This window comes from Streptomyces sp. NPDC012510 (assembly GCF_042955065.1).
Classification (GTDB): domain Bacteria; phylum Actinomycetota; class Actinomycetes; order Streptomycetales; family Streptomycetaceae; genus Streptomyces.
In genome coordinates this window covers 45,169-160,511 of the sequence record NZ_JBIBEN010000002.1, presented here as the reverse complement: position 1 = coordinate 160,511, position 115,343 = coordinate 45,169, and the positions used below count along the sequence as shown (strand labels likewise).

Here is a 115,343-nt window from a genome sequence, read left to right as displayed (position 1 = left end):
CACGGCGAGCGCGTACGCCACCGGGACGGACGACACGACGGTGAGGACGGTGCCGAGCGTGTGTGTGGACCAGAGTGTTCCCCAGGTCAGGGCGCCCTGGGTGTCCAGGACCTGCCGGTAGTTGCCTTCACCTCGTCGGGCACGCTCCACGCGTGCCAGAAGGTGATCGCCGTCCTGGCGTCCGGCCACGAGAAAGCCCCCGGGCGGCGGAGTCGTCGCCTGGGGGCCGGTGCCCGCGTCGGGGCGGTGGTGCTACTTCACGTCGGCGTAGTCCCCTGCGGACGTCTTCGCCGCCGTGGTGGACGTTCCCGCGAACTTGTAGCGGTAGGAGCCGTCCTTCGACGCCTTCACGGTGGTGGACAGGGCCCCGCCCGTGCCGGACGTCACCGTCTTCACGTCGGTGTAGGCGGCGGCACCCTTCGCCTTGAACTGGAGGGTGACCTTCTGGCCCTTGTAGCCCGCGTACCTGCCGGTGTTCCAGTCGGCACGGGTGAGTGCGCCCTTGACGGTCAGGGTCCTGCCCTTGACGACCGGCTCCGGGGTGGCGTTCACCGTGACCTTGGAGATCCGCTGGAGCTTCGCGGTGCCGAGGTTGCCCCACAGGTCGAGGCCGGTGTGCGCGCTGATGTGGTCGTCGGACTCGTCGAGGTCGAACGCCGTCTCGCTGTAGAGCGCGGCGGCCTTCCAGGTGGTGGCGTCCGCGGCCGTGTAGAGGTTGTCCCGCGGGTCGATGGTGAGCTTCGCCGCGCAGGACTCGGTCACCGTGGTGTCGGTCGTCGCGGTCGTGGTGCAGACGGGCTTCGAGTCCGCTTCGACGGCGTTGTCGTTCTCCGCCAGCGACCCCCGGTACAGGGCGACGATCAGGAAGTTGTTCTTGTAGTCGATGACGAGATCGTCCGGCCGGGTGAAGCTGTACGTGACCGGCACGGTCACCGCGGCCTTGGTGCCGACCGCGATCGGCTTGCCGTTGTTGACCGTGACGGCACCGAAGGTCAGGTTCGGTGAGTCGGCCAGCGCGGTGGGCGCGGCGAGGCAGGTGAGAGCCAGGGCGCCGGACACGGCGGCGCCTAGGGCGAGCTTGCGCATGAGTCCCCACATTCGCAGCGGGCCCCTGGGCGTTGCGCTCCAGAACAAGGGCCCGCTGATGGGGTGAGAGTAGGCGATCATGCGTGTGGAGGGAACGCGGGGTGGCTGTGAAGACGGTGAGGAACGCACTGGTCATCCGCGTGCCGTCATCCGCGTGCCGTCATCCGCATGCCGTCATCCGGATGCCGTCGTCCGGATGCCGGTCATGCGGATGCCCGTCATGCGGACGACGGCGTCCGGACGCTGGCCCCCGCCCCGAGGCGGGGCACCCGGCCGTGCAAAAACCCGGACCGTCAGGCGGAGATGCCGTCGATCCGGGCCAACGCGTCGTCCGCGCCGAACGGCTGCAAGTAGGGCAGCCAGCGCGGGTCCCTATGGCCCGTGCCGATGATGCGCCAGGCCAGCCCCGCGGGCGGAGCGGGTTTGTGTCGGAGCCGCCAGCCGATCTCGACGAGATGGCGGTCGGCCTTGACGTGGTTGCAGCGGCGGCACGACGCGACGACGTTGTCCCAGACGTGCTTGCCCCCACGGCTGCGCGGGATGACGTGGTCGACGCTGGTTGCGACGCCACCGCAGTACATGCACCGGCCCCCGTCGCGGGCGAACAGCGCCCGACGGGTGAGAGGAACGGGCCCCCGATAGGGGACCCGGACGAATCGCTTGAGCCGGACCACGCTGGGTGCGGGGACTGTGACGGTCGCGCTGTGCAGATAGGCGCCGGATTCTTCCAGGGAGACGGCCTTGTTCTCCAGGACGAGGACGAGCGCGCGGCGGAGCGGTACGACGCCGAGTGGCTCGTACGACGCGTTGAGGACCAGGACGTGCGGCACGGATGCCTCCTTGTACGCCGGCGGCGCGTGGCTCGCGCCGTGGACGATCCGTAGTCAGTCTCTCCTCAGGCCTGGTGGAAGCGCCACCATGTCCCGGTAACGGGCTGGGAGTGTTTTCGACCACACCTCATTCATCCCCCGCCGCGTGCGCCCTTCACTCCCTGGTGAGCGCCCTGTCTCCCTCGAACATGGTCACGACCTCCACGCGATGCCCCGTTAGTGTGGTGGGTCTGCCCGTCCGGTGACCTTTCCGTGACCCGCTGGATCTTGACCGCCGTACCGGAGGGCAGTACCGCACCTGGAGGTACCCGCCGTGTCGTCCGTTTCTTCCCTGCCCCTCCTACCGGCCGCCGCCACGCCGTCGCCGTCGCCGTCGGAGACGTCGACGACACCGGCCGTGCCGTCGCTGGAGGACGCCCAGGAGAGCGCCACCAACGCCGCCGGCTGGGTGGAGGAGAACTGGTCCACATGGCTGGCCATCGGTCTGCGCGTCCTGCTGATCGTGGTGATCGCGGTGGTGCTGAGAGTGGTGGTCCGGCGGGCGATCACCAAGCTCATAGAACGGATGAACCGCTCCGTCCCGGGTGTCGAGGGCGGCACCCTGGGCGGTCTGCTGGTCAACGTCGAGCGCCGCCGTCAGCGTTCCCAGGCCATCGGCTCGGTGCTGCGGTCGGTGGCGTCCTTCCTGATCCTGGGCACCGCCGCCCTGATGGTGCTCGCCACCTTCGAGATCAACCTCGCCCCGCTGCTGGCCTCCGCCGGTGTCGCGGGCGTCGCCATCGGTTTCGGCGCCCGGAACCTGGTCACGGACTTCCTCTCCGGCGTCTTCATGATCCTGGAGGACCAGTACGGCGTCGGCGACACTGTCGACGCGGGCGTCGCCTCCGGCGAGGTCATCGAGGTCGGCCTGCGTGTCACCAAGCTGCGCGGCGACAACGGCGAGATCTGGTACGTCCGCAACGGCGAGGTCAAACGCATCGGCAACCTCTCCCAGGGCTGGGCCACGGCCGGCGTCAATGTCACCGTCCGGCACGACGAGGACCTCGACAAGGTCCGCCGCACCCTGCTGGAGGTCGGCGAGGCGATGAGCAAGGAGGAGCCCTGGAACGAGCTGCTCTGGGGCCCCATCGAGGTCCTCGGCCTCGACGACGTGCTCCTGGACTCGATGGTCGTCCGCGTCTCCGCCAAGACCATGCCCGGCAAGGCCCTCACCGTGGAGCGCGAGCTGCGCTGGCGCATCAAGAAGGCATTCGACGCCGCCGACATCCGCATCGTCGGGGGCGTCCCGGCCCTCGCGGCCGAGGAGGACGCCGACCCGACGGCCGCCGTGGCGGCCCCGTCCGTCTACGCCAGCGCGACCTCGCCCCAGTCGGAGCGGGCCACGCCGATCGCGCCGTCGGGTGTGCCGAAGTAGCCCATGCCTTCGGGTGCGCCGGAGAAGCGCACAAGGGCGTACGCGGTGGTGTGCGCCCTCAGGGGGCGCCCGGATCTCTCCGGGCGCCCCTTTTTCTTTCCTGACCCCTTGTCCCCGCCCCAGGAGCACCCCCGTCCTCCTGGGACGCCGGACCGGGGTCCTACCCGTACCGCAGCTCGGCGGGCCGGACGGTCCGACGCAGCAGCGGCAGCGATGTGGCCGCCGCCAGCAGACAGACGGCGTACACCGCGACGGGCACCAGCAGCGCCCCGTACGGCACCACCGTGAAGTCGCTCACGCCGAGCGCGTAGACGAAGGCGATCGCCGTGCCCCCGACCCCACCCACCAGCACCGCGGGTCCCAGCGGCAGGGCGGTCTCCAGCAGCAGCGCACGGCCCAGCACCTCGTACGGCACCCCGGCGGCGGCCTGCGCGGCCAGCCCCCGGCGGCGGGTGGCGAGTGACTCGGCGGTGCCGACGGCGAGCCCGAAGAGGGTGACGGCGAAGCCGAGGAGGATGGCCGCGGCGGCGAAGTCCAGGCCGGTGATGTAGAAGGCGTCGCTCTCTGACAGTTTCTTGGGCCCGGCGACGTCCGCGAGCAGCGCCTGCCGTACGCCGATGTACCCGCTGCCGACGACGGCCACCACGAGGACGGCCGCGTGGGTGCGGGCCGCCGCCCACGGATCGTCCCGCAGCCGCTCGGCGGCGATCAGCACCGCCGGGTCTGCGGTGCGCCCGGCGAGCAGCCGGCCGGTGAGCCCGGAGACCGCGCCGGAGAGCAGCACCGCGCCCGCGCCCACCGCGAGCAGCGCCCCGCAGAGGGTCAGCGGAGCCCGGCCCGACTTGTATCCGGGCACGCCTCCGTCGGTGTCGGCGACGGCCATGAGTGTCGCGAGCACCAGCAGCCCCACCGCTCCCAGGAACACCCACCCGGGCCGTCGACCCGTGGCCGGTGTGACGCGGCGCACCCATCCCAGCGGAGAGGCCACCACCCGGCGCAGCGCCAGCACGCTCACGCCCGCGCCCAGCACCGGCACGCCCAGCGCCACCAGCGTGATCACGATCCAGGCCGCCACGGTGGGGCTCCGCCACGCGCTCAGCAGGAACACCACGAAGACGAGGGTGGTGACCAGGGAGCCGGCCAGAGCGGCCAGCCCCGTCTCCAGGGCCGCGATCCGGCGCACCTGTCCCGCGGAGGCGCCGGCCAGCCGCAGCCCGGCCAGCCGCCGGTCCCGGTGGACGGCGCCCACCCGGGTGCACTGGCCGAGGAACCCGAGCACCGGGCCCAGCAGGAGCAGCAGGGCCAGGATCACCCCGGAACGATGACTGGTGTCGTCGAGCAGACCACCGGCCATGTCCACCCGGTACCGGCCCTCCAGTGAGGTCAGAACGCCCGCCGACAGGCCGAGCGCCGTCGCCATGGCCGCCCCCAGCCCGGTCAGCGACGCCCGCCACCACTCGCGCCGGTCGGAGCCCCGGGTCAGGAGCAGGGCGAGGCGGAATTCGTTCGCCGGGGCGCTCACCGGGACACCTCCAGGGAAAGGTCGGCCTCGGAGACCACGACGCCGTCCTTCAGCGAGACCTCGCGGTCCGCGTACGCCGCGGTCTGCGCGTCGTGCGTGATCAGCAGCACCGCCGTACCGGACTCCCGGGCCGTGTGCGTCAGCGCCGCCATCACCTGCTCGCTCGCCAGCGAGTCCAGCGCCCCGGTCGGCTCGTCCGCGAACACCACCTTCGGCCCCGTCACCAGCGCCCGCGCCAGCGACACCCGCTGCGCCTGGCCGCCGCTCATCTCGCCGGGCCGCTGCTCCTGCTGCCCACGTACGCCGAACCGCTCCAGCCACGTACCGGCTCGCTCCCGTGCCTCCTTGCGGGACACGCCCGCCAGCAGCAGCGGCAGCGCGACGTTGTCGACGGCCGTCAGTTCGGGGATCAGCTGCCCGAACTGGAAGACGACCCCGAAGTCCGTCCGGCGCAGTGCGCTGAGCCGCTTCTCGGGGAGCCGGTCGAGCCGCTGCCCGGCATACGCCACCGAACCCTCGTCCGGCCGGACGATCCCCGCCAGACAGTGCAGCAACGTGGACTTGCCGCTGCCGCTTGCCCCGGTGACGGCGAGGATCTCGCCCTCGCGCAGCTCCACCGAGGCGCCGCGCAGCGCCCGCGTCCTGCCGTGCTCCTTGACGAGGCCACGGGCCGTCAGCAGCGGCACGGGGCCGGGATCGTTGTGGGTGTTCTTCTCGTTCACGCTGTGTGGACCTCCGCGGTCAGGTTGGTCAGCCGGGCCGTGGTGGTGTTCATCCAGCGGAGGTCGGCGTCGAGATGGTCGAGGGCGTAGTCCGCCGCGAGCACGGTCGACAGATCGGCCCCCGGCGCGGTCTTCACGGCCGTCAGCTCCCGCATCCGCGCCATGTGCGCGGTGCGCTGCGCCCGTAGGTAGCCGGCCGGATCGCCGCCTGCGAGGATCGAGACGACGAGCTTGGCGAAGATCTCGTTCGCCACGAACGGCGCGGGCGGGGTGATCTCTCCGGCCCACTTGGCCAGTTCGCGTGCCCCCTCGTCCGTCGAGCGGTACATCGTCCGCTCCGGACCGCCCTCCGCCTCCGTGCCGTCGATCGCGGCGAGCCCGTCGCGGACCAGTCGCTGCAGGGTCGTGTAGACCTGCCCGTAGGCCAGCGGACGGGCCTGCGGAAAGCGTTCGTCGTGCCGTCGCTTGAGGTCGTAGCCATGGCTCGACCCGCCGGCGAGCAGCCCCAACAGGATGTGACGAGTGCTCATGCCCTCAGTATGCACTGAGTACATGTACTTAGTGAATAGTGATCGGGGAAGCGGTGGGAAATGGTCTGGAGAGGACTCGATGCGCAGGACCCGGGTCCTGCGGTGACCGACGTGAGCCGGAACCGGCACGAAAGTGACCAGAACCACGATGTCGGTCCACCTACGTCTGCGGCGGCGCCGACTGGGTAGGGCTGGAGTACCCCGGACCAGCACCCCGACGCCGTACGACGACCAGGAGGCCCCCGTGGCTGCACCGGCCCATGTCCCGACCCAGGCCCGCTCCAAACGCGAGGCGCACCCCTTCGAGCTGAACGAACCGCATGTCTGCGTCTTCAGCGCCGAAGGCCCCTGCGCCGACGTCCCCCTCACCAGCGAGCCCCCACTCCCTGACGCCGCACCCCTCACCAGCGAGCCGCCCCTGACCGACGCGGCCCCTCTCACCAGCGAGCCCACGTCCCACGGCGCCGCCTCGGGGGTCTAGATGACAGCAGATCCAGGGGGTACGAGCCCGATGCCCGACACCCCGCTGGCCCGGCTCGCCGCGCTCCACGGTGTCGCCACCTCCTACAGCCCCTCCCCGGACCGCACGGTCGCGGCCTCGGACGGCGCGGTCGTGGCCGCCCTCGCCGCGCTGGACGTCGACGCGAGCACCCCCGAGGCCGTCACCGCCGCTCTCGCGGCACGCCAACGGCAGTTGGCCGAACGGCTGTTGCCGCCGACGGTGGTGTGCTGGGCCGACGGCGAGCCCCCCGCCGCCCTGGCCGCACTCCCGGACGGCACCCGGCTGCGTATCGAGACCGAACAGGGCGAAGTCCACTCCGGCATCGCGAAGTTGCCCCCCGGCGTGCACGCCCTGCGCGCCACCACCCCCGACGGCCGTACCTCCGACGCCCACCTCGTCGCGGCCCCGGCCCGGCTGCCCGCTCCGCCCGACCGCGCCCACGGCCTGCTGGTCCAGCTCTACTCTCTCCTCTCACACCGTAGTTGGGGCATGGGCGACCTCGGCGACCTCGCCGAACTCGCCGCCTGGGCCGGCCGCTCCCTCGGCGCCGGATTCGTCCAGGTCAACCCGCTGCACGCGGCCGTCCCCGGCGCCCCCACCGACCCCTCCCCGTACCGGCCGTCCTCCCGCCGTTACCCCGACCCCGTCCATCTGCGCGTCGAGGACGTCCAGGAGTACGCGTACGCCCTCACCTCGGGCCTCTCCGCCGACTACCGCGACCGCCTGGGCGCGCTCCCGGAGCGGGCCGCGCGGCTGCGGGAATCCGTCCTGGCCAAGGGCGAGCTGATCGACCGGGACGCGGTGTGGGACCTCAAGCGCGAGGCCCTGGAGCTGGTGCGTGCCGTACCGCTCGGCCCCGGGCGGCGGGCCGCGTACTGGGACTTTCTCGCCGAGGAGGGCGAGGCACTGGAGGACCACGCCACCTGGTGCGCGCTCGCCGAGGTGTACGGCTCCGACTGGCAGCGCTGGCCGGAGGGCCTGCGCGACCCGCGCTCCGCCGAGACCGCCCGCGCACGCGGTGAGCTGATGGACCGCGTCGACTTCCACACCCGCCTGGCCTGGCTCACCGACGCCCAGCTCGGCACCGCGCAGCGCTCCGCGCGCGACGCCGGCATGCCGATCGGCCTGGTCCACGACCTGGCGGTCGGCGTCCACCCCGGCGGCGCCGACGCCTGGGCCCAGCAGGAGTACTTCGCGGCCGGCATGTCCGTCGGCGCGCCCCCCGACGCCTTCAACTCACGGGGCCAGGACTGGGGCCTGCCGCCCTGGCGGCCGGACCGCCTGGCCGAGTCCGGCTACGCCCCCTACCGCCGCCTCCTGCGCGCCCTCCTGCGCCACGCGGGTGCCCTGCGCATCGACCACGTCATGGGCCTGTTCCGCCTGTGGTGGGTCCCCCAGGGCCAGGCGCCGACCGAGGGCACATACGTCCGCTACGACGCCGACGCCATGCTCGCCATCCTGGTCCTGGAGGCCTCGCGGGCCGGTGCCCTGGTGATCGGTGAGGACCTCGGCACGGTCGAGCCGGGCGTCCGTGAGGCCCTCGACGTACGCGGCGTCCTGGGCACCTCCGTCCTCTGGTTCGAACGCGACTGGGAGGGCACCGGCCGCCCGCTCCCGCCCGAACGCTGGCGCGCGAACTGCCTCGCCACCGCCACCACCCACGACCTCCCGCCCACCGCGTCCCGGCTCACCTGCGACCACGTCGAGCTCCGCCACGGCCTCGGCCTGCTCACCCGTTCCCTGGACGAGGAACGCGCCGAGGCCGCCGCCGACACCGCCGAATGGCTGGCCCTCCTGGCCCGACTGGGCCTGCTCGACGGCGCGGGCGGAGGCCTCTCCACCGCCTCCGAGGAGGACCGGATCCAGGCCGTCCACCGCTTCCTGCTGCGCACCCCCGCCCGCATGATCGGCCTCTGGCTCCCCGACACGGTCGGCGACCGCCGGCCGCAGAACCTCCCCGGCACGTGGGACCAGTACCCGAACTGGCGCCTCCCGATCGCCGACGCGGCCGGTCGCCCGGTGACGCTGGAGGACCTGGCGGCGTCCCCTCGGCTGCATGCGCTGGTGGAGGTTCTGCGGGGCGCCTCATAGCTCGGGGTGTCTCATAGCCCGGGGGTGCGGGTTCGTCGGCGGGTGCGGGTGGTTCGTGGTTGCTCGCGCAGTTCCCCGCGCCCCTTTCGGGCCTGCGGCCCGACAAGGCGGGGCGCAGCCCCTGCTTTCGAGGGGCGCGAGGAACTGCGCGATCGGCCCCCACCCCGACGGCAGCCGCCGAACAACCCGCGGCCCCACCCCTTAGGGGTCCTTTCACTATGCCCGTCCGGGTCGCGTGGTCTGGCACCGCACCTCGCCGCGTTGCCGAAAAGCCCTAGTAGCTCCGCTACGAGGGCTCTCCGGCGCCTTGCGATGCACGGCACCAGACCACGCGACCTGATCGGACGCTCATAGTGAAAGGACCCCTTAGGCACCCCCGGCCAAGCCAAGCGCACGCGGGTTCGTTACCTTTAGCGCGTGGACAAGAAGAACGCCCTGCGCGCCGGCGCCCTGGCCGCCGGTACGACGCTGATGATGCTGCTCATGTCGTCCCCCGCGCTCGCGCTGATCCCCGACGACGGCGACGACCCGGGTCCGGGCCTCAGCGTGATCGACACGCTCGGCCTCTTCGTCGTGGCGCCGCTCGTGCTGTTCGCGGTGATCACCGGACTGGTGATGGTCCTGGACCGGTCGACCGACCGCGAGCCCAAGGCCAAGGCGAGGGTCTGACCCCTCCCGCCCCGCGCGGATCTCAGCACGTCCTTCGAGGGCACCCTCCGCACGCATGTGCGGAGGGTGCCCTCGACGTGTCAGGAGCCCGTCCCCACCACCAGCAGTCTCAACAGGTCGGCCAGTTGGCCGGCCTGTTCCTCGTTCAGGGGGGACAGGGCCTCGGTCTGGACGGCGAGGCCCGCGACGAGGGCCTGGTCGATCAGGTTCAGGCCCTCGGCGGTGAGGGTGACCTGGAGGGCGCGGCGGTCGTGCGGGTCGGGGGAGCGGCGGATCAGGCCCGCGCGTTCGAGCTTGTCGAGGCGGCCGGTCATGCCGCCGGTGGTGAGCATGAGGGTCGCGGAGAGCTGACGGGGTGAGAGGGTGTACGGCTCGCCGGACCGCCGCAGGGTCGCGAGCACGTCGAACTCCCCGCGCGAGATCCCGTACCGCGCGTACGCCTTCTCCATCCGGTCGCCGAGGGACCGCGAGATCCGGTAGACGCGTCCGAACACCTCCATCGCGGTGGTGTCCAGGTCGGGTCGCGCGAGCGCCCACTGGTCGATGATCGCGTCGACGGGGTCGCGGAGGGGCTTGTCGGGCTCGGGGCGCGCGTTCATGAGGTGAGTATCCGGGGGCAGATGGGTCGACCGCAAGAAAGTGGCTTGACGGAAAGTTGCTTAGCGCTAAGCTAATTGCGAGCAAGCTAATCGGGTACTTCAACGTACGCCCGCAGGCCGCCTACCCGCCTCTAAGGACGCGTCCCATGACAGCGCACAGCGCGCACACCGCGAACCGTCTCCCTCTCATCGCCCTGACCGCCCTGGCTCCCATCTCCTGGGGCACCACCTACGCCGTCACCACGGAGTTCCTGCCGGCCGACCGTCCTCTCTTCACGGGACTGGTCCGGGCGCTCCCCGCGGGGCTGGTGCTCCTGGCGATCTCGCGCAGGCTGCCGCGCGGGGTGTGGTGGGGGAAGGCCGCGGTGCTGGGCGCGCTGAACATCGGGGCCTTCTTCCCGCTGCTCTTCCTCTCCGCGTACCGGCTGCCTGGCGGCATGGCGGCGGTGGTCGGCTCGGTGGGGCCGCTGCTGGTCGCGGGCCTGGCGACCGTACTGCTTGGGGAGCGGCCGACCCCCCGCACGTTGCTCACCGGGATCGCCGCCGCCCTCGGCGTCAGCCTGGTCGTGCTGAAGGCGGCCGGTGCGCTGGACGCGGTCGGCCTCGTCGCGGCGCTCGCCTCCACCGCCTCCATGTCCACCGGCACGGTGCTCACCAAGCGGTGGGGCCGCCCGGAGGGCGTGGGCCCCCTCGCCCTCACCGGCTGGCAACTGACCGCCGGTGGCTTGCTGATCGCCCCGCTCGCCCTGATCGTCGAGGGCGCGCCCCCTGCCCTGGACGGCCCTGCGATCGGCGGCTACCTGTACCTCATGCTGGGCAACACCGCCGTCTCCTACTGGCTCTGGTTCCGAGGCATCGGCCGCCTGTCCGCCACGCAGGTCACCTTCCTCGGCCCCCTCTCCCCCCTGACCGCGGCCGTGGTCGGCTGGGCAGCCCTCGACCAGTCCCTCACCGCTCTCCAGCTCCTCGGCATGACCATTGCCTTCACCGCCACGGTCCTCGGCCAGCTCCAGCCGCGCAGGCCGTCGCCGACGGCCCCCATGAAGCGGCCCGAGCACCCCCGCGCCGAGCGCCCCCGCGCCGAGCCGACCCGCGCCGACCCGCGCTGAGCCGGTCCGCGCCGAGCGGGTCCGTGCGGAGCCGGTCCACGCGGAGGCGACCCGTGCGGAGCAGGCCCGTGTGGAGCCGGTCCGTGTGGAGCGGGTCCGTGTGGAGTCGGTCCACGCGGAGACGACCCGTGCTGAGCGGGTCCGTGCGGAGCCGGCCCGTGCAGAGCCGGTCCGTGCTGAGCCGGTCCGTGCGGAGACGACCCCTGCCGACCCGGTCCCTGCGGAGCGGGTCCGTGCCGAGCCCGTCCACGCGAAGCCGGTCCGCACGGAGGCGACCCGTGCCGACCCGGTCCGTGCTGAGCGGGTCCGTGCCGACCCGGTCCGCGCGGAGGCGACCCGTGCCGAGGCGACCCGTGCCGAGCGGTCCGTGTCGGGTAGGCCCTGAGCGGAGAATCCCGGCCCGCCGGTTCTCGGACCGGTCAGACGGAGGGGGCGCCCGGTGATTCACCGGGCGCCCCCTCCGCCGTACGGCTGCCGCAGGCTACTCCGTGGCGGCCGCCGCGTCCGCGGCCTGCGCCTTGAGGGCCCGTTCGACGCCCGAGCGGGACTCCGAGACCAGGCGGCGCAGGGCCGCGTTGGGCTCGGCGGAGGCCAGCCAGGCGTCGGTCTTGCGCAGGGTCTCGGCCGAGACCTGGATCGTCGGGTAGAGGCCGACCGCGACCTGCTGGGCGATCTCGTGGGAGCGGGAGTCCCAGATGCTCTTGACGACCTCGAAGTACTTGTCGGTGTACGGGGCGAGGAGGTCACGCTGGTCCGTCTGGACGAAGCCGCCGATGACGGCCTCCTGGACGGCGTTGGGCAGCTTGTCGGACTCGATGACCTGTGACCAGACCTCGGCCTTGGCCTCGGCGGTGGGGCGGGCGGCACGGGCGGTCGCGGCGTGGCGTTCGCCGGCGGCCGTCCTGTCGCGCTCGTACTCCCCGGCGATCTCCGCCTCGTCGTAGCGGCCCACCGCCGCGAGCCGCTGGACGAAGGACCAGCGCAGCTCGGTGTCGACGGCCAGGCCTTCGATCGTCTGCGTGCCCTCCAGCAGGGCCTCCAGGAGGTCCAGCTGCTCCGGCTCGCGGGCGGTCGCCGCGAAGGCGCGCGCCCAGGCGAGCTGGTGGTCGGAGGACGGGGCAGCGGTCCGCAGGTAGGCCAGAGTGGCATCCGTCCAGCGGGTCAGCAGCGCCTCGCGGGCCGACGGGTCCGCGTACAGCTCGATCGCCAGCTTCACCTGGCGGTGCAGGGACTGCACCACACCGATGTCCGACTCCTTGCCGATGCCGGAGAGGACCAGGGAGAGGTAGTCGCGGGTCGCCAGTTCCGCGTCGCGCGTCATGTCCCAGGCCGAGGCCCAGCACAGCGCGCGGGGCAGGGAGGACTCGAAGTCCCCGAGGTGCTCCGTGACGAAGGCCAGCGACTGCTCGTCCAGGCGGACCTTGGCGTACGACAGGTCGTCGTCGTTGAGGAGGACGACCGCCGGACGGCGCCTGCCCACCAGTTGCGCCACGGCGGTCAGTTCGCCGTCCACGTCCAGCTCGACGCGCTCGTCGCGCACCAGCTTGCCGCTGTCGTCGTCGAGTTCGTACAGGCCGACCGCGATGCGGTGCGGACGCAGGGTCGGCTCGCCCTTCGCACCCGTCGGCAGCGCCGGGGCCTCCTGGCGGATCGCGAAGGAGGTGATGACGCCGTGCTCGTCCGTCTCGATCTCGGGGCGCAGGACGTTGATGCCCGCCGTCTCCAGCCACGCCTTCGACCAGGACCTCAGATCACGGCCGGAGGTCTCCTCCAGGGCGCCCAGCAGATCGGACAGGCGCGTGTTGCCGTACGCGTGCGCCTTGAAGTACGCCTGCACGCCCCGGAAGAACTCGTCCTCGCCGACGTACGCGACGAGCTGCTTCAGGACGGAAGCGCCCTTCGCGTAGGTGATGCCGTCGAAGTTGACGAGCACGTCGTCCAGGTCGTTGATCTCGGCCATGATCGGGTGCGTCGACGGCAGCTGGTCCTGCCGGTACGCCCAGGTCTTCATGGAGTTGGCGAACGTGGTCCACGAGTGCGGCCAGCGCGACTCCGGGTGGGCCGCCTGGCAGGCGATCGACGTGTACGTGGCGAACGACTCGTTCAGCCACAGGTCGTTCCACCACTCCATCGTCACGAGGTCGCCGAACCACATGTGGGCCAGCTCGTGCAGGATGGTCTCGGCGCGCACCTCGTACGCGGCGTCCGTCACCTTCGAACGGAACACGTACTGGTCGCGGATGGTCACCGCGCCCGCGTTCTCCATCGCGCCCGCGTTGAACTCCGGCACGAACAACTGGTCGTACTTGCTGAACGGGTACGCGTAGTCGAACTTCTCCTGGAACCAGTCGAAGCCCTGCCGGGTGACCTCGAAGATCGCGTCGGAGTCCAGGTACTCGGCGAGCGACGGCCGGCAGTAGATGCCCAGCGGCACGCTCTGCCGGTCCTTCTCGTACACGCTGTGCACCGAGTGGTAGGGGCCGACGATGAGCGCCGTGATGTAGGTCGAGATCCGGGGCGTCGGCTCGAAGACCCAGACGTCGTCCTTGGGTTCGGGCGTCGGCGAGTTGGAGATGACGGTCCAGCCGGACGGGGCCTTCACGGTGAACTGGAAGGTGGCCTTCAGGTCCGGCTGTTCGAACGACGCGAAGACCCGGCGGGCGTCCGGGACCTCGAACTGGGTGTACAGGTACGCCTGTTCGTCGACCGGGTCGACGAACCGGTGCAGGCCCTCACCGGTGTTGGTGTACGCGCAGTCCGCCACGACCCGCAGGATGTTGCGGCCCTCCAGCAGGGCGGGCAGCGCGATCCGGGAGTCCGCGAAGACCTCCGCCGCGTCCAGCGCGTCGCCGTTGAGGGTCACCTCGTGGACGGTCGGGGCCACCAGGTCGATGAAGGACGCCGCGCCGTTCTCCGCGACGTCGAAGCGCACCGTGGTGACGGACCGGTAGGTGCCGCCCTCCTGCGCGCCGGAGAGGTCGAGATCGATCTCGTACGAGTCGACGCTCAGCAGTTCCGCCCGCTGCTGAGCCTCTTCGCGGGTCAGGTTTGTGCCAGGCACGCGGTCATCTCCTCGGTATGTGTGGGTTCCGTCATCCTTCCACGGGACCCAGGTGCGACGCGATGTGCCTTTCCCGTCGACGAACAGGGACGTCTTCCGCTCATGGCGAAGGGGTGCCCACCGGTCGATCGGTCGACCGGTGGGCACCCCTTCGGTGCACGCGACCCGCGTCAGCCCTTGAGCTCTGCCGCCACCAGCTCCGCGATCTGCACGGCGTTGAGCGCGGCGCCCTTGCGGAGGTTGTCGTTGGAGATGAACAGGGCCAGGCCGTTGTCCGCGGTCTCGTCGGTGCGGATGCGGCCGACGTAGGACGGGTCCTGGCCGGCGGCCTGGAGGGGGGTCGGGATGTCGGAGAGGGCGACGCCCGGCGCGCCGGCCAGCAGCTCCGTCGCGCGCTCCACGCTGATGGGGCGGGCGAAACGGGCGTTCACCTGGAGGGAGTGGCCGGAGAAGACCGGGACGCGGACACAGGTGCCGGAGACCTTGAGGCCGGGGATCTCCAGGATCTTGCGGGACTCGTGGCGGAGCTTCTGCTCCTCGTCCGTCTCGTGCAGACCGTCGTCGACGATCGAACCGGCCAGCGGGACGACGTTGAAGGCGATGGGTCGCTGGTAGACGCCCGGCTCGGGGAAGTCGACCGCCGCGCCGTCGTGCGTCAGCTTGTCCGCGTCGGCCACGACCTTCTGGACCTGGCCGTGCAGCTCCGCGACGCCCGCGAGACCGGAGCCGGAGACCGCCTGGTAGGTGGCGACGACCAGCGCTTCGAGGCCCGCCTCCTCGTGCAGCGGACGCAGGACCGGCATCGCGGCCATCGTCGTGCAGTTCGGGTTGGCGATGATGCCCTTGGGGCGGTCGGCGATCGCGTGCGGGTTCACCTCGGAGACGACCAGCGGTACCTCGGGGTCGCGGCGCCACGCGGAGGAGTTGTCGATCACGACCGCGCCCTGGGACGCGACCTTCTCGGCGAGCGCCCGGGAGGTCGCGCCGCCCGCGGAGAAGAGGACGATGTCGAGGCCGGAGTAGTCGGCCGTCGCCGCGTCCTCGACCGTCACACCGTCGACGACCGAACCGGCCGAACGGGCGGACGCGAACAGGCGCAGCTCCGTGGTCGGGAAGTCGCGCTCCTTGAGGATCTTCCGCATGACCGTGCCGACCTGACCGGTGGCTCCGACGATTCCGACCCTCACGGCGACTCCTTTTACGTGGCTTGTCTGTGTCTGCGGCATGGCCGAGGCCTTTCCATCATGCGGTCAGCCCCGGCCCACCTGTCCAATCCTTTGACCGGGACGCTCGCACACCGGGACGCGACCGACCGCGGCGACGGGGCGGCTTCTTTGGCGGTCACCCCCGCTGAGCTGGAGAAATTCGCCCTACGGCGGCCCCGTACCGCAAGCTGTGCTGCCACGACCCTGCCCAAGGCGCCGGGGCGCACGCGAAGGTGTGACGTACGCCTCTGCGATCCGTCGGAAAGTCGGGCGAGGCGGCCGAACGTTTAGGGCCGCACCGGCGTCGTAGGGGAAACGCGGGAGGGGAGGGGTGGCCGTGCTGCGCAGAAAGACGCGCGTCGTCGAGAGCGTCGGGAGCGTCGGGAGTGTCGAGGGCGTCGAGGACGTTCCGGAGGCGGACGACCCGCTGGACGCGGCCCAGGAGCGGCGGGTGCGGGCCGTGCTCGCGCTCGGCGGTGTGCCGCAGTCGGACCTGCTGGACGGGGTACAGCAGGTACGGCTGCGGCTGCTGGAGCGGGCCGCGAGCGGGCGTGAGGCACCGAGGGACGTGTCCGCGTGGGCGGCGGTGGTCGCCTCCAACCTGGCGATGGACTGGCACCGCGCCAAGCGCCGCCAGGAGCGCCTGGGCGAGCGGCTGGCCTCACTGCGCCAGCCGGCGGCCCACCCCTCCGGCGAGGAGTCCAGCGTGCTCTCGCTCGCGGTCGCCCGCGGTCTGGACGAGCTGCCCGACGCCCTGCGTCAGGTCCTCGTCCTGCGCTTCTACGCCGACCTGCCGGTGCGCGGGATCGCCGACGAGCTCGGCATCCCCGAGGGCACGGTCAAGAGCAGGCTCCACTCGGCGGTCCGCGCCCTGCGCACCCGCCTGCATGAGGACGAGGTGGTGTGACATGACCGCCCGGGACAACAGCGGACGTGACACCGAGCACGAGGGCGTCGCACGGGGGGACGCCGAGCACGACGGCCTGGCACAGAGCGGTGCGGAGCGCGGAAGCGCCGAGCACGGAAGCGCCGAGCACGGAAGCGCCGAGCACGGAAGCGCCGAGCACGGAAGCGCCGAGCACGGAAGCGCCGAGCACGGAAGCGCCGAGCGCGGTGGCCGTGCGAGCGGGGGCGCCGAGCCCGGTGATCTCGCGAGCGAGGACTCGGAGGGCGACGGCCTCCCGCGTGACGGCCTCCCGCGTGACCCGCGCGAGGGGCGCCGGCGTGGAGGCGCCGCCTTCGACGGTGGTGAACGCGGTGATCCCGCCCTCGGTGGTGCCGTCGGCCGCGCGGGGCTCGCCGGCGACGGTGGCCGGTACGTCGGCCGCGCGGGGCTCAATGGCCACGGTGGGCGGTACGACGACCGGGCCGGAGTCGGTGATGACGGTGGGCTGTACGACGGGCCCGTGTACGGCGGCATGGACGCGCTGACGGCCGCGCTGCTGGACGATCCGTTGCCCGAAGAGGCCCTGGAGGACGCCGAGTTCATGGCGTCCCGGGACGCGGCGGCCGCCGATGTCGCTCTGCTGCGGGAGCAGCTCGGGCTCATCGGTGACGCGCTGGCGGCGACGGGTGAGGACGCCGTGGCCGGAGTCCCGCCGGGGCGACTCGTGGCCGCGCGGACGGGGGACGCGGCCGGTGCCGAGACGGACCCCGGGCGGCTGTCCGGGCCCGCGCAGGCCCCCGTCGCGCCGGTGAGGCCCCTGCCGACGCGGTCGGCCCGCAGGCGCCGCGCCCTGAACGTCGCCTTGGGCACCCTCGCCGCCGCCGTGGCCGCCGCCGCGGTCTTCGGCGTGGGCCGGGCCGTCGTGCAGGCCGGTGGCGTGACGAACATGACGTCGTCCGACGCGCGCGACGGCGCCAAGAGCGACGAGAGCCAGGGGGACGTCGACCCGCAGCAGGAGAACGGCGGCGCCTCGCTCAGCCGGGAGGGGTACGTGGCCTGCGCCCGTCTCATCGTGGAGGGCACCGTCACCGCCGTCGAACCCGTGCCCAGCACCGGGCAGGACCGGATCACGGTCGCCGTGGGCCGCTGGCTCAAGCCCGACAAGGGCGCGGACCAGATCGTCTTCCCCATGGAGCAGGATGTCGACCCCCGGCTGAGGAAGGGCGACCACGTCTTCGTCAGCATCCCGAAGGAAAGCGCCCAGCCCGACATCTGGAGCACGGACGAGGCGGACATCGCCCGCGACCGGGCCTGGATCGAGGGGGCGCTGCCGGGGGCGAGGAGCCTGTCGTGCGAGTGACCCGTTGAACGCCGAAGGGGCGGGTGTCCCGCCGGACACCCGCCCCTCAGGTCGTTCACGCGCTGTCGGCGCGTTCGCGCACTACCGGCGCACTACGGCGTGACCTTCTCGATCCGCACGCTGCCGGTGCCCGCGGCGGTGCCGCGCGCGTTCACAAGCTGGACCTGGCCGAAGAACTCCCGGCCGGCCGGAGCCTCGGCGGCCGCGACGACATCACCGGAGACGGTCGTCGAGGCACCCGTGCCGAGCTTGACGGCGGTGCCCGCGACCTTCACCTCGCCGAGGGCGGAGGAGAAGTACACGTCGCGGTAGTCGTACGCGGTCGACCCGGCCGGAACCGCGTAGCCGACGACCTGGATCGTGTACGTACCGGCGGCCGGCTTCGGGAGGGAGACGGACTCCTCGGAGTCGCCGTCCGCGGAGCTGGCGACCTGGGTGCCCGCGGCGTCGTAGACGAACAGGTCCAGGTCGGCCCCCGTGTCCGACGTGCTGCCGATGGCGACGTCCAGGGACTCGGCGCCCGCGGGCACCTCGACCGTGGAGGTCTGGGTCTCACCGGTGGCGATGGTCGGCCGACCGGTCTTGGCCGAGCCCAGCGGGCCGCCGGCCAGCTTCCCGTCGACGGGGGCGAGGCTGTTGGTCACCTTCCAGGAGGCGGGGGTCGGGGTGCCGACCTTGGCCTCGGGGACGGTGACGACCTCCGGGTCGAAGTTCGCGCCGTACACCGCGAAGTTCAGCTTGAAGGGGTTGTCGAGCAGCGGCGACGTCCGGCGCGACTCGACCTCGATCTCCCAGACACCGGGCTGCGGGTTGGCGTACGAGCGCACGTCCGGCTTGCAGCCCCCGCCGTCCTGGAAGTTGCTGTAGCAGGTCAGGGAGCTGGTGCTCTCCACCGCCAGGCCGTACGGGTGGTTGGCGATGAACCGGGTCTGGCTCTTGTCCTTCAGCCCGCTGATCGCGACCTCAAGGGTCTTGGCACCCTCGGGGACGGTGACGAAGTACGACTTGAAGGAGTTGCGCTGGACCTTGCCGGACGCCGAGTGGGTGTACTTCAGCGGCGCGGAGACGACCACCGTGTTGAGGACCAGCTTGTCGATGCCCTCGGTCCTCGGGTCGTCGACCTCCAGGATCGCGCTGCTGATGCCGGAGTTCTCCGGCTTGGCGGCGATCTTCACGGTGACCGGCTTGTTCAGCGGCAGGGAGACCTCGTCGTCGCCGACGATCCGGAACGTGTTGTCCCGGTTGTTCTCCAGGTGCAGCTCGTGGCGGATCGCCTTGTCGGCGCCGGACGTACGGGTGATGGTCACGTCGTACGTCTTCTTCTGGCCGGCCTTCAGGCCGCCCTCACGGTCGTAGACGCCGGTGCCGAAGCCCGGGGTCTTCAGCGCGAAGTCGAGCGCCGTGTCGACCGGGGCCTTGACCGTGTAGTCGTGGGCGGTCGCGCCCTCCTTGATCGACTTCCACGCGTCGACGATGTTCATCAGGCCCGCGCCCTCGGCGTACGCCTGGACACCGCTGATGTGGTCGGCGGTCGAGGTCAGCGCGGTGCGCAGCTTCGCGGGCGTCAGGTCGATGCCCTTCTGCTTCGCGGCGCTGAGCAGCAGCGCGGAGGCGCCGGCCGCCTGCGGGGAGGCCATCGAGGTGCCGTTGAGCATCTGGTAGCCGGCCGGGAGCGTGTAGCCCGCCTCGGGGGCGATGACGCCCGGCAGCCAGGTCTGCGCGGTGTTGACCGCGGCGCCGGGCGCCACCAGGGTCGGCGTGAAGCCGCCGTCCTCACGCGGGCCGCGCGAGGAGAAGTTGAACAGCTGGTAGTCCTTGGTGACCTGCGAGCCGTAGTTGGACGCCCAGGTCTCCTTGGAGATGGAGGCGCCGACCGAGATCACCTTGTCGGCCAGGCCGGGGTCGCCGATCGTGTTGGCGCCGGGGCCGGAGTTGCCGGCCGAGATGACCAGCTGGACGCCGTAGGTGTCGATGAGGCGCGTGTAGAGCTCGGCACGCGCGTTGTTGCCGTCGTTCAGCGCCGGGAGGCCGCCGATGGACATGTTGACGATGTCGACGCCGCGGTTGGCGACGAGGTCGATCATGCCTTCGGTGAGCGCCACGTTGGTGCAGCCGGGGCCGAACTCGCAGGCACGGGACGAGACGATCTTCGCGCCGGGGGCGGCGCCGTTCATCTTGCCGCCGAACAGCCCCTTCGCGGCGGTGATGCCCGCGACGTGGGTGCCGTGCTCGCTGGAGATGAGACCGATGTTGACGAAGTCGGCCTTCTTGCCGACCCAGTCGCCCCCGAAGGGGTCCATCGGGACGTCCTTGCGGTACTCCACGACGAACGGCTGGCGCTCGGCGACCTCGGTCGACGGGTCGTCGGTGCCGAAGTAGCCGATCTGGTAGCCGTCCTTGTACGGCTTCATCGGCTTGTCGTCGGTGAAGTCGAAGTTCTGGTTGACGTCGACGGTGACCGTGCCGGCCGCCGCGTCGTAGAGCACACCCCAGGCGTCGGTGGTGTCGCCGTCGCGGTTCACGTCGCCGGCCGCGTCGCCGGCGGCCGTGATCGACTCGCGGAAGGTGTTGACGGAGTACGAGCCCGTGGGCGCGCTCCAGGTCCGGCCGCCGAAGTTGAAGGTCGGGCCGGAGACCGAGGTGGTCATCGGACGCCAGCTGCCGTCGCCGTCGACGATCGGGTCGGTGGAGGTCACCCAGTCGACGATCTTGCGCTCGCCGGTGGTGGTCTTCTGCAGCGCCGGGTGCCCGAGGTCGACACCGGAGTCCAGGACGCCGATGGTGATGCCCCGGCCGTCCGCCTTGGGGTTCTTCTTCACGAAGTCGACGGCGCCCGTCTCGAAGGACGGGTTGTACGGGTTCTCGGCGGGGGTCTTCTTGCTCGGCCCCGGATACGTCTTTGCCGCCGTGGCCTGCGACTGCGTGCCCTTGGCGCCGTCCGCGACCGGCGACGGGTCGTCGAGGACGATCTCCTGGCGCAGGTCGATGCCGTGCACGGAGGAGAGCTTCGTGGCGGCCGAGATGGCGGCGTCGGCGCTCTTGGTGGGAACCGTGGCGCGGACGTAGCCGAGCTTGTCGTAGGTACGGCCCACGGAGCCGCCCTTGACCGCGTCCAGCTGCTCGGCGACCTGTTCGGTCTTGCCGGGCGCGGTGGCGATCATCATCGTGACGTTCTTGTCGCCGTCGGCCTTGGCCTCGGCGAGCAGATCGGCGTCGGTCGAACCGAGCTTGTCGTGCGCGGACTTGACGCCGCCGTCCGTCGGGACGGCGCTGGACGGGTCGTCCGCCGAGAAGGCCATGGGTATCGGCCCGGCAGCGGAGAGCGCGGCGACCAGTCCCGCGGCCACGGCTATGCGCGCCACGCGTCTCGCACCCGGCCGGGGGCCGGGCTGGGGGGTGAGGGTCATCGACATCCCTTGAAGGAAGCAGGTGAAAACGAGCGTTGATGATCCGAGCGGCGGGTTCGGATCGGTCCGGTCCGTTATGCGGTCCCGGATGGTCGCTCAGCCTTACCCAAGTGACCCATGCCTGGGGAGAGTTGACCGAGGCGGGATTGTGTCATGGCGTAAACCCGCCACCCGCCATGGGCGCGATGGCCGCGCAGGAATGGACAATTTGGCTAACGTCTGTGCATGCGCGAGGAGTTGAGGGTGGCGGCCTACGCCGTATGCGTACGGGACGACCACATGCTGCTGGCCCGCTGGGTCTCCCGGGACGGCGAGAAGAAGTGGACCCTGCCCGGCGGCGGCATGGACCACGGCGAGGACCCGTACGACACGGTCGTCCGCGAGGCCGCGGAGGAGACCGGCTACACCGTGGAGCCCACGGCCCTCCTCGGCATCGACACCGGCCGCCGCACCTACCCCCGCCGCCTCGGCACCCGCGCCGACCACCAGGCGCTCCGCATCGTCTACGAGGCCCGCGTCACCGGCGGCGACCTCCGCCACGAGACGAACGGCTCCACGGACATGGCCGCCTGGCACCCCCTGGACGAGATCCCGGCCCTGGAACGGGTGGAGCTGGTGGACATCGGCCTGCGCCTCTGGCGCGAACGCCCGCGGGACGGCCACTTGACGCCGTCGCTGAACCATTAGGGGCGCGGGGCAGTGCTGAACATGTGGCTACCGCCGCGGGGCGCGCGAAGCCACGACGCACCCGCACGCACCGCATCACCGAAGCCCCCACGGCGAACAGGTGCCGTACCCCACCAGACGAACAAGCCGTACCCCACCAGATGAACAAGGAGTGACCCCTTCCCTTCCCTCCCCCTCACATTCGGGAACCCCCGGTGAACGCGCACCGCCCCCGAAGATCCACGTACGGTGATCGGCGCCACCCGTTGCGACGTCGTTAACGTCCAGGTCACCCCGACTGCCAAGCATCAAGGAAGAGCGGGAACCCCACTCCGGCCCCCACCGCGGAGCGGCCCCGCGACCACTTCCGACGCGTTCGCAATCGGGGAGACCGCGCCATGCCGCGCATACGCTCAGTCGCTGCCGCCGCCACCCACCCTGACCGCAGGGCCTTCCTCGCCGCCACCGGCGCCGTCGGCCTCGCTGCGGGAGCCGGCTTCGCCCTGCGGCCGGAGACCGACGCCCACGCCGCCACCACCGCCGACAAGGCGGCCGAGGTCCCTTTGGCGAACCTCTCGAACAGAGCGGCCCCGGCCGCCCCGCTCGCCCCGTACACCCGAGGCACGACCCTCGCCTCGGTCGCCGCCCCCCGGGGTGCCTCCGGCTACCGCCGCCTCGGCGACGGCCCCGCCTGGAAGCGGGTCGTCCGCGGCGACCTGGCCGCCCCCAAGTCCGGCCGCGAGAAGCGCCGTACGGCCCTCGCGTCGTTCGTGCAGTTCACCGACCTGCACGTGGTCGACGTCCAGCACCCCCTGCGCTACGAGTACCTGCGCGCCCGGACCGCGAGCGCGTGGCGCCCGCAGGAGGCCCTGTCCGTGGCCGGCGCGGTCTCGCTCGTCGAGCGGGTCAACGCGCTGCGCGGGGCCCCCGTGACCGGCTCGCCCCTCCACTTCGTCATGACGACCGGCGACAACACCGACAACAACTCCAAGACGGAACTGGACTGGTTCCTGAAGGTGATGAGCGGCGGCCGGGTGACCCCCAACTCCGGTGACCCACGCCGCTACGAGGGCGTCCAGGACAGTGGCCTCAAGCTCTACTGGCAGCCCGACGCGGCCCTGCGCGACGCCGACAAGCAGCTCGGCTTCCCCCGCCTCGACGGTTTCCTGGCCGCCGCGATCCGCGAGGTCAACAGCCCCGGCCTGAACGTCCCGTGGTACTCCACGGTCGGAAACCACGACTCCCTCCCCGGCGGCTGCTACGCCCCCGGCGACTCCTTCTTCGCCGACTTCGCGGTCGGCGGAAAGAAGCTGATGACGCTGGACGAGCAGATCGGCAAGGCCCTCTGGGACAACGTCAAGAGCGGCGGCGACCCCCGGGGTGCCGACTGGAAGGCCGTGCTCAAGGCCCAGGCGAAGAGGATGCGCTCGGTCACCCCGGACGAGAACCGCGCCCCCTTCACCCCGCTGGAGTACCTGAAGGCACACCTGGACCCGGCCCACACCGGCCCCGGCCCGGTCGGCCACGGCTACTCACGGGCCAACCTCGACGCCCGCACCCAGTACTACGCCTTCCGCATCGCCGACGACGTCATCGGCATCAGCCTCGACTCCACCGACCCCGGCGGCCACTACGAGGGCTCGCTCGGCACGGTGCAGCTCAAGTGGCTGGACCGCACGCTGAAGGAGGCGGCCAAGGACGGTTCGTACGCCGTCGTCTTCAGCCACCACACCAGCACGTCGATGCGGAACCTCCGCGAGGACCCCTCCCGCCCCGGCGAGGCCCGTCACGGCGGCGACGAGGTGCTGTCCCTGCTCGGCCGCCACCGCAATGTCCTGGCCTGGGTGAACGGCCACAGTCACCGCAACCGGATCACCCCGCACTCGTCCACGAACGGCGGCTCCTTCTGGGAGATCTCGACCGCCTCGCACATCGACTTCCCCCAACTCGCGCGTGTCATCGAGCTGGTGGACAACAAGGACGGAACGATCTCCGTCTTCACCACCCTGATCGAATCGGCCGCCCCGCACGCCACCGACTTCACCGACCTCTCGCAGACCGGCCTCGCCGCCCTCTACCGCGAGCTCTCCTACAACGCTCCCGGCCGCCGCGACACACTGACCGGCACGGCCGGGGACCGCAACACGGAGCTCGTCCTCCGAAAGGGCTGAGAACGGCTCAACCGGCGCGCACCCGTTCAACCACCCCGCCGACCGGGGTGTCCCCCTTGGCGACCGAACGTTCTCGGAGCCGCCGAGAACGACGGTGCGAAGGGGGATGTCACATGTCAGCACGCACAGTGCGTACGGCTCTGGTGGCGGCGACCGCGGTGGCCGCGACGGTGGCGCTGGCCGCGCCCGCGGTGGCCGCACCCGCGTCCGTCAGAACCGACCACGGTCCGACCCGGGCGGCCGCGGCAGCGGCGGTCAAGGACGGCGTGGTCGGCGTGGCCCTGCAGGCCAAGGACAGGCGCGGGGTCTGGAAGGCCACCTCGGGCGTGGGCGACCTCAGGACGGGCAAGCCCCGCTCCGCCCACGACCGCTACCGCGTCGGCAGCATCACCAAGACCTTCGTGGCGACGGTCCTGCTCCAGCTCGAGGCGGAGGGCAGGCTGTCCCTGGACGACAAGGTCGACAGGTGGCTGCCGGGCCTGGTGCGCGGCCACGGCCACGACGGCAGCAAGGTGACGCTCCGCCAACTCCTCAACCACACCAGCGGAATCTTCAACGTCACGGCCGACGAGGAGTTCGGCCGCACGTACTTCCTGAAGGACGGCTTCTTCAAGCACCGCTACGACACGATGCCGCCGGAACAACTCGTGGCGATCGCCATGAGGCACAAGCCGGACTTCGCCCCCGGTACCGACTGGAACTACTCGAACACCAACTACGTCCTGGCCGGCATGGTGATCGAGAAGGTCACCGGCAACCCGTACGGCGACGAGGTCCGCGCCCGCGTCATCGAACCTCTCGGCCTGCGCTCCACCCTCGTGCCCGGCACCTACCCGAAGGTCCCGAAGCCGAGCAGCCGCGCCTACGGCAAGCTGGCCGAGACGACGACGGGACCGACGTACGACGTCACGGAGCTGAACCCCTCCCTGGCCTACGCGGCGGGTGAGATGATCTCCGACTCCGGTGACCTCAACCGCTTCTACACAGCCCTGCTCAAGGGCAGGCTCCTGCCGCCGAAGCAGCTCGCCGAGATGAAGACCACGATCAAGATCGACGAGTTCCCCGACGCCGGCTACGGGCTGGGCCTGATCGAACGGAAGCTCAGCTGCGGCGTCACCGTCTGGGGCCACGGCGGCGGCATCCACGGTTCGATCTCGGAGGCCGTCACCACCACCGACGGCAGCCACTCCCTCGCCTTCAACTTCAACAGCGACTGGACCGGCGACAGCGAGGCGATCGTGGAGGCGGAATTCTGTGAGAAGTAGGAACGGCACTACGCACCTGACGCACCTGACCAACCGACGCACCTGACGCACCTGACGCGCCCGTGGGCGGAGCCTTCGGAAGGACTCCGCCCACGGGGCTCATGTCGGCAGCAACGAGGAGGGGGCGCCGAGTCGGCGCCCCCTCCTCTCCCCTCCTGGTGCCCGAGTTACCCGTTTACCGGGGAAGCACCACCACATACGCCGCCGGATCGCGATCGCAGGACGCCATCAACGCCGTGCGTACGACGGCCGCCTGCTGTTCCAGGGAGTCACGCAGCTTCTTCGGGGTGAGGTGCACGACCGTGATGCCGAGCCGTTCCAACATCTCGCGCTTGCGGGCGTACTCCGACCACAGCGCGTCGTCCTCCTGGCGCGGCGCCCGGGTGTCGAGTTCGACCGCGACGGCCTGTTCCGGCCAGTACGCGTCGAGACCGCCGAGGTGAGGACCACCGGGAAGGCGCAGATCGACGTTCCAGACCGGGTCGGGCAGGGCGTACTCGCGGACCATCCGGTACAGGTGGTCCTCCGCGATCGCCCGGCCCTCGGCGAGCAACGAGTCCACCGCGTCGACGACGTGCGGGCGGTTCAGCAGCCGCGCCTGGGTCAACTCCCGCACCACGGCGGCGGGCTCGGTGTGACCGCCGCGCACCGCCTCCGTCAGCAGCCGGCGTACGGCGCCCGCGTCGGCGAGTTCGCCCACCGCGTCGGCCAGCGCGCGCGGCACGGGGGCGACGGGCAGACCGGTCACGTACGACGGCGTCGGCATGGCGGCGCTGCGGACGATCCGCGCGCAGCCCACGGTCCGCAGCCGGCGCATGCGCGGGACCAGGACGTCGATCGTGTCCAGGGAGGGGAGCGGCGGAGCGGACGAGAACCCGTGCAGCGTCAGGGCGGCCAGGCCCGTGATCACCGCGTCCGTGTACCGGGGGGCGGGGCGGGGCTCGTCCGCGTGCGGCTGCGCGGGCACGCCGGCAACCCCCGCAGCGCCGGTCGCCCCTGCGGGCGTCTCACGGAAGGAGGAGCGGGCCGCGTACGACAGCACCGCGTGCAGCCGCTCCTCGGAGGTGGGCGGACCCGGGTGCAGCAGGAACACACCCGGCAGGATCTGCTGCCAGGAGCCACCGGGCCGGCACTGCTCGTTCGTCTCGGCGGCGGTGACACCCTGCGCGCGCAGCTGCGCGGCCGTCAGCACCCGGCGCGTGCTGTCCGAGAGGCGACGGAGGGGGCGGGGGGAGAGCGGGGTGTTGTGGGTCATGCCCCGGAGGTTCCCGCTCCGGGGCCGCCCATGAACCGCTGTTACACGCTCGTCGACAAATCCGGACAATACCGCACTAAAGTACGTGCGTTCGAGTGCCGATAGTCGCTGGTCCGGATGGGGATCGGAAAAGGTTACGGCTCCGATTACCCGAATTCAGTAACGCGAACCCGCCCCCGTCGTCGTACTGGCTGCGGGCAGTCGTGCCGCTGGGGCGGCACGGGTGGGCGCAGCGGCACCTCGTGGCGCCGAGTCGCGCACCTGCCCCCCAGCGGCAGCCGCCGGGTGCGCAACACCCAGGAGCCCAGCGGCACTCACCGCCCTGCGGCGCCGTCGCACGCCTGCCCCCGCAAGCTCCGGGCCAGATCGTCCCGCGCCTCCAGCACCAGCCTCCGCAGGGCCGGCGCCGCCCCCGCGTGCGCGGCCAGCCACGCGTCCGTCGCGTCCAACGTGTCCTGGGAGTCCTGGAGCGAGGGGAACAGCCCCCGCACCACATCCATCCCGATCTGGATCGACCGCTCGGCCCACACCCGCTCGATCACCTCGAAGTACTTGGCGGCGTAGGGCGCCACCAACTCCCGCTGGGACGGCCGGGCGAACCCCGCGATGGTCGCCTCGACCAACGCGTTGGACAGGGCGTCCGACTCCACGACCGAAGCCCAGGCCTGCGCCTTGACCGCGGCGGACGGCCGCGCCGCCAGGCACCGCACCTGATGCCGCTTCCCGGAAGCCGTGTCGTCCCGCGCCAACTCGGCCGCCAGCACCCCCTCGTCGGCGTCCCCGTAGGTGGCCAGCGGCTCCAGGAACGCCCAGCGCAGCTCCTGGTCGACCTCCAGCCCGTCGATCTTCTCGGTCCCGGCCAACAGCCCCCGCAGTACCGCCAGATCGGTCTCACCGGACGCGACCGAGGCGAAGAAACGGGCCCACGTCAACTGGTGCTGGCTGCCCGCCTCGGCGGCCCGCAGCTCACGCAGCGCGCCCTCCGCCAGCAGCCGGCCCCCGGTCTCCCGCCACTCGGGCGCCGCGTAGTGGGTGAGCGCGGAGTTGGCCCACGCGTGCAGCATCTGGAGCACCCCGATGTCGGACTCCCGCCCGGCGAACCGCAGGACGAGGTCCACGAAGTCCCGCGCCGGCAGCAGCGCGTCCCGGGTCAGGTTCCACAGCGCCGACCAGCACAGCGCCCGCGCCAGCGGGTCGGAGACGTCCCCGAGCCCGCCGCGCAGCGTGTCCAGGGACCCCGCGTCGAAACGGATCTTGCAGTACGTCAGGTCGTCGTCGTTGACCAGTACCAGCTCGGGCGCCTCGGCCCCGACCAGTTCGTTCACGACCGTACGCGGCCCGTCGACGTCCACCTCGGCCCGCGCGTACCGCTCCAACGCCCCAGCGCCTCCGGTACGCCGGTAGAGGCCGACCGCCACCCGGTGCGGCCGCAGCTCGGGGTGCGATTCCGCCGCCTCCTGCACCACGGCCAGCTCGTCGATCCGGCCCTCCGCGTCGAGAAGCACCTGCGGAGTGAGGGAGTTCACGCCCGCTGTCTGCAGCCACGCCCGCGACCAGGAGGCCATGTCGCGTCCGCTGGTCTCCTCAAGGACCGACAGCAGGTCACCCAGCTTCGTGTTGCCGTACGCGTTCCGCTTGAAGTACCGCCGGGCGCCCTCCAGGAAGGCCTCGCGCCCCACGTACGCCACCAGTTGCTTCAGTACGGAGGCGCCCTTGGCGTAGGTGATGCCGTCGAAGTTGAGCTTGGCGTCCTCCAGGTCACGGATGTCGGCCGTGATGGGGTGCGTGGAGGGCAGCTGGTCGGCTCGGTACGCCCAGGACTTGCGGTTGTTGGCGAACGTGACCCAGCCGTTGGTGAAGCGGGTCGCCTCGACCATCGAGAAGGAGCCCATGAAGTCGGCGAAGGACTCCTTCAGCCACAGGTCGTCCCACCACACCATGGTCACCAGGTCACCGAACCACATGTGCGCCATCTCGTGCAGGATGACGTTGGCCCGCCGCTCGTACGACGCCCGGGTGACCTTGCCCCGGAAGATGAACTCCTCGCGGAAGGTGACCAGCCCCGGGTTCTCCATCGCGCCGAGGTTGTACTCGGGCACGAACGCCTGGTCGTACTTCCCGAACGGGTACGGGTAGTCGAAGTGGTCGTGGAAGAAGTCCAGGCCCTGCTTGGTGATCAGGAAGACGTCGTCGGAGTCGAAGTAGGGGGCCAGGCCCTTGCGGCACATCGCGCCGAGGGGGATCTCCAGCCGCGTACCGTCCTCGAAGGTCCGCTCGTAAGTGTCCGTCACATAGTGGTACGGGCCCGCGACGACCGCCGTGATGTACGTCGAGATCGGCTTGGTCTCCGCGAACCGCCACACGCCGTCCGTCCGCTCACCGACCCCGTTGCTCCACACGACCCACCCCTCCGGCGCGCGCACCTCGAAGCGGAAGGGGGCCTTGAGGTCCGGCTGCTCGAAGTTCGCGAAGACCCGGCGGGAGTCGGCCGGCTCGTACTGGGTGTAGAGGTAGACCTCGCCGTCCTCGGGGTCGACGAAGCGGTGCATGCCCTCGCCGGTGCGGGAGTAGGCACACTGGGCGTCGACGACCAGTTCGTTCTCCGCGGCCAGGTCGTCGATGACGATCCGGGAGCCGTCGAAGACCTCGTTCGGGTCGAGGTCCTTGCCGTTGAGGGAGACGGCCGTCACACTCGGCGCGATCAGATCGACGAAGCTGCCGGCGCCCGGGTCGGCGCAGCGGAAGCGGATCGTCGTCACCGAGCGGAAGGTGCGCGGATCGTGACCGGGGTCACCGGAACCGCCGACGGCGGACCGCAGGTCGAGGGAGATGTCGTAACCGTCGACGGACAGCAGCGCGGCCCGCTCCTGGGCCTCGTCGCGGGACAGATTCTCACCGGGCACGGGCGGCACTCCCTCAGGGTGGTGTTCAGTATGCGGACAGCCCGATCCTGCCATGTGCCGCGGGAATGGCAGGGGCGGTACCGGGCGTTGCCGCGTTGTTGCGCTGTAAACCGACCGTGTATCACCGCCTTCCGAGGAGAAGCATGTCCGAGCAGTCCTCGCAGCCCTCGCAGTCCTCCGGCAAGACCCCTGTCGACTTCTGGTTCGATCCCCTGTGCCCCTGGGCCTGGATGACCTCGCGTTGGGTCCTGGAGGTGGAGAAGGTCCGGGACATCGAGGTCCGCTGGCACCTGATGAGCCTCGCCGTGCTGAACGAGCCCAAGATCGACGAGCTGCCCGAGGAGTACCGCGAGCTGCTGCAGACCAAGGCCTGGGGGCCGGTCCGGATCGTCATAGCCGCCCAGCAGGAACACGGCGCCGAGGTGCTCGGTGACCTCTACACCGCGCTCGGCACGCGGATCCACAACCAGGGCGAGGGCCCTGAGAAGGAGACGGTCGCCGCCGCACTGAAGGACGTCGGGCTGCCCGATTCCCTCATGGACCACTGGGACTCCACCCCCTACGAGGCCGAACTGCGCGCCTCCCACAAGGAAGGCATCGACAAGGTCGGCCAGGACGTGGGCACCCCCGTCATCGCCGTCCCCGGCGCCGACGGCGAGCAGATCGCCTTCTTCGGCCCCGTCGTCACCCCCGCCCCCCAGGGTGAGGAGGCCGCCAGGCTCTGGGACGGCACCCTCCTCGTCGCCTCGGTCCCCGGCTTCTACGAGATCAAGCGCTCCCGCACCAAGGGCCCGGACTTCAGCAACCTGGTCTGACGGGCCCCGGTCACCTGAAGGACTCGGGCAGGGTCAGACCGGCGCCCTGGTTGAAGTACGGCTGCACCCAGAGGCAACGGCCCTTCTCGCCGCGGTTGCCGCAGCGCCACCAGCCGGCCGGGTTGTGCCCCTGGGACTCGATGTACTTCTGCTCGTCCTTGACGGCCTTGTGGAACGGGTGCTGCTCGAGCCCACCGCAGTTGGGGCAGTGCTTGGTGTCCGACATACGACCTCCCGGTCCGGGGCGGCCGGATCGGGAATCCAGCCGGAAAACGGGAGCATAGGGCGAAAGCTCGGTAAATCGTCCGACCGGAACGCGTCCCGCCGTGGTGTTTTCCGGCCGCCGGGGAACGGGAGAACCCCCGCGAGTCACATCCTCGCGGGGGTTCTCCTTATTCCGCCTGCCCGGTGAAGGTTGAGAAGACGATCACGAGCAGGATGTCTGCGGGGTGTTACGGCCTCACGGCGCGAGCAGGAGGCTGTCGCCCCGCTCCTTGGCGGCGGCGTAACGCCTGGCCACGTCCTGCCAGTTGACGACGGCCCACATGGCGTCGATGAAGTCGACCTTCTGGTTCCTGTACTGGAGGTAGAAGGCGTGCTCCCAGGCGTCGAAGACCAGGATCGGCGTGGAGCCCTGGCCGACGTTGCCCTGATGGTCGTAGACCTGCTCGACGATCAGCCGCCCGCTCAGCGGCTCGTACGCCAGTACACCCCAACCCGAGCCCTGCGTGGTCGCCGACGCCTTGGTGAGCTGGGCCTTGAAGCCCGCGAAGGAGCCGAAGGACTCGGCGATGGCGTCCGCCAGTTCACCCACACCGTCCTTCTCCAGCGGCTCGCCGCCGCCGTCACCGGTCATGTTCTGCCAGTAGATGGAGTGCAGGATGTGCCCGGAGAGATGGAAGGCCAGGTTCTTCTCCAGGCCGTTGATCGCGCCCCAGGTCTCCTTGTCCCGCGCCTCCGCGAGCTGCTCCAGCGTGTCGTTGGCGCCTTTGACGTACGCCGCGTGGTGCTTGTCGTGATGCAGCTCGATGATCTCGGGGCTGATCACGGGTGCGAGCGCTGAGTAGTCGTACGGCAGTTCGGGCAGCGTGTAGACGGGCATGGGGGTCCCCTCCGACCTCTTATTGCAAATTACTTGCAAGTGCACGCTAGCAGCAAGAGGCGTAGTAAGAGACTGGAGTGGCATGCCCAGGCATGCGAAAGGCCCTCGCGCGAACCGACCGTCCGTCCTGCGCGCGAGGGCCCTGAGGGATGAGCGTGTCGGCGGTGTCAGGACGTGTGGCTACGCCGCTACCGAAGGGGGCATGGGTGATCATCCTCGGGAACCGGTCCGACACCGCGCCGTCCAGAAGGTGAGGAGCCGAAGCCGCCTCGCCCCGGGCGGCGGCAGGTGGCCGTGCCCGCGCGTCGCAGGTCGACCGGCGACGCGACGAGAGGTTCCGGGCTTGGGCGGCTGCCATGCGCTCGATGCCGGGAAGCTGGCCCACCGCTGCCCCGGACGGCGACCGACGGGCGAGACGGTGACCGTCCATCCCGTCCGCCCGATTGGTGAAACCCTACAGATCCGCCCTGGCGACCCCTGCATGGCCGGTGCCATGTCACCTCAGTGACCGGTGTCACGTCTCACCAGGTGTAACCAGCATCCTTTGTTCAAAGTCTCCCAAGCCGCCATCGCACGCTTTGTCGAGCGCTGACGGTGTCCGGCGTCAGGTGCCTGGGATAGCGTCACTCCTGTCCCCGCCGTCTCCACCCGCCGGAGTGAGCCCCGCCATGAGTACCGCCGCCGCCACGTCAGCCCGCTCCGGCGAGGTCCTGGCCGACCTCCTCCCGGCCTCCCGCGTCCGCGACATCGCGCTCGTGGTCGGCGGTGCCGCGCTCACCGGACTCGCCGCCCAGATCGCCGTCCCCGTGCCGGGTTCCCCGGTCCCGGTCACTGGACAGACCTTCGCCGCGCTGCTCGTCGGCACCACTCTCGGTGCGGGCCGAGGCGCCGCCTCCCTCGCCCTGTACGCGCTGGTCGGCCTCATGGGCGTGCCGTGGTTCGCGAACGGCACCTCCGGCGTCGGCGTCTCCTTCGGCTACATCCTCGGCATGATCCTCGCCACCGCCGCCGTGGGCGCCCTGGCCCGGCGCGGCGGCGATCGCTCCACCCTGCGCATGGCCGGCACGATGCTGGTCGGCGAGGCGATCATCTACGCCGTCGGTGTCCCGTACCTCGCCGCGACCGCTCACATCTCCTTCTCCGCCGCCGTCGCCGTCGGTCTCACCCCCTTCCTGATCGGCGACGCCATCAAGGCCGCCCTGGCCATGGGTCTGCTGCCGACGGCCTGGAAGCTCCTGGACAAGTGACGCCGTAGCCGTCCGCCCAAGAGGCTCGCCGGGTCGTACTCCGACCGCACCACGGCGGGCCTCTTCCACGTCTCCCACACCTGTCCGGCCCTTCGGCCCGATCGCGGGAGCATCCTGGTCGCGGGAGCCTCCCGGCCGCCGTCATCGAGCCGCTGAGGCACCCTTCTCGAACCTGGCCCGCCGGTTGTTCCACCACAGGCCCGCCGCGCCGGCCGAGATGAGCGCGGCTCCGGCCGTGCCCAGCGGCAGGACATGGTCGGCCGGACCGGTCCGGGGCAGCTCGTCCGGCTTGCCGTCCTTCCCGCCACCGCTGTCGCCGCTGCTGTCGCCGCCGCGGTCACCGGGGTCGGTGCCCGGGGTGACCGGGCTGTTGTCGGTGCCGAGCAGCAGCGGGGTGGCGGGCTCGTTGGGCGAGGGGTTGGTCGTACCGAACGGCACCGGACCCTGCTGCCAATAGGTTTTCGAACCGTCGGAGTTCTGCACCGGCAGACAGATCTTTCCCTGCTTGCCCAGGTCGTACGTGGCGTCGATCGCGAAGTTCTTCGATTTTCCGGCCGCCAGATCGTCGATCGCGCAGGCGAAACCACTGTTCGCGCCGTCGGGAAGATCCCCTTCGGTGATTTCCGAACAACCTTCGACGTTCTTGACCGTCATGCCGTCAAAACCGACCACGAGCAAGCGGATTTCCCCGCTGGCCCTGCTTCCCTCGTTCTTCACTACACCGGTGATCTCGGTTTCCTGTGACTTGTTGTCGACTTCGATCTCCTTGGACAGCAACGTCGAGAGCTTCACTCCCGCCGACGCCGCGTCCACGGCCTTTCCGCCGTGATCGCTCAATCCCCCCTCGTCATCGGCCGATGCCGTGAAGCCGAGGACCATCACCGACGACAACGACGCGGTGAGCAGCGAACCCACGACGACGTTCCTGGACATCCTGCGACGAGAACTCATGTTCCATCCCCCTTGCGTCCCCCTGGCCGTGCCTGAATTCACGGCCTATGAAGAGGTACCACAAGATTTCTCGGCACTATGCTGGTGCGGCACGAAGTGTGACCAATGCGCGACTTTTTGGTTCTTCTGTGGCGTGAGCGATCAGTTGTTGAAGGGGGGCACGGGGGTGTCGGAAATAACGCGGGGCGGTGTTCCAGGTCTCATGGTGGCCGACCGTTATTGTCTGGTCGAAATCATTGGCCAAGGCGGAATGGGGCGGGTCTGGCGAGCAGCCGACGAAATACTCGACCGGCAGGTCGCCGTCAAGGAAATGCGCATCGGCGGCCTCGACCCGGAGGACACCCGCACCCGACGCGAGCGGACCCTGCGCGAGGCCAGGGCCACCGCCCGCATCGACCACCCCCATGTGGTGCGCATCTACGACGTCGTCGACGAGGGCGAGCGCCTCTGGATCGTGATGGAACTGGTCGACGGCCGTTCCCTGGAACGCCTGCTGGCACAGGACGGCGCCCTCGACGCACGCGGCACCGCCCGGATCGGTCTGGAACTCGTCGACGCGCTGGGCCAGGTACACGCCCAGGGCGTCCTGCACCGCGACATCAAACCGGCCAACGTCCTGATCAAGCGCACGGGCACGCACGGGGCCGTCCTCACCGACTTCGGCATCGCCGCCATCCAGGACGCCGAGGCCCTCACCATGGCCGGCATGCTCGTCGGCTCCCCCGACTACATGGCCCCCGAACGCGTCTCGGGCCGCCCCCAGGGCCCGCCCTCGGACCTCTGGTCCCTCGGCGCCACGCTCTGCGCCGCCCTCGGCGGCCGCTCCCCCTTCTCCCGCTCCACCACCCTCGCCACCCTGCACGCCGTCCTCTACGAGGAGCCGGAACTCCCCGCCGCCGCGGGTCCCCTCCACGACGTCCTCGCCGCCCTGCTGAGGAAACAGCCGGAAGCACGCCCAGGCCTGGACGAACTCGCCGAGACCCTCCGCACCATCGCCACCGGCCCCCCGGCGGACACGGGGACGGCGACGCCGGAGGCGGAGGCGGAGCCCGAAGGGCAGGCGGGGGGACCCGGAGAAGCGGCGGCGGAGGAGGTTACCGGCCCCGCACCGGAGCCGCCCTCGTACCCCGACACGGTCCTGCCCGAGCCCGGACCGACCCCCGCCCCCGTACAACCGACCCCGACGCTACGGACCCGCCCCGCCCTCGCCCCCCAGCCGCACACCCGACCCGACTCGTCTCCCGGCCCCGCCAGAAGCGAACTGCCGACGCAGCCCAGTCCCGGCCGGGTGCCACCGGCGGAATCGCCGCTCCTGGCCGGCGTGGGTCATGGAGAGCCCCGGCGGAACAGGCGCCGCACGGACCTCGTGGCGGCCACCGCCGCAGCCGTCGTGGCGCTTGCCGTGGCTGCGATCGTCGTACCGGCGACGGGCGGTTGGCCCGGCGACAGGGCCGGCAGGGACGACAAGGCGGCCTCCTCCGTCTCGCCCTCCCCGTCTCCCTCCGCCTCCGACTCCTCCCCGACCGTCGCCGGCACCTCCCGCCCGCCCACGCTCCCGCCCGGCGCCCGCACGGAGGCCGGTGTCTTCGCCTGGGTCCCGCCGGAGGGGTTCTCGCGCGAGGTGCACGCCGGCGCGGAGGTGCACTACACCTCGCCGGACGCGCGGCAGGAGATCGTCGGCAAGGCCTCCCTCGCGCGCGGCGACCTGATGGAGCAGTGGCGGGAAAAGGAGAAGAGCACCAGCGAGGGGCCGGGGTACGAACGGATCCGTCTGGAGGAGACGGAGTTCCGGGGTGAGCCCGCCGTCGTGTGGGAGTACGCCGTCACGGCCCAGGAACTGCCCTGGCGCGTCCGCTCCCTGGGCTTCAACACCGGGGGCAAGTCCTATCAACTCACCACCTGGTACCACCCCGACATCGAGGACCGGGCCCTGCCGATCTACGAGAAGGTCGAAAAGAGCTTCACACCCCTGTGACTCCATAACCCCGGTGACCCCGGTGACCCCGGTGACCGCTGTGAGCCTCCGGAACGACGAACGGGGCCCGGCGGCGCACAAGCGCCACCGGACCCCGGGCCTCGAAGGCGAGCCGGCCCGCCCCGAGTTCAGCGCACCTTGTCGGACACCTCGGCCGCGGTGCCCGTACGCCCGCCACCGACCTTCTCCTTCACCAGCGCGATACCGACGACGACCGCCGCGACCAACAGGGAGAGAAGCAGGATCTCGCGGTTGCCGTGCTCGGTGTCGGTCAGCATGTAGCCGAGGACGAAGAGGATCAGGCCGATGGTGGCCCACGTCAGATACGGGTACAGCCACATCTTCACGACGAGCTTCTCCGGCGTCTCCCGCTCGATGATGCGGCGCATCCGGAGTTGCGAGAAGCAGATGACCAGCCAGACGAACAGGGCGACGGCACCGGAGGAGTTGACCAGGAAGAGGAAGACGCCCTCGGGGAAGAAGTAGTTGAAGATGACGGCGACGAAGCCGAAGACGACCGAGGAGAGGATCGCGGCCATCGGCACGCCACGCCCGTTCGTACGGCCGAACGCGCGCGGCGCGTCCCCGCGCTCACCGAGGGAGAAGGCCATGCGCGAGGCCGTGTACAGACCGGAGTTGAGACAGGACAGCACCGAGGTGAGCACGATGAAGTTCATGATCTGCCCGGCGTGCGCGATGCCGAGGGAGTCCAGGGCGGCGACGTAGGAGCCCTTCTCCTTGATCGACGGGTCGTTCCACGGCAGCAGTGTCACCACGACGAAGATCGAGCCGAGGTAGAAGACGCCGATCCGCCAGATGATGCTGTTGGTGGACTTTGTGACCGCCTTCTGCGGGTTCTCCGTCTCGCCGGCGGCCAGGGTGGCGATCTCGCTGCCCATGAAGGAGAAGACGACCAGCAGGACGCCGATGAGGATGGCGCCCGCGCCGTTGGGCAGGAACCCGCCGTGGTCGGTCAGGTTGGCCAGCCCTGCCTTCTCGGAGTCGACCCCCGGCAGCACCCCGAAGACCGCGAGCCCACCCACCACGATGAACGCGGCGATCGCGACGACCTTGATCCCGGCGAACCAGAACTCGAACTCACCGTAGGACCCGACCGACACCAGGTTGGTGGCGGTCAGCACCACCATCACGATCAGCGCCCAGCCCCACTGCGGAACGGCCGGGATCCAGCCCTCCAGGATCACCGCACCCGCGGTCGCCTCGACCGCGAGCACGACGACCCAGAAGAACCAGTACAGCCAGCCGATGGAGAACCCCGCCCAGCGCCCGAGCGCCCGGTCGGCGTGTGCGGAGAACGAGCCCGACGTCGGGTTGGCGGCGGACATCTCACCGAGCATCCGCATCACCAGCACCACCATCGTGCCGACGAGCGCGTACGACAGGAGGATGCCGGGTCCGGCGGTGGCGATACCGGAACTCGACCCGACGAACAGGCCGGCGCCGATCACACCACCGATCGCGATCATCGACAGATGGCGGTTCTTGAGGCCGGCGTGCAGACCGGGGGAGGGGGGAGAGGAGGAGCCTGGGGTGTCTGCCTGGGACGGCAGTGTCGGCTGCGAGGTCATGGGGGGAGGTTTCCTTTGCGCCGTTGTGGGGACTTCCGTGCGTCTGCCCAGCGGTGCCCCGATGACTCTCGTGAGAGCGGGACACGCAAGTCGACAGAGGGGGCCTTGAGGGCCGCTGTAAAGATCGGTCCAGTGAATCTGAGGCAAAAGGATTCCAGAACCTTTGAATCCAGACCGCCACTTGAGGTTTTTTTGAGGTTCCGTGGTGTGGCTCACGGTTTACTGGGTCCGCACCCCGTCGTGCCGCGCCGAAACGCGCGTGTCACACTCGGACCATGCGCGTCTACCTCGGCTCGGATCACGCCGGCTACGAACTCAAGAACCACCTCGTCGAGTGGCTGAAAGCCGCCGGTCACGAGCCCGTCGACTGTGGGCCCCACATCTACGACGCCCAGGACGACTACCCGCCGTTCTGCCTCCGCGCGGCGGAGCGTACGGCCGCCGACCCCGGGTCCCTCGGCATCGTCATCGGCGGCTCCGGCAACGGAGAGCAGATCGCCGCGAACAAGGTGGCAGGCGTCCGCGCGGCTCTCGCGTGGAGCGCCGAGACCGCCGCGCTCGGGCGTGAGCACAACAACGCGAACGTGGTCGCGGTCGGCGCCCGTATGCACTCCCAGGAAGACGCGACCAAGTTCGTCGAGACCTTCCTCAACACCCCGTTCTCCGGTGACGAGCGTCACATCCGCCGCATCGACATGCTGGCGTCCTACGAGACGACGGGCGACCTGCCGCCGATCCCCGCCCACCACCCGCAGCCGTAGGCTCCGCCCTGCCCCGTCCCGCCTACGAGCTCGGGCTGCCGGGCTCGTAGGCGGCTGCGGCCAGGTAAGGCTGCACGCTTTTCAAGCCCGCACGACCGTGGTCTTTCAGGCCCGCAGGGCCTGGTCTTTCAGGGGCGCGGGGAACTGCGCGAGCAACCCCCACGCACCCGCACCCGAAAACGCACCCCCATCCCCCCAACCACCTGCCGAACCCCCGGAGGACACCGTGCCGGAGGGGCACACCATCCACCGCCTCGCAGAAGACTGCCGCACCCACTTCGGCGGCGGCGGCGGTGATGGCGCCGGTGATGGCGACGGCAGCCGAAGCGTCCACGTCACCAGCCCCCAGGGCAAGTTCGCCGACGCGGCGGCCCTCCTCACCGGCACCCCCCTCCACACCGCCGAGGCCCACGGCAAGCACCTCTTCCTGCACTTCGGCGACGCGGCCGCCGAGGAACGGGTCCACATCCACCTCGGCCTCTTCGGCAAGGTCACCTTCGGCCCCGCCCCCGCGCCCCCGCCCACGGACACCGTCCGCCTCCGGCTGCGCAACGACACGTCCTACATGGACCTCCGGGGCCCGACGACCTGCGCCCTCATCACGGACGCCGAGAAGCAGGCCGTACACGCCCGCCTCGGCCCGGACCCACTCCGCCCCGACGCCGACCCGGCCCGCGCGTACGCCCGGATCTCCCGCAGCCGTACGACGATCGCCGCGCTCCTCCTGGACCAGAAGGTGATCGCGGGCGTCGGCAACGTCTACCGCGCGGAGGTCCTCTTCCGGCACGGCATCGACCCCTACCGCACGGGCAAGGACATCACCCCGGCGGAGTGGGACGCGATCTGGGCCGACCTCGTCGCCCTGATGCGCGAGGGCGTACGCCACAACCGCATCGACACGGTCCGCCCCGAACACCTCCCGGAGGCGATGGGCCGTCCGCCCCGCGTCGACGACCACGGCGGCGAGGTGTACGTGTACCGCAGGGCCGACCTCCCCTGCCACATGTGTGGCGGCGCGATCCGCACCGCCGATCTCGCCGCCCGCAACCTCTTCTGGTGCCCGTCCTGCCAACAGCGCTGAACCCGCGCGTTCCCGCCCCGGCGTCCTGGGGTCTGCCTGTCCCCGCATTCCCGCCTGCCTCGCGGCCGACGACGGCCAGGTGACGACAGACCCCTACCGAACGGCGTTGCCCCTAGAACCCGTGCGGCAGCCAGGGCGCGAGCCCCGACGACAGCAAGCCCGTGGACGCCTCCGCCAGCGCCCCCTCCCGCAGTTGCCGCACCCGTCCGGCCGCCGCCAGGGACGCCAGGCTCACCCCACCCAGATAGGCCGCCCCCAACTCTCGTACGGACAAGGAGAGATCGGCGGCGTCGGCGGTCCGCTCGCAGGTCGCGCCCTTCGGGTCGCCGGTGAGTCGCCAACGCCCCTCGTTCCAGGGGCAGAAGGCGTCCTCGACCTCGAACACCACGTCCAGCGGTGCCTGATAGGTCCGCGCCCGCAGAGCCGCGCCGACGTCCACGAGCCGCACGTGCAGATCGTCCTGCACCCGCAGCCCACAGCGGCGGATATCCGAGACCAGATGCAGCACCGGCTCGTCCACGGCCAGCCGGTGGGCGACGACACGCGAAGTCAGGTCGATGTCGAAGAGGAACCTCCACAGCGCGGCGTGTGCCGGGGGATCCACGGCTTCCAGCGTGCTCAACAGGACGACACCCTCCGCCCCGGCAGGCCCCCAGTCGGGCTTGATCCGGAACCGCGCGTACCCGACCACCTCGAAACCGTCACCGTCGCTCCGCTCGGCCACCACACACTGCAGCGGTGACGCCCCGTCGCGGTGGCGCTCCGTGTCGAGCAGGCCCACCCGCTCCCAGCCGGGCCGCCGCTCCAGCATCCCGGGCCGCTCCGTCACCCGACGGGCGTACACCCCCTCGCACACGTCGAGGACTTCGGCGGGGTCCGCGTACCGCAGACGTACGTCATCGGTGCCGGGCGGTACGGACAGCCGCACCCGCGTGGTGTCGATGTCGGCTCTGATCCGGTGCGTGGCGATGCCGTACCCGAACCGGCCGTAGATCACCGGCTCGGACGCGGTCAGGACGGCCAGCGACTCGCCCCAGGAACGGATGTCGTCCAACTGCCGCCGCATCATGGACGTCAGGACCCCGCGTCGTCGGTGCGTGGCCGCGACGCCGACCATGGTGACGCCGGCCGCCGGGACGACGGCACCGCCCGGAACCGTGAGGCGGAAGTCGAACGCCCCCGCCGTACCCACGCATTGCTCGCCGTCCCACACACCGAGGGAGCGGTCGTACGGTGTGAGCGCCTGCCACAACTCCCGTTCCTCCGCCGGTTCGGGGGCTCCGCCGAAGGCGCGGATGAGGTTGTCGTACCAGACGTTCCAGTCTTCCTCGCGCAGCGGCCGCAGCTCAGTCGTCATACACCATGCGTAGCAGGGCCGTCCGGTACGAGCGAGTGAATTACCCCCGCACCTCGCGCGGTGGCGTGGGATCCTTCCCAGGTGCCGCACGGAGGGCGCACAGGGGCGGCAGGGCGCGTTCCGGTGTGAGATCTGTGTGAGATTCGTCGTGAACCGGCCCTCGGAAGGGGGACAAGTAGGACCTCCTGTGCACAGGGGCTGGTCCGATGGATAAGGTCCCGAACAATGGCAGCAGGACGAGAGCGGCGCGCGGCGGCCGATACGTTCACGGCCCGGATGAAGAAGCTGGTTCACCGGGCCCGCACCGGCGTGCGCAAATCCGCCGTCGACTACTTCCGCGGGGACGGCTCCGACTGGATCGCCCTGGCCGGGCTGCTGCTGATGATCCCGCTGATCGCCGGTTTCACGATCGTCAACGAGGTGTGGTTCTCACCCGCCGTCCTCGTCCTGCCCATCGTCGCCGGCGGTCTGCTGCTCCGCCCCGCCAGCCTTCTCGGTCTGTACGCCGCCGCCGCGACCGCGCTGATCGTGGAGTCGGTGCAGCTCGGCCCCTACACCGAGGGCCCGGCGCGGGTGACACCCGGCATAGTGCTCGTGGTCGCCGCCTGCGGTTTCTTCGGTCTGCTCATCGCCCAGTTCCGCAGCCGCGTCGGCGTCCCCTGGCGGCGAGGCGGCACGATGCTCTTCGACCTGCGGGAACGCATCCGGGTGCAGAGCAAGTTGCCGCAGCTTCCCGAGGGCTGGCATCGCGAGATGGCTCTGCGCCCGGCGGGCGGCCAGTCCTTCTCGGGCGACTTCGTCGTGGCCGCCCGTACGAACGGCGGCCGCACCCTCGAAGTCGTCCTCACCGACGTCTCCGGCAAGGGCATGGACGCGGGCTCCCGCGCCCTGCTCCTCTCCGGTGCCTTCGGCGGTCTGCTGGGATCGCTCCCACCGCACGCCTTCCTCCCGGCGGCGAACGGCTACCTCCTCCGCCAGGACTGGGACGAGGGCTTCGCGACCTCCATCCACCTCGTCCTCGACCTGGACTCCGGCGACTACGAACTCTTCTCCGCCGGCCACCCGCCGGGCCTCCAGCTCAGCGCCGGCACCGGCCGCTGGGAGGAGAAGGCCGCCGAAGGCCCCCTCCTGGGCGTCTACGACGGTGCCCAGTTCGACCCGGTCAAGGGATCCCTGCGCCCCGGCGACGTCCTGATGCTCTTCACCGACGGCCTCGTCGAAACCTCCGACCGGGACATCGTCGAGGGCATCGACCGCCTCACCGGCGAGGCGGACCGCTACGTCGCCGGCGGCTTCCGCGGCGCGGCCTGGCACCTCATCGAGGCGGTCGCCAAGGACGTCAACGACGACAGGGCCCTCCTCCTGATCAGCCGAGAGGGCCCTACGCCCACCAGATAGCAGGGGTCCGGCAGCGACCCGAAGGAGCGCGGGGAACCGCGCGAGCAGCCACTCACCACCCGCACACACCAACACACCGACCACCCCGAGCTCTTATGCGCAGCGAGAGACCAGGGGCGGCAGCCCCTGGGGACGGGACGGGCAGGGGCGGCGGGGGCGACAATCCAGGCCGTGACCCACCCCACACGACAGGAGCCCACCCCGATGCCAACCCCCCTCTCCCTCCCCGAAGTAGAGGCCCTCGCGAGAACCGCCCACGCCACCCAGACCGACAAGGCCGGCCACCCCTACACCGAGCACCTCCAGGCAGTGGCCCACGGCGTGGCCGCCCGCGGCGGCGGCCCGGACCAGATCGCCGCGGCCTGGCTGCATGACGCGGTGGAGGACGACGCCCTCACCGAGGACTGGTTGGCCGAGGCCCCCCTGACCCCTCGCACGAAGGCCATCGTGCTGGCCCTCACCAAACGCCCCGGCGAGCCTCCGGAGGCGTACGCCGCCCGGATCCTCGCCACCCCGGGCGCGCTCCTCGTCAAGCAGTCGGACCTCGCGCACAACGCCGACCCGGCCCGCCTCGCGGTCCTGGACGAACCCACCCGCACCCGGCTGACCCGCAAGTACGCCCACATGCGAAACCTCCTCGGCCTGCCGGACGAACCGGCGGCCGAGGAGGCGATGTGACGCGACCAGAGCGGTGAACGGGGCCACGCCCCGCGAGGCCGGGCCGTGGCCTAGGCCTTGGTACCGACCTTCCCGCGCTCACGGGCCAGCTCGGCGGCGTCCCGCTTGAACGCCCACTCCATCTTGGGCTCCATGGCGAACCGGAACATCCGCTGCACCGGCGGGGTGCACAGCAGGGTGATGACGGCCGCAGCGAAGAAGGTGACGAAGAGCTCTCCGAGCGGCTGGTAGACCCAGGAGTTCGCGTCGTACCAGTCCCAGAAGCGGGAGCCCTTCGCGAGGAACCCATGGAGCAGATAGCCGTACAGCGTGCCCGCGCCCAGGACGGTGAACCACATCTTCCGCCGGGGAACCCACGCGAAGAAGCACGTGGTGAGCGCCATGGAGCAGCCGAAGAGCGCGAAGGTCATGACGATCCCGGCCCACCACGGCGCGCCCAACTCCTGCGCGCTGTCACGGTGGTAGAACCAGGCGGAGTTCATGTGCGGGCCCACCCAGTAGGCCAGCGCCAACGCGCTCGCGGCCACCGGCACGGACAGGATCCGCACCTCACGCCGCCGCATGAACTGGAAATGCGCGGGCTTCATGAACAGACCGACCACGAAGAACGGCAGGAACTGCAGCGCGCGCTGCAGATCCAGGTCGTCGCCGATGTCGGGCGAGACCGAGGCGAGCGCCGCGATGCCGAGCGCCACCGGGATCGGCCAGCGCACCACCTTCCACAGCGGTGTCGTCAGCCGCCACACGAACAGCGCGATCAGGAACCAGGTGAGGTACCAGGGGTCCAGCAGACTGATCGGGTGCGAGGGGTCGTTGTCGGCGTACCGCTTGAAGAGGGAGTACGCGACCTCGAAGAGGACGTACGGCACCGCTATGCCGGTGATCAGCCGCCGGAGCCGGTCGGGCCGCATGTCGAAACTGCGCGAGAAGTAGCCCGAGATGATGATGAACGCCGGCATGTGGAACGTGTACACGACCATGTACAGGGCCTCGGCGGCACGGCTGTGGTCGGTCAGCGGCTCCCACGCGTGCCCCATCGCTACGAGCACGATGGCGAGGTACTTGGCGTTGTCGAAGAACGCGTCACGTTGTTTGGCCGGTCTGGCCTCCGGGGAGGCGACACTCGGGTTCGGGTGGGGGGACGAGGACTTCAGCGAGCGCGGACTCGGCACTCCGTCCGTCGGCGACTGTGGTGCGTGTGCCGGGGGGAGCGGCGCCCTGGGCCCGCCGTGCGGTCGCAGCGAGTTCGTCACAGACCCTCCCGCCGGAGACTCCGGAGGACGGTCCGAGCACTCGCTGCGCAAGTGGGGGACGAGGCAGCGGTGAACATCTGAGGCACCCTAGCGTTGGCTGTGCGATTTCGTAAAACCACCGACGTGAATCCTGTATTGAGGGGTACGTGTCACCTGCGAGTACCCAGGATTCCGTGAAGTCGTCATCGGGCAAAGCATCACCGTGCGTACACCGGAGGGCATATGACGGGGGATAACGAGCGACGGTCCGCGACCCTTCTGTCCGCATTCATCCCGACTAAATGGTGCATAACGTGCGCGGGCGACTCCGGTGGAATGTCCGGTTGACTGCCTGTCCGGGCGAGACGGCCGGTGTGTCTGTGGCAACAATTCGAATTACCTGCGGACGCGGTGTGTGTGCATGGAAACGATCACGGTGAATTCGCGCGCGACGCCCTCCCGTTGGCCGACGGTGAACGCGGGACGCGTGCGTCGCAGTGGCCGACGTTGTCCCACCAGCCGCATACGAAGGCCTGGTTGGTGGCACGATGGTTCTGGCGGGGTGCGCGTGGGGTCGGCGCCCCGGGCCGGGAGTGCGGACCGACCGAGGGTGTGATCTGTTGTGGCCATTTCGCTGTCAGTGGTGCTCTTGCTGGGGATCGTCCTGGTGGTACTGATGCGAGGAGGGACGATCAAGGCCGGCCCGGCCGTCGTCGCCATCCTCTTCGGCTTCTTCCTGGCCTCGACCGGCATGGCCGACGACATCCAGCGCTTCCTGAACTCGATAGCGGAGACGATCAACTCCATCCAGTTCTAGCGACCGGTCCTGTGACCTGCCGACCGCGCTCCGTGAGCCGGGTCGGCGGCAGCCGGGCGCCGGGCCGCAGGGCGCCGCCGGGGAGCCGGGCGCACGAAAAACCTCCGGCCCGGTCCGAGGGGTCCCTCGAAGCCGGGCCGGAGGCCGTTGGAGCGGGCGACGGGAATCGAACCCGCGTAGCTAGTTTGGAAGACTAGGGCTCTACCATTGAGCTACGCCCGCACAGCTCGCGCCGCAGGTCGCTGGACCGCGGCACAGAAGGCATCGTAGCGGGTCGGGCGCCTCCGCCGCACACCCCTTCCCGGCCGCGCCCGTCGCTGCGACGTCGCGCGCGTCCGCGCAAGCGGTGGCAGTCGTAGCAGTCGGTAAATGCGGCAACCGTACGGCCTGCGGGCATGTACCCTACGTGTCGCACCAGACGGGGTGTGGCGCAGCTTGGTAGCGCGTCCGCTTTGGGAGCGGAAGGCCGTGGGTTCAAATCCCGCCACCCCGACCACCGTGCCGGACGGCGCGCCGCCACCGGCAAGATCGCCTTTTGGGGCGTGTACCGCCTGCGGTTACTATGCAAGCTGCGCGCCCGTGTGTCTGCACTTCCACGTCTCTCAAGGGCCGCTAATCCGCTGAGGCCCCTGCCGCATCGGGCAGGGACCCGCAGAACCCCAAGAAGTCAGCCCCCAAGGAGACCGAACCGTGAAGAGCGCCGTGGAGACCCTGAACCCGACCCGGGTTCGGCTCAGCATCGAGGTGCCCTTCGAGGAGCTCAAGGACAGCCTCGACGCGGCGTACAAGAAGATCAACCAGCAGGTCACGGTGAAGGGCTTCCGCAAGGGCAAGATCCCGGCCCGCGTCATCGACCAGCGGTTCGGCCGCGGTGCGGTCCTGGAGGAGGCGGTCAACGACGCGCTTCCGAAGTTCTACACCGACGCGGTCAACGAGGCCGAGCTCAACGTCCTGGGCCAGCCCGAGGTCGACATCACGGAGCTGAAGGACGGCGAGACGCTGAACTTCACCGCCGAGGTCGACGTCCGCCCGACCATCGAGATCCCGGACTACTCCGGCATCGAGGTCGAGGTCGACGCCGTCGAGGTCACCGAGGAGGACATCGACAAGGCGGTCGAGCAGCTCCGTGAGCGCTTCGCCTCCACCTCCCCGGTCGAGCGCGCCGCCGAGGACGGCGACGTCGTGACGATCGACCTGGAGGCCAAGGTCGACGGCGAGGTCCTGGAGGACGGCGTCGCCGAGGGCGTCTCCTACACCATCGGCTCCGGCGAGCTGCTCGACGGCATCGACGACGCCGTGAAGGGCCTGGAGGCCGGTGGCGAGGCCACCTTCGGCTCCGAGCTCAAGGGCGGCTCCGCGGCCGGCAAGGAGGCCGAGGTCACCGTCAAGGTCTCCCAGGTCGCCGCCCGCGAACTGCCCGAGCTGGACGACGACTTCGCGCAGCTCGCCTCCGAGTTCGACACCCTCGAGGAGCTCAGGGCGGACAGCCGCAAGCGCCTGGAGAACATGAAGCAGTACGACCAGGCCACGCAGGCCCAGGAGCGCGTCCTGGAGAAGCTGCTGGAGCTCGTCGAGGTGCCCGTCCCCGAGAAGCTGCTCGAGGACGAGATCAACACCCGCAAGCACAACCTGGAGCACCACCAGCTCGGCCAGATGGGTCTCGACCTCGAGAAGTACCTCGAGATCCAGGGCAAGACGGTCGAGGAGTTCGACGCCGAGACCAAGGAAGCGGCCGTCAAGGGCATCAAGACCCAGTTCGTCCTCGACGAGCTGGTCTCCAAGGAGAAGCTGAACGTCAACCAGGAGGAGCTCACCGAGCACCTCATGCGCCGCGCGGCCTCCTCCGGCATGTCCCCGGACCAGTTCGCCCAGGCCGTCGTCCAGAACAACCAGGTCCAGCTCCTCGTCGGCGAGGTCGCCCGCGGCAAGGCCCTGGCCCTGGTCGTCGAGTCCTCCACGGTGAAGGACACCAACGGCGTCCTCGTCGACCTGGACGACGAGGAGGACGAGTCCGACTCCGCCGAGCAGACCGAGGAGACCCCGGCCGCCGCCGAGGCCGCCGAGGAGGCCCCCGAGGCCGCCGCCGAGGACAAGAACGAGGCCTGATCACCCCCGGTAGTCGGTGGATGGCTTTCGACGGGCCCCTGGATCACTTGTGACCCAGGGGCCCGTCGGCCTACCCGAAGGGGCGCGGGGAACTGCGCGACCAGCCACGTACGAGCCGCAGACGCGTCTGCCACGCCAGGTGCGTCGGCGAGTGCGGCGCGTTCGTGGTCCGAGCGCATGTCGCCCCCCCCACCCGGCGAGGGCTGCCGGTCGCGCAGTTCCCCGCACCCCCTTGGGAGGGCGGCCGGTGGCGACCAGGCACCCCTGCTCAACCCGGCGGAGCACATGCGCTGACAGCGAACAGTTCCCTCTGCGGGATTCACCGGCGGAGCCACCGCGTTAGGGTCCATGAATACGAGGGCGGAGCCGTCGGCGAAACGGCTCGGCCCCCGGAAGGGAAACGTGAAGACGGCCCGGCGCCGTCGTAAGACGAGCAGGTGGATACGTGACGAATCTGATGCCCTCCGCCGCCGGCGAGCCTTCCATCGGCGGTGGCCTCGGCGACCATGTCTACAACCGGCTGCTCAACGAGCGGATCATCTTCCTCGGCCAGCCGGTCGACGACGACATCGCGAACAGGATCACCGCACAGCTGCTGCTCCTTGCCGCCGACCCGGACAAGGACATCAACCTCTACATCAACAGCCCGGGCGGTTCGATCACGGCCGGTATGGCGATCTACGACACCATGCAGTTCATCAAGAACGACGTGGTGACCATCGCCATGGGTCTCGCGGCCTCGATGGGACAGTTCCTGCTCAGCGCGGGCACCCCGGGCAAGCGGTTCGCGCTCCCGAACGCCGAGATCCTGATCCACCAGCCCTCCGCGGGCCTGGCCGGCTCCGCCTCGGACATCAAGATCCACGCCGAGCGGCTGCTGCACACCAAGAAGCGCATGGCCGAGCTCACCTCCCAGCACACGGGACAGTCGGTCGAGCAGATCACCCGCGACTCGGACCGCGACCGCTGGTTCGACGCCTACGAGGCCAAGGAGTACGGCCTCATCGACGACGTGATCGCCACCGCGGCGGGCATGCCGGGCGGCGGCGGCACCGGGGCCGGGCAGGCGTGACGGCACCCGCCGGTACGCATACCCCCGTAACGCCCTCAGCCGACCGCCTCAGCCCCTCTCAGGCTCCCAGGAGACACTAGTGAACGACATCCCCGGCAGCGGCCTCTACGAAAGCGCACGCGCCCAGTACTCGGGCCCGACGGCCGAGTCCCGTTACGTCATCCCGCGCTTCGTCGAGCGCACCTCCCAGGGCATCCGCGAGTACGACCCGTACGCGAAGCTCTTCGAGGAGCGCGTGATCTTCCTCGGCGTCCAGATCGACGACGCCTCCGCCAACGACGTCATGGCACAGTTGCTGTGCCTGGAGTCGATGGACCCCGACCGGGACATCTCGGTCTACATCAACAGCCCCGGCGGCTCCTTCACGGCACTCACGGCCATCTACGACACGATGCAGTTCGTGAAGCCCGACATCCAGACGGTCTGCATGGGCCAGGCGGCCTCCGCCGCCGCGATCCTGCTGGCCGCCGGCACGCCGGGCAAGCGCATGGCGCTGCCGAACGCCCGTGTCCTGATCCACCAGCCGTACAGCGAGACGGGCCGCGGTCAGGTCTCCGACCTGGAGATCGCCGCCAACGAAATCCTCCGGATGCGCGCGCAGCTGGAGGAGATGCTGGCCAAGCACTCGACCACGCCGATCGAGAAGATCCGCGAGGACATCGAGCGCGACAAGATCCTCACGGCCGAGGACGCCCTGTCGTACGGCCTGATCGACCAGATCATCTCCACCCGGAAGATGAACAACGCCGACGTCCGCTGACGCGGTAAAGGCTGTATTGTCTGCCGCCCCTTGGCATGGTTCACATCGTTCGACCCAGTGCACGACAAGGTGCACGTCAAAGCGAACCGTGCCAAGGGGGGCCCGAACGGGGGGCCCGGCAAGGTACCGTCGACATAAGGCAGCACCAGGAGTCGTTGGACAGCAACTGTCCAGGCGTCTCCCAGGCGAAGGGGAAGCACACCGTGGCACGCATCGGTGACGGCGGCGATCTGCTCAAGTGCTCGTTCTGCGGCAAGAGCCAGAAGCAGGTCAAGAAGCTCATCGCAGGGCCCGGTGTGTACATCTGCGACGAGTGCATCGACCTCTGCAACGAGATCATCGAGGAGGAGCTCGCCGAGACCAGCGAGGTGCGCTGGGAGGAGCTCCCGAAGCCCCGCGAGATCTACGAGTTCCTCGAGGGCTATGTGGTCGGCCAGGAGGCGGCCAAGAAGGCTCTCTCCGTCGCGGTGTACAACCACTACAAGCGGGTCCAGGCCGGCGAGAACGGCGGCGGTCAAAGCCGCGAGGACGCCATCGAGTTGGCGAAGTCCAACATCCTGCTGCTGGGTCCCACGGGCTCCGGCAAGACCCTCCTCGCCCAGACCCTCGCCCGCATGCTGAACGTCCCGTTCGCCATCGCCGACGCGACGGCGCTGACGGAGGCGGGATACGTCGGCGAGGACGTCGAGAACATCCTGCTGAAGCTCATCCAGGCGGCCGACTACGACGTCAAGAAGGCCGAGACCGGGATCATCTACATCGACGAGATCGACAAGGTGGCCCGAAAGAGCGAAAACCCCTCAATCACGCGCGACGTGTCGGGTGAGGGCGTACAGCAGGCCCTCCTCAAGATCCTCGAAGGCACGACGGCCTCGGTCCCGCCGCAGGGCGGCCGCAAGCACCCCCACCAGGAATTCATCCAGATCGACACGACGAACGTCCTGTTCATCGTGGGCGGCGCCTTCTCGGGCCTGGAGAAGATCATCGAGTCCCGGGCCGGCGCGAAGGGTATCGGCTTCGGCGCGACGATCCGCTCGAAGCGCGAGCTGCAGTCCAAGGACCAGTTCGAGGACGTCATGCCGGAAGACCTGGTGAAGTTCGGCATGATCCCGGAGTTCATCGGCCGCCTGCCCGTCATCACCTCGGTCCACAACCTGGACCGCGAGGCCCTCCTCCAGATCCTCATCGAGCCCCGCAACGCCCTGGTGAAGCAGTACCAGCGCCTCTTCGAACTCGACGGCGTCGAGCTGGACTTCGAGCGCGAGGCCCTGGAGGCCATCGCCGACCAGGCGATTCTGAGGCAGACGGGCGCCCGAGGCCTCCGGGCCATCATGGAAGAAGTCCTCATGTCCGTGATGTACGAGGTCCCGTCCCGCAAGGACGTGGCCCGAGTCGTCATCACGGCGGACGTCGTCCACTCCAACGTGAACCCGACGCTTATTCCCCGCGACGCGCGCGGGCGGGGCCCGGGGGAGCAGAAGACGGCGTAACTCCTCGGTACCAGCCACACGTTGAAGGGCCCCGGTCAGCCGACCGGGGCCCTTCGGTGTCGACGAAAACGTCAGGCCTTGACGCGCACGTCCTTACGGAAGTTGGCCGCCTTGTCGGCGGCGCCGCTCAGGTCGGCACTCTTGCCCGCCATCGCGGAGGCCAGGTCGGCGTAGATGAAGACGCCGAGGGTGCTGTGGTCGCCCCAGATGCACACCGGCATGCTCATCTCGCTGGGACCACCGGACGAGGAGTCGCCCTTGATCTTGGTCGCCTGGCACTTGAGGACCGCGCCGTCCAGGGCACTGGGCGTGAACGCCTCGGGGCTGCCCACGAGCTCACCCGTCTTGGAGGAGTCCTTGCTCGCTTCCTTCTTCATGTCGGCGAACATGGCGTCGACGACCGACTCGGGGTCGTCGATCTCGCCGTAGACACCCATGAAGTTGATCATCTGTGCGGCCAACGGGTTGCTCTCATCCCCGGCCTGGTATTGGGCACCCACGTCCTTGGCGTTCTTCACGCCGTGGTCTTCGGCTTCCTTGATGTCGTCCTCGTTGAAGCCACTGCTGTCGGAGCTGTCGGACTTCTTGAACTCGTCGTTGAGCACCGCCGCCGGCGTGGTCAGCTTGTGCGGGCCGTCGTCCGCGATGTCCGCGCCGGCGCCGCCGCCGAAGACGAAGTACGCGCCCACGGCGACCGCGGCCACGACCGCCACCGCGCCGAGGATGATGCCGACCTTCTTGCCGCCACCGCCGGAGGCGGCCGGAGGCTGAGGCACTGTCGGGTAGCCCGGCTGCTGCTGGCCGTACGGGGACTGCTGGCCGTACGCCTGCTGCTGGCCGTAGGGCGGGGTCTGGGGCGGAACGCCCTGGGGGGACTGCTGGGGGTACCCGTAGCCCGGCTGCTGCGGAGGCGCCTGCTGCGGGTAGCCGTAGCCGGGCTGGGGGGCGGCCTGCGGCGGCTGCTGGCCGTAGGGGCCGGGCTGGCCGCCAGGCTGACCGTACGGCCCGGGCTGCTGGGGCTGCCCGCCGTACGGGCCCGGCTGGTTGTGACTCATTTCTGGGTTCCCCTCCAGATGCTTATGTGGTTCCGACATCCTGACGCAGCCATGACGTGCGGGAAGCACCGGGGGTCACACCGTTACCGAAGAATCGAGTTTCGGGACCGCCCCGTAACACCCCTAAACTGAGCGCGTGACCGAGAACGCTCAGCAGCAGCCACCAGCGCCCGCCACCGATCTGCCGACCCAGTACGCGCCGGCCGATGTAGAGGGGACGCTGTACGAGCGCTGGGTAGACAAGGGTTACTTCGCGGCTGACGCCAAGAGCGACAAGCCCGCATACACCATCGTCATCCCCCCGCCGAACGTCACCGGCAGCCTGCACCTCGGGCACGCCTTCCAGCACACCCTCATGGACGCCCTCACGCGCCGCAAGCGCATGCAGGGTTACGAGTCCCTGTGGCTCCCCGGCATGGACCACGCCGGTATCGCCACGCAGAACAAGGTCGAGCAGCAGCTCGCCGAAGAGGGCAAGTCCCGCCACGACTTGGGACGCGAGGAGTTCGTCGAGCGCGTCTGGCAGTGGAAGGAGGAGTACGGCGGCAGGATCCTCGGCCAGATGCGTCGGCTGGGTGATGGTGTCGACTGGGACCGTGAGCGGTTCACGATGGACGAGGGGCTGTCCAAGGCCGTCCTCACCATCTTCAAGCGGCTCTACGAGGACGAGCTGATCTACCGCGCCGAGCGCATCATCAACTGGTGCCCGCGCTGTCTGACGGCCATCTCGGACATCGAGGTCGAGTACCAGGAGGACGCCGGCGAGCTGGTCTCCATCCGGTACGGAGAAGGGGACGACTCCCTCGTCGTCGCCACCACGCGAGCCGAGACGATGCTCGGTGACACCGCCGTCGCCGTCCACCCGGACGACGAGCGGTACCGGCACCTCATCGGCAAGCAGATCAAGCTGCCGCTGACCGACCGCACCATCCCGGTCGTCGCCGACACCCATGTCGACCCGGAGTTCGGCACCGGCGCGGTCAAGGTGACCCCGGCGCACGACCCGAACGACTTCGCGATCGGCCAGCGCCACGACCTGCCGTCGCTGACCGTCATGGACGAGCACGGCATCATCACCGTCCACGGCCCCTTCCTCGGCCTGGACCGCTTCGAGGCCCGCTCCACCATCGTCGGTGCCCTGCGCGAGCAGGGCCGGATCGTCGCCGAGAAGCGTCCGTACGTCCACTCCGTCGGCCACTGCTCGCGCTGCAAGACCACGGTCGAGCCGCGGCTGTCCATGCAGTGGTGGGTCAAGGTCGGTCCGCTCGCGCAGGCCGCGGGCGACGCCGTCCGCGACGGCCGGGTGAAGATCCACCCTGCTGAGATGTCGAAGCGGTACTTCGACTGGGTCGACAACATGCACGACTGGTGCATCTCGCGTCAGTTGTGGTGGGGCCACCGCATCCCCATCTGGTACGGCCCCGACGGCGAGGTCGTCTGCGTCGGCCCGGACGAGGAGCCGCCCGGCACCGAGGCCGAGGGCTGGAAGCAGGACCCGGACGTCCTCGACACCTGGTTCTCGTCCGGCCTGTGGCCCTTCTCCACGCTGGGTTGGCCGGAGCAGACCCCGGACCTGGAGAAGTTCTACTCGACCGACGTCCTGCTCACCGGCCACGACATCATCTTCTTCTGGGTCGCCCGGATGATGATGTTCGGCCTGTACGCCATGGAGGGGGTCGCCCCCTTCCACACCATCGCCCTGACCGGTCTCGTCCGCGACGAGTTCGGCAAGAAGATGTCCAAGTCCAACCCGAACGCGGTGGACCCACTGGACTGGATGAACGCGTACGGCTCCGACGCCGTCCGCTTCACCCTCGCCAAGGGCGCCAACCCGGGGGCGGACGTCCCGATCGGCGAGGACTGGGTCCAGGCCTCCCGCAACTTCGCCAACAAGATCTGGAACGCCACCCGCTTCGCGCTGATGAACGGCGCGACGGTGGAGGGGCCGCTGCCGGAGGCGTCGAAGCTCTCGGCGACCGACCGCTGGATCCTCGCCCGCCTCAACGAGACGGTCGAGCAGGTCGACGCGTACTACGAGGACTTCCAGTTCGCGAAGCTCAGCGAGGCGCTGTACCACTTCGCCTGGGACGAGGTCTTCGACTGGTATGTCGAGCTGTCCAAGACGACGTTCCAGGCGGGCGGCGAGCCGGCCGAGGTCAGCAAGCGCGTCCTGGGCGAGGTCCTGGACGTCACCCTGCGCCTCCTCCACCCGGTCATCCCGTTCGTCACGGACACCCTGTGGACGACGCTGACCGGCGGCGAGTCCCTCGTCATCGCCGACTGGCCCGGTGACAGCGGCTTCCGCGACGACGCCGCCGAGCGCGAGATCGAGCTGGTCCAGCAGGTCGTCACCGAGGTCCGTCGGTTCCGCGCCGACCAGGGTCTCCAGCCCGGCCAGCGCGTCCCGGCCCGCCTCACGCTCGACGGCACGGCGCTGGCCCCGCACGAGGCCGCGATCCGTCAGCTCCTGCGCCTCCAGCCGGAGGGCGAGGGCTTCGCGGCCACAGCGACCCTGCCGGTGGCGGGCGCGGAGGTCGCCCTCGACCTCTCCGGCGTCATCGACGTCGCCGCCGAGCGCAAGCGCCTCGCCAAGGATCTCGCCGCGGCGGAGAAGGAGAAGGCCCAGGCCACGGCCAAGCTCGGCAACGAGGCGTTCCTCGCGAAGGCCCCGGACCAGGTCGTGGACAAGATCCGCGGACGGCTCGCCAAGGCGGACGAGGACATCGCGCGGATCGCCGCGCAGCTGGACCGGCTGCCGAAGGCGTAACCCTCCGGGCACGCCCGCTGAAGGCCCCCGGCGTTTTCTGGGTTTCTGGGCACCGGGGGCCTGCCGCTGAGAGCACTGGGCTTCGCTCACCGGCACGACTGCCCGTAGTCGAGTACGGCGGGTCGGGGCCCGCAAGGGCAAGGGGCGCGGGGAACTGCGCGCCCAGCCACAGCCCACCCGCAGTCGCCCAACAACGCGCACCCCCGACCCACGAGGCGCCCGAGGTTCGGCGGAGCCCGACTCGTAGACTGACCCCGTGAGCGAACGCAGTGACCAGCAGCCCGAGCCGATCGACCCGTTCGAGGAGATCATCGCCGCGGAGACCGACCGGGATCCGGACCTCGCGGTGATCGAGGCCGGCAGCCGTACCCTGCGTGCCCAGGGCGGCGCTCCGCAGGGCGACGTACCGACGCGCCCCACCGACCCGGCGGTCGACAAGGCCCTGCGCGAGGTCGAGGCGGACCTCGCGACCCGCTGGGGCGAGACCAAGCTGGAGCCCTCGGTCCAGCGGATCGCCGCGCTGATGGACGTCCTGGGTGAGCCGCAGCGCACGTACCCCTCCATCCACATCACCGGCACCAACGGCAAGACCTCCACCGCCCGCATGATCGAGGCCCTCCTCGGCGCCTTCGAACTGCGCACCGGCCGGTACACCTCCCCGCACGTCCAGTCGATCACCGAGCGGATCAGCCTCGACGGCGCGCCCATCTCGGCGGAGCGGTTCATCGAGACGTACGAGGACATCAAGCCGTACGTCGAGATGGTCGACGCCGGCCAGGAGTACCGGCTCTCCTTCTTCGAGGTGCTGACCGGCATGGCGTACGCCGCCTTCGCGGACGCGCCCGTGGACGTGGCCGTCGTCGAGGTCGGTATGGGCGGCAGCTGGGACGCCACGAACGTCATCGACGGGGACGTCGCCGTCGTCACCCCCATCGACCTCGACCACACCGACCGCCTGGGTTCGACGCCCGCCGAGATCGCCGTCGAGAAGGCCGGGATCGTCAAGCAGGACGCGACGGTGATCCTGGCGCAGCAGCCGGTCGACGCGGCGCAGGTGATGCTGAAGAAGGCCGTGGAGGTCGACGCGACGGTGGCCCGGGAGGGCCTGGAGTTCGGCGTCGTCTCGCGCCAGGTCGCCGTCGGCGGACAGATGCTCACCCTGCGCGGCCTGGGCGGCGAGTACCCCGAGGTCTACCTCCCGCTGCACGGCCCGTACCAGGCGCACAACGCGGCCGTCGCCCTCGCCGCGGTCGAGGCGTTCTTCGGCGTCGGTTCGCAGCGGCCCGAGCCGCTCGACATCGACACGGTCCGCAAGGCCTTCGTGGCCGTCTCCTCGCCGGGCCGGCTGGAGGTCGTACGGCGGTCCCCGACCGTCGTGCTCGACGCCGCCCACAACCCGGCGGGCGCGCGGGCCACGGCCGAGGCGGTCGGTGAGGCGTTCGACTTCAGTCGGCTGATCGGCGTCGTCGGGGCCAGCGGCGACAAGAACGTACGGGGTCTCCTGGAGGCCTTCGAACCGATCTTCGCCGAAGTCGTGATCACACAGAACTCCAGCCATCGCGCGATGGACGCCGACGAACTGGCCGGGATCGCGGTCGAGGTGTTCGGCGAGGAGCGGGTGCAGGTCGAGCCGAGGCTGCCCGACGCCCTGGAGGCGGCGATCACACTCGCCGAGGAGGAGGGCGAGTTCGCGGGCGGCGGCGTCCTCGTCACCGGTTCCGTCATCACCGTCGGCGAAGCCCGGCTGCTACTGGGGAAGGGCTGAGTCTCCCACCATGCGTACTCTCTGTGCGTCCACCCTGATCGGCGAGTTCTTCGTGATCGGCTTCGCCGGCCTGGTCGCCATGAAGGACCCGGACCTGTCCATGACGACGGTCTGGACGGTCAGCGGCATCGCCATGTTCCTGTGCGTCGTGCTGTGCGGTCTGGTCACCCGACCCGGTGGTGTCCAGCTCGGCTGGGCGCTGCAGATCGGGCTGATCGCCTCCGGGTTCTTCGTCCCCACCATGTTCTTCATGGGCGCGGTCTTCGCCGCCCTGTGGTGGGCCTCCGTCCACTTCGGGCGCAAGGTCGACGAGGCCAAGGCCCGGTTCGCGGCGCAGGCCTCCACCGAGGCCGGCGCCGAAGCCTCCTGAGACCGGGGCCTGGCCGCAGCCTCTCCCGGCCGCGGCCTTCTCCGGCCCCAGCCTCCCCGCCCGGCCTTATCCGGCCCCAGCCCTCCGCCCCAGCCTTCTCCGGCCGCAGCCTCCCCCCAGTCGCGTCCCCGTCCGGAGCGGGCCGGCGCCGCCCCTCGTAGCCCATGCTTTCCTGACGCTGCGTAATTCGGCGTCGGACTCGCCCTGTAGCCTCTGAGCTCCGCACCCTTGTGAATTGAAGGAGTCACCACCGTGAGCCAGCGCACCCTCGTCCTGCTCAAGCCCGACGCCGTCCGGCGCGGTCTGACCGGCGAGATCATCAGCCGCATCGAGCGGAAGGCCGGCTGGCAGATCACCGCGCTGGAGCTGCGGACCCTTGACCAGGAGACGCTGGAGCAGCACTACGGCGAGCACAAGGGCAAGCCGTTCTACGAGCCGCTGGTCGCGTTCATGGCCTCCGGGCCGGTCGTCGCGCTGGTCGTCGAGGGCGAGCGCGTCATCGAGGGTGTGCGGGCGCTGGCCGGTCCGACCGACCCGATCGCCGCCGCACCGGGGTCCATTCGCGGTGACTACGGTGTGATCGTGCGCGAGAACCTGATCCACGCCTCGGACTCCGAGGAGTCGGCCGAGCGCGAGCTGAAAATCTTCTTCCCCGGGCGCGCGTAACGGCGTTCACGACGGCGTTCACGACGGCGGGGGCCGGTGGGTTCGCCCGCCCCCGCTGCCCTTACCCTTCTCGCAACACGGCCACCACCCACACGGCCTACCCCGCCTGACCAGCCAAACCCGCGAAAATCCGGCCGTACAACGGCATATGCGCGGCGATCGGGGGAACGCGCACCACCGATGGATCGTCTCCAGAGGCGAGGCGGCGCATCGCATGCCCACAATGGCGAAGACCCTCGCGCAGTGTTCGTGCGGGCGAGACTACGATGTAAGCCTTCACGTCACAGCACCCACTTCGCCGACCCTGAAAAGCCCTGAAACGCCCTCAAAAGCCGTCAGGGCTCCAGTGGGAAGGCCAGACGAATCCTGATGGGGAACTCAATGTCGTTCATCGGCCGTGACATGGCTGTCGACCTCGGGACCGCCAACACGCTGGTGTACGTCAGGGGTCGCGGGATCGTACTGAACGAGCCGTCCGTCGTCGCGATCAACACCAACACCGGTGGCATCCTCGCGGTCGGCGCGGAGGCGAAGAAGATGATCGGGCGGACCCCGGGCAACATCGTTGCCGTACGTCCGCTGAAGGACGGCGTCATCGCCGACTTCGAGATCACCGAGCGGATGCTCCGCTACTTCATCCTGAAGATCCACAAGCGGCGGTATCTCGCCCGTCCTCGGGTCGTCGTCTGCGTGCCGTCCGGCATCACCGGTGTCGAGCGTCGCGCCGTCATCGAGGCGTCCTCCCAGGCCGGCGCCCGTCAGGTGCACATCATCGAGGAGCCCATGGCCGCGGCCATCGGCTCCGGCCTGCCGGTCCACGAGGCCACGGGCAACATGGTGGTGGACATCGGCGGCGGCACCACGGAGGTCGCGGTCATCTCCCTCGGCGGCATCGTCACCGCCCAGTCCATCCGCGTCGCGGGCGACGAGTTGGACAACGCGATCATCCAGCACATCAAGAAGGAGTACTCGCTCCTCCTCGGTGAGCGGACGGCCGAACAGATCAAGATCACGATCGGTTCGGCGTACGACCTCGACGCTGACGAACACACCGAAATCCGCGGCCGGGACCTGGTGTCCGGGCTGCCCAAGACCGTCGTCATCTCCGCCGCCGAAGTGCGGAAGGCGATCGAGGAACCCGTCAACGCCATCGTCGACGCCGTCAAGACGACCCTCGACAAGTGCCCGCCGGAGCTGTCCGGGGACATCATGGACCGCGGCATCGTCCTCACCGGCGGTGGCGCCCTGCTGCGCGGTCTCGACGAACGGCTGCGGCGCGAGACCGGAATGCCGATCCATATCGCCGAGGACCCGCTGGACAGCGTGGCACTCGGTTCCGGTAAGTGTGTCGAGGAGTTCGAGGCGTTGCAGCAGGTGCTCGACGCCCAGCCGCGCAGATGACGTCATCCTTCGATTCCGCCGTACGGGACGTTCTCATCTCGTGCGGCGGATCGTTGATATAGAGGCACAAGCTCCCACAAAGCGCCCCTGTGGTTCCCCTTCACGGGATTCCAGGGGCTATCCGAATTCCCCAATTCCTGTCGAATTCCTATGAGGAAGGCACGGCCGCCGCACGTGAGGGACACACGAGAGAGCCGGCTGCTCCTGGTGCTGCTGGTCGCCGTCGCGTTCGCGCTGATCACGGTGGACATCCGGGGCGGGGAGGACTCACCGGTCGACGGTGCCCGACGTGGAGCGGCGACCGTCTTCGGCCCGATCGAGGACGGCGTGTCCACCGCCGTCGACCCGATCGGCAACGCCATAAGCGCCGTCCGCGACTCCGGCTCCCGCCACGACCGTCTCGCCGCGCTGGAGAAGGAGAACGCCGAACTGAAGGCGTCCCTCGGCAGCGACGACCGCAACCGCAGCAGGGTCGAACAGCTCGACAAGATGCTGAAGACCGCCGCGCACGGCCAGTACGGCATCAAGGGCGCCGAGGTCATCGCCATAGGAGCGGCCCAGGGCTTCTCCTGGACCGTCACCATCGACATCGGAACCAACGACGGCATCACCCGCGACATGACCGTCCTCAACGGCAACGGGCTGGTCGGACGCGTCACCACCGTCGGACCGAACACCGCGACCGTCCTCCTCGCCAACGACCCCGACTTCACCGTCGGAACCCGCATGGAGGCAACCGACGAACTCGGCTTCGCCTCCGGCCAGGGCGACCGCCCGCTGCGCGTCGAACTCCTCAACGGCAAGGCGAAGGTGAAGGCGGGCGACCGCCTCGTCACCTTCGGCTCGCAGGCCGACAAACCGTTCGTCCCCGGGGTCCCGGTCGGTGTCGTCTCCCGCGTCGACCCCTCAGGCGGCGACCTCACCCGCACGGTCTACGTCAAGCCGTTCGTGGCCTTCACACAGCTCGACATCGTCGGTGTCGTCGTCCAGCCACCCCGCAAGGACCCGCGTGACACCGTCCTGCCGGACAAGCCGAGGGCCACGCCCACGCCGACCGTCACGGTGACGGTCACACCGGGCGCGGACGAACCCGGCGCCGGCGCCGACGGACAGTCACCAGAGCAGTAGACGTAGGACAGTAGGAGCTGACCCCTTCATGCGCTTCAACCGGATGCTGCTCTCCACCACCCTGGTGATCGTCGCCCTGGTGATCCAGGTGAGTGTCCTCGCCAGACTCCATCTCCCGGGCGCCGTACCCGACCTGGTGCTCCTCACCGTGCTCGGCCTCGCCCTGGTCTACGGCCATGTCGGCGGCGCCCTGATCGGCTTCGGCGCCGGGCTGCTGTCCGACCTCGCGCCACCCGCCGACCACGCGGCCGGACGGTACGCCCTGGTCCTCTGCGTCATCGGCTATCTCACGGGCCTGGCCAAGCCCGAGACGGGCCGGCTCAAGTCGGCGACCGGCCCGATGGCCGTGGTCGTCGTCGCCGCGCTCGGCTCCACACTCCTGTACGCCGGTGTCGGGGCCCTCGTCGGGGACGACGCGGCCCGTCATGTCGGCCTGCCCAGCCTGCTGTTCACCGCCGCGCTCTACGACCTGCTGCTCGCGCCCTTCGTCGTCCCCGGCGTCATGGCCCTCGCCCGCCGTGCCGACAACGACCCGCTCGCAGAGACCAACAAAGCCAAGGCGGCCGACGTCTCCTCCGGCTGGCTCTCCTCCGGCACCGGCCTGCGCATCGGCGGCCAGCGCGGCGGACTCCGCATCAGGGCCGCGCGCTCACGGGCGGCCAGGGCGGGACGCATCAAGGGGGTCAAGCGGCTGTGACGGCACGGCACACGACACCGGAATCCACGCGAAGCGCGCCTGCCTGGCCGCCGCCCGGGGCCGAGGTGGGAACCGATCACCGCCGAGCGGTGTACCCCATGTACCAGCACACTGCGCACAGCATGTACCAGCACATCGCGCACCACCCGCACACGCACCACCCGCACGTGCACCGCCCGCACACGTACTGAGAGGGGGAGACAGGCAGTGACCAACATCCCGGAGACCGGGCGGACCCCACGGGTCCAGATCCGGCTCGTCATCATCCAGATCCTCGTCTTCTCCCTCCTCGGCACCCTCGGCGGCCGCCTCTGGTACCTCCAGATCCGCGAGGGCGACGCCTACGCCAAAGAGGCCTCCGGCAACCACGTCCAGCAGGTCGTGCAGCCCGCCGTGCGCGGCTCGATCCTGGACGCGCGCGGAGTGCCGATTGCCGACAACGAGACCCGCCTCGTGGTCTCCGCCTCCCGCACCGACCTGCTGAAGATGGACGACGACGGCAAGGCCGTCCTCACCAAGCTCGCCGGCGTCCTGGACATGAAGCCCAAGGACGTCATGGACAAGGTCCGGCTCTGCGACTCCGAGACGCCGCAGCCGTGCTGGAACGGCTCGCCCTACCAGCCGATCCCCATCACCGACGAGGCCACGCCCAAACAGGCCCTGCAGATCCGTGAGCGCTCCGAGGACTTCCCCGGCATCACCGCCGAGCCCCAGGCCGTCCGCCGCTACGCCGGCCCGGGCGGCTCCCAGACCGCGCAGGTCCTCGGCTATCTCTCGCCGGTCACCGACGAGGAGATCACCAAGGCCCAGGACACCGACTCTCCCTATCTGCGCTCCGACCAGGTCGGCCGCTCCGGCCTGGAGCGCCAGTACGACAAGGAGCTGCGCGGCAAGGCCGGCGTAACCCGCTACGAGGTCGACAATCTCGGCCGGGTCATCGGTGAGGCCGAGGCCGACCCGGCGAAGCCCGGCGCCAACCTGGTCACCAGCATCGACGCCCGTGTGCAGCGCATCGCCGAGTACGAACTCAACGAAGCGATGAAGGAAGCCCGCAAGCAGATGGACCGCAACACCGGGACGCACTACAAGGCCGACTCCGGTGCCGTCGTCGTCATGGAGGCCAAGACCGGCCGCGTCGTCGCCATGGCCTCCAACCCGGACTACGACCCGAACGCCTGGGTCGGCGGCATCTCCGCCAAGGACTACGCCAAGCTCACCGGCAAGAAGTCCAACTACCCGCTGCTGAACCGCGCCATCCAGGGCCAGTCGGCCCCCGGCTCCGTCTTCAAGGTGATCCCGACGGCCGCCGCGGTCAACGCGGGCTACTCCTTCAACGGCCCCTACGAATGCTCCAGCTCGTACTCGATCGGCGGCCAGGTCTTCAAGAACTTCGAGTCCCAGAGCCACGGCGCGATCAGCCTCGGCAAGGCGCTGGAGGTCTCCTGCGACACCGTCTTCTACCGCCTCTCCCACGAGGAGTGGAAGCGCGACGGAGGCATCAAGCCCAAGAAGGGCGCCCACGACTGGTTCTACAAGACCGCCCATCAGTTCGGCCTGGGCGCCGAGACCGGCATCGACCTGCCGAACGAGGTCACCGGCCGCATCCCCGACCGCCAGTGGAAGCAGGAGTACTGGGAGGCCAACAAGGACGCCTGGTGCAAGTACGGCAAGAAGGGCGGCTCGTACGCCGAGCAGATCGCCTACGAGAACTGCCTCGAAGGCAACCGCCTGCGCGCCGGTGACTCCGTCAACTACTCCATCGGGCAGGGCGACACCCTCGTCACCCCCATCCAGATGGCCACCATCTACGCGGCCATCTCCAACGGCGGCACCCTCTACGACCCCACCGTCGGCAAGGCGATCATCAGCGCCGACGGGAAGAACGTCCAGGAGCTCGCACCCAAGTCGCACGGCAAGCTGCCGATGTCGCAGAAGACGCGAGCCGAGATAGACGAAGCCCTCGCGGGAGTCGCGACCCGTGGTACGGCAGCCTGGCGTTTCCAGGGCTGGCCGCAGGACGAGATCCCGATGCACGCCAAGACGGGTACGGCCGAGGTCTACGGCAAGCAGACGACCTCCTGGTTCACCACCTACACCAAGGACTACGCGATCGTCATGACGATCTCCCAGGGTGGTACGGGCTCCGGCGCCTCGGCGCCCGCCGTGCGCAAGCTCTACAACGCGCTCTACGGCGTCTCCGAGGACGGCAAGATCGACAAGAAGAAGGCGCTGCTGCCGACTCCGCAGAAGGGTTTGCCGAAGATCGAGTCCGACGGTTCGATCGATGCCCCGAAGCTGGAGTCGTACCCGCCGAAGAAGACCGCGGAGGAGAAGGCCGCCGAGGAGGCCCAGACGATCGCCGCGGGACCGGAGGCCCAGCCGGTGTCCTTCGAGCAGCCGGCAATCGTCCCTGCACGCGGCGGCAGCGGCAATCGAGCGGCGAGGAGGCGCACCGACTGCCGGGGCCGACGGCGTAGGGGCAGCGGCAGTCGCGGTCGTATGACCGGCGAGAGGCGGAGGAGGGCCGTATGACCGGCAACAGTTTCTCCGTCTCCGGGTACGGGCCCGAACGCTCCGGCTGGACCCGGCTGTTCGCCCGTGACTCGCTCGCCCGCAGGCTCGACTGGCCGATACTGTTTTCGGCCATCGCGCTCTCCCTGATCGGCGCTGCCCTCGTCTACTCGGCGACCCGCAACCGCACCGAGCTCAACCAGGGCGACCCGTACTACTTCCTGCTCCGGCATCTGCTCAACACCGGCATCGGCTTCGCCCTGATGATCGGCACGGTCTGGCTCGGTCACCGCACCCTGCGCACGGCGGTGCCGATCCTGTACGGCATCTCGGTGCTGCTGATCCTGCTGGTGCTCACCCCCATGGGCGCGACCATCAACGGCGCCCACGCATGGATCGTCGTCGGCGGTGGGTTCTCACTGCAGCCCTCCGAGTTCGTGAAGGTCACGATCATCCTGGGTATGGCGATGCTGCTGGCGGCCCGGGTCGACGCGGGCGACAAACTCCACCCCGACCACCGCACGGTCGTCCAGGCCCTCGGGCTCGCCGCCGTCCCGATACTGATCGTGCTGCTCATGCCAGACCTCGGGTCGGTCATGGTCATGGTGGTCATCGTGCTGGGCGTCCTGCTCACCTCCGGCGCGTCCAACCGGTGGATCTTCGGCCTCATCGGCACGGGAGCGATCGGGGCGATCGCCGTCTGGCAGCTCGGGGTGCTCGACGAGTACCAGATCAACCGCTTCGCGGCCTTCGCCAACCCCGAGTTGGACCCGGCCGGCGTCGGTTACAACACCAACCAGGCCCGTATCGCCATCGGATCGGGTGGGCTGCTCGGCACCGGGTTGTTCAAGGGCTCGCAGACCACGGGGCAGTTCGTGCCCGAGCAGCAGACGGACTTCGTCTTCACGGTGGCGGGGGAGGAGCTGGGGTTCGTGGGAGCCGGGCTGATCATCCTGCTGCTCGGCGTGGTCCTGTGGCGGGCCTGCCGGATCGCCCGCGAGACCACCGAGCTGTACGGCACGATCGTCGCCGGCGGCATCATCGCCTGGTTCGCCTTCCAGGCCTTCGAGAACATCGGCATGACCCTTGGCATCATGCCGGTGGCGGGCCTGCCCCTGCCCTTCGTGTCATACGGCGGTTCGTCGATGTTCGCGGTGTGGGTGGCGGTGGGGCTGCTGCAGTCCATCCGGGTCCAGCGCCCCATGTCGGCGTAGGGCACCGCGGCCCTCCGGGGCAGGCCGCCGCGCTCCCCCCCGGAGGCGGTGGTCTGCCCCTTTGTCGCAAGGAGGACTAGATTCGATTCATGGCGGAGACCAAGCGTGAGATCGAGCGGAAGTACGAATCCGACGAGAGCGGCCTGCCGGACCTCACCGGGGTGGCCGGGGTGGCGACCGTCCTCGACAAGGGTGTGGCGGAGCTGGACGCCGTCTACTACGACACCCGTGACGAACGTCTCGCCGCCGCCTCCATCACCCTGCGTCGCCGTACCGGAGGCAAGGACGCGGGCTGGCATCTGAAAATCCCCGTCTCCTCGGGCGTACGGGACGAGATCCGCGCCCCGCTCTCCGACACGCTGCCCGACGATCTCGCGGGGCTCGTGCGTTCCCGGGTCCGCAAGGCCGAGCTGGTCCCGCTGGTCCGTCTCCTCTCCACGCGCGACGTCAGCGATCTGCTCGACGCGGACGGCACCCTCCTCGCGGAGGTCAGCGTGGACGCCGTGGTCGCCGAACGCCTCACCGACGAGGGCCGGACGGCCCAGTGGTCGGAGATCGAGGTGGAACTCGCCGACGACGGCGACCCCGCCTTCCTGGAGAAGATCGACAAGAAGCTGCGCAAGGCGGGCGTACGGCCGTCCGAGTCACCGTCGAAGCTGGCCAGGGCCTTGAAGGAGACCGCGCCCAAGAAGGGGAAGAAGGACGGGAGGAAGGGCAAGAAGCAGGGGAAGGCCGAGAAGGCGGGCGAACGCGAGCCCGTCACCCCCGGCGACCATGTCCTCGCGTACGTCCGTGTCCAGCGTGACGCGATCGTCGAGCTCGATCCTGCCGTGCGCCGGGACGTCTTCGACTCCGTGCACAGCATGCGGGTGGCCACACGCCGGCTGCGAAGCACCTTCAAGTCGTTCGGGAAGGTGCTCGACCGGGCCGTCACGGATCCGATCGGTGAGGAGCTGAAGTGGCTGGCGGGGGAACTGGGAGTCGACCGTGACCAGGAGGTGCTGACGGAACGGCTCACCGAAGCTCTGGACGATCTTCCTGAGAACCTGATCGCGGGCCCGGTCCGCACGCGGCTGCGCACCTGGGCGGAGCGGGACGGCGGTGCGGGCCCCCGGCGCGAGCTGATCGACGCCCTGGACGGGCGGCGTTACCTGGATCTCCTGGAAGCCCTCGACGCCGTCATCGCGGATCCGCCACTGCTCGAGGCCGCCGGGGGCGACCCCGAGCAGGTGATCACCAAGGCGGTCAGGAAGGACTACGCCAAGGTGGCGGCCCTGGTGGAGGAGGCTCTGGCCCAGCCGGCCGGCACCGACCGGGACGTCGCCATGCACGAGGCCCGCAAGAAGACCAAGCGCACCCGGTACGCGGCCGAGGCGGCGGAGCCTGTCCTCGGCAAGACGGCCAAGGGGATCGTCAAGGACATGAAGTCCCTGCAGAGCCTCCTCGGCGACCACCAGGACAGCGTGATGGCCCGCGAAACCCTGCGCGACCTCGCCTTCCAGGCCCATGAGGCGGGTGAGAGCGCCTTCACGTACGGGCTGCTCCACGGAAGGGAGGAGCGGCGGGCCGAGCTGGCGGAGGGCGCGCTGCCGAAGACCTGGGCGAAGATCAGCGCCGACATGCCGCTCTGACGGCCGGGCGGGGCCGGAAGCCGGGCGTACGAGGGGTGCCTCCAGGGGCGTTAGGCTAGATGGTCACCCCTGTCAGCTCACGAAGGTAATCCCCGCGATGTCTGTCGAGTCGGTCTTCCCACAGCTCGAGGCCCTGCTCCCGCATGTGCAGAAGCCGATCCAGTACGTGGGCGGTGAGCTCAACTCCACCGTCAAGCCCTGGGAGTCCTCGGACGTCCGCTGGGCGCTCATGTACCCGGACGCGTACGAGGTCGGTCTGCCCAACCAGGGCGTCATGATCCTCTACGAGGTGCTGAACGAGCGCGAGGGTGTGCTTGCCGAGCGCACGTACAGCGTCTGGCCGGACCTGGAGGCACTGATGCGGGAGCACGGCGTCCCGCAGTTCACCGTAGACAGCCACCGCCCGGTGAAGGCCTTCGACGTGTTCGGCCTGTCCTTCTCCACGGAGCTGGGCTACACGAACATGCTGACGGCCCTGGACCTCGCCGGGATCCCCCTGGAGTCCAAGGACCGCACGCTCGACGACCCGATCGTGCTGGCCGGCGGCCACGCGGCCTTCAACCCCGAGCCGATCGCCGACTTCATCGACGCGGCGATCATCGGCGACGGCGAGCAGGCCGTGCTCGACATGACCGAGATCATCCGCGCGTGGAAGGCGGAGGGCCGGCCGGGTGGGCGTGAGGAGGTCCTGTTCCGCCTCGCGAAGACCGGCTCCGTCTACATCCCGGCGTTCTACGACGTCGAGTACCTCGCGGACGGCCGTATCGGCCGTGTCGTACCGAACCGGTCGGGTGTCCCGTGGCGGGTGTCCAAGCACACCGTCATGGACCTGGACGAGTGGCCCTACCCCAAGCAGCCCCTCGTCCCGCTGGCCGAGACGGTCCATGAGCGCATGTCGGTGGAGATCTTCCGCGGCTGCACCCGCGGCTGCCGCTTCTGCCAGGCGGGCATGATCACCCGTCCGGTCCGCGAGCGTTCCATCACCGGCATCGGCGACATGGTCGAGAAGGGCCTCAAGGCGACGGGCTTCGAGGAGGTCGGCCTCCTCTCCCTCTCCTCCGCCGACCACAGCGAGATCGGCGACATCGCCAAGGGCCTGGCGGACCGGTACGAGGAGGACAAGATCGGTCTGTCCCTCCCCTCGACCCGCGTGGACGCCTTCAACGTCGATCTCGCCAACGAGTTGACCCGCAACGGCCGGCGTTCGGGTCTGACCTTCGCGCCCGAGGGCGGCTCCGAGCGCATGCGCAAGGTCATCAACAAGATGGTCTCGGAGGAGGACCTGATCCGGACGGTCTCCACGGCGTACGGCAACGGCTGGCGCCAGGTGAAGCTGTACTTCATGTGCGGCCTGCCGACCGAGACCGACGACGACGTCCTCCAGATCGCCGACATGGCGACCCGAGTGATCCAGAAAGGCCGTGAGGTCTCCGGCTCCAACGACATCCGCTGCACGGTGTCGATCGGTGGGTTCGTGCCCAAGCCGCACACCCCGTTCCAGTGGGCCCCGCAGCTCTCCGCGGAGGAGACGGACGCGCGTCTGGAGAAGCTTCGCGACAAGATCCGCGGCGACAAGAAGTACGGCCGCTCCATCGGCTTCCGCTACCACGACGGCAAGCCGGGCATCGTCGAGGGCCTGCTCTCGCGCGGCGACCGCCGCATCGGCGCCGTCATCCGCGCGGTCTACGAGGACGGCGGCCGCTTCGACGGCTGGCGCGAGCACTTCTCCTACGACCGCTGGATGAGCTGCGCGGACAAGGCCCTCGCCGGCTTCGGCCTCGACGTCGACTGGTACACCACCCGCGAGCGCACCTACGAGGAGGTCCTGCCCTGGGACCACCTCGACTCCGGCCTCGACAAGGACTGGCTCTGGGAGGACTGGCAGGACGCCCTCGACGAGACCGAGGTCGAGGACTGCCGCTGGACCCCTTGCTTCGATTGCGGCGTGTGCCCTCAGATGGACACGTCCATCCAGATCGGCCCGACGGGCAAGAAGCTGCTGCCGCTGTCGGTCAAGTAACCGGCTCCGGGCGACGCCGTTGCCGCCTCCTGTGGGCTCCGCGCGGGTTCTGCCCGAGGTGGCGGAGTGGGGAGGGGACGGTGCCGGTGACCGAGCGTTCCGGAGGTGCCCGTGACGGGCGGTGCTGACTTCGAGGGTGATGGTGCTGCTGCGGGGCGCCGCCCCGCGCGGGATGCACCTGCGGACCGCCGGTCGGTGCGCCGTGCGATGAGGGTCGATGTTCGAGGTGCTCACATCGGCTTGGTGGCGACCGCCATTGCGGTGGTTGTCGTCGCCACCCTTGGAAGTCCCGGACGGGCATGGATGGTCGTGGACTGTTTCGGTGCCTGGTACTCCATGGCGTTGCTGGTTGCGTATCTGCGCGATTGGCGTGGTTGGAACGCCGTGCGGCGCGCGTACGTGGCTACGTTCGGCTGGGGGGACTACCTCACGCCTTGAGAACAGCTTCCGCGCCGCCGGCCCGGTGTACTCGCGCGTTGCCGCCTCCTCAGGGGCGGCTTCTGCGCGTGTACGGATCGGCCAACCGCTCGGGCCGCCAAGTCCGGCAAGTCCGGCAAGTCGGTCAAGGCGGTGAAGTCGGCCAAGTCGGCCGAGTGACGGCGGAGGGTGCGAGGCGGGCCGGGCGAGAAGTCACGGGCATGTGACGGGATCCGTACGGGGCGCTGAGGCGTCTACGCCTCATGGACCTGGAGAAGCGGCCCGCGCGGGAACCCGAGCGGCGGCAGACGGCACAGGCGGGGCGGACGGCCCCGGTGGCGCAGGCGCCCGAGGGGTGTCTCACCGTCGCGATCCGGATTCCCGTGCGGATCGTGGTGCTCGTGCTGGTCGTGCCGGTGCGGATGGTGTGGGACGCGCTGGTGGTGGTCGGCCGGTTCCTTGGGCATGCCGTGCTGCGGCCGATGGGGCGTGTGTTGCTGTGGCTCGCCGAGGCCGTCCTCGTGTGGCCGTGGGTGGCGCTGTGGCGGTACGCGGTCGTGCCCATCGCCAAGGGGCTCGGGTGGCTCGGGTATCGGCTGCTGGTGGTGCCGGCCGTGTGGGTCCACCGGTACGTGCTGACGCCCGTGGGGCGGGCGATCGTCTGGGCGGCCACCGGGATCTGGGGCGGGGTCGTGTGGGCGGCGGCCGGCCTGTGGGTCGGGGTCGTGTGGGTGGCCACCGGACTCTGGGCCGGGCTCGTCCTGCTGTACCGGTGGACGTTGGTGCCGCTCGGGCGGGGTGTCGCCTGGCTGGCCAGCGGCATCGGGGCCGGGACCGCGGCCCTGGCGCTCGCGCTGTTCACGGGCGTCGCCTGGCTGGTGCGGTACCTCCTCGTCGTACCGGCCGTGTGGCTGTACCAGTACCTGCTGACGCCCGTGGGGCACGCCATCGCGTGGGTGGCCCGGGGTGTCGGGTGGCTCGTACGGATGATCCTCATCGGGCTCTGGCTAGGGATCTACTGGACGGTGCGCGTCCTGCTCGTGCTGCCCGCGTTCGCCGTGTGGCGCTGGGTGCTCACCCCGGTCGGCCGGGCCCTCGCCGTCCTCGGCCGGGAAATCCTGGACGCCCTCGGACACGCCTGGCGCGTGGCCGGGCGGATTTCGCTGGTCGTCGGACGCTTCCTGGCCAACCTCTTCCGCTGGATCTTCGTCGAGCCGACCCGCTGGGTGTACCGGACCGTCCTCACGCCCGCCGGCCACTTCGTCCGGGACGTGGTGTGGAAGCCGGCCGTGGAGGTCGCCCGTGCCGTGGGCCGCACCACGCGTCAGACCCTCGCCGCCGCCCGCGAATCCGTCCGCCAGGCCCGTGCCGGTGTGCGGTGGGCCCTCTTCGGCCGCCCGGCGGAACCACAGCCGGTCGCCCGGCGGGAACCGGCGGGCGCCGAGACACGTACTCTTGGTAGAAGTACGACGGCTCTCACGAAGGACTGAACGACACTGGGCAAGCGACAGCCCGAAGGCCCGCCGCCCGCACCCGCGGTGCAGCGCATCCGACTGCGCTACACCAAGCGCGGCCGCCTCCGGTTCACCAGCCACCGTGACTTCCAGCGCGCTTTCGAGCGTGCGCTGCGCCGTGCCGAGGTGCCGATGGCGTACTCGGCGGGGTTCACGCCGCATCCGAAGGTGTCGTACGCCAATGCCGCACCCACCGGCACGGGCAGTGAGGCGGAGTACCTGGAGATCGCGCTCACCGACGCGCGCGACCCGGAGAAGCTCAGGATCCTCCTCGACGAGTCCCTGCCCACCGGGCTCGACATCGTCGACGCGGTCGAGGCCCGGACCTCCGGGCTCGCCGACCGGCTCACGGCCTCCGTCTGGGAGCTGCGCCTGGACGGCGTGGACCCGGCGGACGCCGCGCGCGCGGTCGAGGCCTTCAAGGCGGCGGACCTCGTCGAGGTCCAGCGCAGGACAAAGAACGGCGTACGGACCTTCGACGCCCGTGCCGCGGTCGTCGACCTCGACGTTCTCGACGGTTCCGAGACGCACGGTCCACAGGCTGATAGGCCGACGGACCAGCCCTGTGCGATACTGCGGCTGGTTGTTCGGCACGTGACGCCTGCCGTACGACCCGACGACGTCCTGTCCGGTCTCCGCGCCGTGGCCGACCTGGCGCCGCCGGTCCCCGCAGCGGTGACCAGGCTGGCGCAGGGGCTTTTCGATGAAGAGACCGGCACGGTGACCGACCCGCTCGCGCCCGACCGCGAGGCAGCGCCGGCCCTCTCAACGGCCGAACCCGCTGCCGCCGCGAAGGCGTCGGCGCCGGTAGGCCCCGCGTAGGGACGGATGTCGTAGCGCCGCCCTCGGATCCGGGAGCCACCTGGGTCGGGCAGCGCACCGACCACAAGACTTTCGCCAGGCCGTACGCAACATGGCGTACGGAACCGGCGAGACAGGACACAGAGAGCTCCCGTGCGGCGCCCGCGCCCCGGACGGCGGCAGTCGCGCACGACGCGAGCCGCGGACGTCACCGGCCACGCCGGACCGGGTGCGGCGCCCGGGAGCCTGACGGGAGAAACGCCCGCATGCCCGAAACGATCGAACCCGCAGAGCCCGCACAGGGCTCCGAACACAACACGCCGAGCGACACGCTGCCGCCGCGCCGTCGCCGCCGTGCCGCGTCCCGCCCCGCAGGACCCCCGTCCGCCGCGTCCGAAGAGGCCGCGGAGACCACCGCTCCGGCCGTGGCGGCCGCCGAGTCCGAAGACCTCGCGGCCACCGAGCCCACCATCGCGGACGAGACCACCGAGGACGCCGTGAGTACTGAGGCCGAGGACCAGGCCACCGCGGAGGGGGAGGACGCCGAAGAGGCCGGGACCGCCGCTGCCGCCGAAGTGCCCGCCGCCGAGGACGCGGCGCCCGCCGGGCGTACGCGCCGACGTGCGACCCGCCGCGCCTCCGCGCCCGCCGGTACGCCCAAGGGGGCCGAGGCCGCCGAGACGGTGGTGCCCGCCGCCACCGGTGAGAGCGCCGGCGCCGAAGTGACCGAGACCGCCGTTGCCGTCGAGACGCCCACCGCCGAGGAGGCCCCGTCGGCCGGTCGTCCGCGTCGTCGTGCGACCCGCCGGGCGTCCGCCCCGGTCGGAGCGCCCCAGGCGGCCGAGGCCGCCGAGAGCGCGGTTGCCGCGTCGGCCGAACCGGAGGCCTCCGGCGAGGACAAGGCTGCCGCCGAGACCCCCGTCGCCGCTGAGGTTCCTGCCGTCGAGGAGACCGCGCCCGCCGGGCGTACGCGTCGTCGGGCCACACGCCGCGCGGCCGCACCGGCCGGTGAGCCCAAGGCCGCCGAGACCGCGGAGGCTCCGGCCGAGGCCGTGCAGACCGCCCCCGCCGTCGAGCAGGACGCGAAGCCGGCCGCCGCCCAGGAAGCCGCGCCCGTCGAGGCAGCGGCCGAGGAGACCGCACCGCGCCGCACGCGTCGCCGTGCCACGCGGCGGGTGTCCACGCCCGCCGGTGCCGCGGTCGACGAGGCCGCGGAGAGCGCGGCCGCCGAGCCCGCGTCGGCCCAGGCCGCTCAGGCGTCCGCCGCCGTGAACGATCCGGGCGCGTCCGCCCAGGCCCCTGCCGCTGCCGCCGAGACCCGCGCTGCCCCGGCCGCGCAGGCCCCCGCAGCCGAGAGTGAGTCCGTCAAGGCGCCGCGAGTCGCTGTCGCCGAGGCCGAGGCCGAGGAGGCCGGGCCGCGTCGTACGCGCCGTCGTGCCACGCGCAAGGCCGCCGGTGGATTCTCCGAGCCCGCCGCGCCGGTCGGCGAGGAGGCGCCCGCCCGGCCCGCGCGGCCCGCCGTGGCCGTGTTCCAGGCGCCGGTGTTCACCGAGCCCATGTTCCAGACGCCGGAGCGGGCAGCCGCGCAGGCCGCCGCCGAGGCGGAGGCCGAGACCGTGGAGGTCGAGGAGACCGTCGCGGCCCCCGACTTCGGCGGGTTCGCCGAGGAGGAGAGCACCGGCGGGTCGCGGCGTCGCCGTCGCCGCCGGGGCGAGGCCACCGAGGCGGAGCAGCCCGTGGCCGCCGCAGTCGTGGCGGACGAGCAGGAGCCCGAGGAGCCCGAGGAGCCCGAGGAGACGGGCGAGGACGCCGTGGAGGGGGACGAGTTCGGCGAGGAGGAGTCCACCGGGTCGCGGCGCCGTCGCCGCCGGGGTGGCCGCCGCCGTCGCCGGGGCGAGTCGGCCGAGGCCGACGACGCCGCCGAGGGCGACGAGATCGCCGCCGAGCAGGCCGCGCAGGACGCCGAGGACACCGCCGAGCAGGCGGACGAGGACGCCGAGGACGAGGCCGACGACCGCGAGGAATCCGGGTCCGGCTCCAGCAGCAGCCGTCGGCGCCGTCGCCGTCGTCGCCGCGCCGGTGACTCCGGCACCGAGGTCGAGCCGACGTCCGACGACCCCGAGCGCACGGTCGTCAAGGTCCGTGAGCCGCGTGAGCGGCGTGCCAAGGACACCGAGCTGTCCGACGAGGTGCAGTCCATCAAGGGCTCGACCCGTCTGGAGGCCAAGAAGCAGCGCCGCCGCGAAGGCCGCGAGCAGGGACGCCGACGCGTCCCGATCATCACCGAGGCCGAGTTCCTTGCCCGCCGTGAGGCCGTCGAGCGGGTCATGGTCGTCCGCCAGAGCGGTGAGCGCACCCAGATCGGCGTCCTGGAAGACAACGTGCTCGTCGAGCACTACGTCAACAAGGAGCAGGCGACCTCGTACGTCGGCAACGTCTACCTCGGCAAGGTGCAGAACGTGCTGCCGTCGATGGAGGCCGCCTTCATCGACATCGGCAAGGGCCGCAACGCCGTCCTGTACGCCGGTGAGGTCAACTTCGAGGCGCTCGGCATGGCCAACGGGCCGCGCCGGATCGAGTCCGCCCTGAAGTCCGGGCAGTCCGTGCTCGTCCAGGTCACCAAGGACCCGATCGGGCACAAGGGCGCGCGTCTGACGAGCCAGGTCTCGCTGCCCGGCCGCTACCTGGTCTACGTCCCCGAGGGGTCGATGACCGGCATCAGCCGCAAGCTGCCCGACACCGAGCGGGCCCGGCTGAAGACCATCCTCAAGAAGATCGTCCCCGAGGACGCGGGCGTCATCGTGCGCACCGCCGCCGAGGGCGCGAGCGAGGACGAGCTGCGCCGCGATGTCGAGCGACTGCAGGCGCAGTGGGAGGACATCCAGAAGAAGGCGAAGAACGGCAACGCGCCGACGCTGCTGTACGGCGAGCCCGACATGACCGTCCGCGTCGTCCGCGACATCTTCAACGAGGACTTCTCCAAGGTCATCGTCAGCGGCGACGAGGCATGGCAGACCATCCACGGCTATGTCTCGCACGTGGCGCCCGACCTGGCGGAGCGTCTGCAGAAGTGGACCTCCGAGGTCGACGTCTTCGCGACGTACCGCATCGACGAGCAGCTGATGAAGGCGCTGGACCGCAAGGTGTGGCTGCCCAGTGGTGGTTCGCTGGTGATCGACAAGACGGAGGCCATGATCGTGGTCGACGTCAACACCGGCAAGTTCACCGGCCAGGGCGGCAACCTGGAGGAGACGGTCACCAGGAACAACCTGGAGGCGGCCGAGGAGATCGTGCGTCAGCTACGGCTGCGTGACCTCGGTGGCATCGTCGTCATCGACTTCATCGACATGGTGCTGGAGTCCAACCGGGACCTGGTGCTGCGCCGTCTGCTGGAGTGCCTGGGACGCGACCGTACGAAGCACCAGGTCGCCGAGGTCACCTCGCTGGGCCTGGTGCAGATGACCCGCAAGCGGGTCGGTCAGGGCCTGCTGGAGTCCTTCTCCGAGACCTGTGTCCACTGCAACGGGCGCGGCGTGATCGTGCACATGGACCAGCCGACGGCCGTCGGCGGTGGCGGCAAGCGCCGCAAGCGCGGACGCGGCGGTGCCGAGCACGACCACGAGCAGGTGTCCGCTCCCGAGGCTGTCGAGCCGGTGGAGTCGGCGGAGCTGGTCGAGGCGGAGGTGGCCGCCGAGGTCGCCGAGCCCGTCGCGCTGCCGGCCCCCGAGTTCGAGCCGGACGAGGAGCTGTACAGCAGCGTCGCGGAAGCCGAGGCGGCGGTCACCCGCGGCCGTTCGCGCCGTCGTGCGACCCGGCGGGCGTCCGCGCCCTCGGGCGCCCCGAAGCCCCGCGAGGTCGTGACCACGACCGTCTCCGAGGACCGTGCCCCGATGTCCCGGGAGGCCGCCGAGGCGGAGCCCGTCGCGGTGGAGGATCCGGTCGTCGAGATGCCGGCCGCCGCGCCGAGCACCGAGGAGGCCGCGCCCAAGGGCCGTACGCGTCGTCGGGCGACCCGGAAGGTGTCCGCCCCCGCTGGTGCCCCTGCCGGGGTCGCCGCGGAGGAGGCCGTGGTGACGGTCTCCGAGCCGGTCGTGCAGCCCGCGGCCGAGCCGGTGGCCGAGCCCGTGGCCGAGAAGGCCGCCGAGCCGGTGGCCGAGCCGGTGGCCGAGAAGTCCGAGGAGGCCGTTGCGGAGAGCGCGGCTCCGGCGCGTCCGCGCCGGCGTGCCGTGCGCAAGGCGACGGCGCCCACCGCTTCGACCGAGGACGCTGTGGTCGTGGTTCCGTCGGGTCCTGCCGAGGAGCCCGCCGCGGCCGCTGAGGAGGCCGAGCCCGAGGCCGAGTCCGAGGCGCCCGCCAAGAAGACGGCGCGGAAGACGGCCAAGAAGGCGACGGCGAAGAAGGCCGCCACGAAGAAGACGGCGGCGGCCAAGAAGACGGTCGCGAAGAAGACCACGGCCAAGAAGGCGGCGGCCAAGAAGACGGCCACGAAGAAGACCACGGTGGCCGCCGAGCAGACGTCGGCCACGGTGACGGCTTCGACCGACGAGAGCTGAGCCCCCGGGGCGGCCACATGGTCCGCTCCAACTGGTGCCCCTGCCGGGTGGTTTCACCGCCGGGCAGGGGCACCGGTGTGTGCGGGGGCAGCGGCTTCGCCTCGGGCGGAGAGCAAGGTCATGTCGGGCGCCCCTTGTTCACCTTTCGGCGCCCCCTCCCCATGAGCACGGTCAGATACCTGTAAAACTCGGGTAGTCGTACGTAGCAGTGGCATGGGTGGGGAACGGGGAGGGGATCGCATGGCGGGAGTGCGCCTGGGGCGCGGGGCCGTGGCGCTGGTCACCGTGCTGTCGGCGGTCGGAGTGCAGACGGCGATGTCCGCGGGGACCGCGCAGGCGGCCCCGACCTGGACCGAAGGCCCCCTCTTCAACTACCCGTTGGGCGAGGAGAGCGAACAACTCGCGATACGCACACGGCTCATCGAGTTGACGGCCGCCGCGCTGCCCGGCTCGACCATCAAGGTCGCGGTCTACCACGTGTGGGAGGCGCCCGTCGTCGACGCGCTCGTGGCGGCCAAGAACCGGGGGGTGAACGTCCGGATCCTGCTGGACGAGTCGAGCATCAGCGACCGCCCGGCCAACACCGCGTACGGCACGCTCGCCGCAGCGCTCGGCACCGACCGTACGAAGGGCTCGTACATAGCGACCTGCCCCGTCGACAAATCCTGCCTCGGCGACCCCAAGTACGGGCAGTCGATCATGCACAACAAGTTCTGGTTGTTCTCGGCGGTCGAGGGCGCCACGAACGTGGTCGTGCAGACGACGTCGAACGCGACGCCGTCGGCGCACACCAAGTTCTTCAACGACGCGCTGCTGCTGCCGAACAACCCGACGATGCACGACGCGTACGCGGACTACTTCGACACGATGGTGGCCCGCGACTGGGGGTCCTGGGAGTACCGGACCGTCAGCAACGGCCTGTACAAGGCGTACTTCTTCCCCCGTGCCGGGAACACGCGGGCCACCGACACGGTGTACTCGGTGCTCAACAACGTGCGGTGCTCCTACAAGGACGGCGCGGGCGTCACACGGAAGACCTGGGTGCGGGTCGCGATCTTCAAGATCACGCGGCTGGCGATCGCCGAGAAGCTGGTCGCCCTGAAGAAGGCCGGCTGTGAGGTGAGCATCGTGTACGCCGAGTCCGACAGCGCCAAGAGCAGCGGGGGGACCAAGGGGACGTGGGAGAAGATGCACACGTCCGGCGGGCCCACGGTCCGCTGCTACAACGACGAGCGGGACCCGCTCAACCCCGGGAAGAAGCTGACCACGCCGTACATCATCCACTCCAAGTACATCCTCGTGGAAGGCATGTACGACGGGGTGCGCAACAAGATCAGCTTCACCGGGTCGGGCAACTACACCGGGCCCGCGCTGCGCGAGAACGACGAGTCGATCGTCAAGGTCGACGACGACGCCGTGCACGACATGTACAAGGCCCACTTCAACAGGGTGATCGCCGTCGCCTACCCGGGCAGGGCCGACACCACCGACCTGTGCAAGGGCGTGAAGCCGCTGCCCGCAGACGGCGAGAAGCCGACCGGACAGCGGGGGAGGGGGCTCGGTTTGACCCCTTCGGGCGTAGCCCCGTAACCTTGACCGTCGGCGTGTCCACAGGTATCCGTTCGGATGCCGCCTCGGACGCGCCACATCCCCGTAAACCTCATCCTTCCGGGCGCCGGGCGTCGTGGAAGAGGCCGTTCGCGTGTCGGGCGGCTGGACTGCGGGGGTGCCGTTCCCGAGCGAGAGAGTGAGATCCGCGTGTACGCCATCGTGCGCAGCGGTGGTCGCCAGCACAAGGTTGCTGTCGGCGACATCGTTGAGGTTGACAAGATTTCCACTGCCAAGGTTGGCGACACGGTCGAGCTCTCGACCCTGCTCGTTGTCGACGGCGACGCTGTGACCAGCGACCCGTGGGTACTGGCCGGCATCAAGGTCCAGGCCGAGGTCGTGGACCACCACAAGGGCCAGAAGATCGACATTCTGCGCTACAAGAACAAGACCGGCTACCGCCGTCGTCAGGGCCACCGCCAGCAGTACACGGCGATCAAGGTCACTGAGATCCCCGCGGCTGCGAAGTAAGGGACTGAGGAGAGATGGCACACAAGAAGGGCGCATCGTCCACCCGTAACGGTCGTGACTCCAACGCTCAGCGCCTCGGCGTGAAGCGCTTCGGCGGTCAGGTCGTCAACGCGGGTGAGATCCTGGTCCGCCAGCGCGGCACGCACTTCCACCCGGGCTCGGGTGTCGGCCGCGGCAAGGACGACACGCTGTTCGCGCTGAACGCCGGTGCGGTCGAGTTCGGCACCGCCCGTGGGCGCAAGGTCGTGAACATCGTTCCGGTCGGCTGATCGGAAAGTCTTCGGACAGTCTTTCGCGAGGCGGACCTCACTTCCCGTTCGGGAAGGCGGGTCCGCCTTTCGCGTGTTACCCAATAACTGAACCCGTACGTTTCTGGAGGCCCTCACCATGACCACCTTCGTGGACCGCGTCGAGCTGCATGTCGCCGCGGGTAACGGAGGCCACGGCTGCGCCTCCGTCCACCGGGAGAAGTTCAAGCCGCTCGGCGGCCCCGACGGCGGCAACGGCGGCCGGGGCGGCGACGTCATCCTGACCGTCGACCAGTCCGTGACGACCCTCCTCGACTACCACCACTCCCCGCACCGCAAGGCCACCAACGGCAAGCCGGGCGAGGGCGGCAACCGCTCCGGCAAGGACGGCCAGGACCTCGTCCTGCCGGTTCCGGACGGCACGGTGGTGCTCGACAGGCAGGGCAACGTCCTCGCCGACCTCGTCGGCCACGGCACCTCCTTCGTCGCCGCACAGGGCGGCCGGGGCGGCCTCGGTAACGCGGCTCTCGCCTCCGCCCGTCGTAAGGCGCCCGGCTTCGCGCTGCTCGGCGTGCCGGGGGACATGGGCGACATCGTCCTGGAGCTCAAGACGGTCGCCGACGTGGCGCTCGTCGGTTATCCCAGCGCGGGCAAGTCCTCGCTGATCTCAGTCCTCTCCGCCGCCAAGCCGAAGATCGCGGACTACCCGTTCACGACGCTCGTCCCGAACCTGGGCGTGGTCACGGCCGGCGACACGGTCTACACGATCGCCGACGTGCCGGGCCTGATCCCGGGCGCCAGCAAGGGCAAGGGCCTCGGCCTCGAATTCCTCCGCCACGTCGAGCGCTGCAGCGTCCTCGTCCACGTCCTCGACACGGCGACGCTGGAGTCGGACCGCGACCCCGTCTCCGACCTCGACATCATCGAGGAGGAGCTGCGGCAGTACGGCGGGCTCGGCGACCGGCCCCGGATCGTCGTCCTCAACAAGATCGACGTGCCCGACGGCAAGGACCTCGCCGAGATGGTGCGGCCGGACCTGGAGGCCCGTGGCTACCGGGTCTTCGAGGTGTCCGCCGTCGCCCACATCGGGCTGAGGGAGCTGTCCTTCGCCCTCGCCGACCTCGTGGGCGGGGCGCGCGCCGCCAGGCCGAAGGAGGAGGCCACCCGGATCGTCATCCGGCCGAAGGCCGTCGACGACGCCGGCTTCACGGTGGTGCGGGAGGAGGACGGGCTCTTCCGTGTGCGTGGCGAGAAGCCCGAACGCTGGGTCCGTCAGACCGACTTCAACAACGACGAGGCCGTGGGCTACCTCGCCGACCGCCTCAACCGCCTCGGTGTCGAGGAGGAGTTGATGAAGGCGGGCGCCCGCTCCGGCGACGGCGTCGCCATCGGCCCCGAGGACAACGCGGTCGTCTTCGACTGGGAGCCGACCGTCATGGCCGGTGCGGAGATGCTCGGCCGTCGCGGCGAGGACCACCGCTTCGAGGCGCCCCGGCCCGCGGCCCAGCGCCGCCGGGACCGCCAGGCCGAGCGCGACGAGGCCGAGAAGGCGTACGACGACTTCGAGCCGTTCTAAGGCCTGCCGGGTTCCTGTGCGCCGCCTCGCGGCACGACTGTCCGCAGTCAGGAGGCGGCGGGGCGGCGCCCCGTAAGGGGCGCGGGGAACTGCGCGACCAGCCACGCACCACCCGCAGTCGCCGTACCATCGCGCCCCCGAGCCCTTGGGCGCATCCATCCGCCCCGACCGACGAAGAAGGGCCCCGGAGGCAGACACCTCCGGGGCCCTTCCCCCGTTCCTAGCGGAGCGAATCGCTCGGCTCGCCCTCCGGCACCTCGTCCCCCGCCTCCCGAGGCGAGGGGATCTCGTTGGCGAGGCGGGACTCCATCCGCACACGCCGCTCGTCGGCCTTGGCGCACAACGCCTTGACGGCCGAGTCGAAGCGGACCAGGGAGGGCGGGTCCGAGGGCCCGAGGAGCTGCTCCTTCAGTTCCGCGCGGGCTTTGGTGAACTGGTCCTTCTCGGGGTTGCGGACCGCGTCGAGAAGGGCCGGGACACCGCCCGCCTTCGGCGTGAGGACGACACCGGCGGACACCGTGGGGAACGCCGCCCGGAAGGCCGTCTCCGGCAGCCCGGACGTGTTCGCCACCGAGTACGGCTTCTCACTGGACAGCCAGTCCGACACCACCGACGAGACGTCGCTGATCAGCAGGTCCGACGCGTTGAAACAGGCGAAGATCGAGGGCCGCGCCTCGGTGATGATCCGGTGCTCCCACTCCGGGAACGACGCCCAGTACGCCTTCTCCCAGGCCAGCGTGGCCTCGGCGATGGCCGCCTCACGGTCTCCGCCGGGCGTGCCCTGCAGCAGCATCCGCTCCATTTCGTCCGCGCTGGCCCGGAACGACGTGGAGGTCAGCCTGTCCAGCTCGGCGGTGCGCCGCGTCAGTTCGGCGGCGGCCTCGGGGCCCGGCCGCGCGCCCGAGCGCTTGGCGCCGGCCTCGCGGATCATCGCCTTGATGCGCTCGTTGGCGGCACCCGCGCGCGGGTCGACCGAACCGGTCATCGGGTGCGGCTTGTACAGCAGCCGTACCTTGTCGTCGGCGAGCAGCTTGCGGACGATGTTCTCGCCGGCCAGGACCACCGAGGTGTTACCGGGATTGCCGTCCCAGCCCTCCCACGTGGGGGCGTAGAGGACGGTCGTGTACGTGCCGGTCGGGGGGCCCGCGTAGGGGCGGATCGGCGCCAGTTGCGGGCGGCCGACCTCGACGATGTCCTTGTCCTCTACGCCGACCTCGGCGAGCGCGTACCGCTCGCGCGCGGCGGGACCGGCGACCCACACCTCGTCGTACGCCTTCGCGTACGGGTTGCAGGAGGAGAGCTTGTCGCTCTCGCCGTGGTTGATGAAGGCGTGCTTGATGGTGGGGATGCGCAGCACCTGCGAGGTCTTCGCCGCGTTGGCCGGGTGCAGCATCGTCTTCAGCGTCGAGTTCTCCAGGGAGAACATCGTCGACACCTTCGGGAAGCAGATGACGGGGACGTCCGTCGCGTCGATCTTCTGCACCATGAAGCGCTCACGCAGCACGATCAGCGGCTTCTCCAACTCGGACAGCGTGGAGAGCCACATGTTCGCCTGGTACGCCGACGTCGTACCGCCGGAGAAGTACATCGCGGTGGTCGGCTGGTACTTCGCCAGCCACCGGTCCAGCCACTCCATGACCTGCTGCTCGCTCTTGGCCCGCTTCTTCGGCAGCAGCCAGGTCGCCAGGTACGCGGTGCCCAGGGCGAGGGCGACGAGGCCGGTGCCGAGGCCCACGGCGCCCCAGAGGACGTCCTGTGTGGCCGCGGTCAGCACCAGACCGGCGGTGACCGGCAGGGAGAACGTCAGCAGCCGGTGGGCCTGGCGGCGGGCCAGGACGCGCGGCGGGGCGGCGCTCAGACGCAGCTCGGAGGCGTCGATGTTGCGGGTCACGATCGGCAGCGTCCGGGTGCGGCGTACCAGCACCGAGACGGCCTGGCAGGTGAAGTGCACCACGTAGAAGACACAGAGGCCGACCAGGAGGGGGGCCTGCTCGCGCAGCGGGTCGATGCCGTCGATGCGCAGCAGCCCCACCAGGATCAGCATGTCGCGCAGCAACTGGCGCACCAGTGCGTCGAAGCGGACCTTGCCCAGCGTCGCGAGCAGTCCGGGGTCCCGGTACTGCAAGAACGTGTCCAGGACGAGGCCCGCCGCGCTGGCGACGACGAACACGGGAATGTTCGGCAGCAGCGCGGAGACGATCTGGGCCGTGAAAAGTGCGAACATCGCGAACAGCGCGGAGAACTGCGCGATGCGGCGGGGTGCGAGGCCTGCGGAGGGCACGGGCTGGGCTCCTGCGGAGGGTGCGAGGGGATGACGGGGCCGATCCCTGACCGTATGACCTCGGGTGCCCGGGGAGCAATCTGCCGCGAGGGCGATCAGGAGTAATCGGACGTATCGTCCGCTCTCGCGCGACGCTTCTCACCGCCTCATCACAAAGTGCCCCACCCATCGTCGGCTCCGTCCGCCCACCGAAATGCCCGAGCGTGGGGTCCGCGTCCTCACGTAGATTGCGCAATGCACACACCGGGTTGGTCCGGAACATCGGAACATTGGGGATAGGCGTGTCAGCGGCAAGGCAGGGCGTGGCGGAAGCGCACCGGATCGTGGTGAAGGTGGGCTCCTCGTCGCTGACGACGGCCTCCGGGGGGCTGGACGCGGACCGGGTGGACGCGCTGGTGGACGTCCTCGCCAAGGCCCGCAGCGGCGGCGAGCGGGAGATCGTGCTGGTCTCCTCCGGTGCCATCGCCGCCGGACTCGCGCCGCTGGGCCTGCGCCGCCGCCCCAAGGACCTCGCCCGGCAGCAGGCGGCCGCCAGCGTCGGCCAGGGCCTGCTGGTGGCCCGCTACACGGCCTCCTGCGCCCGGTACGGCATACGGGTCGGCCAGGTGCTCCTCACCTCCGACGACATGAGCCGCCGCGCCCACCACCGCAACGCCTCCCGCACCCTCGACGAACTGCTCGCGATGGGCGCGCTGCCGGTCGTCAACGAGAACGACACGGTCGCCACGGACGAGATCCGCTTCGGCGACAACGACCGCCTCGCCGCGCTCGTCGCCCACCTCGTACGGGCGGACCTGCTGGTGCTGCTCTCCGACGTGGACGGTGTGTACGACGGCGACCCCGGCAAACCCGGCACATCGCGGATCGCCGAGGTGCGGGGGCCCGAGGACCTCGCCCATGTGGAGATCGGCAGCGCAGGCAAGGCGGGCGTGGGCACCGGCGGCATGGTCACCAAGGTCGAGGCGGCCGGGATCGCCACCGGGGCGGGCATCCCCGTGGTGCTGACCAGCGCCGTCCACGCTGCCGACGCCCTCACCGGCCGCGACACGGGCACCTATTTCCATGTCACCGGCAAGCGCTCCGCTGACCGGCTGCTGTGGCTCCAGCACGCCTCCACCCCGCAGGGCGCGCTCATCCTCGACGACGGAGCCGTGCGGGCGGTCGTCGAGCGCCGCAAGTCGCTGCTGCCGGCCGGCATCGCGGCCGTCGAGGGCGACTTCACCGCCGGCGACCCCGTGGAACTGCGCGACGGCACCGGTCGGGCCGTCGCGCGCGGGCTGGTGAACTTCGACGCCAAGGAGATCCCCCAGCTGATCGGCCGCTCGACCCGGGAACTGGCGCGCGAGCTGGGTCCCGCGTACGAACGAGAGGTCGTACACAGGGACGACCTCGTCCTCCTGCACCCCTGACCAGCGGCCCCGTGGAGGGGCGAAAGCACGTGCCCCGGCAGTGCGCGTTCCGTAAAACCGCCACGCGAAGCCCCTGAGCCTGCTCAACTTTGTCTCGGGGAGATTCCGCACGCCCCATTGCGAAGCACCCATCGTTGCGAAGGAGGCCGTCGTGAGACGAGTGCGCCCCGGGGCCACGGCGTCCCGTGGTGGTGGTACCTCCCGTGCGGCCGGCGAGGAGCGGACGCTCACCAGCGTCGCCGCCTCGGACACGTACGAGGGCGACAGCGTCGAGGAGCCGCAGGACCTGCCCCGGCTGTGGCACGTCACGCTGAGCGTCTCCGGGCCCGAGGCCCCCCTCAAGGAGGTGCGGCGCGGCCTCGAACAGCTCGCCCACGACCACCCCTTCCTGCTGACCAGCCGCTACGCCAACGACCACGCCGAGATCCGCTACTGGGAGGAGGCCCGCGACCTGCACGACGCGGCCGCCGTCGCCCTGCGCCTGTGGGGCGAGCACCGCCGGACGGCCGGGCTGCCGCCCTGGGAGATCGTCGGCCTGGAGGTCATCGACCGCCAGACGTACCACCTGCGTATCGCCGAGGGATTCGGGCCGCCCCCGGCCACGCCGGTGGGGGTCCACCCGTTCTGAGCGAGCCCGTCTCGGCCTGTGGGACAGCGGCTGGGGCGGCCTGCCTAGGAGCACTACCCTTCCCTTTATGACCTCGCTCTCGCCGTACGACTCCATGACCCCGGTCGCCCGGGCCGCCTACCGTGCCAAGGCCGCAGCCGCCGACCTCGCGCCGCTCCCGCGCGCCGTCAAGGACGACGCGCTGCTCGCCATCGCCGACGCGCTGGAAGTCCGTACGAGTGACGTCGTCGAGGCCAACGCCAAGGACATCGACAAGGCCCGCGAGGCAGGCACCAGCGAGGCCATCGTCGACCGGCTGACGCTGACCCCGGAGCGGATCCGCGCGATCGCCGCCGACGTCCGTGACGTGGCCGCCCTGCCCGACCCGGTGGGCGAGGTCGTCCGTGGCTCCACCCTCCCGAACGGCATCGACCTGCGCCAGGTCCGCGTCCCGCTCGGCGTCGTCGGCATCATCTACGAGGCCCGCCCGAACGTGACCGTGGACGCCGCCGCCCTCTGCCTGAAGTCCGGCAACGCGGCCCTGCTGCGCGGCTCGTCCTCCGCCTACGAGTCCAACACCGCCCTCGTACGGGTCCTGCGGGACGCCGTCGGCGGCGCCGGGCTGCCCGCCGACGCCGTGCAGCTGGTCCCCGGCGAGAGCCGCGAGTCCGTACGCGAGCTGATGCGCGCCCGCGGCCTGGTCGACGTACTCATCCCGCGTGGCGGCGCCTCCCTGATCCGTACGGTCGTCGAGGAGTCCACCGTCCCGGTGATCGAGACCGGTACCGGCAACTGCCACGTCTACGTCGACGCGAACGCCGACCTGGACACGGCGATCGAAATCCTGATCAACTCCAAGGCCCACCGGGTCAGCGTCTGCAACGCCGCCGAGACCCTCCTCGTCCACCAGGACATCGCCCCGGAGTTCCTGCCCCGCGCCCTCGACGCCCTCGCCGACGCCGGCGTGACGGTCCACGCCGACGAGCGGGTCCTGGCGTACGCCAAGGAGAGCCGGGCCACGGTCGTCGAGGCCACCACGGACGACTGGGAGACCGAGTACCTGTCGTACGACATCGCCGCCGCCGTCGTCGACACCCTCGACCGGGCCGTGGAGCACATCCGGCTGTGGAGCTCCGGCCACACCGAGGCGATCGTGACGACGTCCCAGCAGGCCGCCCGCCGCTTCACCCAACTGGTCGACTCCACGACGGTCGCCGTCAACGCCTCGACCCGCTTCACCGACGGCGGTCAGTTCGGCTTCGGCGCCGAGATCGGCATCTCCACCCAGAAGCTGCACGCCCGCGGCCCGATGGGCCTGCCCGAGCTGACCAGCACGAAGTACATCGTCACGGGCGACGGACACGTACGGCGCTGAGCCGGACGGGGTCTCGTGGGCGTCGGTCCGTTCCCGTGAACAGACCGCCGCCCAGTCGGCAGAACGGATGAATTTCCTTACCGTCTGCCCAAATTGACCACCCCGGTCTACTCTGGATCCGTGCCGGAGGACGTGGGGGGCACGCCGTTCCCGGACGGCTGGGAGCCCGACGACGACCGCGACCGCGGGGGTATGGACGAAGAGTTCGCCTCCGTGGTCTTCGACGAGGACTTCGTCCGGGCGGCCGTGGTCCACGAGCCGACGGCGGTCGAACGCCTGCTCGCGGCGGCCGAGGCCCGTGCCGCGGCACAGGAGGCCGAGGCCCGCCGGGCGCACTCCAGAGGCCCACGCGGTGACGACGACCGGTACGACGACGGCTTCGGATCCGGCCGCGGATTCGGCCACGACCCCGATCTGGACGATCTCGACGACGCCGACATCCTGGAGGCCCGCTACGGCGCCGACGGGGCGTACGGCAAGCAGACCCGTTGGCACCGGCCCGTCGCCTGGATCCTCGCCCTGGTCATGGGCATCGGCATGGTCGCGCTGGCCTTCACCGCCGTCTACCGGGGCGCCTCCTCCGGCCGTGGCGAGGTCCCGCTGCCTCCCGCCACCACCGGCGTCGAACAGGGCACCCCCAGCGGCCCCTCCGCCTCCGCGGACTTCTCCCAGCCGGCCGTGTCGGCGGACCCCCGCACGCCCTGAGAGGTCGACGCAAGGGCGTGGAACGAGCCCTGGCAAGGGTTCGACGGCCGTTCGAAAGCTGGTGAGGACCTGTCATAACTTGTCGTGTACCAGTGCGTTTACCGAGGCCCCCGGAGACCTACTCTGAAGGTATGGGCGGGCCTGGAAACCCACCTGAGGGGACTCCCGAGGGCGCCCCCGGCGGTGGAGAGGACGAATACCGATCCGTCGTCTTCGACGAATCGTTCGTTCGCGCTGCCCGCCTCCAGGAGTTCTCCGCACAGGAACGCCTCTCCGACCACGCCCCGGCCGTACGCCGCCGCCCGCCCATGCGTCGCGGCCTGTCCCGGCAGGCTCTGCTTCTCGTCCTGCTGATCGCCCTGGCCTTCGGCACCGCGATCTACATGGGCGTCCGACACCCGTACGACACCCCGGCCGCGAAGCCCACCGAGCCGCTCAGGATGACGGTGATCCCGCTCTCCCCGCAGAGCGCGGTGCCCGGCGCGGAGGAGCCCGAGACGCTGTACGCGCACAGCCCGGCCGCCCAGTTCCGCATCGGCGCGGAGGGCATCACGATGCCGGCCACCCGGCGTACCGAGCATTTCACCGACAGTCAGGTCGTCTCGGCGCTGAGCATCGCCAAGGAGTACCTGGTCGCCTCCGCGCTCGACCCGGAGGTGCTCGGCGGCACCACCGTCCAGCCCGTACGGCGGCTGCTCGACTCGGAGCAGCTCGACCAGTTCGAGCAGAGTTTCGACCGTCCGGCGGCGGACGGACGGCACGCCCCCACCGGCTGGCTGGTCCGCTTCGACCCGTCCCGCGCGGAACTCGCCGACCGCAAGATCCGCGTCCAGGGCACACTCCAGGCCGCCGAGTTCGACTCCGGCACCCTGGAGGTCGTCGCCGCCCACACCTTCGTGTACGCGCTGCGACCGCCGGGCGGCGACGACCGGGCCGATGCCTCGCTGTTCACGGTCCGGCGCGAACTGCACTTCCGCTTCGACCAGGACGACCTGCGCACCCACCAGACCGAAGTCGTCGTCTCCTACGTCCAGGCCGGACCGCTGGCCTGTGCCGACGACGCCGCGGGCCACCTGCGCCCGCTCCTCGCCGGCCAGACCGCCAAGGCCGGCGGCCCCGCCGCCGGCACCGACCCGTACAACACCGCCGCCGCCACCGCCCTGTGCGGCTCCCTCGCCCAGAGCGCCCAGCCGAAGGTGTAGGGCCCTCACGCGACAGGCGCCCGGTCCGGGGGTTTCTCCTCCGGGCGGGCGCCTGTCGCGTCAGTGGTGGTCGCTTGCGTCACTCCTCGTCGCGGCGCCGGTCCTCGTCCCGGCGCCGGTCCTCCTGGGCGGTGTCGGTGCCGCCGCCGGAGGCGCTGCCGGTGTTCGAGCCGCCGCTCGCGAAGCCGCCGAAGCCGCGCCGCACCCGGCCGCCGAGGTCGCCCGCGCCGCCCGCGATGTCGGTGACCAGCTTCATCAGCGGGTCCTTGGAGCTCTTGACGCTGCTCGTGTAGTGCGACGCCGACTCACGGAAGGAGTCGGTCACCGAGGTGTCCTTGTCCTCGCCGCGCCTCGGGTAGTGCCCGTCCATGATCCGCTGGAAGTCGCGGGACTCGGCCCACTTCTTCAGCTCGGCGGCGCGGACCGTGGTGAAGGGGTGCGAGCGGGGCAGCACGTTGAGGATCTTGAGCACGGAGTCCCGAAGATCGCCCCCGGCCTCGTACTCCTCGGCCTGCGCGAGGAACGCGTCCACGTTCATCTCGTGCAGGTGGTTGCCGCCCGCGATCTTCATCAGCCCGCGCATCGAGGCCTGCACGTCCTGGCCGACCAGCAGGCCCGCGCGGTCGGCGGACAGCTCCGACTTGCGGAACCACTCGCGCAGCGCTGTCACGATCGCCATGATCGCGAGGTTCCCCAGCGGGATCCAGGCGACCTTCAGGGCGAGGCTCGTCAGGAACAGCAGGATCGTGCGGTACACCGAGTGACCGGAGAGCGCGTGGCCCACCTCGTGACCGATGACGGCCCGCATCTCCTCCTCGTCGAGCAGTTCGACGAGCCCGGTGGTCACGACGATGATCGGCTCGTCCAGACCGATGCACATCGCGTTCGGCTGCGGGTCCTGGTTCACGTACATCGGCGGGACCTTCTCCAGGTCCAGGATGTAGCACGCGTCCCGCAGCATGTCGTTGAGGTGGGCGAACTGCTGGTCCGAGACCCGTACGGAGTCGGACAGGAACAGCAGCCTGAGGCTGCGTTCCGGCAGCAGCCCGCTGAGTGCCTTGAACACCGTGTCGAAGCCGCTGAGCTTGCGCAGCGCCACCAGCGCCGAGCGGTCCGCGGGGTGTTCGTACGCCCGCGAGGAGATCCCCTCGAAGCGCCTGCGCTGCCTGCTCGGCACGTTCTCGTGCCCGTTCTGCTCGTGGCTGTCGTCCGGCATGTTTCCCCCATGCGTCTGTTTGCCCATGTTGCCCCCGAAGCGGGGTCCAGCCTAGGCGGAGTTACCGTGGCAGGGCATCAACCGTAAGGAGCGATCTCCATGGGACATCTCCCGCACCTGCCGGCATCCGCCTGGCTCACCGAGGCCGCGGGCGCCGCCGCGAAGGAACAGGGAGCGGGCAACCTGCTGCGTGTGGTGCTGATCGTGATGGTCCTGGGCTCCGTCCTGATGGCGTGGTTCCTGCTGCGGGGCTACAAGCGGGACGACTGACGCCCGCCGACGGGAAGGACGTGCGGCGCGCGTGAACGGTTGCTCGTCCGTGAAGTACGCGCCTGGCGGCGCCCCCGTTCACTCCTGAGCGGAGTCGGCGTGATCGCCGACGGACCCCCCGCATACGATGGGCCGAGTCTTTATCCCGATCCCACACCCGGATAGGTCACGCCGACGATGAGCTTCCACAGCACCGCTGCCGACTTGGTCACTCTCGCCGCCGAGGGCGGCGGGGAGCACGGCGGCAACCACGAGAGCCTGAGCCCCTACCTGACCGGCGGCGGAGCCTTCGTCGCCCTGATGCTGCTGCTGTGGATCACCACCCGCTTCAACCGGGACCGCTGATCCTCGCAAAAGGACGTTCGAGCCGGGCGCGGTGACCGGGCCGGTAGGCTCTCCACGCATGGGAGAGCAGGACATGCCTACCGGTCCGGAGCACGACAAGGCGAAGGACCAGGCGCACGACACCACCGACGGCCGGGCCGACAGCACCGCCGGCGCACCGGGAAACCGTCCGTCGGAGCCCACCCGGCGCCGCCTCGGCGTCATGGGCGGAACGTTCGACCCGATCCACCACGGGCACCTCGTGGCGGCCCAGGAGGTCGCCGCGCAGTTCGGGCTCGACGAGGTCGTGTTCGTGCCGACCGGCCAGCCCTGGCAGAAGTCCCACCGCTCGGTCTCGGCAGCCGAGGACCGCTATCTGATGACGGTCATCGCCACGGCCGAGAACCCCCAGTTCTCCGTGAGCCGCATCGACATCGACCGCAAGGGTCTCACCTACACCATCGACACCCTGCGCGAACTGCACGAGCTCAACCCCGAGTCGGACCTCTTCTTCATCACCGGCGCCGACGCGCTCGCCCAGATCCTCACCTGGCGTGACGCCGACGAACTGTTCTCCCTGGCACACTTCATCGGGGTCACCCGTCCGGGTCACACCCTGGCCGACCCCGGCCTGCCGGCGGGCGGGGTTTCGCTGGTCGAGGTCCCGGCGCTAGCCATCTCCTCCACGGACTGCCGTGCGAGAGTCGCCAAGGGCGATCCCGTCTGGTACCTGGTGCCGGACGGCGTGGTGCGCTACATCGACAAGCGGCAGCTGTACCGCGGCGAGTGAGCCGAGAGGGGCACCGGTGAACGACCGATACGACGCTGGCCACGGGGGCGACCAGCAGTACGAACTCGTGGGCTACGACCAGTACGGGCAGCCGGTCTACCGACAGGTGCCCCAGCAGCAGGTCCACGACCCGTACTGGACACAGCAACAGCAGCCCCAGGGCTACGGCTACGACCCGTACGGCACCGGTCAGCAGCAACCGATGCCGTCATACGACTCGAGTCAGCAGACGCCCGCCCCCTCGTACGACTCCTACGGCGTCCAGGGAGTCCATGGCACCCACGGCACCCATGGCGTCCACGGCACCCATGGCGTCCACGACCCTTACGGGCAGACCGCGACCACCGGCCACCAGACGGCCCACGTAGCCGAGCAGACCGCCTACATCCCGCAGCAGACGGGGCCGGCGGAGTCCGTCGAGGAGGGCGGACCACGGGCCGGTGAGGCCGCGCCGGAACGGGACGGGGACGAACCCGCATACCGCACCGAGCAGTTCGCCTTCGTCGACCAGCCCGACGGCGACTCCGAGGACGTCATCGACTGGCTGAACTTCACGGAGAACCGCACCGAGCGCCGCGAGGAGGCCAAGCGGCGGGCCAAGAGCCGGCTGATCGCCCTGGTCGTGGTCTTCGCCGTGGTGGCCGCCGGCGGCGTCGGCTACCTGTGGTGGGCCGGCACGTTCTCCGGGGCGTCCTCGGACGGACAGACCGGCACCACGGCCTCCGCCGCCGCCCAGAAACGGGACGTGGTCGTCGTCCACCTGCACGACACCAGGAAGGGCGGCACTTCCACGGCGCTGCTCGTGAACAACACCACCGCGGGCCAGGGTGCCACCGTCCTGATCCCCAACGCCCTGGCGCTCACCGCCGACGACGGCACCACGACCACCCTCGCCAAGGCCGTCGAGGACGACGGCTCCTCCGGCACCCGCGACGCGCTCGACACCGTCCTCGGCACCGACATCGAGGGCACCTGGCGGCTGGACACCCCGTACCTGAACAACCTCGTCGAACTCGTCGGCAACATCGACGTCGACACCGACACGGACGTGCCCGACCCCGAGGCGGAGAAGAAGAACGAGGCCCCCCTCGTCAACAAGGGCGAGGGACAGACCCTCAGCGGCAAGACGGCCGTCGCCTACGCCACCTACCGGGCGCCCGGCGAGTCGCAGAACGCGCAGCTCAAGCGGTTCGGGCAGGTCATGCAGGGTGTGCTGCGCAAGCTGTCGTCCGACGCCGACGCCGCCACGGTGACCGTGCAGACACTGGCCCAGATCCTCGACCCCTCGCTCAGCGACAAGGACCTCGGCGCCTTCCTCGCGGGACTCGCCGACCACGCCAAGGGCGGCGACTACAAGACCGTCCTGCTGCCCGTCCAGCAGGACGGCACCCTCAGCGCCGAGGACTCCGACAGCGTGGTCAAGAACCTGCTCGGCGGCACCGCGAAGAGCCCCGACGCCGGGGACGCGGTCCGTGTCGGCATCCGCAACGCCACCGGAGTGAAGGACGCCACCGAACAGGCCCGCGTCGCCGTCCTCAACGGCGGCTACACCTTCCTCGACGCCGGCACCACCGGCACCGCCCGGGCCACCTCCCAGGTCACCTACTCCGACGCGGCCCGCAAGCAGGACGCCGTCGAGGTCGCCAAGACCCTCGGCCTGCCGACCAGCGCCGTCAGGAAGGGCGAGACCACGTCCAACGCCGACGTCTCGGTCGTCCTCGGGCAGAACTACGAGACCTCGGACACCACCGGCACGACGGGCACCACCGGCACCACCGGGACGACTGCCACGACAGGCGCGACGGGGTGAGCGTCACCGCGCGGTGATCGACTCCGTCTCCGACCGGGCCGGGCCCCGAAGCCGCTCGTACAGGCGCCGCTCCGGGGCCCGGTGGATTAACCCGTGGGGCGGTGTCGGTGGGGCGTGAGACCCTTGAGGTAGCCCGTGAGGGTTCCTGACCGCCGACGGAAAGCCTTGTAGTGACCGCCACCGACCGCTCCCTCGAGCTCATCCACACCGCCGCTCAGGCGGCCGCCGACAAGCTCGCGCACGACGTCATCGCGTACGACGTCAGCGATGTGCTGTCCATCACGGACGCCTTCCTGCTCGCCTCCGCGCCCAACGACCGCCAGGTCAAGTCGATCGTCGACGAGATCGAGGAGCGGCTGAACAAGGAACTCGACGCCAAGCCGGTCCGCCGTGAGGGCGACCGCGAGGCCCGCTGGGTGCTGCTGGACTACGTCGACATCGTGGTGCACGTCCAGCACAGCGAGGAGCGCGTCTTCTACGCCCTGGAGCGGCTCTGGAAGGACTGCCCCGAGCTGGAGCTGCCCGCCGACGCCAAGGCCACCCGGGGCAAGGGCGAGGAGCACGCCAAGCTGCGCGCCGCCGAGGAGGCCGCCGAGCTGGGCGGAGAACCGCGGTGACCGCCGGCATCGACTCCGCCGACAGGAAGGGCCGTGGCCGCCGGCTCATCCTGTGGCGGCACGGCCAGACCTCGTGGAACGTGGAGCGCCGCTTCCAGGGCACCACGGACGTCGAGCTGACCGAGACCGGCCTCGGCCAGGCCCGCCGCGCCGCCCGGCTGCTCGCCTCCCTCGGGCCCGACGCGATCGTCGCCTCCGACCTGAGGCGCGCCGCGAACACGGCCGCCGAGCTGGCCGCGCTCACCGGTCTGGAGGTCAGCCACGACGAGGGCCTGCGCGAGACCTACGCGGGCGTCTGGCAGGGCCTCACGCACGAGGAGATCATCGCCCGCCACGGCGAGGAGTACGCCGCGTGGAAGCGTGGCGAGCCGGTCCGCCGCGGCGGCGGTGAACTGGAGACCGAGGTCGCCGACCGGGCCGCCCCCGTGGTTCTGCGGCACGCCGACAAGCTTCCGGAGGACGGCACCCTCGTGGTCGTCAGCCACGGCGGCACCATCCGCACCACCATCGGGCGCCTCCTCGGCCTGGAGCCGCACCACTGGGAGAGCCTCGGCGGCCTCTCCAACTGCTGCTGGTCCGTCCTCGGCGAGGGCGCCCGCGGCTGGCGGCTGCTGGAGCACAATGCCGGCACACTGCCCGAGCCGGTGCTCGGCGACGACGACTGAGCCCCGTAAGACGCCTGGTCAGACGGTCCGGAGCCCGGATTTCACTTTCTGGCTGGTCGCAGGCTAAAGTTCTTCTTGTTCGCCCCGAGCGGGGCGAAACACCATGTGGCTACGGCCGCGTGGCACGAGGGGCTATAGCTCAGTTGGTAGAGCGCCTGCATGGCATGCAGGAGGTCAGGAGTTCAATTCTCCTTAGCTCCACAGATCGAGACAGAAGATCCCGTTCCCCGCGAGGGAGCGGGATTTTTCGTGTGACCTGCGTCCCTCCTTGAGCACGGGTGCCTCCGAAGGCGTATACCTCTGCGGACGACCTTCTTTCCTGCTGCGTGTCCGTACTGGTACGAAGGCGTCGCTGACCGTATTGGTCCGGTCGTGGCAGAATCAAACGGCCGGAAGGGGGCGCGGCCCGACGGGAGGGAGAAGCGATGCCTGCGAGCATCCGCGGGGAGGTCCACGACCTTCCCGAAGCGGTGGTGATGCGGAGCAAGACCACCCTCCTCTGCCCTTCCTGTGGCTCGCTCCACGTTGCCCAAGTCCTCGGTGACAACGGAGGGATCTCCTACGTGTGCACGGCCTGCGGCCACTGCTGGAGCTGACGATGGGTGCACACAGGAGGAAGTGCGACTGGTGCGGCAGCGGTACGCCCATCGTCCGTGACATGGAGCCCGTCAACGCCGACTACCAGTACTGGTGCGAGGAATGCGCCCGGGCGCTGATCATAAAAGGCGACCCCATCGAGACGTACCGCGAGTTGGAGGGTGAGCCGATCTACGGCCGTCTCCTCGAAGAGCACTGCACGCTCAAGCGGTTCTACTCGTTCGTGACGGCGTGAAACGGGACTGATCCGCGCAGATCGGAAACGATTTGGTGGTGGGCACGGGGACCGGTAATGTTTACGTCGTCGCCGGGGAAACCGGGCGGCGGACCGCAAGGGGCTATAGCTCAGTTGGTAGAGCGCCTGCATGGCATGCAGGAGGTCAGGAGTTCAATTCTCCTTAGCTCCACAGGGACGAAGACCCCATCCGATCGGATGGGGTCTTCGCGTTGTTGACGGTGCGTCGGACACGGCGAAGGGGGCCACCGGATCGGTGACCCCCTTCGCCGTGCTCGGCTCAGCGACCGCTGCCCAGCGCCCGGCGGCCACGGCCCTGGGAGAGGACCGGGAGGTTGCGGGACGGGGCGGCGGCGCGGTTGTCCTCCTCGATGCGCAGGGCGAGCGCGGGGCAGCGCCGCACCGCACGCAGGGCCTTGGCCTCGGCGTACTGGGGAACCTTCGCCTGGGCGACGGTGGGGAAGCCGTCGGCGCCGAGCTGGAAGACCTCCGGGAGGATGTCGGCGCACAGGCCGTGGCCCCGGCAGAGGGTCCAGTCGACGAAGATCTTCTGGCGGCTGGCGCCGTTCTCCTCCTCGCCGGCTCCGCCCGGGATACCGGTCGGCATCCTGCCGCCCTCGAAGAGCGGCAGCACGCCCTCCACGGGCCGTCCGCAGCCGTTGCCGAGGACATGCGCGGCGAGGTCGTCCGTGAACGCCTTGATGGTCGATTCCAGGAACATGGCGGAGCCGTCCGGGTGCGAACACGCCCCGCGTCGCTTGACGTTCTTCGCGACCTGCTTGAGGGCCTCCAGGGCGGCCGGACCGCCGCCGTTGAGGATGTCCTCCATGCCACGCGCGGCGGCGGGCAGACCGAGGTAGCAAGGGCCGCACTGTCCCGCGCTCTCCTCGGCGAGCCACTTGGCGACCTGGAGCGACTCGCCGAGCGGGCAGGTCTCCTGGCTGATGGGCAGGATGGCGCCCGCGCCGAGCGCACCGCCCACCGCGTCCAGGGAGTTGCGCGAGACGACCGCCTCGTTGACGGTCGCCGCGTCGATCCACTTGCCGTGGTAGCCGCCGGTCAGCACTCCCTGGGGGACCGGCGGGGCACCCGCGAGCTGGAGGATGTAGCGCAGCGGCACGCCCGTGGGCGCCTCGATGACCATGGGACGGGCCACCGCGCCGGAGACGGTGAGCATGACGGTGCCCGGCTCGTCGTACAGGCCGGTGTTGCCGTACCGCTCGGAGCCGATGCGGGCGCCGATGGCGAGTTGGGCGAAGGTCTCGGCGTTGGAGAGCAGGGTCGGCGCGCCACCGACACCGCTCCTGGAGGCGCTGGTCTTGCGGCCCGGCGGGATGGCCGGACCGCCGTCGATCGAGCGGATCAGCGACGCGGCGGCGCCGGTGACCATCCGGACCGGGTTGCGCTGCACGCTCGCGCGGATGGCCGCGCCCCGCCGGTTGCTCAGGCCGCGCTCGGCGAGCGCGGCCTCCATGGAGCGCTGGGTGGATTCACGTGTCACCCCGATGACCAACTGGCGGGCACCCAGGGCCTCCGCGACCAGCAGGGCGCCGTCCAGGATGAGGTGCGGTGCACGGTTGATCAGCACCGTGTCCTTGCGGCAGGCGGGTTCGTCCTCGCTGCCGTTGACGACCACGACGGGCCGGATGCCGCGCTTGATGGCCGACTCGGCGACCGACCGCAGTTTCCTGTGGAACGGGAAGCCCGCGCCGCCCCTGCCCTTCAGGTTGATCCGCTCGGAGAGCTGGGCGAGTTGCTCGCCACCCATCGGTTCGAGCGGACCGTGCACCTTGAGGTGCATGGGGAGGTCGAGTCTCTCGACGAGGTCGAAGCCCGAGGTGAGCTGGGGGAGCCCCACCACTCGGACTTCGGGGACGTCGGGAAGGGCCTCGTTCACTTAAAGCCTCCGGAAGGCGCGTTCCAGGGTTCGCCTGAGCTCGGCGGGTCGTAGTCGTAGCCGGGCAGCGTTTCAGTGGCGGGACCGCTGTTGTACGTGTCGTTCGGGATGTACGTGCCGTAGGGGGCGTTCGTCTCAGCCGTTCCGTAGGAAGTTTCCGAGACTCCCGTGTTGTACGTCTCGCCCTGGTAGGTCTGGCTCGGGTACGCCTGGCCCTGATACGTCTGCCCGCCGAGTGTCTGCCCGCCCAGCGGCTGTCCGGCGAAGGTGTCCTGCATCGGGTCGTACGCCGACGGGGGCGCCTCGCCGACCGGCGGCGGGGACGGGGCCGGCCAACGGGTGCTCCCTGTGGTCGAGCCGTCGTCCATCCGGGGCATGGCCTGGGTGGGCTGCATGTCCAGAGGCTGCTGCTGGGTCAGATAGGGCGCCGTGGGCTCCGGGGAGCGCGGGGTCATCGACACCGCTCGGTACGCGGCCGCGAAGCCGGGGCCGCTGTCGGCCGCCGCGCGCTGCGGGGGCACCAGCGGGTCGCCCGGCGCGAGGCCCTGGCCGCCGCCGAAGCCGGGCAGCGGGAACTGGCCGGTGTCCCGCATCCCGTCGCGCTGTCCACCGTCGCGCCGGCCGCCCTCGCGTCGTCCGCCGGGCTCGTCGAAGCCCTGCAGGGCGCTGCGGGACTTCATGAGCTCGTCGACCTCGGGGGGACGCTGGCCGTCGGTGCCCAGGATCGCGGTGACCCGGTCGACCACCTGCCGCTTGACCGAGCGGGGGGCGGCGCGCAGCAGCAGGGCGCCGGCGACGACGATCAGGCCGACGGAGTAGAGGATCACGAAGATCGGCTTCGCTTCTCGACCCGCGTAGAGTCCGTGCACGAGCGCGAAACACCAGGCCGGGTAGGCCATCATGTGCATCGTGCGCCAGCGTGCCGCGACCGGTGCGGGAGAGGCGAAGTTGCTACGCAGTGCGCCCGTGATGGCCACGAAGAGCATCAGGGATCCGGCGGTCGCGCCGAAGCCGATGAGTGCGCCCGACCCCGTCACGCCGAGGGCGAAGGGGAACAGGGCGAGCGCGGAGACGTGGTCCAGCGCCAGCTTCACCGTGACGTGCAGCACGAGGAAGGCGACCGAGGCGATCGCGGTAGTCCGGTGGACGGCCTGACCGATGATCCGCTGGCGCGTGTTGAGGAGCGTGCGGTCCTGGGCGACGAGACCCCAGAGCACCGAGCACGTCAGCGAGACGAGCGAGAGAACGCCCGCGCCGAAGTCGAGAAACTCGCGGTACGCGTCACCTCCGACCAGCACACTTACGGGTATCAGCAGCAGAGCGGCAGCCGTGGCCATCCCATAGGCCGAGCGGCCTGTTTGGGGCAGCGAGCTGTTACTGCGACGAGGGTTCATGGGGGCAACTCCGAACAGTTCGGGAAAGCGGTCCCGTCGTCGAACTGTAAGTGGTGCCGTACCGGGCGGTACGAGGTTTGAGTTATTGCGTTGTTATCAAGGGGCAATCTCACATCTGTGATGTCCCTTAGTGGTTGTTACGCGAAGTAAGTTTTGAATAAAGTTCAACTTATTTGGCCGGATCCCGTGGCTGACACACCGCTGGTTCCTGTCCACTGGCTGCCCGGAACCTCGTCGCGGTGGCCGTGAGGGCTGCGGTACCCTGACCCCATGCGTGCCGTACGCCTTCTGCTTAGCGAGCCGCGCTGATCAGTCCCGACCGCCGATGAACGGCGTGGTCGGAATCGGCGCGGCGTCCCCTCCTGTGCGAGGGGATTTTTCGTTTCCTGGACGAATAGCCCGCTGGCAGAGACGATCGATGGAGCTTTGAGGATCATGAGCGAGACGAACCCCGCTGCCACAGGCGTACCGGTGGATGCCGCGCCACACCGCTACACGGCCGCCGTCGCGGCCGAGATCGAGGCACGCTGGCAGGACTTCTGGGACGCGGACGGCACGTACGCGGCGCCGAACCCGAAGGGTGACCTGGCGGGCGACGGGGAGCTGGCCGCCCGGCCCAAGAAGTTCATCATGGACATGTTCCCGTACCCGTCCGGTGCGGGCCTGCACGTCGGTCACCCCCTGGGCTACATCGCCACCGACGTCTTCGCCCGCTACCAGCGGATGACCGGCCACAACGTCCTGCACACCCTGGGCTTCGACGCCTTCGGCCTGCCTGCCGAGCAGCACGCCGTGGCCACCGGCGAGCACCCCCGGGTCACCACCGAGGCCGCCATCAGCAACATGAAGTCCCAGCTGCGCAGGCTGGGTCTGGGCCACGACAAGCGCCGGTCGTTCGCCACGATCGACCCGGACTACTACAAGTGGACCCAGTGGATCTTCCTGCAGATCTTCAACTCCTGGTACGACGACGAGGCGAGGAAGGCCCGCCCGATCGCCGAGCTGGTCGCCCAGTTCGAGTCCGGTGAGCGCGCGCTGCCGGGCGGCGGTTCCTGGAGCGCCCTGAGCGCCGCCGAACGCGCCGACGTCCTGGGCGAGTACCGCCTGGCGTACGCCTCCGACGCGCCGGTCAACTGGTGCCCGGGCCTGGGCACCGTGCTGGCCAACGAGGAAGTCACCGCCGACGGCCGCTCCGAGCGGGGCAACTTCCCCGTCTTCAAGGCCAAGCTGCGCCAGTGGAACATGCGGATCACGGCCTACGCCGACCGTCTGCTGGACGATCTGAACGAGCTGGACTGGCCCGAGGCCATCAAGCTGCAGCAGCGCAACTGGATCGGCCGCTCCGAGGGCGCCCGCGTCGACTTCCCCATCGACGGCGAGAACATCACGGTCTTCACCACCCGCCCCGACACCCTGTTCGGCGCGACCTACATGGTCCTGGCTCCCGAGCACCCGCTGGTCGACAAGTTCACCCCGGCCGCCTGGCCCGAGGGCACCCACGACGTGTGGACCGGTGGTCACGCCACCCCCGCCGACGCCGTCTCCGCCTACCGCGCGCAGGCCGCCTCGAAGTCCGACGTCGAGCGGCAGGCCGAGGCCAAGGACAAGACCGGCGTCTTCATCGGCTCGTACGCGACCAACCCGGTCAACGGCCAGAAGGTCCCCGTCTTCATCGCCGACTACGTTCTGATGGGCTACGGAACCGGCGCGATCATGGCCGTCCCGGCGCACGACTCGCGCGACTTCGACTTCGCCCGCGCCTTCGAGCTGCCGATCGCCTGCGTGGTCGAGCCGACCGACGGTCGCGGCACCGACACCTCGACGTGGGACGAGGCCTTCGTGTCGTACGACGCGAAGATCGTCAACTCCGCCGGTGAGGGGGTCTCGCTGGACGGCCTGGGCGTCGTCGAGGCCAAGGCGCGCGTCACCGAGTGGCTGGAGCGGTCCGGTATCGGCGTGGGCACGGTCAACTTCCGGCTGCGCGACTGGCTGTTCAGCCGCCAGCGCTACTGGGGCGAGCCCTTCCCGATCGTCTACGACGAGGACGGCGTCGCCCACTCGCTGCCCGAGTCGATGCTGCCGCTGGAGCTGCCCGAGGTCGAGGACTACTCGCCGCGCACCTTCGACCCGGACGACGCCGACACCCAGCCCGAGACGCCGCTGTCGCGCAACGCCGACTGGGTGAACGTCACGCTGGACCTGGGCGACGGCCGGGGCCCGCGCCCGTACCGCCGTGAGACCAACACCATGCCCAACTGGGCCGGTTCCTGCTGGTACGAGCTGCGCTACCTGGACCCGCACAACTCCGAGAAGCTGGTGGACCCGGAGATCGAGCGGTACTGGATGGGCCCGCGCGCGGGGCAGCCGCACGGCGGTGTCGACCTGTACGTCGGCGGCGCCGAGCACGCCGTGCTGCACCTGCTGTACGCGCGCTTCTGGTCCAAGGTCCTGTTCGACCTGGGGCATGTCTCGTCGGCGGAGCCGTTCCACAAGCTGTTCAACCAGGGCATGATCCAGGCCTTCGTCTACCGCGACAGCCGTGGCTTCGCGGTGCCGGCCGCCGAGGTGGAGGAGCGCGACGGCGCCCACTACTACCAGGGCGAGAAGGTCAGCCGACTGCTGGGCAAGATGGGCAAGTCCCTCAAGAACGCGGTCACTCCCGAGTCGATCTGCGCGGAGTACGGCGCCGACACCCTGCGCCTGTACGAGATGGCGATGGGTCCGCTGGACGTCTCCCGGCCTTGGGACACGCGCGCGGTGGTGGGCCAGTTCCGGCTGCTGCAGCGGCTGTGGCGCAACGTCGTCGACGAGGCCACCGGTGAGGTGACGGTCGTCGACACCGAGCCCGGCGAGGACACCCTGCGGGTGCTGCACAAGGCGATCGACGGTGTCCGCCAGGACCTGGAGGGCCTGCGGTTCAACACCGCCATCGCCAAGGTCACCGAGCTGAACAACCACCTGACCAAGGTGGGCGGCCCGGTGTCCCGCTCCGTCGCCGAGTCCCTGGTCCTGCTGGTCGCGCCGCTGGCCCCGCACATCGCCGAGGAGCTGTGGCGCAAGCTGGGCCACAGCGACTCCGTCGTCCACCGGGACTTCCCCGTCGCCGACCCCGCGTACGTCGTCGACGAGGCCGTCACCTGTGTTGTCCAGATCAAGGGCAAGGTCAAGGCCCGGCTGGAGGTGCCGCCGACCATCTCCGAGGAGGAGCTGGAGAAGGTGGCCCTGGGTGACGAGAAGGTGGTCGCGGCGCTGGCCGGGGCACCGATCCGGAAGGTGATCGTGCGGGCGCCGAAGCTGGTGAACATCGTCACATGAGTGCGGTGGGGGCGTCGCCCCGAGACCGGGTGGTGACCTGGGGTAGCCGCTGGTAGACGTGCCGCTGCCGGTCGGTGGTGGTCCGGGTGTCGGTCGGTGGTGGTTCAGGGTCGTCCCCTACGGGCAGGTTCCGGGTTCCGATGGAACCTGGGACCTGCCTGTTGCGTTTACCGTGGAAGAGCGCCGCAGCACATGCCCGTGCCGGTCGGAGGAGGAGCGCGTCGTGGAAGCCGTCATCGCAGTCGTCGCCCTGTTCTTCGTGCTGTTCGGGCTGGGCGTGTACGCCACGGTGAAGGCGGTCGGCGCGGCCAAGCGCGGCGTGGACCGTACGATCACCCAGGCCAAGCGGACCGTCGAGGACACCACCCTGCGCGCCAGAAGCCTGGCCCAGCCGGGCCCGGTCGGGCAACTGGCCGACCTCCGCCTGAAGTTGCGCAACTCGATGCGGGCCACCCAGGAGGCGCTGCGGGCGGGGGTGGGCGAGGACGAGTCCCTGAAGGAGTCCCTGGCCCTCTTCGAGCAGCTCAGCAAGCACGGCCGGGAGCTGGACGACGAACTGCGGCGCCTGGAGCCGGAGCCGGACCGTGCCAAGCTGACCCAGCGGCTGCCCGCGCTGCGCGAGCGCACCGAGCGGATCATCAAGTCCGCCGACTCGCTGCGCTGGGCGGCGCACGACCGGGCCCGCAAGTTCGCCGAGGACGACCTGGACACGCTCAGCGCCCAGATCGATGTCGAGGCGGGTGCCCTGCGGCACTGGACGACGGAGCCCGCGTCGGTCTGGCCCGAGGCGCCGAAGCCCGAACCCACGGCCTCCACGGGGCAGACCTGGCAGGAGACTCCCGAAGCCCATGACGGGGAGCCGCGCGGTGGTGCGTCCCGCGGTGGTGCGTCCCGCAGTGGTGCGTCCCGCAGTGGTGAGGAGCCTCCGAAGCCCGCGATCACGCCGCCGAGCGCGCGGCCGACGTACCCCTGGCAGAAGAAGCCCCGCCCGGAGAGCACGACTTGAGACGGTCGGCCGGTCCGCGCGGTCGCAGGTGGGAGGGGCCGGGCTGCCGCCGGTGAGCCTCGACGGGTAACCTCCAGCTCATGTCCCGCCATGTCGCGATCGTCACCGATTCAACGGCCTACCTGCCGCCGCCGGCGATGGAGCGTCACGGCATCACCGCGGTGCCGTTGACCGTGGTCGTAGGTGGTCAGGCGCTCGAGGAGGGCACCGAGATCTCGGCGCGGTCCCTGGCCCAGGCACTGCAGAAGCGACGGTCCGTCACCACCTCGCGCCCCAGCCCCGAGCTGTTCGCGGAGACCTACCGCAGGGTCGCGGAGTCGGGTGCGACCGGCATCGTCTCCCTCCATCTGTCCGCCGAGTTCTCGGGCACGTACGACGCGGCTGTGCTCGCGGCGCGCGAGGCCCCCGTGCCCGTGCGCGTGGTGGACACCGGGATGGTCGCGATGGCCCTCGGGTTCTGCGCCCTGGCCGCAGCCGGGTCCGCGGAGGCGGGCGGCACGGTGGACGAGGCGGTCACGGCCGCCGAGAAGCGGGCCGCGGGGACGTCCGCGTTCTTCTACGTCGACACCCTGGACTATCTGCGCCGGGGCGGCCGTATCGGCGCGGCACAGGCACTGTTCGGCTCCGCGCTGGCGGTCAAGCCGCTGCTGCAGCTCGACGGCGGCCGTATCGAGATGTTGGAGAAGGTCCGTACGGCGTCGAAGGCGATCGCCCGGCTGGAGGAGATCGTCGCCGAGCGGGCGGGGACCGCGCCGGTCGACATCGCCGTCCACCATCTCGCCGCCCACGAGCGGGCTTCCGCACTTGAGGCACGGCTGCGGGGTCGGGTGCCCGGACTGGCCGAGCTGCATGTGAGCGAGGTGGGGGCGGTGATCGGGGCGCATACGGGTCCCGGATTGCTGGCGGTTGTCGTCTCGCCTAGGTGAAGAGTGTTGTCCCTTGCTTCTATCACTCGTGTGGGTGACGGAGTTATCCACAACCGCGTAGTAATCCACGGGTATTGAGCAAGATCATCGCAAGTGGGCGGGCTTGCCCCATCCTCGTCGCATGGCACTTCGATCACGTTCACGCAGCGCGACAGTCACCAGTGGCCCGGGCCGGGGCCCGTCCTCCGACGGGCGCGCCCGGCACCGCCCGCGGCGGCCCCGAGGCAGGGCCGGCCGCCGCCAGGCCTCGGCGGAGGCGCTGCGTCTGCGCACGGAGGCCCTCTTTCCCGAGAGGGCCGCGCCGACGGGGGAGCCGGGGCATGGGCCGCCGGAAGTGCCCAGGGCGCGGACGGGGGTTGCGGTTGGTGTCGCCGGGGTCGGAGCGCGTGATCACGTCGACAGTCGTGTTGCCGAGCGCAGCCCGCTCGCTGGTACTGCCGTCGGGCACAGCGCTGCCGCTGGTGCCGCCGTCGTGGACAACGCGGCTGCTGGAGCTGCCGTGGCCGCGGGCAGGGCCGCGAGCGGACGTGGTGTGGAGGGCGGGGTCGCGAGGGGGCGTGAGGTCGACGACGGCGCCGAGGGCGGGGCTGTCGGCCGGGAGGCGAGGGGCCCGTGGCGGGAGCGGGTCGGGCCGGCCGTGCGGGAGCGGTTGCCGTTGTGGCTGCAGGTGAGGTGCGGCATCGAACGGAAGAGCGTCGTGGCGCTGAGCATGGTGCTCGTCGTCGCGGCGGTGTTCGCGGCACAGCACTTCTGGGCGGGCCGGACCCAGCCGGTCGCCGCGCCCGAGGTGGTGCGGGCAGGGGCTCCAGGGGTGGTCGGGGCCCCCGGGGCTTCTGGGGGCCCGGCGGCTTCGTTCGATGAAGCCGGGCACGGCCGGGCGGCTGTGCCGGGCGCGGCGGCAGGGGCGCCGGCTTCCACGGCCGCCCCCTCGATCGTGGTGGACGTCAGCGGGAAGGTGCGCAGCCCGGGGATTCGACGGTTGCCGGCCGGCTCCCGGGTCGCCGACGCGCTGCGGGCGGCGGGCGGTGTACGGCCGGGGGCGAACACCGACGGGCTCAACCGTGCGCGTCTCCTCGTCGACGGCGAGCAGGTCCTGGTCGGCGGTCCGGCGTCGGCGGCCGGGTCGGGGGCCGCGCCGGGCGGTGGAGCGGGAGGCGGGGGTGGTGGTGCGGCTGGGTCCGGCGGAGTGGCCGCCGGAGCGGCTCCCACAGGGCCCGTCTTGCTCAACACGGCCACGGCCGACCAGTTGGACACGCTGCCCGGCGTCGGCCCGGTCCTCGCCCAGCACATCATCGACTACCGCACCCAGCACGGCGGCTTCCGCTCGGTCGACGAACTGCGTGAGGTGAACGGGATCGGCGATCGTCGTTTCGCCGACCTGCGGAACCTCGTACGGCCATGAGGGGGACGGAGGAGGGGGCGCCGCCATCGGTGGAGGTGCCGTTACCGGTGGCGGGCGGGGCGCCGGGTGCTCCCGCGCGTCCCGCGGTGCACGCGGCGTCCGGGAGCCGGCTCGGCGCCGCGCACCCCAGGCAGGAGGGGCCGGCGGATCTGCGGCTCGTGCCGCCGGCGCTGGCCGCGTGGGGGACGGCGGCACTGACGGTCCATGCGTCGCCCGAGTGGGTCGCGGGCGTGGCCGTGATCTGTGTGGTCGTGGGTGTCGCCCTGCTGATCACCGGGCGAGGGCCACGGCGAGGGCGAGGGCCACGGCGAGATCGAGGGCGAGGGCGAGAGGCAGGGCGGGGAAGGGGACGGGAGCAGGGACAGGGACACAGGACAGGGCCAGGGCCAGGGCCAGGGCGAAGTAAGGCCTGGAAGCAGGTGTCCGTCGCCGCCGTGCTGCTGTGTGCCGGCGCTGCCGCCACCTTCGCAGGGCTGCATGGGGTGGATCTGCGGCGAGGGCCCGTCCCCGACCTCGCCGGGCAGTACGCGCGAGTGACGGCGGAGGTCGAGCTGACTTCCGACCCGCGCCTCACTAGCCCGCGGATCAAGGGCAACCACGCGGCCCCTACCGCCGTGCTCCTGGAGGCCGAGGTACGGCGAGTGAGAAGTCCGGACGGGGCAGTCGTCGACACGCGAACGCCGGTGCTGGTCATCGTCGACGCGGAGAGGGATCGCCCCCCTCGCGCTGGTTCGTCCTGGCTGTCGCTGCTGCCGTCCACGCGGCTGAGGGTGGAGGCGCAGGTCGTGCCGGCGATGGTCGGGGGCGACCGGGTGGCGGCCGTGCTGCGGGTGCGGGGTGGTGCGGCGCCGGAGACGGTGGAGGAAGCGAGCGCGGTGCAACGGCTCGCCGGACGGCTGCGTGCGGGGCTCAGGGAGGCGACCGACGGGCTGGACGCGGACGCGCGGGCGTTGTTGCCGGGGTTCGTCGTCGGGGACACCTCCCGGGTGCCGGCCGACTTGGACGAGGCGTTCAAGGCGACCGACCTCACTCATCTCCTCGCGGTCAGCGGCGCCAACTTCACGATTCTGTTGGCCCTGTTCATCGGGCCGCCGGGGCTGGCGCAGCGGGCCGAGCGGCGGGGGCTAGCGCCCCGGCTCGGGATTCCGTTGCGGGCGACCGCACTCGCCGGTGGCGCTCTGACACTCGGTTTCGTGATCGTGTGCCGCCCGGACCCCAGCGTGGTGCGGGCGGCGGCCTGCGGGTCGATCGCGCTGCTGGCCATCGCCACGGGCCGGCGCAGGTCCCTGATCCCCGCGCTGGCGACGGCGGTCCTGCTGCTGGTGCTGTACGACCCGTGGTTGGCCCGCAGCTACGGCTTCCTGCTGTCCGTCCTCGCCACCGGCGCCCTGCTCACTCTCGCCCCGCGCTGGAGTGCGGCGCTCCAGCGGCGTCGGGTGCCACCGCGTCCGGCGGAGGCGCTGGCGGCGGCGGGAGCCGCGCAGGCGGTGTGCGCTCCGGTGGTCGCCGTCCTGTCGGCCAAGGTGAGTCTGGTCGCGGTGCCGTGCAATCTGCTGGCGGAGTTCGCGGTGGCACCGGCCACGGTGCTGGGCTTCGCGACGCTGGCGACGGCCCCGGTGGCGATGCCTGTGGCCGAGTGCCTCGCCTGGTGCGCGAGTTGGCCCGCCGGCTGGATCGCGGACATCGCGCGCTCAGGGGCTTCCCTGCCCGGCGCGGGAGTGGACTGGCCGGGCAGTTGGACGGGCGCGCTGCTGCTCACGCTCGTGACCGTGGTCGTCGTGCTCGTGGGGCGACGGCTGGTGAGCCATCCCTGGCTCGTGGGCGTCTGCTTGGTGGTGTTTCTGCTGGTCGTGGTGCAGCCACCGCCCCTGGCCAGGGTGATCACGGGGTGGCCGCCGCCCGGCTGGCGGTTTGTGATGTGCGATGTGGGGCAAGGAGACGCGACCGTCCTCGCGGCGGGCGACGGTGCCGGGGTGGTGGTGGACGCCGGTCCCGATCCGGTGTTGGTCGACCGCTGTCTGACGGCACTGGGCATCACCGAAATCCCGCTCGTCGTCCTCACCCACTTCCACGCCGATCATGTGGCGGGGCTGGCAGGGGTGCTGCGGGGGCGCTCGGTCGGGGCGATCGCGGCGACGGGGTTCGAGGAGCCCGCGGATCAGGCGGCGTTCGTCCGCAGGGAGGCGGAGGCCCGGCGGGTTCCGTTGACACGGGCGGTGGCCGGAGAGGAGCGGCGCACCGGGGACCTCTCGTGGCGGGTGCTGTGGCCGCCGGCCGACGCGGTCGCACCGGACGGGCCGAACGACGCCAGTGTGACCATGCTCGTCCGCTCGGCCGGGCTGACCCTGCTGCTCCTCGGCGACCTGGAACCACCCGCCCAGCGGGAACTGGCGAGGTCTCCGGAAGCCGCGTTCCTGGGAGCCGTGGACGTGGTGAAGGTCGCCCATCATGGGTCCGCCTATCAGGACCCCGGCCTGATAGGGGCGGTGTCCCCGAGTCTGGCGCTCATCTCGGTCGGTGCGGACAACCCGTACGGACACCCGGCGCCCAGTACGGTCGCGGCGCTGCGGGCCGGGGGTGCCACGGTGCTGCGTACGGACGAGGACGGCGCGATCGCCGTCGCTGGTACGGCGAAGGAGTTGCTGGTGGCGAGAGACTGAACCCATGGATACCACAGAGCGTGATGCCTACCTGCGCCGTCTCGGGGTCGAGCATCCGGCCTGGCCCACCGTCGAGGTATTGCGTGAACTGCACCTGCGCCATCTTCGGGCGGTGCCGTTCGAGAACCTGTCGATCCACCTCGGGGAGGAGATCGTCCTGGAGGAGCGGCGGCTGCTCGACAAGGTGGTCGGGAGGCGCAGGGGCGGCTTCTGCTACGAACTGAACGGTTTGTTCGGGGCATTGCTCGCGGCACTGGGCTACGACGTGACGCTGCTGGCCGCGCGGGTGTACGGCGAGGAGGGGCGGCTCGGTATCCCGTACGACCATCTGGCGCTGCGGGTGCGGACGGTGGACGGGGGTGACTGGCTGGCCGATGTCGGGTTCGGGGCGAACAGTCACTGTCCGCTGGAGTTCGGGGCCAGGGGGGAGCAGGAGGATCCGGGCGGCACGTTCCGGGTGGTCGAGGCGGACCGGGAGAGTGAGGGAGGGGAGTTCGGGGACCTGGACGTACTGCGGGACGGCAAGCCGCAGTACTGCCTGGAGACGCGGCCGAGGGTGCTCGGGGACTTCGTGGCCGGGGCGTGGTGGCACAGCACCTCACCGGCCTCGCACTTCACCCGGTCGCTGGTCTGCTCCCGGCTCGCCGAGGACGGCGGGCGGATCACTCTCAGCGGCCGCACGTTCACCGTCACGTCGGCGGACGGCGCCCGCGAGGTGACCGAGCTGAGCTCGGACGCGGAGGTGCTGTCGGCGTACCGGGAGCGGTTCGGGATGACGCTGGACCGGGTGCCGGAGGTGAGGGAGGGGCACGGGGTGGGTTAGGCCGTGTACTGGTCGGTTCTGGCGTGGAGGCGCTCGGAGTTGCGGCGCAGCCGGTACTGCTTGGCCAGCACCCCGGCGGCCCGGAACCGGGCGCCGGAGCCGAGGGCGGTGATACGTCCGTCGTCGTGGAGGTCCCGGCCGGCGGAAGGCGCGGTTGCAGGGCGGGTAAACCGTCAAACCCATGTTCCGAGAGACGTTGGACCTCCTGCGTCGCTTCACCCACCGGCTTCGGCGCGAGATCGGCGGTGGCGGAAGATGGGGGGCGTGAGTGATGTGAGGCATGTGTTGGTGCTGCCGGACCGTGGTGCGGCTGAGGAGGTTGTCGAGGCGCTCAGGGAGCGGTTCGGGCTGGATGAGGAGCCGCAGGTGGTGCGGGACGCCTTGGCCGGGGAGGACGACGCCGAGGACGCGCAGTGGCTGGTGGTGCTGCGGGACGAGCGGGAGCGGCTCGATCCGGTGGCGCTGGACGAGTTCGCGGGTGAGTGGGAGGGGTGGAGGGAGGAGCCGTAGAGCTCCCGCGCAGGGGGCAGGCGTGCCGCGAGGGCCGGTCGGTGGGCGGTCGGGTTGTCGGTGGGGCGTGGGATGCTGAGGGCGATGGCCAAGAAGACTGCGAATGACGATCCCCTCGCCCCCGTGACGCTCGCCGTGGGGCAGGAGGAGTTGCTGCTCGACCGTGCCGTGCGGGAGGTGGTGGCCGCCGCGAAGGCCGCCGATGCCGACACGGATGTGCGTGATCTGTCCTCGGACCAGTTGCAGCCCGGCACTCTGGCCGAGCTGACGAGTCCGTCGCTGTTCGCGGAGCGGAAGGTCGTGGTCGTACGCAATGCGCAGGATCTGTCGGCCGACACGGTCAAGGATGTGAAGGCGTATCTCGGGTCTCCCGCCGAGGAGATCACCCTGGTGCTGCTGCACGCGGGCGGGGCCAAGGGGAAGGGGCTGCTGGACGCGGCGCGCAAGGTGGGGGCGCGGGAGGTGGCGTGCCCCAAGATGACGAAGCCGGGAGATCGGCTGGCGTTCGTGCGGGGGGAGTTCCGGGCGCTCGGGCGGTCCGCCACGTCCGAGGCGTGCCAGGCCCTCGTCGACGCGATCGGGAGTGATCTGCGGGAGCTGGCGTCCGCGGCGTCGCAGCTGGTCGCGGATGTCGAGGGGACGATCGACGAGGCGGTGGTCGGGCGGTACTACACCGGGCGGGCCGAGGCGTCGAGCTTCGAGGTCGCCGATCGGGCGGTCGAGGGGCGGGCGGCGGAGGCGCTGGAGGCACTTCGGTGGTCGTTGTCCACCGGGGTGGCGCCGGTGTTGATCACCAGTGCGTTGGCCCAGGGGGTGCGGGCGATCGGGAAGCTGTCATCGGCACGGGGTGGGCGGCCGGCGGATCTCGCGCGGGAGCTGGGGATGCCGCCGTGGAAGATCGATCGGGTGCGGCAGCAGATGCGGGGGTGGACGCCGGATGGGGTCGCCGTGGCGTTGCGGGCGGTGGCCGAGGCGGATGCGGGGGTGAAGGGCGGGGGGGACGATCCTGAGTACGCGTTGGAGAAGGCGGTCGTGACGATCGCCCGGGCGGCTCGGTCTCGGCGAGGCTGAGTTTTTCCTCGCCCCCGCCGCCTCTGCCCGTCCCTGCCCGTCCCTGCCCGTCCCTGCCCGTCCCATCCACGTCGCATCCACGTCCCATCCCCAGGGGCGCTGCGCCTTCGCCCCGTGCGGATGCGGGGTGGGTGGGATCGTTTGTCGGGTGCGGGTGCGGGTGCGGGTGCGGGTGCGGGTGCGGGTGTGCGACTGGGTGGGGGCTTGTCGCGCAGTTCCTCGCGCCCCTGGGGGACGGCCCTTCGGGCCTGTCCTCCCCGGGGGCGGTCGCCTGTTCTCATGCCGAAGGCCCCGTCCTCCCCCCTGGGGAAGGGGGGAGGACGGGGCCTCGGTTCACGATGGTGGACCTGTACCCGCGTGGCGAACGCAGGCCGCGTACGGGTCCGGGGGTGCCGGGTGGGAGCGGATGAGAGAGGGCCCGCTCTGGGTCCAGCCGACTGTCAGATCAAAGAAAGAGCTCAGCCCTTGAGGGAAGCGACCTTGGAAGCAAGCGCCGACTTCTTGTTGGCGGCCTGGTTCTTGTGGATGACGCCCTTCGAGACGGCCTTGTCGAGCTGACGCGCGGCAGCGCGCTGGTACTCGGTGGCCTTCTCGACGTCACCCGCGGCAGTGGCCTCACGGGCCTTGCGGATGGCGGTCTTGAGCGACGACTTGACGGCCTTGTTGCGAAGGCGCGCCTTCTCGTTGGTCTTGTTCCGCTTGATCTGGGACTTGATGTTCGCCACGAATGAGCCTTTTCAGCTACAGGTGGACGAGGACATCCGAGCTACACGGGACATGCCTCAGCCACCGTTTGATTTTCTTGGGGTGTGCCTCCTGCTGAGAGGGCATGAGACACAGCCGTCCACGCTACCAGTAGCCCACCGGTCGGCCCAAACCGGTCGCAGTTCTCCACCCGTGGGACCATGGAGCCTACGTATAGACCCGTTCGTACAGACCCGCTAGATCCGACCCGAGACCGCAGACGGCTGCGGACGCCTCAAGAATCAGGACCCTGCGTGCCCGCGATCCCTAGCCATGTGCCCGAGCCGAGCCGTACCGACCCGGCTCTGATCCGCAATTTCTGCATCATCGCGCACATCGACCACGGCAAGTCCACGCTCGCCGACCGGATGCTCCAGCTGACCGGTGTGGTCGAGCAGCGGCAGATGCGTGCTCAGTACCTCGACCGCATGGACATCGAGCGTGAGCGCGGTATCACGATCAAGTCCCAGGCGGTGCGTCTGCCCTGGGCGCCGACCGACGACCCGGGCAACACGCACATCCTCAACATGATCGACACGCCTGGGCACGTCGACTTCACGTACGAGGTGTCGCGGTCGCTGGCGGCGTGTGAGGGGACCGTCCTCCTCGTGGACGCGGCCCAGGGCATCGAGGCCCAGACCCTCGCCAACCTCTACCTGGCGATGGAGAACGACCTCAAGATCATCCCCGTACTGAACAAGATCGATCTGCCGGCCGCGCAGCCGGAGAAGTTCTCCGAGGAGCTGGCGAACCTCATCGGGTGCGACCCCGCGGACGTGCTGAAGGTTTCCGCCAAGACGGGTGTGGGCGTCGACGCGCTGCTCGACCGGGTCGTGGCGGAGGTCCCGGCGCCGGTCGGCGTGAAGGACGCGCCCGCCCGCGCGATGATCTTCGACTCGGTGTACGACTCCTACCGGGGCGTGGTCACGTACGTCCGTGTGATCGACGGGCAGCTCAACAAGCGCGAGCGGATCCGGATGATGTCCACCGGTGCCACGCACGAGCTGTTGGAGATCGGGACCAACTCGCCGGAGATGCTTCCTGCGGACGGGCTGGCCGTCGGTGAGGTGGGCTACCTCATCACCGGGGTGAAGGACGTCCGGCAGTCCAAGGTCGGTGACACGATCACCAGCCAGGTGAAGGGGGCGACCGAGGCGCTGGGGGGATACAAGGACCCCAAGCCGATGGTCTTCTCCGGGCTGTATCCGCTGGACGGGTCCGACTACCCCGAACTGCGTGACGCGCTCGACAAGCTCCAGCTCAACGACGCCGCGCTCGTGTACGAGCCGGAGACGTCCGCCGCGCTGGGCTTCGGTTTCCGCGTCGGCTTCCTCGGGCTGCTGCACCTCGATGTGATCCGGGAGCGGTTGGAGCGCGAGTTCGGGCTCGACCTCATCGCCACCGCGCCGAACGTGGTGTACCGCGTCGTCATGGAGGACGGCACGGAGCACACGGTCACCAACCCGAGCGAGTTCCCCGAGGGCAAGATCAACGAGGTGTACGAGCCCGTCGTACGCGCCACGATCCTCGCCCCGACCGAGTTCATCGGCTCGATCATGGAGCTGTGCCAGACCCGGCGCGGCACCCTGCTCGGCATGGACTACCTCTCGGAGGACCGGGTCGAGATCCGCTACACGCTGCCGCTCGCGGAGATCGTCTTCGACTTCTTCGACCAGCTCAAGTCGAAGACGCGCGGCTACGCGTCGCTGGACTACGAGCCCACCGGCGAGCAGACCTCCAGCCTCGTCAAGGTCGACATCCTGCTGCACGGCGACAAGGTGGACGCCTTCTCGGCGATCACCCACAAGGACGCGGCGTACGCCTACGGTGTGCGGCTCGTCGCCAAGCTCCGCGAGCTGATCCCCCGACAGGCCTTCGAGGTGCCCATCCAGGCCGCCATCGGGTCGCGCGTCATCGCCCGTGAGACCATCCGCGCCATCCGCAAGGACGTCCTCGCCAAGTGCTACGGCGGTGACATCTCCCGTAAGCGGAAGCTGCTGGAGAAGCAGAAGGAGGGCAAGAAGCGGATGAAGATGGTGGGCTCCGTGGAGGTTCCGCAGGAGGCCTTCATCGCCGTGCTGTCCAGCGACGACAGCGCCGGCGGTGGCAAGGGCAAGAAGTAGCCATCGGCGGCGATCGCCGCCGACCGCCGGGGGCGGCGGCTGTTACCCCCGGAAACTCGGGCAGAGCGCGGGCCCGTCGCGTTTCGACGCGGCGGGCCCGCGGGTCTTCCGGGCGGCGCCGGTGCGTCTTCGTACGGTAGTTCTCGGTGGAAAGTGACGGCCCGCCGCCCCTTACGAACCAGCCAACCGCGCTCTACCCTGATCACCACTCGATGGTTACTCGCGAGTTAAACAACAGCCGCTTTGAGCCAGCCGCACAGTCCGTGAGCCAGCTGTACTGTCGCGTGCCCCGGAGGATGTCGTGAGCGACACACAGACCCTGATCGAGAACCGTCCGCCGTCCATGGCGGCCCTCTTCCTGGAGCGTGTGGCGGCCACGCCGGACGCCGAGGCGTTCCGTTATCCCGTGCCCCCCGCCTCCGGTGAGGGCCCCTCCGAGTGGAAGTCGCTGAGCTGGGCGCAGGCGGCCGAACGTGTCGACGCCATCGCGGCCGGGCTCGTCGAGCTGGGTGTGCAGCCGGAGCAGCGCATCGCCCTGTCCTCCGCCACCAGGATCGAGTGGATCCTGTGCGACCTCGGCATCATGTGCGCGGGCGCGGCCAACACCACGGTCTACCCGCAGACCAACGCCGAGGAATCCGCGTACATCCTGTCCGACTCCGGCAGTCGCGTCCTCATCGCCGAGAACGCCGCGCAGCTCGACAAGGCCCGTGAGAAGAAGGCCGAGCTGCCCGAGCTGACCCATGTCGTCGTCATCGACCCCGAGGGTGCGGACCTCTCGGAGGACTGGGTCCTCTCCCTGGCCGAGCTGGAGAAGCGCGGCGCCGCCTATCTGGAGAAGAAGCCCGACCTGGTGAAGGAGAAGGTCGGCGCGATCACCAAGGACCAGCTCGCCACCCTCATCTACACCTCCGGCACCACCGGCCGCCCCAAGGGCGTCCGCCTCCCGCACGACAACTGGGCGTACATGGCGAAGGCCATCGGCGCGACCGGCCTGCTCGAGCCTGCGGACGTGCAGTACCTGTGGCTGCCGCTCGCGCACGTCATGGGCAAGGTGCTCCTCTCGGGACACATCGAGGTCGGGCACATCACCGCCGTCGACGGCCGCGTGGACAAGATCATCGAGAATCTGCCGGTCGTCCAGCCGACGTACATGGCGGCCGTGCCGCGCATCTTCGAGAAGGTCTACAACGGCGTCGTCGCCAAGTCGCGAGCGGGCGGCCCGGCCAAGTACAAGATCTTCCAGTGGGCGGCGGGGGTCGCCCGCGAGTACGCCAAGGTCAGCCAGGACAACTTCCGTCGCACCGGTACCGCCTCCGTACCGTTCGGGCTGGAGGCCAAGCACAAGGTCGCCGACGCGCTGGTCTACAAGAAGCTGCGGGACGCCTTCGGCGGGCGGCTGCGGGCCTGCATCTCCGGCTCGGTGGCGCTGGCACCCGAGATCGGCTTCTTCTTCGCCGGCGCGGGCATCCCCATCCTGGAGGGCTACGGCCTGACCGAGTCCTCCGCGGCCTCGTTCCTGAACCCGGGCGAGGCGTTCCGCACCGGCACGGTCGGCAAGCCGCTGCCCGGCTGCGAGGTGCGCATCGCGGACGACGGCGAGATCCTCCTGCGCGGCCCCGGCATCATGGAGGGCTACCACGGGCTGCCCGAGAAGACCGCGGAGGTCCTGGAGGCCGACGGGTGGTTCCACACCGGGGACATCGGGGAGCTGTCGCCCGACGGGTACCTGCGGATCACCGACCGCAAGAAGGACCTCTTCAAGACGTCCGGTGGCAAGTACATCGCACCGACCGAGATCGAGGGGCAGTTCAAGGCACTGTGCCCGTTCACGTCCAACGTCATGGTGATCGGCGCGGACCGTAACTACTGCACGGCCCTCATCGCCCTCGACGAGGCGTCCATCCAGGGGTGGGCCGCGGAGAACGGGCTGGAGGGGAAGTCGTACGAGGAGGTCATCTCGTCGCGGGCGACGGTGGAGCTCGTCGAGGGGTACGTGCGGACGTTGAACGAGGGGTTGCAGCGGTGGCAGACGGTCAAGAAGTTCCGGCTGCTGCCGCGTGACCTCGATGTGGAGCACGGGGAGCTGACGCCGAGCCTGAAGTTGAAGCGGCCGGTGGTGGAGAAGGAGTACCAGCATCTGATCGATGACATGTACGTCGGTACGCGCGAGGCGTAGCGCCCTCCGCGCGGGGTGACGGGAAGCGATGGCGACTGCGGGACCGTGGGGCTTGTCGCGCGGTTCCCCGCGCCCCTGGGTCACCTCATGGCCTCCTCGCCCGAACGGGCGCGGAGGCCAGCGGCTCGTCGAGGGATGCCAGGACGGCCTCCAGTGCGATCAGGTTGTCCTCCATGCCGTCGACGAGGAGGATGCCCGCGCTTCGGCCGGTCCGGTCCTGAGCGGTCATGGTGAGGGTGCCTCGTTCTCTTCGGTGCGTTTCTCGGGGCAGGGCCCGGCGCTCGCAGGGCCCTGCGCGGCTTCCGGGTCCAGGACCGCGCAGACGACCGTGAGCAGCTGGTCGACGTCCACCGGCTTGGGGACGTAGTCGTTGGCGCCGCGGGCGATGGACTTCTCGCGGTCGCCGGGCATCGCCTTGGCGGTGAGGGCGACGATGGGCAGGCCCGCCCAGCGCGGGGTGCGGCGGATGGCGGAGATCGCCTCGTAGCCGTCCATCTCCGGCATCATGATGTCCATCAGGACGAGTTCGACGTCGGGGTTGCGTTCCAGCGTCTCGATGCCCTCACGGCCGTTCTCCGCGTAGAGGACGGGCATGCCCACACGGCCGAGGACGTGGGTGAGCGCGAAGACGTTGCGGATGTCGTCGTCCACGATCAGCACCCGGCGGCCGGGCAGGACCTGTCCCGCGCGCCCCGCCTGCCAGGCCTCCAGTTTGGTGGGGGCGGGCCAGGTGTCGTCGGTGTCGTGCGGGGCGGGATACGGCTCGGTGGTCAGCTGTTCCGGTACGAGGCTGCCGCGCTCCTCGGCGACGGAGCCCGTCACCCCGTGGCCGGGGCTGAAGACGGGGACGTACAGCGTGAAGGTCGAGCCCTTGCCGGGGACGCTCTCGGCGATGATGCGGCCGCCCAGCAGCCCGGCGATCTCACGGCTGATGGAAAGGCCCAGGCCGGTGCCGCCGTACTTGCGGTTGGTGGTGCCGTCGGCCTGCTGGAACGCCTCGAAGATCACCGGGAGTTTCTCGGGCGCGATACCGATGCCGGTGTCGGAGACCGCGAAGGCGATCACCTCGGCGTGGTCCTCGCGGGTGAAGCGGTGGTCGGGGTCCTTGACCCGGTCGACCTTCAGCTCGACCCGGCCCGACGCGGTGAACTTGATCGCGTTGGAGAGGAGGTTGCGGAGGATCTGCTGCAGGCGCTGTTCGTCCGAGTACATCTCGCGCGGCACGTTCTCGCCGACCGCCACCTCGAAGGCCAGGCCCCGGTCGAGGGTGAGCGGGCGGAACGTGGCGTGGACGTAGTCCAGGAGCTTGATCAGCGGGAGCCGCTTCGGGCGTACGTCCATCCGGCCGGCCTCGATCTTCGAGAGGTCCAGGATGTCGTTGATCAGTTGGAGGAGGTCCGAGCCCGAGCGGTGGATCGTGGCCGCGAACTGCACCTCCTGGTCGGTGAGACGGCCGTCCGGGTTGTCGGAGAGCAGCCGCGCCAGGATCAGCAAGGAGTTCAGCGGGGTGCGCAGTTCATGGGACATGTTCGCCAGGAACTCCGACTTGTACTGGGAGGAGGTCGCCAACAGGGCCGCCTTCTCCTCCAGTGCCGCGTTCGAGTGCCGCAACTCCGCCTGCTGCTCCTGGAGTTCGTCGGAACGCTCCTGGAGCTGCATGGCCAGACGCTGGGATTCGCCGAGGAGGGACTCCGTGCGGGAGTTGGCGATGATCGTGTTGATCGCGACACCGATGGTGTTCACGAACTGGTCGAAGAACGCCAGATGGACATCGGAGAAGCGCGAGAAGGAGGCGAGCTCGATCACCCCGAGGAGCTTGTCCTCGAAGAGGATCGGGATGATGACGACGCTGGACGGGGATGCCTCGCCGAGGCCGCTGTTGATCTTGATGTAGCCGGGTGGCGCCTCCTCCACCAGGATCCGCTTCTTCTCGCGGGCGGCCTGCGCGACCAGGCCGTGCACGGGCAGGCCACCGGTCTCGACGGTCGCGCCCTGCGCCGAGCCGTAGCCCGCGATGAAGGCGAGGCCCTTGGTCGGGGCCACCGGAAGCGGGGCAGCGCCGTCCTCGTCGGGGTCTGCCAGGTAGAAGGCGCCGTACTGGGCGTTCACCAGCGGGGTCAGCTCGCGCAGGATCAGATCGGCGACCTCCATCAGGTCGCGGTGGCCCTGCATCAGGGCGGCGAGACGGGCCAGATTGGACTCCAGCCAGTCCTTCGCGCGGGTGGTCTCACGGAGGTTGGCCACCATCAGGTTGATGTTGTCCTTCAGCTCGGCGACCTCACCGCGCGCCTCCACCGTGATCGAGCGGGACATGTCGCCCTGGGCCACGGCGGAGGCGACCTCGGCGATCGCGCGGACCTGCGTGGTCAGGTTCAGGGCGAGCTCGTTCACGTTGGTCGTCAGGCGCTTCCAGGTGCCGTAGACGCCCTCCACCCGTGCCTGACCGCCCAGTTGGCCCTCCGAGCCGACCTCGCGGGCGACTCGGGTGACTTCGGAGGAGAAGGAGGAGAGGGTGTCGACCATCGTGTTGATGGCGGTCTTCAGCTCCAGGATCTCGCCGCGCGCGTCCACGTCGATCTTCTTGGAGAGGTCGCCGTTCGCCACCGCCGTCGTCACCTGGGCGATGTTCCTGACCTGCGACGTCAGGTTGTCCGCCATGTAGTTGACGTTGTCGGTCAGATCCCGCCAGACACCCGACACACCCAGCACCCGGGCCCGCCCGCCGAGTGCGCCGTCGGTGCCGACCTCCCGGGCCACCCTCGTCACCTCGTCGGCGAAGGCGCGCAACTGCTCCACCATCGTGTTGACGGTGTCCTTCAGTTCGAGGATCTCGCCGCGGGCGTCGACGGTGATCTTCTTGGAGAGGTCGCCGTTCGCCACGGCCGTGGTCACCTGGGCGATGTTCCGCACCTGGGACGTCAGGTTGAGGGCCATGAAGTTGACGTTGTCGGTGAGGTCCTTCCAGACGCCGGAGACGCCCCGGACCTGGGCCTGACCGCCGAGGTTGCCTTCGGTGCCGACCTCGCGGGCGACGCGGGTGACCTCGTCGGCGAAGGCGGAGAGCTGGTCGACCATCGTGTTGATGGTGGACTT

General features: G+C 70.3%; 88 protein-coding genes, 4 tRNA genes and 2 pseudogenes (1 of these 94 running past the window's edge). 67 read left to right on the top strand and 27 right to left on the bottom strand.

Annotated elements, in window-relative coordinates:
* The 3 genes and pseudogenes from ACFY9I_RS03555 to ACFY9I_RS03545 form a co-directional block, all read right to left on the bottom strand.
* Positions 1-126, bottom strand: a pseudogene (locus ACFY9I_RS03555) (carbohydrate ABC transporter permease); its annotated part reaches 128 nt to the left of the window's first position; the annotation flags it as partial.
* A 126-nt stretch (positions 127-252) separates the two neighbouring features.
* Complete coding sequence (locus tag ACFY9I_RS03550; RefSeq protein ID WP_390996096.1) at positions 253-1,086, bottom strand: hypothetical protein; 834 nt, start codon at positions 1,084-1,086, stop codon at positions 253-255.
* Between the two features lie 293 nt (positions 1,087-1,379).
* Positions 1,380-1,916: an HNH endonuclease gene (locus tag ACFY9I_RS03545; protein ID WP_390996094.1), complete on the bottom strand. Its 537-nt coding sequence runs from the start codon at positions 1,914-1,916 to the stop codon at positions 1,380-1,382.
* Between the two features lie 313 nt (positions 1,917-2,229).
* Here ACFY9I_RS03545 and ACFY9I_RS03540 point away from each other — a divergent pair, with 313 nt between their 5' ends.
* Positions 2,230-3,330 carry a mechanosensitive ion channel domain-containing protein gene (locus ACFY9I_RS03540; RefSeq protein WP_390996091.1) on the top strand — a complete coding sequence of 367 codons (1,101 nt, stop codon included), beginning with the start codon at positions 2,230-2,232 and terminating at the stop codon, positions 3,328-3,330.
* Between the two features lie 160 nt (positions 3,331-3,490).
* Here the strand turns inward: ACFY9I_RS03540 and ACFY9I_RS03535 are convergent, their stop codons facing one another.
* The 3 genes from ACFY9I_RS03535 to ACFY9I_RS03525 are packed head-to-tail and all read right to left on the bottom strand — an operon-like array spanning position 3,491 to position 6,104.
* Complete coding sequence (locus tag ACFY9I_RS03535) at positions 3,491-4,852, bottom strand: ABC transporter permease (protein WP_390996088.1); 1,362 nt, start codon at positions 4,850-4,852, stop codon at positions 3,491-3,493.
* Positions 4,849-5,574, bottom strand: coding sequence for an ATP-binding cassette domain-containing protein (locus ACFY9I_RS03530; protein ID WP_390996085.1), 726 nt, complete (start codon positions 5,572-5,574; stop codon positions 4,849-4,851). The genes ACFY9I_RS03535 and ACFY9I_RS03530 overlap by 4 nt, the downstream gene beginning before the upstream one ends.
* On the bottom strand, positions 5,571-6,104 hold the full coding sequence (locus tag ACFY9I_RS03525; RefSeq protein WP_390996082.1) for a helix-turn-helix transcriptional regulator: 534 nt from the start codon (positions 6,102-6,104) through the stop codon (positions 5,571-5,573). Before ACFY9I_RS03525 ends, ACFY9I_RS03530 begins: the two co-directional genes overlap by 4 nt.
* A gap of 244 nt (positions 6,105-6,348) precedes the next feature.
* Here ACFY9I_RS03525 and ACFY9I_RS03520 point away from each other — a divergent pair, with 244 nt between their 5' ends.
* From ACFY9I_RS03520 to ACFY9I_RS03510, 3 genes are all read left to right on the top strand, one after another.
* A complete protein-coding gene (locus ACFY9I_RS03520; RefSeq protein ID WP_390996079.1) occupies positions 6,349-6,585 on the top strand; it encodes a hypothetical protein in 237 nt (78 codons plus the stop codon).
* Positions 6,586-6,615: 30 nt separating this feature from the next.
* On the top strand, positions 6,616-8,697 hold the full coding sequence (gene malQ, locus ACFY9I_RS03515; RefSeq protein ID WP_390996076.1) for a 4-alpha-glucanotransferase: 2,082 nt from the start codon (positions 6,616-6,618) through the stop codon (positions 8,695-8,697).
* A 417-nt stretch (positions 8,698-9,114) separates the two neighbouring features.
* On the top strand, positions 9,115-9,366 hold the full coding sequence (locus ACFY9I_RS03510) for a hypothetical protein (RefSeq protein WP_390996073.1): 252 nt from the start codon (positions 9,115-9,117) through the stop codon (positions 9,364-9,366).
* Between the two features lie 80 nt (positions 9,367-9,446).
* On the opposite strand, the gene ACFY9I_RS03505 is transcribed toward ACFY9I_RS03510, so the two are convergent.
* Complete coding sequence (locus ACFY9I_RS03505) at positions 9,447-9,965, bottom strand: MarR family transcriptional regulator (RefSeq protein ID WP_390996070.1); 519 nt, start codon at positions 9,963-9,965, stop codon at positions 9,447-9,449.
* A 146-nt stretch (positions 9,966-10,111) separates the two neighbouring features.
* Here ACFY9I_RS03505 and ACFY9I_RS03500 point away from each other — a divergent pair, with 146 nt between their 5' ends.
* Together ACFY9I_RS03500 and ACFY9I_RS03495 are read left to right on the top strand one after the other, a co-directional pair.
* Positions 10,112-11,074, top strand: coding sequence for an EamA family transporter (locus ACFY9I_RS03500; RefSeq protein WP_390996067.1), 963 nt, complete (start codon positions 10,112-10,114; stop codon positions 11,072-11,074).
* A 70-nt stretch (positions 11,075-11,144) separates the two neighbouring features.
* A complete protein-coding gene (locus ACFY9I_RS03495) occupies positions 11,145-11,459 on the top strand; it encodes a hypothetical protein (RefSeq protein ID WP_390996065.1) in 315 nt (104 codons plus the stop codon).
* Between the two features lie 96 nt (positions 11,460-11,555).
* Here the strand turns inward: ACFY9I_RS03495 and pepN (ACFY9I_RS03490) are convergent, their stop codons facing one another.
* Positions 11,556-14,135 carry an aminopeptidase N gene (gene pepN, locus ACFY9I_RS03490; RefSeq protein WP_390996062.1) on the bottom strand — a complete coding sequence of 860 codons (2,580 nt, stop codon included), beginning with the start codon at positions 14,133-14,135 and terminating at the stop codon, positions 11,556-11,558.
* Positions 14,136-14,305: 170 nt separating this feature from the next.
* Complete coding sequence (locus ACFY9I_RS03485) at positions 14,306-15,322, bottom strand: aspartate-semialdehyde dehydrogenase (protein WP_390996059.1); 1,017 nt, start codon at positions 15,320-15,322, stop codon at positions 14,306-14,308.
* A 355-nt stretch (positions 15,323-15,677) separates the two neighbouring features.
* Here ACFY9I_RS03485 and ACFY9I_RS03480 point away from each other — a divergent pair, with 355 nt between their 5' ends.
* Positions 15,678-16,247: a sigma-70 family RNA polymerase sigma factor gene (locus ACFY9I_RS03480; RefSeq protein ID WP_390996057.1), complete on the top strand. Its 570-nt coding sequence runs from the start codon at positions 15,678-15,680 to the stop codon at positions 16,245-16,247.
* A 1-nt stretch (position 16,248) separates the two neighbouring features.
* Complete coding sequence (locus tag ACFY9I_RS03475) at positions 16,249-17,586, top strand: hypothetical protein (RefSeq protein ID WP_390996054.1); 1,338 nt, start codon at positions 16,249-16,251, stop codon at positions 17,584-17,586.
* 92 nt (positions 17,587-17,678) lie between these two features.
* Here the strand turns inward: ACFY9I_RS03475 and ACFY9I_RS03470 are convergent, their stop codons facing one another.
* The gene (locus ACFY9I_RS03470; protein ID WP_390996052.1) at positions 17,679-20,999 is read right to left on the bottom strand and encodes a S8 family serine peptidase; all 3,321 of its coding nucleotides are present in this window, start codon (positions 20,997-20,999) and stop codon (positions 17,679-17,681) included.
* Positions 21,000-21,218: 219 nt separating this feature from the next.
* Between ACFY9I_RS03470 and ACFY9I_RS03465 the strand changes: the two genes are divergently transcribed.
* From ACFY9I_RS03465 to ACFY9I_RS03455, 3 genes are all read left to right on the top strand, one after another.
* Positions 21,219-21,680 carry an NUDIX domain-containing protein gene (locus tag ACFY9I_RS03465; RefSeq protein ID WP_390996049.1) on the top strand — a complete coding sequence of 154 codons (462 nt, stop codon included), beginning with the start codon at positions 21,219-21,221 and terminating at the stop codon, positions 21,678-21,680.
* Positions 21,681-22,057: 377 nt separating this feature from the next.
* The gene (locus ACFY9I_RS03460; RefSeq protein WP_390996047.1) at positions 22,058-23,830 is read left to right on the top strand and encodes a TIGR03767 family metallophosphoesterase; all 1,773 of its coding nucleotides are present in this window, start codon (positions 22,058-22,060) and stop codon (positions 23,828-23,830) included.
* Between the two features lie 113 nt (positions 23,831-23,943).
* Entirely contained in the window at positions 23,944-25,095 is a 1,152-nt protein-coding gene (locus ACFY9I_RS03455; RefSeq protein ID WP_390996045.1) for a serine hydrolase, read from the top strand.
* A 175-nt stretch (positions 25,096-25,270) separates the two neighbouring features.
* Here ACFY9I_RS03455 and ACFY9I_RS03450 read toward each other — a convergent pair whose 3' ends face one another.
* On the bottom strand, positions 25,271-26,350 hold the full coding sequence (locus ACFY9I_RS03450) for a hypothetical protein (RefSeq protein WP_390996043.1): 1,080 nt from the start codon (positions 26,348-26,350) through the stop codon (positions 25,271-25,273).
* Positions 26,351-26,664: 314 nt separating this feature from the next.
* The gene (gene pepN / locus ACFY9I_RS03445) at positions 26,665-29,253 is read right to left on the bottom strand and encodes an aminopeptidase N (protein WP_390996041.1); all 2,589 of its coding nucleotides are present in this window, start codon (positions 29,251-29,253) and stop codon (positions 26,665-26,667) included.
* A gap of 143 nt (positions 29,254-29,396) precedes the next feature.
* Here pepN (ACFY9I_RS03445) and ACFY9I_RS03440 point away from each other — a divergent pair, with 143 nt between their 5' ends.
* A complete protein-coding gene (locus tag ACFY9I_RS03440) occupies positions 29,397-30,068 on the top strand; it encodes a DsbA family protein (protein ID WP_390996038.1) in 672 nt (223 codons plus the stop codon).
* 10 nt (positions 30,069-30,078) lie between these two features.
* Here the strand turns inward: ACFY9I_RS03440 and ACFY9I_RS03435 are convergent, their stop codons facing one another.
* A complete protein-coding gene (locus ACFY9I_RS03435) occupies positions 30,079-30,294 on the bottom strand; it encodes a hypothetical protein (RefSeq protein ID WP_390996035.1) in 216 nt (71 codons plus the stop codon).
* A 234-nt stretch (positions 30,295-30,528) separates the two neighbouring features.
* Positions 30,529-31,170, bottom strand: a complete 642-nt coding sequence (locus ACFY9I_RS03430; protein ID WP_390996033.1) for a Fe-Mn family superoxide dismutase — start codon at positions 31,168-31,170, stop codon at positions 30,529-30,531.
* Between the two features lie 668 nt (positions 31,171-31,838).
* On the opposite strand from ACFY9I_RS03430, the gene ACFY9I_RS03425 reads away from it, so the two are divergent.
* Positions 31,839-32,417: a biotin transporter BioY gene (locus tag ACFY9I_RS03425; protein WP_390996030.1), complete on the top strand. Its 579-nt coding sequence runs from the start codon at positions 31,839-31,841 to the stop codon at positions 32,415-32,417.
* 141 nt (positions 32,418-32,558) lie between these two features.
* On the opposite strand, the gene ACFY9I_RS03420 is transcribed toward ACFY9I_RS03425, so the two are convergent.
* Positions 32,559-33,368 (bottom strand): cell wall protein, encoded by an 810-nt coding sequence (locus ACFY9I_RS03420; protein ID WP_390996027.1) that lies wholly within the window; start codon positions 33,366-33,368, stop codon positions 32,559-32,561.
* Positions 33,369-33,618: 250 nt separating this feature from the next.
* On the opposite strand from ACFY9I_RS03420, the gene ACFY9I_RS03415 reads away from it, so the two are divergent.
* Complete coding sequence (locus ACFY9I_RS03415) at positions 33,619-35,343, top strand: protein kinase (protein WP_390996026.1); 1,725 nt, start codon at positions 33,619-33,621, stop codon at positions 35,341-35,343.
* Between the two features lie 128 nt (positions 35,344-35,471).
* Here the strand turns inward: ACFY9I_RS03415 and ACFY9I_RS03410 are convergent, their stop codons facing one another.
* Positions 35,472-36,932, bottom strand: a complete 1,461-nt coding sequence (locus ACFY9I_RS03410; protein ID WP_390996023.1) for an amino acid permease — start codon at positions 36,930-36,932, stop codon at positions 35,472-35,474.
* Positions 36,933-37,207: 275 nt separating this feature from the next.
* On the opposite strand from ACFY9I_RS03410, the gene ACFY9I_RS03405 reads away from it, so the two are divergent.
* Entirely contained in the window at positions 37,208-37,693 is a 486-nt protein-coding gene (locus tag ACFY9I_RS03405) for a ribose-5-phosphate isomerase (RefSeq protein ID WP_220648786.1), read from the top strand.
* Between the two features lie 226 nt (positions 37,694-37,919).
* Positions 37,920-38,774: a DNA-formamidopyrimidine glycosylase family protein gene (locus tag ACFY9I_RS03400; protein ID WP_390996019.1), complete on the top strand. Its 855-nt coding sequence runs from the start codon at positions 37,920-37,922 to the stop codon at positions 38,772-38,774.
* Between the two features lie 112 nt (positions 38,775-38,886).
* Here the strand turns inward: ACFY9I_RS03400 and ACFY9I_RS03395 are convergent, their stop codons facing one another.
* Positions 38,887-40,131, bottom strand: a complete 1,245-nt coding sequence (locus tag ACFY9I_RS03395) for a GNAT family N-acetyltransferase (protein WP_390996016.1) — start codon at positions 40,129-40,131, stop codon at positions 38,887-38,889.
* A gap of 225 nt (positions 40,132-40,356) precedes the next feature.
* On the opposite strand from ACFY9I_RS03395, the gene ACFY9I_RS03390 reads away from it, so the two are divergent.
* Positions 40,357-41,529 carry a SpoIIE family protein phosphatase gene (locus tag ACFY9I_RS03390; RefSeq protein ID WP_390996013.1) on the top strand — a complete coding sequence of 391 codons (1,173 nt, stop codon included), beginning with the start codon at positions 40,357-40,359 and terminating at the stop codon, positions 41,527-41,529.
* A gap of 204 nt (positions 41,530-41,733) precedes the next feature.
* Positions 41,734-42,207 carry an HD domain-containing protein gene (locus ACFY9I_RS03385; protein ID WP_390996011.1) on the top strand — a complete coding sequence of 158 codons (474 nt, stop codon included), beginning with the start codon at positions 41,734-41,736 and terminating at the stop codon, positions 42,205-42,207.
* 50 nt (positions 42,208-42,257) lie between these two features.
* Here ACFY9I_RS03385 and ACFY9I_RS03380 read toward each other — a convergent pair whose 3' ends face one another.
* On the bottom strand, positions 42,258-43,460 hold the full coding sequence (locus ACFY9I_RS03380) for an acyltransferase family protein (RefSeq protein WP_390996008.1): 1,203 nt from the start codon (positions 43,458-43,460) through the stop codon (positions 42,258-42,260).
* A gap of 601 nt (positions 43,461-44,061) precedes the next feature.
* Here ACFY9I_RS03380 and ACFY9I_RS03375 point away from each other — a divergent pair.
* Positions 44,062-44,256: a hypothetical protein gene (locus ACFY9I_RS03375; protein WP_149830573.1), complete on the top strand. Its 195-nt coding sequence runs from the start codon at positions 44,062-44,064 to the stop codon at positions 44,254-44,256.
* A 148-nt stretch (positions 44,257-44,404) separates the two neighbouring features.
* Here the strand turns inward: ACFY9I_RS03375 and ACFY9I_RS03370 are convergent.
* Positions 44,405-44,478 (bottom strand) — tRNA-Gly (locus ACFY9I_RS03370).
* A 197-nt stretch (positions 44,479-44,675) separates the two neighbouring features.
* Between ACFY9I_RS03370 and ACFY9I_RS03365 the strand changes: the two genes are divergently transcribed.
* The 5 genes from ACFY9I_RS03365 (at position 44,676) to clpX (ending at position 49,684) form a co-directional block, all read left to right on the top strand.
* Positions 44,676-44,752 (top strand) — tRNA-Pro (locus tag ACFY9I_RS03365).
* A gap of 194 nt (positions 44,753-44,946) precedes the next feature.
* On the top strand, positions 44,947-46,362 hold the full coding sequence (tig, locus tag ACFY9I_RS03360; protein WP_390996005.1) for a trigger factor: 1,416 nt from the start codon (positions 44,947-44,949) through the stop codon (positions 46,360-46,362).
* A gap of 457 nt (positions 46,363-46,819) precedes the next feature.
* Complete coding sequence (locus ACFY9I_RS03355; RefSeq protein WP_189781525.1) at positions 46,820-47,434, top strand: ATP-dependent Clp protease proteolytic subunit; 615 nt, start codon at positions 46,820-46,822, stop codon at positions 47,432-47,434.
* A gap of 79 nt (positions 47,435-47,513) precedes the next feature.
* The gene (locus ACFY9I_RS03350) at positions 47,514-48,194 is read left to right on the top strand and encodes an ATP-dependent Clp protease proteolytic subunit (RefSeq protein WP_390996003.1); all 681 of its coding nucleotides are present in this window, start codon (positions 47,514-47,516) and stop codon (positions 48,192-48,194) included.
* Between the two features lie 203 nt (positions 48,195-48,397).
* Positions 48,398-49,684: an ATP-dependent Clp protease ATP-binding subunit ClpX gene (clpX, locus tag ACFY9I_RS03345; protein WP_390996000.1), complete on the top strand. Its 1,287-nt coding sequence runs from the start codon at positions 48,398-48,400 to the stop codon at positions 49,682-49,684.
* Positions 49,685-49,755: 71 nt separating this feature from the next.
* On the opposite strand, the gene ACFY9I_RS03340 is transcribed toward clpX, so the two are convergent.
* Positions 49,756-50,739 carry a hypothetical protein gene (locus ACFY9I_RS03340; RefSeq protein WP_390995998.1) on the bottom strand — a complete coding sequence of 328 codons (984 nt, stop codon included), beginning with the start codon at positions 50,737-50,739 and terminating at the stop codon, positions 49,756-49,758.
* Between the two features lie 136 nt (positions 50,740-50,875).
* Between ACFY9I_RS03340 and ACFY9I_RS03335 the strand changes: the two genes are divergently transcribed.
* From ACFY9I_RS03335 to obgE, 18 genes are all read left to right on the top strand, one after another.
* A complete protein-coding gene (locus ACFY9I_RS03335; protein WP_390995995.1) occupies positions 50,876-53,506 on the top strand; it encodes a valine--tRNA ligase in 2,631 nt (876 codons plus the stop codon).
* A 256-nt stretch (positions 53,507-53,762) separates the two neighbouring features.
* On the top strand, positions 53,763-55,271 hold the full coding sequence (locus ACFY9I_RS03330; protein ID WP_390995992.1) for a glutamate ligase domain-containing protein: 1,509 nt from the start codon (positions 53,763-53,765) through the stop codon (positions 55,269-55,271).
* Between the two features lie 10 nt (positions 55,272-55,281).
* Positions 55,282-55,641 carry a DUF4233 domain-containing protein gene (locus tag ACFY9I_RS03325; RefSeq protein ID WP_390995990.1) on the top strand — a complete coding sequence of 120 codons (360 nt, stop codon included), beginning with the start codon at positions 55,282-55,284 and terminating at the stop codon, positions 55,639-55,641.
* 252 nt (positions 55,642-55,893) lie between these two features.
* Entirely contained in the window at positions 55,894-56,307 is a 414-nt protein-coding gene (ndk, locus tag ACFY9I_RS03320) for a nucleoside-diphosphate kinase (RefSeq protein ID WP_390995988.1), read from the top strand.
* 381 nt (positions 56,308-56,688) lie between these two features.
* The gene (locus ACFY9I_RS03315; RefSeq protein ID WP_004931372.1) at positions 56,689-57,708 is read left to right on the top strand and encodes a rod shape-determining protein; all 1,020 of its coding nucleotides are present in this window, start codon (positions 56,689-56,691) and stop codon (positions 57,706-57,708) included.
* Positions 57,709-57,882: 174 nt separating this feature from the next.
* On the top strand, positions 57,883-58,836 hold the full coding sequence (gene mreC / locus ACFY9I_RS03310) for a rod shape-determining protein MreC (protein ID WP_390995985.1): 954 nt from the start codon (positions 57,883-57,885) through the stop codon (positions 58,834-58,836).
* 28 nt (positions 58,837-58,864) lie between these two features.
* On the top strand, positions 58,865-59,533 hold the full coding sequence (mreD, locus tag ACFY9I_RS03305) for a rod shape-determining protein MreD (protein WP_390995982.1): 669 nt from the start codon (positions 58,865-58,867) through the stop codon (positions 59,531-59,533).
* A gap of 207 nt (positions 59,534-59,740) precedes the next feature.
* The gene (gene mrdA, locus ACFY9I_RS03300; RefSeq protein WP_390995980.1) at positions 59,741-62,065 is read left to right on the top strand and encodes a penicillin-binding protein 2; all 2,325 of its coding nucleotides are present in this window, start codon (positions 59,741-59,743) and stop codon (positions 62,063-62,065) included.
* On the top strand, positions 62,062-63,258 hold the full coding sequence (gene rodA, locus ACFY9I_RS03295) for a rod shape-determining protein RodA (protein WP_390995977.1): 1,197 nt from the start codon (positions 62,062-62,064) through the stop codon (positions 63,256-63,258). The genes mrdA and rodA overlap by 4 nt, the downstream gene beginning before the upstream one ends.
* Positions 63,259-63,347: 89 nt before the next feature.
* Complete coding sequence (locus tag ACFY9I_RS03290; protein ID WP_390995975.1) at positions 63,348-64,889, top strand: CHAD domain-containing protein; 1,542 nt, start codon at positions 63,348-63,350, stop codon at positions 64,887-64,889.
* Positions 64,890-64,986: 97 nt separating this feature from the next.
* Positions 64,987-66,909, top strand: coding sequence for a TIGR03960 family B12-binding radical SAM protein (locus ACFY9I_RS03285; RefSeq protein ID WP_390995972.1), 1,923 nt, complete (start codon positions 64,987-64,989; stop codon positions 66,907-66,909).
* Between the two features lie 680 nt (positions 66,910-67,589).
* Positions 67,590-68,816, top strand: a complete 1,227-nt coding sequence (locus ACFY9I_RS03280) for a hypothetical protein (RefSeq protein WP_390995969.1) — start codon at positions 67,590-67,592, stop codon at positions 68,814-68,816.
* 48 nt (positions 68,817-68,864) lie between these two features.
* Positions 68,865-69,662 (top strand): TIGR03936 family radical SAM-associated protein, encoded by a 798-nt coding sequence (locus ACFY9I_RS03275; protein WP_390995966.1) that lies wholly within the window; start codon positions 68,865-68,867, stop codon positions 69,660-69,662.
* Between the two features lie 245 nt (positions 69,663-69,907).
* Entirely contained in the window at positions 69,908-74,194 is a 4,287-nt protein-coding gene (locus tag ACFY9I_RS03270; RefSeq protein ID WP_390995963.1) for an Rne/Rng family ribonuclease, read from the top strand.
* Positions 74,195-74,434: 240 nt separating this feature from the next.
* Positions 74,435-75,784 carry a phospholipase D-like domain-containing protein gene (locus ACFY9I_RS03265; RefSeq protein WP_390995960.1) on the top strand — a complete coding sequence of 450 codons (1,350 nt, stop codon included), beginning with the start codon at positions 74,435-74,437 and terminating at the stop codon, positions 75,782-75,784.
* A gap of 168 nt (positions 75,785-75,952) precedes the next feature.
* Positions 75,953-76,273: a 50S ribosomal protein L21 gene (rplU, locus tag ACFY9I_RS03260; RefSeq protein ID WP_004931419.1), complete on the top strand. Its 321-nt coding sequence runs from the start codon at positions 75,953-75,955 to the stop codon at positions 76,271-76,273.
* A gap of 14 nt (positions 76,274-76,287) precedes the next feature.
* Positions 76,288-76,542, top strand: a complete 255-nt coding sequence (gene rpmA / locus ACFY9I_RS03255; RefSeq protein ID WP_033525817.1) for a 50S ribosomal protein L27 — start codon at positions 76,288-76,290, stop codon at positions 76,540-76,542.
* Positions 76,543-76,660: 118 nt separating this feature from the next.
* Positions 76,661-78,097 carry a GTPase ObgE gene (gene obgE / locus ACFY9I_RS03250; RefSeq protein ID WP_390995956.1) on the top strand — a complete coding sequence of 479 codons (1,437 nt, stop codon included), beginning with the start codon at positions 76,661-76,663 and terminating at the stop codon, positions 78,095-78,097.
* Positions 78,098-78,317: 220 nt separating this feature from the next.
* On the opposite strand, the gene ACFY9I_RS03245 is transcribed toward obgE, so the two are convergent.
* Positions 78,318-80,378 (bottom strand): hypothetical protein, encoded by a 2,061-nt coding sequence (locus ACFY9I_RS03245; protein ID WP_390995953.1) that lies wholly within the window; start codon positions 80,376-80,378, stop codon positions 78,318-78,320.
* A 302-nt stretch (positions 80,379-80,680) separates the two neighbouring features.
* On the opposite strand from ACFY9I_RS03245, the gene proB reads away from it, so the two are divergent.
* The 5 genes from proB to ACFY9I_RS03220 all read left to right on the top strand — a co-directional run bounded on the left by proB (position 80,681) and on the right by ACFY9I_RS03220 (position 85,676).
* A complete protein-coding gene (proB, locus tag ACFY9I_RS03240; protein WP_390995950.1) occupies positions 80,681-81,787 on the top strand; it encodes a glutamate 5-kinase in 1,107 nt (368 codons plus the stop codon).
* Between the two features lie 160 nt (positions 81,788-81,947).
* Complete coding sequence (locus tag ACFY9I_RS03235; protein ID WP_390996991.1) at positions 81,948-82,415, top strand: hypothetical protein; 468 nt, start codon at positions 81,948-81,950, stop codon at positions 82,413-82,415.
* A 67-nt stretch (positions 82,416-82,482) separates the two neighbouring features.
* The gene (locus tag ACFY9I_RS03230; RefSeq protein WP_390995947.1) at positions 82,483-83,769 is read left to right on the top strand and encodes a glutamate-5-semialdehyde dehydrogenase; all 1,287 of its coding nucleotides are present in this window, start codon (positions 82,483-82,485) and stop codon (positions 83,767-83,769) included.
* 120 nt (positions 83,770-83,889) lie between these two features.
* Positions 83,890-84,474, top strand: coding sequence for a hypothetical protein (locus ACFY9I_RS03225; protein WP_390995944.1), 585 nt, complete (start codon positions 83,890-83,892; stop codon positions 84,472-84,474).
* Between the two features lie 131 nt (positions 84,475-84,605).
* The gene (locus ACFY9I_RS03220; RefSeq protein ID WP_390995941.1) at positions 84,606-85,676 is read left to right on the top strand and encodes a hypothetical protein; all 1,071 of its coding nucleotides are present in this window, start codon (positions 84,606-84,608) and stop codon (positions 85,674-85,676) included.
* Positions 85,677-85,755: 79 nt separating this feature from the next.
* On the opposite strand, the gene ACFY9I_RS03215 is transcribed toward ACFY9I_RS03220, so the two are convergent.
* Positions 85,756-86,892 (bottom strand): M48 family metalloprotease, encoded by a 1,137-nt coding sequence (locus ACFY9I_RS03215; RefSeq protein ID WP_390995938.1) that lies wholly within the window; start codon positions 86,890-86,892, stop codon positions 85,756-85,758.
* A 99-nt stretch (positions 86,893-86,991) separates the two neighbouring features.
* On the opposite strand from ACFY9I_RS03215, the gene ACFY9I_RS03210 reads away from it, so the two are divergent.
* The 10 genes from ACFY9I_RS03210 to ACFY9I_RS03165 all read left to right on the top strand — a co-directional run bounded on the left by ACFY9I_RS03210 (position 86,992) and on the right by ACFY9I_RS03165 (position 92,372).
* Positions 86,992-87,162: a hypothetical protein gene (locus tag ACFY9I_RS03210; protein WP_390995936.1), complete on the top strand. Its 171-nt coding sequence runs from the start codon at positions 86,992-86,994 to the stop codon at positions 87,160-87,162.
* A gap of 177 nt (positions 87,163-87,339) precedes the next feature.
* The gene (locus tag ACFY9I_RS03205; RefSeq protein WP_045557516.1) at positions 87,340-87,507 is read left to right on the top strand and encodes a hypothetical protein; all 168 of its coding nucleotides are present in this window, start codon (positions 87,340-87,342) and stop codon (positions 87,505-87,507) included.
* Between the two features lie 58 nt (positions 87,508-87,565).
* Positions 87,566-88,276, top strand: a complete 711-nt coding sequence (gene nadD, locus ACFY9I_RS03200; protein ID WP_390995934.1) for a nicotinate-nucleotide adenylyltransferase — start codon at positions 87,566-87,568, stop codon at positions 88,274-88,276.
* Between the two features lie 16 nt (positions 88,277-88,292).
* Entirely contained in the window at positions 88,293-90,086 is a 1,794-nt protein-coding gene (locus ACFY9I_RS03195) for a LytR C-terminal domain-containing protein (protein WP_390995931.1), read from the top strand.
* Positions 90,087-90,256: 170 nt separating this feature from the next.
* Positions 90,257-90,703 carry a ribosome silencing factor gene (rsfS, locus tag ACFY9I_RS03190; protein ID WP_390995928.1) on the top strand — a complete coding sequence of 149 codons (447 nt, stop codon included), beginning with the start codon at positions 90,257-90,259 and terminating at the stop codon, positions 90,701-90,703.
* Positions 90,700-91,368 carry a histidine phosphatase family protein gene (locus ACFY9I_RS03185; protein ID WP_390995926.1) on the top strand — a complete coding sequence of 223 codons (669 nt, stop codon included), beginning with the start codon at positions 90,700-90,702 and terminating at the stop codon, positions 91,366-91,368. Before rsfS ends, ACFY9I_RS03185 begins: the two co-directional genes overlap by 4 nt.
* Before the next feature lie 128 nt (positions 91,369-91,496).
* A tRNA-Ala gene (locus ACFY9I_RS03180) sits at positions 91,497-91,569 on the top strand.
* A gap of 224 nt (positions 91,570-91,793) precedes the next feature.
* Complete coding sequence (locus ACFY9I_RS03175; RefSeq protein WP_390995924.1) at positions 91,794-91,964, top strand: hypothetical protein; 171 nt, start codon at positions 91,794-91,796, stop codon at positions 91,962-91,964.
* A gap of 2 nt (positions 91,965-91,966) precedes the next feature.
* Positions 91,967-92,200, top strand: a complete 234-nt coding sequence (locus ACFY9I_RS03170; RefSeq protein WP_005479297.1) for a hypothetical protein — start codon at positions 91,967-91,969, stop codon at positions 92,198-92,200.
* A gap of 99 nt (positions 92,201-92,299) precedes the next feature.
* Positions 92,300-92,372: transfer RNA gene (locus ACFY9I_RS03165), tRNA-Ala, on the top strand.
* 108 nt (positions 92,373-92,480) lie between these two features.
* On the opposite strand, the gene ACFY9I_RS03160 is transcribed toward ACFY9I_RS03165, so the two are convergent.
* Together ACFY9I_RS03160 and ACFY9I_RS03155 are read right to left on the bottom strand one after the other, a co-directional pair.
* Positions 92,481-94,097 carry an NADH-ubiquinone oxidoreductase-F iron-sulfur binding region domain-containing protein gene (locus ACFY9I_RS03160; protein ID WP_390995922.1) on the bottom strand — a complete coding sequence of 539 codons (1,617 nt, stop codon included), beginning with the start codon at positions 94,095-94,097 and terminating at the stop codon, positions 92,481-92,483.
* Positions 94,094-95,434 carry a cytochrome b/b6 domain-containing protein gene (locus ACFY9I_RS03155; protein ID WP_390995920.1) on the bottom strand — a complete coding sequence of 447 codons (1,341 nt, stop codon included), beginning with the start codon at positions 95,432-95,434 and terminating at the stop codon, positions 94,094-94,096. The genes ACFY9I_RS03160 and ACFY9I_RS03155 overlap by 4 nt, the downstream gene beginning before the upstream one ends.
* A 492-nt stretch (positions 95,435-95,926) precedes the next feature.
* Between ACFY9I_RS03155 and leuS the strand changes: the two genes are divergently transcribed.
* The 8 genes from leuS (at position 95,927) to holA (ending at position 107,204) form a co-directional block, all read left to right on the top strand.
* Positions 95,927-98,806 (top strand): leucine--tRNA ligase, encoded by a 2,880-nt coding sequence (gene leuS, locus ACFY9I_RS03150; protein WP_390995917.1) that lies wholly within the window; start codon positions 95,927-95,929, stop codon positions 98,804-98,806.
* A gap of 223 nt (positions 98,807-99,029) precedes the next feature.
* Positions 99,030-99,812, top strand: coding sequence for a hypothetical protein (locus ACFY9I_RS03145; RefSeq protein WP_390995915.1), 783 nt, complete (start codon positions 99,030-99,032; stop codon positions 99,810-99,812).
* Between the two features lie 80 nt (positions 99,813-99,892).
* Positions 99,893-100,738, top strand: a complete 846-nt coding sequence (locus tag ACFY9I_RS03140) for a DegV family protein (RefSeq protein WP_390995913.1) — start codon at positions 99,893-99,895, stop codon at positions 100,736-100,738.
* A gap of 121 nt (positions 100,739-100,859) precedes the next feature.
* A complete protein-coding gene (locus tag ACFY9I_RS03135) occupies positions 100,860-102,140 on the top strand; it encodes a helix-hairpin-helix domain-containing protein (RefSeq protein ID WP_390995910.1) in 1,281 nt (426 codons plus the stop codon).
* Between the two features lie 86 nt (positions 102,141-102,226).
* Entirely contained in the window at positions 102,227-104,800 is a 2,574-nt protein-coding gene (locus tag ACFY9I_RS03130; RefSeq protein ID WP_390996989.1) for a ComEC/Rec2 family competence protein, read from the top strand.
* Between the two features lie 4 nt (positions 104,801-104,804).
* The gene (locus ACFY9I_RS03125) at positions 104,805-105,623 is read left to right on the top strand and encodes an arylamine N-acetyltransferase (RefSeq protein WP_390995909.1); all 819 of its coding nucleotides are present in this window, start codon (positions 104,805-104,807) and stop codon (positions 105,621-105,623) included.
* A gap of 264 nt (positions 105,624-105,887) precedes the next feature.
* Positions 105,888-106,133, top strand: coding sequence for a hypothetical protein (locus ACFY9I_RS03120; protein WP_390995907.1), 246 nt, complete (start codon positions 105,888-105,890; stop codon positions 106,131-106,133).
* A gap of 84 nt (positions 106,134-106,217) precedes the next feature.
* Positions 106,218-107,204, top strand: a complete 987-nt coding sequence (gene holA, locus ACFY9I_RS03115; protein ID WP_390995904.1) for a DNA polymerase III subunit delta — start codon at positions 106,218-106,220, stop codon at positions 107,202-107,204.
* Between the two features lie 458 nt (positions 107,205-107,662).
* Here holA and rpsT read toward each other — a convergent pair whose 3' ends face one another.
* Entirely contained in the window at positions 107,663-107,929 is a 267-nt protein-coding gene (gene rpsT, locus ACFY9I_RS03110) for a 30S ribosomal protein S20 (protein WP_390995901.1), read from the bottom strand.
* 273 nt (positions 107,930-108,202) lie between these two features.
* On the opposite strand from rpsT, the gene lepA reads away from it, so the two are divergent.
* Complete coding sequence (gene lepA / locus ACFY9I_RS03105; RefSeq protein ID WP_390995898.1) at positions 108,203-110,071, top strand: translation elongation factor 4; 1,869 nt, start codon at positions 108,203-108,205, stop codon at positions 110,069-110,071.
* A 301-nt stretch (positions 110,072-110,372) separates the two neighbouring features.
* On the top strand, positions 110,373-112,250 hold the full coding sequence (locus tag ACFY9I_RS03100; protein ID WP_390995896.1) for an AMP-binding protein: 1,878 nt from the start codon (positions 110,373-110,375) through the stop codon (positions 112,248-112,250).
* 83 nt (positions 112,251-112,333) lie between these two features.
* Here ACFY9I_RS03100 and ACFY9I_RS03095 read toward each other — a convergent pair.
* A pseudogene (locus ACFY9I_RS03095) lies at positions 112,334-112,479 on the bottom strand (response regulator); the annotation flags it as partial.
* Positions 112,476-115,343 (bottom strand): ATP-binding protein (locus ACFY9I_RS03090; RefSeq protein ID WP_390995893.1); only part of this gene is annotated, 2,868 nt, incomplete at its 5' end. The gene ACFY9I_RS03090 and the pseudogene ACFY9I_RS03095, both read right to left, overlap by 4 nt.

Coding starts and splice junctions, on each gene's coding strand:
- leuS (WP_390995917.1), top strand. CDS start 95,927: ATGAGCGAGACGAACCCCGCTGCCACAGGCGTACCGGTGGATGCCGCG.
- ACFY9I_RS03500 (WP_390996067.1), top strand. CDS start 10,112: ATGACAGCGCACAGCGCGCACACCGCGAACCGTCTCCCTCTCATCGCC.
- ACFY9I_RS03395 (WP_390996016.1), bottom strand. CDS start 40,131: ATGACGACTGAGCTGCGGCCGCTGCGCGAGGAAGACTGGAACGTCTGG.
- ACFY9I_RS03450 (WP_390996043.1), bottom strand. CDS start 26,350: ATGACCCACAACACCCCGCTCTCCCCCCGCCCCCTCCGTCGCCTCTCG.
- malQ (WP_390996076.1), top strand. CDS start 6,616: ATGCCCGACACCCCGCTGGCCCGGCTCGCCGCGCTCCACGGTGTCGCC.
- ACFY9I_RS03475 (WP_390996054.1), top strand. CDS start 16,249: ATGACCGCCCGGGACAACAGCGGACGTGACACCGAGCACGAGGGCGTC.
- ACFY9I_RS03525 (WP_390996082.1), bottom strand. CDS start 6,104: ATGAGCACTCGTCACATCCTGTTGGGGCTGCTCGCCGGCGGGTCGAGC.
- ACFY9I_RS03465 (WP_390996049.1), top strand. CDS start 21,219: ATGCGCGAGGAGTTGAGGGTGGCGGCCTACGCCGTATGCGTACGGGAC.
- nadD (WP_390995934.1), top strand. CDS start 87,566: ATGGGAGAGCAGGACATGCCTACCGGTCCGGAGCACGACAAGGCGAAG.
- ACFY9I_RS03385 (WP_390996011.1), top strand. CDS start 41,734: ATGCCAACCCCCCTCTCCCTCCCCGAAGTAGAGGCCCTCGCGAGAACC.
- ACFY9I_RS03210 (WP_390995936.1), top strand. CDS start 86,992: ATGGGACATCTCCCGCACCTGCCGGCATCCGCCTGGCTCACCGAGGCC.
- ACFY9I_RS03415 (WP_390996026.1), top strand. CDS start 33,619: ATGGGGCGGGTCTGGCGAGCAGCCGACGAAATACTCGACCGGCAGGTC.
- ACFY9I_RS03470 (WP_390996052.1), bottom strand. CDS start 20,999: ATGTCGATGACCCTCACCCCCCAGCCCGGCCCCCGGCCGGGTGCGAGA.
- ACFY9I_RS03175 (WP_390995924.1), top strand. CDS start 91,794: ATGCCTGCGAGCATCCGCGGGGAGGTCCACGACCTTCCCGAAGCGGTG.
- ACFY9I_RS03460 (WP_390996047.1), top strand. CDS start 22,058: ATGCCGCGCATACGCTCAGTCGCTGCCGCCGCCACCCACCCTGACCGC.
- ACFY9I_RS03550 (WP_390996096.1), bottom strand. CDS start 1,086: ATGCGCAAGCTCGCCCTAGGCGCCGCCGTGTCCGGCGCCCTGGCTCTC.
- ACFY9I_RS03505 (WP_390996070.1), bottom strand. CDS start 9,965: ATGAACGCGCGCCCCGAGCCCGACAAGCCCCTCCGCGACCCCGTCGAC.
- ACFY9I_RS03455 (WP_390996045.1), top strand. CDS start 23,944: ATGTCAGCACGCACAGTGCGTACGGCTCTGGTGGCGGCGACCGCGGTG.
- obgE (WP_390995956.1), top strand. CDS start 76,661: ATGACCACCTTCGTGGACCGCGTCGAGCTGCATGTCGCCGCGGGTAAC.
- ACFY9I_RS03155 (WP_390995920.1), bottom strand. CDS start 95,434: ATGGCCACGGCTGCCGCTCTGCTGCTGATACCCGTAAGTGTGCTGGTC.
- ACFY9I_RS03325 (WP_390995990.1), top strand. CDS start 55,282: ATGCGTACTCTCTGTGCGTCCACCCTGATCGGCGAGTTCTTCGTGATC.
- ACFY9I_RS03420 (WP_390996027.1), bottom strand. CDS start 33,368: ATGAGTTCTCGTCGCAGGATGTCCAGGAACGTCGTCGTGGGTTCGCTG.
- ACFY9I_RS03270 (WP_390995963.1), top strand. CDS start 69,908: ATGCCCGAAACGATCGAACCCGCAGAGCCCGCACAGGGCTCCGAACAC.
- ACFY9I_RS03170 (WP_005479297.1), top strand. CDS start 91,967: ATGGGTGCACACAGGAGGAAGTGCGACTGGTGCGGCAGCGGTACGCCC.
- ACFY9I_RS03390 (WP_390996013.1), top strand. CDS start 40,357: ATGGCAGCAGGACGAGAGCGGCGCGCGGCGGCCGATACGTTCACGGCC.
- ACFY9I_RS03430 (WP_390996033.1), bottom strand. CDS start 31,170: ATGCCCGTCTACACGCTGCCCGAACTGCCGTACGACTACTCAGCGCTC.
- ACFY9I_RS03290 (WP_390995975.1), top strand. CDS start 63,348: ATGGCGGAGACCAAGCGTGAGATCGAGCGGAAGTACGAATCCGACGAG.
- mreD (WP_390995982.1), top strand. CDS start 58,865: ATGCGCTTCAACCGGATGCTGCTCTCCACCACCCTGGTGATCGTCGCC.
- ACFY9I_RS03315 (WP_004931372.1), top strand. CDS start 56,689: ATGTCGTTCATCGGCCGTGACATGGCTGTCGACCTCGGGACCGCCAAC.
- ACFY9I_RS03215 (WP_390995938.1), bottom strand. CDS start 86,892: ATGCCGGACGACAGCCACGAGCAGAACGGGCACGAGAACGTGCCGAGC.
- ACFY9I_RS03435 (WP_390996035.1), bottom strand. CDS start 30,294: ATGTCGGACACCAAGCACTGCCCCAACTGCGGTGGGCTCGAGCAGCAC.
- rpmA (WP_033525817.1), top strand. CDS start 76,288: ATGGCACACAAGAAGGGCGCATCGTCCACCCGTAACGGTCGTGACTCC.
- ACFY9I_RS03135 (WP_390995910.1), top strand. CDS start 100,860: ATGGCACTTCGATCACGTTCACGCAGCGCGACAGTCACCAGTGGCCCG.
- rodA (WP_390995977.1), top strand. CDS start 62,062: ATGACCGGCAACAGTTTCTCCGTCTCCGGGTACGGGCCCGAACGCTCC.
- ACFY9I_RS03280 (WP_390995969.1), top strand. CDS start 67,590: ATGGACCTGGAGAAGCGGCCCGCGCGGGAACCCGAGCGGCGGCAGACG.
- ACFY9I_RS03340 (WP_390995998.1), bottom strand. CDS start 50,739: ATGAGTCACAACCAGCCGGGCCCGTACGGCGGGCAGCCCCAGCAGCCC.
- ACFY9I_RS03410 (WP_390996023.1), bottom strand. CDS start 36,932: ATGACCTCGCAGCCGACACTGCCGTCCCAGGCAGACACCCCAGGCTCC.
- ACFY9I_RS03220 (WP_390995941.1), top strand. CDS start 84,606: ATGGGCGGGCCTGGAAACCCACCTGAGGGGACTCCCGAGGGCGCCCCC.
- ACFY9I_RS03125 (WP_390995909.1), top strand. CDS start 104,805: ATGGATACCACAGAGCGTGATGCCTACCTGCGCCGTCTCGGGGTCGAG.
- ACFY9I_RS03440 (WP_390996038.1), top strand. CDS start 29,397: ATGTCCGAGCAGTCCTCGCAGCCCTCGCAGTCCTCCGGCAAGACCCCT.
- ACFY9I_RS03230 (WP_390995947.1), top strand. CDS start 82,483: ATGACCTCGCTCTCGCCGTACGACTCCATGACCCCGGTCGCCCGGGCC.
- ACFY9I_RS03265 (WP_390995960.1), top strand. CDS start 74,435: ATGGCGGGAGTGCGCCTGGGGCGCGGGGCCGTGGCGCTGGTCACCGTG.
- ACFY9I_RS03140 (WP_390995913.1), top strand. CDS start 99,893: ATGTCCCGCCATGTCGCGATCGTCACCGATTCAACGGCCTACCTGCCG.
- ACFY9I_RS03405 (WP_220648786.1), top strand. CDS start 37,208: ATGCGCGTCTACCTCGGCTCGGATCACGCCGGCTACGAACTCAAGAAC.
- holA (WP_390995904.1), top strand. CDS start 106,218: ATGGCCAAGAAGACTGCGAATGACGATCCCCTCGCCCCCGTGACGCTC.
- ACFY9I_RS03205 (WP_045557516.1), top strand. CDS start 87,340: ATGAGCTTCCACAGCACCGCTGCCGACTTGGTCACTCTCGCCGCCGAG.
- ACFY9I_RS03425 (WP_390996030.1), top strand. CDS start 31,839: ATGAGTACCGCCGCCGCCACGTCAGCCCGCTCCGGCGAGGTCCTGGCC.
- ACFY9I_RS03355 (WP_189781525.1), top strand. CDS start 46,820: ATGCCCTCCGCCGCCGGCGAGCCTTCCATCGGCGGTGGCCTCGGCGAC.
- ACFY9I_RS03285 (WP_390995972.1), top strand. CDS start 64,987: ATGTCTGTCGAGTCGGTCTTCCCACAGCTCGAGGCCCTGCTCCCGCAT.